At 71.3% G+C, this 115,343-nt stretch carries 97 protein-coding genes, 2 tRNA genes and 3 pseudogenes (1 of these 102 cut by a window edge); 45 read left to right on the top strand and 57 right to left on the bottom strand.

The window, feature by feature from the left end:
* Window positions 1-144 precede the first annotated feature (144 nt).
* Entirely contained in the window at window positions 145-567 is a 423-nt protein-coding gene (locus tag QA802_RS17665) for a hypothetical protein (protein WP_443042136.1), read from the top strand.
* Window positions 568-702: 135 nt separating this feature from the next.
* Here QA802_RS17665 and ppc read toward each other — a convergent pair whose 3' ends face one another.
* The gene (gene ppc / locus QA802_RS17670; protein ID WP_334523490.1) at window positions 703-3,432 is read right to left on the bottom strand and encodes a phosphoenolpyruvate carboxylase; all 2,730 of its coding nucleotides are present in this window, start codon (window positions 3,430-3,432) and stop codon (window positions 703-705) included.
* Window positions 3,433-3,723: 291 nt separating this feature from the next.
* Between ppc and QA802_RS17675 the strand changes: the two genes are divergently transcribed.
* Both QA802_RS17675 and QA802_RS17680 read left to right on the top strand, forming a co-directional pair.
* Window positions 3,724-4,734: an acyl-CoA desaturase gene (locus QA802_RS17675; protein ID WP_334523492.1), complete on the top strand. Its 1,011-nt coding sequence runs from the start codon at window positions 3,724-3,726 to the stop codon at window positions 4,732-4,734.
* Window positions 4,731-5,417, top strand: a complete 687-nt coding sequence (locus QA802_RS17680) for a TetR/AcrR family transcriptional regulator (protein ID WP_107443566.1) — start codon at window positions 4,731-4,733, stop codon at window positions 5,415-5,417. Before QA802_RS17675 ends, QA802_RS17680 begins: the two co-directional genes overlap by 4 nt.
* A 90-nt stretch (window positions 5,418-5,507) precedes the next feature.
* On the opposite strand, the gene QA802_RS17685 is transcribed toward QA802_RS17680, so the two are convergent.
* The 3 genes and pseudogenes from QA802_RS17685 to QA802_RS17695 form a co-directional block, all read right to left on the bottom strand.
* Window positions 5,508-5,681: a CsbD family protein gene (locus tag QA802_RS17685; protein WP_069768604.1), complete on the bottom strand. Its 174-nt coding sequence runs from the start codon at window positions 5,679-5,681 to the stop codon at window positions 5,508-5,510.
* A 109-nt stretch (window positions 5,682-5,790) separates the two neighbouring features.
* A pseudogene (locus QA802_RS17690) lies at window positions 5,791-6,147 on the bottom strand (VOC family protein); the annotation flags it as partial.
* Window positions 6,141-6,950 carry a trans-aconitate 2-methyltransferase gene (locus QA802_RS17695; protein ID WP_334523500.1) on the bottom strand — a complete coding sequence of 270 codons (810 nt, stop codon included), beginning with the start codon at window positions 6,948-6,950 and terminating at the stop codon, window positions 6,141-6,143. The gene QA802_RS17695 and the pseudogene QA802_RS17690, both read right to left, overlap by 7 nt.
* 88 nt (window positions 6,951-7,038) lie before the next feature.
* Here QA802_RS17695 and QA802_RS17700 point away from each other — a divergent pair, with 88 nt between their 5' ends.
* Window positions 7,039-7,536 (top strand): MarR family winged helix-turn-helix transcriptional regulator, encoded by a 498-nt coding sequence (locus QA802_RS17700; RefSeq protein WP_107443563.1) that lies wholly within the window; start codon window positions 7,039-7,041, stop codon window positions 7,534-7,536.
* Here QA802_RS17700 and QA802_RS17705 read toward each other — a convergent pair.
* A complete protein-coding gene (locus QA802_RS17705) occupies window positions 7,495-8,271 on the bottom strand; it encodes a LuxR C-terminal-related transcriptional regulator (protein ID WP_334523503.1) in 777 nt (258 codons plus the stop codon). The two genes, QA802_RS17700 and QA802_RS17705, sit on opposite strands and share 42 nt — an antisense overlap.
* A 270-nt stretch (window positions 8,272-8,541) precedes the next feature.
* On the opposite strand from QA802_RS17705, the gene QA802_RS17710 reads away from it, so the two are divergent.
* The gene (locus QA802_RS17710; RefSeq protein WP_334523506.1) at window positions 8,542-9,009 is read left to right on the top strand and encodes a GNAT family N-acetyltransferase; all 468 of its coding nucleotides are present in this window, start codon (window positions 8,542-8,544) and stop codon (window positions 9,007-9,009) included.
* A 109-nt stretch (window positions 9,010-9,118) separates the two neighbouring features.
* Here QA802_RS17710 and galK read toward each other — a convergent pair whose 3' ends face one another.
* The 3 genes from galK to galT are packed head-to-tail and all read right to left on the bottom strand — an operon-like array spanning window position 9,119 to window position 12,356.
* A complete protein-coding gene (gene galK, locus QA802_RS17715; RefSeq protein ID WP_334523509.1) occupies window positions 9,119-10,273 on the bottom strand; it encodes a galactokinase in 1,155 nt (384 codons plus the stop codon).
* The gene (gene galE, locus QA802_RS17720) at window positions 10,273-11,274 is read right to left on the bottom strand and encodes a UDP-glucose 4-epimerase GalE (protein WP_334523512.1); all 1,002 of its coding nucleotides are present in this window, start codon (window positions 11,272-11,274) and stop codon (window positions 10,273-10,275) included. Before galE ends, galK begins: the two co-directional genes overlap by 1 nt.
* Window positions 11,274-12,356 carry a galactose-1-phosphate uridylyltransferase gene (gene galT, locus QA802_RS17725; RefSeq protein WP_334523515.1) on the bottom strand — a complete coding sequence of 361 codons (1,083 nt, stop codon included), beginning with the start codon at window positions 12,354-12,356 and terminating at the stop codon, window positions 11,274-11,276. Before galT ends, galE begins: the two co-directional genes overlap by 1 nt.
* Before the next feature lie 148 nt (window positions 12,357-12,504).
* Between galT and QA802_RS17730 the strand changes: the two genes are divergently transcribed.
* The gene (locus QA802_RS17730) at window positions 12,505-14,184 is read left to right on the top strand and encodes a sodium:solute symporter family protein (protein ID WP_334523518.1); all 1,680 of its coding nucleotides are present in this window, start codon (window positions 12,505-12,507) and stop codon (window positions 14,182-14,184) included.
* 34 nt (window positions 14,185-14,218) lie between these two features.
* Window positions 14,219-14,626 (top strand): hypothetical protein, encoded by a 408-nt coding sequence (locus tag QA802_RS17735; RefSeq protein ID WP_334523520.1) that lies wholly within the window; start codon window positions 14,219-14,221, stop codon window positions 14,624-14,626.
* A 138-nt stretch (window positions 14,627-14,764) separates the two neighbouring features.
* Here QA802_RS17735 and QA802_RS17740 read toward each other — a convergent pair whose 3' ends face one another.
* From QA802_RS17740 to QA802_RS17775, 8 genes are all read right to left on the bottom strand, one after another.
* Entirely contained in the window at window positions 14,765-15,037 is a 273-nt protein-coding gene (locus QA802_RS17740) for a hypothetical protein (protein WP_334523522.1), read from the bottom strand.
* Between the two features lie 126 nt (window positions 15,038-15,163).
* The gene (locus tag QA802_RS17745) at window positions 15,164-15,928 is read right to left on the bottom strand and encodes a GNAT family N-acetyltransferase (RefSeq protein WP_334523525.1); all 765 of its coding nucleotides are present in this window, start codon (window positions 15,926-15,928) and stop codon (window positions 15,164-15,166) included.
* A gap of 40 nt (window positions 15,929-15,968) precedes the next feature.
* The gene (locus QA802_RS17750) at window positions 15,969-16,169 is read right to left on the bottom strand and encodes a hypothetical protein (protein ID WP_334523528.1); all 201 of its coding nucleotides are present in this window, start codon (window positions 16,167-16,169) and stop codon (window positions 15,969-15,971) included.
* A gap of 13 nt (window positions 16,170-16,182) precedes the next feature.
* Window positions 16,183-16,710 carry a hypothetical protein gene (locus QA802_RS17755; RefSeq protein ID WP_334523531.1) on the bottom strand — a complete coding sequence of 176 codons (528 nt, stop codon included), beginning with the start codon at window positions 16,708-16,710 and terminating at the stop codon, window positions 16,183-16,185.
* Between the two features lie 3 nt (window positions 16,711-16,713).
* On the bottom strand, window positions 16,714-17,418 hold the full coding sequence (locus QA802_RS17760) for a helix-turn-helix transcriptional regulator (RefSeq protein ID WP_266721235.1): 705 nt from the start codon (window positions 17,416-17,418) through the stop codon (window positions 16,714-16,716).
* Between the two features lie 291 nt (window positions 17,419-17,709).
* Window positions 17,710-19,800, bottom strand: coding sequence for an outer membrane protein assembly factor BamB family protein (locus tag QA802_RS17765; protein WP_334523540.1), 2,091 nt, complete (start codon window positions 19,798-19,800; stop codon window positions 17,710-17,712).
* Between the two features lie 137 nt (window positions 19,801-19,937).
* On the bottom strand, window positions 19,938-21,719 hold the full coding sequence (locus tag QA802_RS17770) for an outer membrane protein assembly factor BamB family protein (protein ID WP_334523543.1): 1,782 nt from the start codon (window positions 21,717-21,719) through the stop codon (window positions 19,938-19,940).
* A 189-nt stretch (window positions 21,720-21,908) separates the two neighbouring features.
* The gene (locus tag QA802_RS17775; RefSeq protein ID WP_334523546.1) at window positions 21,909-23,717 is read right to left on the bottom strand and encodes an ABC-F family ATP-binding cassette domain-containing protein; all 1,809 of its coding nucleotides are present in this window, start codon (window positions 23,715-23,717) and stop codon (window positions 21,909-21,911) included.
* Between the two features lie 157 nt (window positions 23,718-23,874).
* Between QA802_RS17775 and QA802_RS17780 the strand changes: the two genes are divergently transcribed.
* A complete protein-coding gene (locus tag QA802_RS17780) occupies window positions 23,875-24,468 on the top strand; it encodes a Uma2 family endonuclease (protein WP_334523549.1) in 594 nt (197 codons plus the stop codon).
* A gap of 13 nt (window positions 24,469-24,481) precedes the next feature.
* Here the strand turns inward: QA802_RS17780 and QA802_RS17785 are convergent, their stop codons facing one another.
* From QA802_RS17785 to rsmI, 6 genes are all read right to left on the bottom strand, one after another.
* A complete protein-coding gene (locus QA802_RS17785; RefSeq protein WP_334523552.1) occupies window positions 24,482-25,381 on the bottom strand; it encodes a 4-(cytidine 5'-diphospho)-2-C-methyl-D-erythritol kinase in 900 nt (299 codons plus the stop codon).
* The gene (gene rsmA, locus QA802_RS17790; RefSeq protein ID WP_334523555.1) at window positions 25,378-26,253 is read right to left on the bottom strand and encodes a 16S rRNA (adenine(1518)-N(6)/adenine(1519)-N(6))-dimethyltransferase RsmA; all 876 of its coding nucleotides are present in this window, start codon (window positions 26,251-26,253) and stop codon (window positions 25,378-25,380) included. Before rsmA ends, QA802_RS17785 begins: the two co-directional genes overlap by 4 nt.
* 83 nt (window positions 26,254-26,336) lie before the next feature.
* The gene (locus QA802_RS17795; protein ID WP_334523558.1) at window positions 26,337-27,752 is read right to left on the bottom strand and encodes a resuscitation-promoting factor; all 1,416 of its coding nucleotides are present in this window, start codon (window positions 27,750-27,752) and stop codon (window positions 26,337-26,339) included.
* 112 nt (window positions 27,753-27,864) lie between these two features.
* Window positions 27,865-28,785 (bottom strand): TatD family hydrolase, encoded by a 921-nt coding sequence (locus tag QA802_RS17800; protein WP_334523561.1) that lies wholly within the window; start codon window positions 28,783-28,785, stop codon window positions 27,865-27,867.
* Window positions 28,786-28,829: 44 nt separating this feature from the next.
* Complete coding sequence (locus tag QA802_RS17805; protein WP_334523564.1) at window positions 28,830-29,249, bottom strand: hypothetical protein; 420 nt, start codon at window positions 29,247-29,249, stop codon at window positions 28,830-28,832.
* Window positions 29,250-29,518: 269 nt separating this feature from the next.
* On the bottom strand, window positions 29,519-30,391 hold the full coding sequence (gene rsmI, locus QA802_RS17810) for a 16S rRNA (cytidine(1402)-2'-O)-methyltransferase (RefSeq protein ID WP_334523566.1): 873 nt from the start codon (window positions 30,389-30,391) through the stop codon (window positions 29,519-29,521).
* 63 nt (window positions 30,392-30,454) lie between these two features.
* Here rsmI and QA802_RS17815 point away from each other — a divergent pair.
* The 3 genes and pseudogenes from QA802_RS17815 to QA802_RS17825 all read left to right on the top strand — a co-directional run bounded on the left by QA802_RS17815 (window position 30,455) and on the right by QA802_RS17825 (window position 35,837).
* Window positions 30,455-32,205: pseudogene (locus QA802_RS17815) on the top strand (dolichyl-phosphate-mannose--protein mannosyltransferase).
* 126 nt (window positions 32,206-32,331) lie between these two features.
* The gene (locus tag QA802_RS17820) at window positions 32,332-33,969 is read left to right on the top strand and encodes a penicillin-binding transpeptidase domain-containing protein (protein WP_334523569.1); all 1,638 of its coding nucleotides are present in this window, start codon (window positions 32,332-32,334) and stop codon (window positions 33,967-33,969) included.
* A gap of 209 nt (window positions 33,970-34,178) precedes the next feature.
* Entirely contained in the window at window positions 34,179-35,837 is a 1,659-nt protein-coding gene (locus QA802_RS17825; protein WP_334523572.1) for a penicillin-binding transpeptidase domain-containing protein, read from the top strand.
* Window positions 35,838-35,848: 11 nt separating this feature from the next.
* Here the strand turns inward: QA802_RS17825 and QA802_RS17830 are convergent, their stop codons facing one another.
* The gene (locus QA802_RS17830) at window positions 35,849-36,238 is read right to left on the bottom strand and encodes an SsgA family sporulation/cell division regulator (RefSeq protein ID WP_334523575.1); all 390 of its coding nucleotides are present in this window, start codon (window positions 36,236-36,238) and stop codon (window positions 35,849-35,851) included.
* A gap of 230 nt (window positions 36,239-36,468) precedes the next feature.
* On the opposite strand from QA802_RS17830, the gene QA802_RS17835 reads away from it, so the two are divergent.
* From QA802_RS17835 to QA802_RS17860, 6 genes are all read left to right on the top strand, one after another.
* Window positions 36,469-37,539: an energy-coupling factor ABC transporter permease gene (locus QA802_RS17835; protein ID WP_334523578.1), complete on the top strand. Its 1,071-nt coding sequence runs from the start codon at window positions 36,469-36,471 to the stop codon at window positions 37,537-37,539.
* A 5-nt stretch (window positions 37,540-37,544) separates the two neighbouring features.
* Window positions 37,545-38,306, top strand: coding sequence for a cobalt ECF transporter T component CbiQ (cbiQ, locus tag QA802_RS17840; RefSeq protein WP_334523581.1), 762 nt, complete (start codon window positions 37,545-37,547; stop codon window positions 38,304-38,306).
* A complete protein-coding gene (locus QA802_RS17845) occupies window positions 38,294-39,133 on the top strand; it encodes an energy-coupling factor ABC transporter ATP-binding protein (protein ID WP_443042137.1) in 840 nt (279 codons plus the stop codon). The genes cbiQ and QA802_RS17845 overlap by 13 nt, the downstream gene beginning before the upstream one ends.
* Window positions 39,130-39,600 carry a MarR family winged helix-turn-helix transcriptional regulator gene (locus QA802_RS17850; RefSeq protein WP_334523584.1) on the top strand — a complete coding sequence of 157 codons (471 nt, stop codon included), beginning with the start codon at window positions 39,130-39,132 and terminating at the stop codon, window positions 39,598-39,600. The genes QA802_RS17845 and QA802_RS17850 overlap by 4 nt, the downstream gene beginning before the upstream one ends.
* A gap of 245 nt (window positions 39,601-39,845) precedes the next feature.
* Window positions 39,846-40,250 (top strand): organic hydroperoxide resistance protein, encoded by a 405-nt coding sequence (locus tag QA802_RS17855; protein ID WP_334534718.1) that lies wholly within the window; start codon window positions 39,846-39,848, stop codon window positions 40,248-40,250.
* A gap of 97 nt (window positions 40,251-40,347) precedes the next feature.
* Complete coding sequence (locus QA802_RS17860) at window positions 40,348-41,508, top strand: serine hydrolase domain-containing protein (RefSeq protein ID WP_334523586.1); 1,161 nt, start codon at window positions 40,348-40,350, stop codon at window positions 41,506-41,508.
* Between the two features lie 9 nt (window positions 41,509-41,517).
* On the opposite strand, the gene QA802_RS17865 is transcribed toward QA802_RS17860, so the two are convergent.
* Together QA802_RS17865 and QA802_RS17870 are read right to left on the bottom strand one after the other, a co-directional pair.
* Window positions 41,518-41,805, bottom strand: coding sequence for a DUF1876 domain-containing protein (locus QA802_RS17865; protein WP_334523589.1), 288 nt, complete (start codon window positions 41,803-41,805; stop codon window positions 41,518-41,520).
* 215 nt (window positions 41,806-42,020) lie between these two features.
* Window positions 42,021-43,262: an acyltransferase family protein gene (locus tag QA802_RS17870; RefSeq protein ID WP_334523591.1), complete on the bottom strand. Its 1,242-nt coding sequence runs from the start codon at window positions 43,260-43,262 to the stop codon at window positions 42,021-42,023.
* Between the two features lie 451 nt (window positions 43,263-43,713).
* Here QA802_RS17870 and QA802_RS17875 point away from each other — a divergent pair, with 451 nt between their 5' ends.
* Window positions 43,714-43,908, top strand: a complete 195-nt coding sequence (locus QA802_RS17875) for a hypothetical protein (RefSeq protein WP_334523593.1) — start codon at window positions 43,714-43,716, stop codon at window positions 43,906-43,908.
* Window positions 43,909-43,995: 87 nt separating this feature from the next.
* Here QA802_RS17875 and QA802_RS17880 read toward each other — a convergent pair whose 3' ends face one another.
* From QA802_RS17880 to QA802_RS17890, 3 genes are all read right to left on the bottom strand, one after another.
* Window positions 43,996-44,550, bottom strand: coding sequence for a lamin tail domain-containing protein (locus QA802_RS17880; RefSeq protein ID WP_334523596.1), 555 nt, complete (start codon window positions 44,548-44,550; stop codon window positions 43,996-43,998).
* Between the two features lie 308 nt (window positions 44,551-44,858).
* Window positions 44,859-47,078: an MMPL family transporter gene (locus tag QA802_RS17885; RefSeq protein ID WP_334523599.1), complete on the bottom strand. Its 2,220-nt coding sequence runs from the start codon at window positions 47,076-47,078 to the stop codon at window positions 44,859-44,861.
* A 152-nt stretch (window positions 47,079-47,230) separates the two neighbouring features.
* Complete coding sequence (locus tag QA802_RS17890) at window positions 47,231-47,839, bottom strand: TetR/AcrR family transcriptional regulator (protein ID WP_334523602.1); 609 nt, start codon at window positions 47,837-47,839, stop codon at window positions 47,231-47,233.
* Between the two features lie 241 nt (window positions 47,840-48,080).
* Between QA802_RS17890 and QA802_RS17895 the strand changes: the two genes are divergently transcribed.
* Window positions 48,081-51,455: a S41 family peptidase gene (locus tag QA802_RS17895; RefSeq protein ID WP_334523604.1), complete on the top strand. Its 3,375-nt coding sequence runs from the start codon at window positions 48,081-48,083 to the stop codon at window positions 51,453-51,455.
* Between the two features lie 85 nt (window positions 51,456-51,540).
* Here QA802_RS17895 and QA802_RS17900 read toward each other — a convergent pair whose 3' ends face one another.
* The 4 genes from QA802_RS17900 to QA802_RS17915 form a co-directional block, all read right to left on the bottom strand.
* Complete coding sequence (locus QA802_RS17900; protein WP_334523607.1) at window positions 51,541-51,828, bottom strand: hypothetical protein; 288 nt, start codon at window positions 51,826-51,828, stop codon at window positions 51,541-51,543.
* 92 nt (window positions 51,829-51,920) lie between these two features.
* Window positions 51,921-52,805: an SDR family oxidoreductase gene (locus tag QA802_RS17905; protein WP_334523610.1), complete on the bottom strand. Its 885-nt coding sequence runs from the start codon at window positions 52,803-52,805 to the stop codon at window positions 51,921-51,923.
* Complete coding sequence (locus tag QA802_RS17910) at window positions 52,802-53,677, bottom strand: alpha/beta fold hydrolase (RefSeq protein ID WP_334523613.1); 876 nt, start codon at window positions 53,675-53,677, stop codon at window positions 52,802-52,804. The genes QA802_RS17905 and QA802_RS17910 overlap by 4 nt, the downstream gene beginning before the upstream one ends.
* Complete coding sequence (locus QA802_RS17915; protein WP_334523616.1) at window positions 53,674-55,194, bottom strand: flavin-containing monooxygenase; 1,521 nt, start codon at window positions 55,192-55,194, stop codon at window positions 53,674-53,676. The genes QA802_RS17910 and QA802_RS17915 overlap by 4 nt, the downstream gene beginning before the upstream one ends.
* Window positions 55,195-55,340: 146 nt before the next feature.
* Between QA802_RS17915 and QA802_RS17920 the strand changes: the two genes are divergently transcribed.
* On the top strand, window positions 55,341-56,015 hold the full coding sequence (locus QA802_RS17920) for a MerR family transcriptional regulator (protein WP_334523619.1): 675 nt from the start codon (window positions 55,341-55,343) through the stop codon (window positions 56,013-56,015).
* Window positions 56,016-56,043: 28 nt separating this feature from the next.
* Here the strand turns inward: QA802_RS17920 and QA802_RS17925 are convergent, their stop codons facing one another.
* Window positions 56,044-56,847, bottom strand: a complete 804-nt coding sequence (locus tag QA802_RS17925; protein ID WP_334523622.1) for an exodeoxyribonuclease III — start codon at window positions 56,845-56,847, stop codon at window positions 56,044-56,046.
* 105 nt (window positions 56,848-56,952) lie between these two features.
* Here QA802_RS17925 and QA802_RS17930 point away from each other — a divergent pair, with 105 nt between their 5' ends.
* A complete protein-coding gene (locus QA802_RS17930; RefSeq protein WP_334523625.1) occupies window positions 56,953-57,435 on the top strand; it encodes a GNAT family N-acetyltransferase in 483 nt (160 codons plus the stop codon).
* 378 nt (window positions 57,436-57,813) lie between these two features.
* Entirely contained in the window at window positions 57,814-59,436 is a 1,623-nt protein-coding gene (locus tag QA802_RS17935) for a glycosyltransferase family 2 protein (RefSeq protein ID WP_334523628.1), read from the top strand.
* 350 nt (window positions 59,437-59,786) lie between these two features.
* On the opposite strand, the gene QA802_RS17940 is transcribed toward QA802_RS17935, so the two are convergent.
* Window positions 59,787-61,070 (bottom strand): RNA-guided endonuclease InsQ/TnpB family protein, encoded by a 1,284-nt coding sequence (locus QA802_RS17940; RefSeq protein ID WP_334523631.1) that lies wholly within the window; start codon window positions 61,068-61,070, stop codon window positions 59,787-59,789.
* Between the two features lie 45 nt (window positions 61,071-61,115).
* Between QA802_RS17940 and QA802_RS17945 the strand changes: the two genes are divergently transcribed.
* Window positions 61,116-61,322, top strand: coding sequence for a toxin-antitoxin system HicB family antitoxin (locus QA802_RS17945; protein ID WP_319168940.1), 207 nt, complete (start codon window positions 61,116-61,118; stop codon window positions 61,320-61,322).
* A gap of 432 nt (window positions 61,323-61,754) precedes the next feature.
* On the opposite strand, the gene QA802_RS17950 is transcribed toward QA802_RS17945, so the two are convergent.
* From QA802_RS17950 to galU, 7 genes are all read right to left on the bottom strand, one after another.
* Window positions 61,755-61,828 (bottom strand) — tRNA-Ala (locus QA802_RS17950).
* A gap of 80 nt (window positions 61,829-61,908) precedes the next feature.
* Window positions 61,909-63,261 (bottom strand): divisome protein SepX/GlpR, encoded by a 1,353-nt coding sequence (gene sepX, locus QA802_RS17955; protein WP_334523635.1) that lies wholly within the window; start codon window positions 63,259-63,261, stop codon window positions 61,909-61,911.
* 279 nt (window positions 63,262-63,540) lie between these two features.
* The gene (locus QA802_RS17960; RefSeq protein WP_319166946.1) at window positions 63,541-64,152 is read right to left on the bottom strand and encodes a GNAT family N-acetyltransferase; all 612 of its coding nucleotides are present in this window, start codon (window positions 64,150-64,152) and stop codon (window positions 63,541-63,543) included.
* A 26-nt stretch (window positions 64,153-64,178) separates the two neighbouring features.
* Complete coding sequence (locus QA802_RS17965; protein WP_334523638.1) at window positions 64,179-64,760, bottom strand: MogA/MoaB family molybdenum cofactor biosynthesis protein; 582 nt, start codon at window positions 64,758-64,760, stop codon at window positions 64,179-64,181.
* Complete coding sequence (moaC, locus tag QA802_RS17970; RefSeq protein WP_266721171.1) at window positions 64,757-65,236, bottom strand: cyclic pyranopterin monophosphate synthase MoaC; 480 nt, start codon at window positions 65,234-65,236, stop codon at window positions 64,757-64,759. Before moaC ends, QA802_RS17965 begins: the two co-directional genes overlap by 4 nt.
* 86 nt (window positions 65,237-65,322) lie before the next feature.
* A complete protein-coding gene (gene glp, locus QA802_RS17975; RefSeq protein ID WP_334523642.1) occupies window positions 65,323-66,648 on the bottom strand; it encodes a molybdotransferase-like divisome protein Glp in 1,326 nt (441 codons plus the stop codon).
* Window positions 66,645-67,556 (bottom strand): UTP--glucose-1-phosphate uridylyltransferase GalU, encoded by a 912-nt coding sequence (gene galU / locus QA802_RS17980; RefSeq protein WP_334523645.1) that lies wholly within the window; start codon window positions 67,554-67,556, stop codon window positions 66,645-66,647. Before galU ends, glp begins: the two co-directional genes overlap by 4 nt.
* A 136-nt stretch (window positions 67,557-67,692) precedes the next feature.
* Between galU and QA802_RS17985 the strand changes: the two genes are divergently transcribed.
* Window positions 67,693-68,307, top strand: a complete 615-nt coding sequence (locus tag QA802_RS17985; RefSeq protein ID WP_334523648.1) for a 5-formyltetrahydrofolate cyclo-ligase — start codon at window positions 67,693-67,695, stop codon at window positions 68,305-68,307.
* A gap of 85 nt (window positions 68,308-68,392) precedes the next feature.
* On the opposite strand, the gene QA802_RS17990 is transcribed toward QA802_RS17985, so the two are convergent.
* Window positions 68,393-71,179, bottom strand: coding sequence for a penicillin acylase family protein (locus QA802_RS17990; protein ID WP_334523650.1), 2,787 nt, complete (start codon window positions 71,177-71,179; stop codon window positions 68,393-68,395).
* A 276-nt stretch (window positions 71,180-71,455) separates the two neighbouring features.
* On the opposite strand from QA802_RS17990, the gene QA802_RS17995 reads away from it, so the two are divergent.
* The 6 genes from QA802_RS17995 (at window position 71,456) to mscL (ending at window position 77,389) form a co-directional block, all read left to right on the top strand.
* A complete protein-coding gene (locus tag QA802_RS17995) occupies window positions 71,456-72,955 on the top strand; it encodes a potassium/proton antiporter (protein WP_319166945.1) in 1,500 nt (499 codons plus the stop codon).
* Window positions 72,956-73,233: 278 nt separating this feature from the next.
* Complete coding sequence (locus QA802_RS18000) at window positions 73,234-74,553, top strand: MFS transporter (protein ID WP_334523654.1); 1,320 nt, start codon at window positions 73,234-73,236, stop codon at window positions 74,551-74,553.
* A 67-nt stretch (window positions 74,554-74,620) separates the two neighbouring features.
* Window positions 74,621-74,956 (top strand): FmdB family zinc ribbon protein, encoded by a 336-nt coding sequence (locus QA802_RS18005; protein WP_334523657.1) that lies wholly within the window; start codon window positions 74,621-74,623, stop codon window positions 74,954-74,956.
* 109 nt (window positions 74,957-75,065) lie between these two features.
* Window positions 75,066-75,908 (top strand): S-methyl-5'-thioadenosine phosphorylase, encoded by an 843-nt coding sequence (locus QA802_RS18010; protein WP_334523660.1) that lies wholly within the window; start codon window positions 75,066-75,068, stop codon window positions 75,906-75,908.
* A 365-nt stretch (window positions 75,909-76,273) separates the two neighbouring features.
* A complete protein-coding gene (locus tag QA802_RS18015; RefSeq protein WP_334523663.1) occupies window positions 76,274-76,813 on the top strand; it encodes an RcpC/CpaB family pilus assembly protein in 540 nt (179 codons plus the stop codon).
* Window positions 76,814-76,921: 108 nt separating this feature from the next.
* Window positions 76,922-77,389 carry a large conductance mechanosensitive channel protein MscL gene (mscL, locus tag QA802_RS18020; RefSeq protein ID WP_334523665.1) on the top strand — a complete coding sequence of 156 codons (468 nt, stop codon included), beginning with the start codon at window positions 76,922-76,924 and terminating at the stop codon, window positions 77,387-77,389.
* 83 nt (window positions 77,390-77,472) lie between these two features.
* Here the strand turns inward: mscL and QA802_RS18025 are convergent, their stop codons facing one another.
* On the bottom strand, window positions 77,473-77,652 hold the full coding sequence (locus QA802_RS18025; RefSeq protein ID WP_334523668.1) for a hypothetical protein: 180 nt from the start codon (window positions 77,650-77,652) through the stop codon (window positions 77,473-77,475).
* 187 nt (window positions 77,653-77,839) lie between these two features.
* Here QA802_RS18025 and QA802_RS18030 point away from each other — a divergent pair, with 187 nt between their 5' ends.
* From QA802_RS18030 to QA802_RS18040, 3 genes are all read left to right on the top strand, one after another.
* Window positions 77,840-78,868: a P1 family peptidase gene (locus QA802_RS18030; RefSeq protein WP_334523671.1), complete on the top strand. Its 1,029-nt coding sequence runs from the start codon at window positions 77,840-77,842 to the stop codon at window positions 78,866-78,868.
* A 232-nt stretch (window positions 78,869-79,100) separates the two neighbouring features.
* On the top strand, window positions 79,101-80,330 hold the full coding sequence (locus QA802_RS18035) for a L,D-transpeptidase family protein (protein ID WP_334523674.1): 1,230 nt from the start codon (window positions 79,101-79,103) through the stop codon (window positions 80,328-80,330).
* Window positions 80,331-80,496: 166 nt separating this feature from the next.
* On the top strand, window positions 80,497-81,243 hold the full coding sequence (locus QA802_RS18040; RefSeq protein WP_334523676.1) for a DUF6227 family protein: 747 nt from the start codon (window positions 80,497-80,499) through the stop codon (window positions 81,241-81,243).
* Window positions 81,244-81,273: 30 nt separating this feature from the next.
* Here QA802_RS18040 and QA802_RS18045 read toward each other — a convergent pair whose 3' ends face one another.
* From QA802_RS18045 to QA802_RS18065, 5 genes are all read right to left on the bottom strand, one after another.
* The gene (locus QA802_RS18045) at window positions 81,274-81,573 is read right to left on the bottom strand and encodes a hypothetical protein (RefSeq protein ID WP_334523679.1); all 300 of its coding nucleotides are present in this window, start codon (window positions 81,571-81,573) and stop codon (window positions 81,274-81,276) included.
* A gap of 206 nt (window positions 81,574-81,779) precedes the next feature.
* Window positions 81,780-83,882 (bottom strand): PTS fructose transporter subunit IIABC, encoded by a 2,103-nt coding sequence (locus QA802_RS18050; RefSeq protein ID WP_334523682.1) that lies wholly within the window; start codon window positions 83,880-83,882, stop codon window positions 81,780-81,782.
* 301 nt (window positions 83,883-84,183) lie between these two features.
* Window positions 84,184-85,131 carry a 1-phosphofructokinase gene (pfkB, locus tag QA802_RS18055; RefSeq protein ID WP_319166944.1) on the bottom strand — a complete coding sequence of 316 codons (948 nt, stop codon included), beginning with the start codon at window positions 85,129-85,131 and terminating at the stop codon, window positions 84,184-84,186.
* Between the two features lie 41 nt (window positions 85,132-85,172).
* Window positions 85,173-85,934, bottom strand: a complete 762-nt coding sequence (locus QA802_RS18060; RefSeq protein WP_334523684.1) for a DeoR/GlpR family DNA-binding transcription regulator — start codon at window positions 85,932-85,934, stop codon at window positions 85,173-85,175.
* A 213-nt stretch (window positions 85,935-86,147) separates the two neighbouring features.
* Window positions 86,148-87,605: an MFS transporter gene (locus QA802_RS18065; protein ID WP_334534722.1), complete on the bottom strand. Its 1,458-nt coding sequence runs from the start codon at window positions 87,603-87,605 to the stop codon at window positions 86,148-86,150.
* Window positions 87,606-87,859: 254 nt separating this feature from the next.
* Here QA802_RS18065 and QA802_RS18070 point away from each other — a divergent pair, with 254 nt between their 5' ends.
* Window positions 87,860-88,951 (top strand): helix-turn-helix transcriptional regulator, encoded by a 1,092-nt coding sequence (locus QA802_RS18070; RefSeq protein ID WP_334523687.1) that lies wholly within the window; start codon window positions 87,860-87,862, stop codon window positions 88,949-88,951.
* Window positions 88,952-89,015: 64 nt separating this feature from the next.
* Here the strand turns inward: QA802_RS18070 and QA802_RS18075 are convergent.
* Both QA802_RS18075 and QA802_RS18080 read right to left on the bottom strand, forming a co-directional pair.
* A pseudogene (locus QA802_RS18075) lies at window positions 89,016-89,678 on the bottom strand (TetR family transcriptional regulator); the annotation flags it as partial.
* Window positions 89,679-90,232: 554 nt separating this feature from the next.
* Window positions 90,233-91,231: a sigma-70 family RNA polymerase sigma factor gene (locus tag QA802_RS18080; RefSeq protein ID WP_334523689.1), complete on the bottom strand. Its 999-nt coding sequence runs from the start codon at window positions 91,229-91,231 to the stop codon at window positions 90,233-90,235.
* 188 nt (window positions 91,232-91,419) lie between these two features.
* Here QA802_RS18080 and QA802_RS18085 point away from each other — a divergent pair, with 188 nt between their 5' ends.
* Window positions 91,420-91,971: a GNAT family N-acetyltransferase gene (locus tag QA802_RS18085; RefSeq protein ID WP_334523692.1), complete on the top strand. Its 552-nt coding sequence runs from the start codon at window positions 91,420-91,422 to the stop codon at window positions 91,969-91,971.
* Window positions 91,972-92,073: 102 nt separating this feature from the next.
* Here QA802_RS18085 and QA802_RS18090 read toward each other — a convergent pair whose 3' ends face one another.
* Window positions 92,074-92,883 carry a dioxygenase family protein gene (locus QA802_RS18090; protein WP_334523695.1) on the bottom strand — a complete coding sequence of 270 codons (810 nt, stop codon included), beginning with the start codon at window positions 92,881-92,883 and terminating at the stop codon, window positions 92,074-92,076.
* Window positions 92,884-93,033: 150 nt separating this feature from the next.
* Between QA802_RS18090 and QA802_RS18095 the strand changes: the two genes are divergently transcribed.
* Window positions 93,034-93,552, top strand: coding sequence for a MarR family winged helix-turn-helix transcriptional regulator (locus QA802_RS18095; RefSeq protein ID WP_334523698.1), 519 nt, complete (start codon window positions 93,034-93,036; stop codon window positions 93,550-93,552).
* A 24-nt stretch (window positions 93,553-93,576) separates the two neighbouring features.
* Here the strand turns inward: QA802_RS18095 and QA802_RS18100 are convergent, their stop codons facing one another.
* Together QA802_RS18100 and QA802_RS18105 are read right to left on the bottom strand one after the other, a co-directional pair.
* A complete protein-coding gene (locus QA802_RS18100) occupies window positions 93,577-95,130 on the bottom strand; it encodes an MFS transporter (protein ID WP_334523701.1) in 1,554 nt (517 codons plus the stop codon).
* Between the two features lie 219 nt (window positions 95,131-95,349).
* A complete protein-coding gene (locus QA802_RS18105; protein WP_334523704.1) occupies window positions 95,350-96,000 on the bottom strand; it encodes a TetR/AcrR family transcriptional regulator in 651 nt (216 codons plus the stop codon).
* 356 nt (window positions 96,001-96,356) lie between these two features.
* On the opposite strand from QA802_RS18105, the gene QA802_RS18110 reads away from it, so the two are divergent.
* The 8 genes from QA802_RS18110 to QA802_RS18145 all read left to right on the top strand — a co-directional run bounded on the left by QA802_RS18110 (window position 96,357) and on the right by QA802_RS18145 (window position 109,627).
* Window positions 96,357-97,673, top strand: coding sequence for a M6 family metalloprotease domain-containing protein (locus tag QA802_RS18110; RefSeq protein ID WP_334523707.1), 1,317 nt, complete (start codon window positions 96,357-96,359; stop codon window positions 97,671-97,673).
* A gap of 170 nt (window positions 97,674-97,843) precedes the next feature.
* Entirely contained in the window at window positions 97,844-99,439 is a 1,596-nt protein-coding gene (locus tag QA802_RS18115; RefSeq protein WP_334523710.1) for an IclR family transcriptional regulator domain-containing protein, read from the top strand.
* Window positions 99,440-99,962: 523 nt separating this feature from the next.
* Window positions 99,963-101,048: a LacI family DNA-binding transcriptional regulator gene (locus tag QA802_RS18120; RefSeq protein WP_334523713.1), complete on the top strand. Its 1,086-nt coding sequence runs from the start codon at window positions 99,963-99,965 to the stop codon at window positions 101,046-101,048.
* 207 nt (window positions 101,049-101,255) lie between these two features.
* Window positions 101,256-102,500 carry a sugar ABC transporter substrate-binding protein gene (locus tag QA802_RS18125; protein ID WP_334523715.1) on the top strand — a complete coding sequence of 415 codons (1,245 nt, stop codon included), beginning with the start codon at window positions 101,256-101,258 and terminating at the stop codon, window positions 102,498-102,500.
* A gap of 19 nt (window positions 102,501-102,519) precedes the next feature.
* On the top strand, window positions 102,520-103,515 hold the full coding sequence (locus QA802_RS18130) for a carbohydrate ABC transporter permease (RefSeq protein ID WP_334523718.1): 996 nt from the start codon (window positions 102,520-102,522) through the stop codon (window positions 103,513-103,515).
* Between the two features lie 26 nt (window positions 103,516-103,541).
* Window positions 103,542-104,384, top strand: a complete 843-nt coding sequence (locus QA802_RS18135; RefSeq protein ID WP_334534726.1) for a carbohydrate ABC transporter permease — start codon at window positions 103,542-103,544, stop codon at window positions 104,382-104,384.
* A 140-nt stretch (window positions 104,385-104,524) separates the two neighbouring features.
* Window positions 104,525-106,342: an amylo-alpha-1,6-glucosidase gene (locus QA802_RS18140; protein ID WP_334523722.1), complete on the top strand. Its 1,818-nt coding sequence runs from the start codon at window positions 104,525-104,527 to the stop codon at window positions 106,340-106,342.
* A gap of 90 nt (window positions 106,343-106,432) precedes the next feature.
* A complete protein-coding gene (locus QA802_RS18145; protein WP_334523724.1) occupies window positions 106,433-109,627 on the top strand; it encodes an RICIN domain-containing protein in 3,195 nt (1,064 codons plus the stop codon).
* 413 nt (window positions 109,628-110,040) lie between these two features.
* Here QA802_RS18145 and QA802_RS18155 read toward each other — a convergent pair whose 3' ends face one another.
* The 3 genes from QA802_RS18155 to QA802_RS41605 form a co-directional block, all read right to left on the bottom strand.
* Window positions 110,041-110,739 (bottom strand): hypothetical protein, encoded by a 699-nt coding sequence (locus tag QA802_RS18155; RefSeq protein ID WP_334523726.1) that lies wholly within the window; start codon window positions 110,737-110,739, stop codon window positions 110,041-110,043.
* Between the two features lie 110 nt (window positions 110,740-110,849).
* Complete coding sequence (locus QA802_RS41600) at window positions 110,850-112,616, bottom strand: helicase domain-containing protein (RefSeq protein WP_443042138.1); 1,767 nt, start codon at window positions 112,614-112,616, stop codon at window positions 110,850-110,852.
* Window positions 112,613-114,244, bottom strand: a complete 1,632-nt coding sequence (locus tag QA802_RS41605) for a helicase domain-containing protein (RefSeq protein ID WP_443042139.1) — start codon at window positions 114,242-114,244, stop codon at window positions 112,613-112,615. Before QA802_RS41605 ends, QA802_RS41600 begins: the two co-directional genes overlap by 4 nt.
* A 647-nt stretch (window positions 114,245-114,891) precedes the next feature.
* Between QA802_RS41605 and QA802_RS18165 the strand changes: the two genes are divergently transcribed.
* Window positions 114,892-114,964: transfer RNA gene (locus tag QA802_RS18165), tRNA-Arg, on the top strand.
* A gap of 71 nt (window positions 114,965-115,035) precedes the next feature.
* Here the strand turns inward: QA802_RS18165 and QA802_RS18170 are convergent.
* A protein-coding gene (locus tag QA802_RS18170; RefSeq protein ID WP_334523729.1) for a tyrosine-type recombinase/integrase crosses the window boundary here: on the bottom strand, window positions 115,036-115,343 show its 3' portion. It continues 847 nt past the right edge of the window; only the last 308 of its 1,155 coding nucleotides appear in the window; its start codon lies beyond the right edge, outside the window; it ends in the stop codon at window positions 115,036-115,038.

Below are 115,343 nucleotides of genomic sequence, written 5' to 3' on the forward strand. Positions count from 1 at the left end.
GGTCCGTCCCGGAAGCATTCGGCCAAGGGGTCCGCCAAGGGCCGGGTCGCGGGCTCGGGGGCCGCCGGGGGCGCGGCCTCGGCCCGGGGGGCCGCCGGGGGTTCTGCTTCGGCGGTGGTGCTGCGGTGGGGGCGGTGTGCGGTGATGGGTGTGCTCGCGGTGCTGATTCTGGTGGCGGGGGTGTGGGGTTCCTGGGGTTCGGCGCAGCACGTGATGCTGACGAAGGGGCGGGAGCAGGGGACGGTGGCGGTGACGGGGTGTGCCGGGGGGAGGTGTGTGGGGCCGTACACGCCGTTGTCGGGGGGGTCGAGGGCGCGGGCGCGGGTGGTGCTGGATGAGTCGGTGGCGGTGCGTGAGGGGCGGACGTACACGGTGGTGCTGAAGCCGGGTGGTGATCGTGCGGTGCGTTCGGGGCCTGCGGGGGTGTTGTACGCGTGGGTGCCGTTCGGTGGGGCGTTGTTGTTGGCGTCGGTTGTGGTGGCGGGTGGTCTGGGTCGGGTGCGGGCGGGTTGGGTGTTGGCGGGGTCGGGGGTGGCGTTGCTGACGGCGGCGTTCGTGACGGTGTGAGTGGGACGGGTCGGGGAGAGCGGGGCGGGTGGGGGAGCAGGCGGGTTGGGGTGTGGGGACGGGCGAGGGGCGCCTCCGGGTTCGTACGGATTCGTACGGACTCGGGGGCGCCCCTCGTGGTGTGTGTGGGGGGGGTCAGCCGGTGTTGCGCAGGCCTGCGGCGACGCCGTTGACGGTGAGGAGGAGGGCGCGGGAGAGGAGGGGGTCGGGTTCGGCGCCGGCGGCTGCGGCGTCGCGCTGGCGCTTGAGGAGGGTGACCTGGAGGTAGGAGATGGGGTCCAGGTAGGCGTCGCGGATGGTGAAGGTCTGCTTGAGGACGGGGGTGGCGTCGAGGAGTTCGCGTTCGCCGGTGATCTTGAGGACTTCGGCGACGGTGAGGGCGTGTTCGGCCTTGATGCGGTCGAAGACGTGCTTGAGGTGGTCGGGGACGAGGGTGTCGACGTAGTGCTGGGCGATGCGCAGGTCGGTCTTGGCGAGGGTCATCTCGACGTTGGAGATGAAGTTGCGGAAGAAGTGCCACTGTTGGTGCATCTCGTCGAGCACGGTGTCGAGGCCGGCTTCGCGCAGTGCCTTGAGTCCTGAGCCGACGCCGTACCAGCCGGGGACGATCTGGCGGGACTGGGTCCAGCCGAAGACCCAGGGGATGGCGCGCAGGCCGTCGAGGGAGACGCCGGAGCCGGGGCGGCGGGAGGGCCGGGAGCCGAGGTGCAGGTCGGCGAGCTGGTCCACCGGTGTCGACGCGAGGAAGTATGTCGGCAGGTCGGGGTCTTCGACGAGGGTGCGGTAGGCGGCGTGGGCGGCGTCGGAGACGGCGTCCATGGCGGCGTCCCAGCGGGCGAGGGCTTCGTCGGACTGGCGGGGGGCGGTGTGCAGGGCTGAGGCCTGGAGGGTGGCGGCGACGGTGAGTTCGAGGTTTTCCCTGGCGAGGGAGGGGATGAGGTACTTGTCGGAGATGACCTCGCCCTGTTCGGTGACCTTGATCTCGCCTTCGAGGGTGCCCCAGGGCTGGGCGAGGATGGCGTCGTGGGAGGGGCCGCCGCCGCGGCCGACGGTGCCGCCGCGGCCGTGGAAGAGGCGCAGGCGTACGCCGTAGCGGTGGGCGACGTCGCGCAGGCGGCGCTGGGCGCGGTGGATCTCCCACTGGCTGGTGGTGATGCCGCCGAACTTGGAGGAGTCGGAGTAGCCGAGCATGACTTCCTGGACGTCTCCGCGCAGTGCGACCAGTCGGCGGTACGACGGGTCGGAGAGCATGTCCTCGAGGATGGTGTCGGCGGCCTTGAGCTCGTCGGTGGTTTCCAGGAGGGGGACGATGCCGATTCTGGCCCAGCCGGCGTGGAGGTCGATGAGGCCGGCTTCGCGGGCGAGGACGGCGGCGGCGAAGACGTCGTCGGCGCCCTGGCACATGGAGATGATGTAGGACTCGATGACTTCGGGTCCGAAGACTTCGAGGGCGCGCTTGACGGTGAGGAAGACGCCGAGGGTCTTCTCGCCGGCGGCGTCGACGGGGGCGGGGACGGGTGCGAGGGGCCTGCGTGACCTGAGTTCCTTGGCGAGGAGCTTGGTGCGGTACTCGCGGGGCATGTCGGTGTAGCGCCAGGATTCCTCGCCGAGGCGGTCGAAGAGCTGGCCGAGGGTGTGGTGGTGGGCGTCGGCGTGTTCGCGGACGTCCATGGTGGCGAGTTGGAGGCCGAAGGCGGCGAGGGTGCGGATGGTGCGGTTCATGCGGCCGTCGGCGAAGAGGGCTCCGCGGTGTTCGCGCAGGCTGGTCTGGATGAGGGTGAGGTCGTTCAGGAGTTCGGCGGTGCCGAGGTAGTCGCGTCCGGGTTCGTGGGGGGTGCCCTTGGCGAGGCGTTGCTTGGTGTTCTCGAGCTTCTGGCGGATGCAGGTGGCCTTGAGGCGGTAGGGCTCTTCTGCGTTGAGGCGCTTGTAGCGGGGACTGATCTCGGGCAGTTGTTCGAGGTCGGTCTGGAGGGAGGTGAGGAGTTCCTCGGTGGCTCCGGTGTAGCGGATGGAGTTGGAGAGGAAGCCGCGCAGTTCGTCGATGGTCTCGAGGGCGTCGTTGATGCCGTGTTCGTGCTGGAGGATGAGGACGTCCCAGGTCACGGAGGGGGTGACGTTGGGGTTGCCGTCGCGGTCGCCGCCGATCCAGGTGCCGAAGGTGAGGGGGCGGGTGTCGTCGGGGAGCTTGACGCCGACGCGCTCCAGTTCCGCCGTCAGGTCCTCGAGGACGTCGCCCACGGCGCCCGCGTGGAGTTCGTCGAGGTAGTAGATGGCGTTGCGGGCCTCGTCGGCGGGTTCGGGGCGGACGACGCGCAGTTCGTCGGTCTGCCAGACGAGGTCGATGTTCTCGGCGAGGCGGGTGTCGTGGCGCCGGCGGTCGGATTCGATGACGGGGGTCTCGAGGAGCGCGGCGATGCGCCGGAGCTTGTTGAGTACCGACCGGCGTGCGGCTTCGGTGGGGTGCGCCGTGAAGACGGGGCGGACGTTGAGGTGGCGGACCGTCTGCTGGACGTGTTCGGGGTCGGCGTCCTTGAGGCGGTCGGCGGTGCGGGCGAGGAGGCCGCCCTCGGCGGCGCGGCGTTCGCGCAGTTCGCGGCCGCGGTGGACCTGTTCGGTGACGTTGGCCAGGTGGAAGTAGGTGGAGAAGGCGCGGACCAGCTTGGCCGCGGTCTCCAGTTCGATGCCGCGCAGCAGTTCGGCGGCGGCGTCGCCGTCCTCGCGGGTGAGGCGGCGGACCTTTTCGACCAGGTCGAGGAGTTCGGGTCCCTCCTGCCGGACGAGGGTCTCGCCGAGGAGGTCGCCGAGTCGGCGGATGTCGGCGCGCAGCTCGGGGCTGGTCGTGGTCTGGTCGTCGGCACTGCTCACAGGTGCGGCTCCTTGCAGTGTTGAAGCTCGTCCAAGCGGGAACTCGGACATCCTCCCCGCGGGCAGGCGTCGCATACGGGGTCGGACATCCGGGAAGAAAACTCAGCGGACCGCGCTGTCCGACCGACTCCAAGGATAGGTGTCTGTGGGGACGCGCAGGTCGGCGGGCTCTTGCCGCGAGGCGGCGCACTGCCATACTTACGATGCCGTAGGTTACGGGACCGTAGGAAGTACCGTGCGGTTCCGGCGGTACGGCTCCTCCCCCATTCCCAGACCCCCCAGGGGACGCGCATGACCACAGGCTCCAATGTGATCGAAGACCCTTCCAAGCCATCCGCCGACAGTTCCGCGCCGCTCGCCACTCTCGGTGGTGAGCAGAAGCGTTCGATCGAGCAGATCTCTCTGCTGCTCTTCATCGTCGTCCCGTTCCTGGCGGTGCTGGCGGCTCTGCCGCTGGCCTGGGGATGGGGGGTGAGCTGGCTGGACCTGGGGCTGATGGTCTTCATGTACTTCCTCGGCTGCCACGGCATCACGATCGGTTTCCACCGTTACTTCACGCACGGTTCGTTCAAGGCGAAGCGGCCGCTGCGGATCGCGTTGGCGGTCATGGGCTCGCTGGCCGTGGAGGGTCCGCTGGTGCGCTGGGTGGCGGACCACCGCAAGCACCACAAGTTCTCCGACGCGGAGGGCGACCCGCATTCGCCGTGGCGGTTCGGGGAGACGGTCCCGGCGTTGATGAAGGGCCTGTGGTGGGCTCATATCGCATGGATGTTCGATGAGGAGCAGACCTCGCAGGAGAAGTACGCGCCGGATCTGATCAAGGACCCGGCGATCCGTGCGATCTCGCGCCAGTTCATCCTGTTCACGGTGGTGTCGCTGGCGATCCCGCCGCTGGTGGGCGGTCTGGTGACGATGTCCTGGTGGGGCGCGTTCACGGCGTTCTTCTGGGGTTCGCTGGTGCGGGTGGCTCTGCTGCATCACGTGACGTGGTCGATCAACTCGATCTGTCACGCGGTGGGCAAGCGTCCGTTCAGGTCCCGGGACCGGTCCGGCAACGTGTGGTGGCTGGCGGTGCTGTCCTGCGGCGAGTCCTGGCACAACCTGCACCACGCCGATCCGACGTCGGCGCGGCACGGGGTGATGCGGGGCCAGGTGGACTCCTCGGCCCGGTTCATCCGGTGGTTCGAGATGCTCGGCTGGGCGTACGACGTGCGCTGGCCGTCACGCTCGCGTATCGATTCGCGCCGTATCACGGACGGGGACGGCTCCCGGCAGGGGAAGGCGGCCGCTGAGGCTGCATGATTGACGGCGTGGCGACCGATCCCAGCAGTAACTCCAGTCCCAGCAGTGATGTGAAGCCGCGGCGCGCACGGCGTACCCGCATGACGGGGGCCGAGCGCCGGCAGCAGTTGCTGGAGATCGGTCGCACCCTGTTCGCGGCGAAGGGCTTCGAGGGCACGTCGGTGGAGGAGATCGCGGCGAAGGCCGGGGTGTCCAAGCCGGTGGTGTACGAGCACTTCGGCGGCAAGGAGGGGCTGTACGCGGTCGTCGTGGACCGGGAGATGCGCCGGCTGCTGGACATGGTCACGTCGTCGTTGACGGCGGGCCATCCGCGGGAGCTTCTGGAGCAGGCGGCGTTCGCGCTGCTGGACTACATCGAGGAGTACACGGACGGTTTCCGCATTCTGGTGCGGGACTCTCCGATCCCGCAGTCGACGGGGTCCTTCGCGTCGTTGATCTCGGACATCGCGACGCAGGTGGAGGACATTCTGGGCCGCGAGTTCAAGAGCCGCGGCTTCGATCCGAAGCTGGCGCCGCTGTATGCGCAGGCGCTGGTGGGGATGGTCGCGTTGACCGGTCAGTGGTGGCTGGACGTGCGGCGTCCGAAGAAGGCGGAGGTGGCGGCGCATCTGGTGAACCTGTCGTGGCACGGTCTGGACGGCCTGGAGGCCAAGCCGCGGCTGATCGGGCACCGCAAGAGCTGAGCCGCCGGCACGACCCGTCGGCCACGACACACACCCGCGGCAGGCCCCCCGTCCCACGGACGGGGGGCCTGCGGCGGGTCTGGGCCCGGCTCAGTGCTTGAAGACGTCCTTCGTCTTCTCCTTGGCCTGCCGGGCGTCGCCCTTCGCCTGGTCGGCGCGGCCTTCGGCTTCGAGCCTCTCGTTGCCCACGGCGCGCCCGACCGTTTCCTTCGCCTTGCCCTTGGCCTGTTCCATCTTCGCCTTGGACTTCTGCTCGCCTGCCACTGTCCATCACTCCCAGTCAGGTCTGCGGGGTCTGCGTGTGGTCTGTGTCCTGCGAGTGTCCCTGCTGGGGCCGCTCAAACCCGCCCGGCTCCTCGCCGGCCTCCGGCGGGTCGGGTTCCAGGAACTCCAGTCGGTTGCCGACGGGGTCCTGGGCGTAGAAGCGGCGGTGTCGGGGCAGGGCGTCGTCCCACTCGACGCGGACGCCGTGGTCCGCCAGCCGGGCCGCGTACGCGTCGATGCCGGTGACCCGCAGCCCGGGGTGGGCCTTGCGGGAGGGCCGGAAGCCGGGCTCGACGCCCAGGTGGAGCTGGACGGCGCCGGCCTGGAACCAGCATCCGCCGCGTGCGGCGAGCACCGGCGGCTTGGGGATCTCGGTCATGCCGAGGGCGCCTGTGTAGAAGGGGCGCAGGAGGTCTTCGGAGCCGGGCGGGGCGGCGAGCTGGACGTGGTCGACGGCGGTCAGCATGCCGGGCCTCCGTCCTTCGTGGCCACGGCGAACAGGCGGCGAAACGGCAGGACGGTGCCGTAGGGCGCGCTCGGGTAGGCCGCGCGGAGCTGGTCGCGGTAGGCGGCGGTGAAGGCGTCGCGGGCGTCGGGGTCGTCGGCGAGGGCGTCGAGGACGGGGCGCAGGCCGGTGCCGGCGACCCAGTCGAGGACGGGGTCCTCGCCGTGCAGGACGTGGAGGTAGGTGGTGGTCCAGACGTCGGCGGTGCAGCCGGTGCGGGTCAGCCGGTCGAGGTAGACGCCGGGGGCGTGGACGGAGTCCTCGCGGCGCAGGACGTGGCCGAGGCGGCTCTGCCAGCGGGGGCTGTCGGCGAGGTCGCGCATGAGGGCGTGCAGGGGCGCGTCGGTGTTGTGCGGCATCTGGAGGGCGAGGGAGCCGCCGGGGGCGAGGCCGTCGATCCAGCCGGGGAGGGCGTCGAGGTGGCCGGGGACCCATTGGAGGGCGGCGTTCGACACGAGGAGGTCGTAGGTCTCGGGGGGCGTCCAGTCGGTGAGGTCGGCGTGGGCGAAGTCGAGGCGCGGGCCGGCGTGGGCGGCGGCGTCGGCGAGCATCTGCGGGGAGTTGTCGTAGCCGGTGACGTGGGCGGTGGGCCAGCGGTCGGCGAGGAGGGCCGTGACGTTGCCGGGGCCGCAGCCGAGGTCGGCGATGCGGGGCGGGTCGCCGGGGAGGTCGGGGACGCGGGCGAGAAGGTCGGCGAAGGGGCGGGCGCGGTGGCCGGCGTGGCGTAGGTACTGGGCGGGATCCCAGGTGGGGTTGGTCGTCATGATCGTCACTGTCTCCGGCTTTTATCTTGACGTCAAGATGTTCGACATCAAGAGACTTCACGTCGACACAACCACTACACTGATCGTCATGGAGGACGAGGTCGATCGGCTGGTCGCAGCGTGGCGCCGGGAGCGCCCGGACCTCGACGTGGAGCCGCTGGAGGTACTCAGCCGCGTGAGCAGACTTGCCCGGCACCTGGACCGGGCGCGCCGGCTGGCGTTCTCCGAGCACCAGCTCGAGCCCTGGGAATTCGACGTCCTGACGGCGCTGCGGCGCGCGGGGGCGCCCTATCAGCTCTCGCCGGGGCAGCTGCTGACGCAGACGCTGGTCACCTCGGGCACGATGACCAACCGCATCGACCGGCTCGCGAAGAAGGGCCTGGTGGAGCGGCTGCCGGACCCCAGCGACCGGCGCGGGGTGCTGGTGCGCCTCACGGACGACGGCAAGGACCGCGCCGATCAGGCGCTCGCCGGGCTGCTCGACCAGGAGCGGGCGATCCTGGCCGAGCTCTCCCCGTCCCAGCGCGGCGACCTGGCGAGCCTGCTACGCCAGCTGACCGCCCCGTTCGACAACATCCCCGGTTAGGGCCTGCCCCAGGTCCGCCGGCCCGACCCCGGCGCGCCGGGCGAGGGCCACCGCGGCGAGGGTGGAGTGCACTCCCAGCTTGCCGAGCACGTTCTGCATATGGGTGCGGACGGTGTGCGGGGAGAGGAACAGGCGTTCGGCGACCGCCTTGCGGCCCAGACCCGCGACCATGCAGCGCAGCACCTCGCGTTCCCTCGGCGTGAGGGACTCCACCAGCCGCTCGCTCTCTGTGCGGTGCTTGCGGGCGGCCGTCAGTTCCCGCAGGACGCCGGTGAGCAGGGCGGCGGGCAGATGCGTCTCGTCGCGCAGGACGCCGCGGATCACCGTCAGCAGACGGGACAGCGAGCAGTCCTTCGCCACCCAGCCGGACGCCCCGGCCTGCAGGGCACAGGCCGCGCGCTGCGGGTCGTCCTTCTCGGCGAGGACGACGATCCGGATGTGGGGCTGTGCGACGCGGACGCCGGCGACCAGGGGGATCCCGTCGACCGGGCCGTCCTCCCCCACCTCCTGCACGGGCACCGCGGGCCGTATGCCCGGCAGCCCGCCGAGGTCGGCGTCGACGAGCAGCACGTCGTACCGGCGTCCCTCGGCGACCGCGCGTTCCAGGCTGCGCAGCGCCGCGGGGCCGCTGCCGGCCGCGGACACGTCGACGTCGGGCTCGGCCGCCAGCGCCGCGGCGAGCGACTCGGCGAAAATACGGTGGTCGTCGACGACCAGTACACGAATGCGAACCACGAAACCCCCTTCCCCGAGCTCCTTGACGGAGCAGGGGATACCCCAAAGGTCCGGAGACGGGAAACGGACGACCGCCGCGGGCAGGACGCCCCGACGGGGAGGCCAGGACCGCACGGCCACCGCCGCGCGGAGACAGCTACCCCACCGCAGGCGTCGTACCCGACTGTCTCGCCCCCTGATCGACACCGACCCCCACCGATGCTGTTCACAGGGTAGGGCTGCGGGCGGAGAGCGGAAGGCAAATGGCAGAACTGGTGGACCCGCGCGTTTATGGTGTGCCGCATGTTTCGTCTTGAGACAGAAGTAGACAGGACTCGTCGCGATCTTCTCCGTTCACGGCTGCGGGCCACGAACACGGAGGCCTCCCCGGTGCTGCGCGCCTTGCGCGGCACCCCGGCCGAACGCGAGTCTCCGCTGCACGTGTGGGCCTCGGGGCCGGGAGGCGAACTGGCCGGCGGGCTGGTGGGCCACACCTGGACGGCCTGGCTGCACGTCGCCTACCTCTGGGTCGACGACCGGCACCGCGGCGCGGGGCTGGGCACCCGGCTCCTCGCCGAGGCGGAGCGCGTCGCCCGCGACGAACGGGGCTGCGCCCGCGTACGCCTGGAGACCTGGGACTTCCAGGCGCCGGACTTCTACCGGCGGCGGGGCTACGAGGTGGTGTGCGTGATCGAGGACTATCCGCCGGGCGTCACGGAGTTCACGCTGACGAAGCGGCTGACCCGGGAACAGGGCTGACGCAGGAACAGGAGCTGGGCGGACACCGGGGTGCGGCGGGCGCCGGGTGACACGGCACCGGGGTGGGGGCGGGAGACCGCCGCACCCCGGCGCCGTGACGCCGAACCGCTCAGCCCAGCCGGCGCGCCCCCGCCGACGGCACCGCCTCGAAGACGCGCGGGGCCTTGTACCCGGCGGCCGCGAACGCCTCCTCGACGGCCTTGGTCAGGGTGTCGACGTCGGCGGCGTCCGCGAGGACGATCGCCGAGCCGCCGAAGCCGCCGCCGGTCATCCGCGCGCCGAGTGCGCCGGCCGCGACGGCGGTCTCGACGACCATGTCCAGCTCGGGGCAGGAGACCCGGAAGTCGTCCCGGAGGGAGGCGTGGCCCTCGGTGAGGACCGGGCCGACGGCGCGGGTGTCGCCCGACGCCAGCAGCCGCACCACGCGTTCGACGCGCTCGTCCTCGGTGACCACGTGACGGACCAGCCGGCGGACCTCCTCCTCGTCGCCGAGCCGGGCCAGCGCCGCGTCGAGACCGTCGAAGGGGACGTCGCGCAGCGCGTCGACGCCGAGCAGCGCCGCGCCCTTCTCGCAGCCGGCCCGCCGCTTGCCGTACTCGCCGCCGCTGTGCGCGTGCGTGACCTGGGTGTCCACGACCAGCAGGCGCATGCCCTCGGCCGCGAGGTCGAGCGGGATCTGCTTCTGGGAGAGGTCGCGGGTGTCGAGGAACAGCGCGTGGCCGCTTTCACAGCAGGCGGAGGCGGTCTGGTCCATGATGCCGGTGGGCGCGCCGACGTAGACGTTCTCCGCGCGCTGGCACAGCCGGGCCAGCTGCCAGCTCGGCAGCCCGAGTTCGTACAGGTCGTTGAGCGCGAGCGCGACCACGACCTCCAGCGCCGCCGACGAGGACAGGCCCGCGCCGGTCGGCACCGTCGAGGCGAGGTGGACGTCCGCGCCGGTGACGGGGTGTCCGGCGTCGCGCAGCGCCCAGACGACGCCGGCGGGGTAGGAGGCCCAGCCGTCGTCCGACCCGGGTGTCAGGGCGTCCGGCTCCAGCTCGACGACGCCGCCCTCGATGTCGGCCGAGTGCAGCCGCAGCCGGCCGTCCTCGCGCCGGGAGACCGCCGCGACCGCGGTGTGCGGCAGCGCGAAGGGCATCACGAAGCCGTCGTTGTAGTCGGTGTGCTCACCGATGAGGTTGACGCGGCCGGGTGCCGCCCAGACGCCGTCGGGCTCCGCGCCGTACAGCTCGACGAAGCCGTCCCGGACCTGCTGTGCCCCCATTACCGCTCCTTCGTCGTGCCGTCGGCGGGCGTCGTGCCGTCGGCGAGCTGCTGGGCGAACGCCCAGGCGTCCGCGACGATGCCCGCGAGGTCCGCGCGGGACGGGTTCCAGCCCAGCTGTTCGCGGGCGGTGGCCGCGGAGGCGACCAGGACGGCCGGGTCGCCTCCGCGGCGCGGGGCCATGACCTCGGGGATCGGGTGGCCGGTGACCTTGCGGGCGGTCTCGACCACCTCGCGGACGGAGAAGCCGTTGCCGTTGCCGAGGTTGCAGATGAGGTGCTCGCCCGGCACGGCGGCGGCGACGGCGAGGAGGTGCGCCTCGGCGAGGTCGGCGACGTGGATGTAGTCGCGGATGCAGGTGCCGTCGGGGGTCGGGTAGTCGTCGCCGAAGACGGAGATGGCCTCGCGGCGGCCCTGCGCGACCTGGAGGACGAGCGGGATGAGGTGCGACTCGGGGTCGTGGCGCTCGCCCTGCGCGCCGTACGCGCCGGCCACGTTGAAGTACCGCAGGGAGACCGCGCCGAGCCCGTGCGCGGCGGCCTCGCCGCTGATCATGTGGTCGACGGCGAGCTTGGAGGCGCCGTAGGGGTTGGTGGGCCGGGTGGGCGCGGACTCGACGATCGGGACCTGCTCCGGCTCGCCGTAGGTGGCCGCCGTGGAGGAGAAGACGAGCTTGCGCACGCCCGCCTCGCGCATCGCGGCGAGCAGCGCCATGGTGCCGCCGACGTTGTTGTCCCAGTACTTCTCGGGCTTCACGACGGATTCGCCGACCTGCGAGAACGCGGCGAAGTGCAGCACGGCGTCGAAGGAGGCGTCGAGGTGCTCGGCCGCGTCGCGGATGTCGCCCTCGACGAACACGGCGCCGGCGGGGACGCTTTCGCGGAAACCGGTGGAGAGGTTGTCCAGGACGACGACCTCGTGCCCCGCCTCCAGCAGGTGCTGGGCGACCACGCTGCCGACGTATCCCGCGCCGCCCGTGACCAGATACTTGCCGCTGTTCATCAACTCGCTACCTCTCGCAGTCGCTCGGCCGCGCGCTCCGGGGGCACGTCGTTGATGAAGACGTTCATGCCGGATTCGGAGCCCGCGAGGAACTTCAGCTTGCCGGACGTGCGGCGGATCGTGAAAAGCTCGAGGTGCAGCGCGAAGTCGTCGCGGTTGACGCCCTCGAACTCCTCCAGCGCGCCGAACGGCGCCTGGTGCCAGGCGGCGATGTACGGCGTCTGCGACGCGGCGCCCTCGCCCTTTCCTCCGTCCGGCTCGTCGAAGATCCGGTCGAAGCGCCTCAAGAGTTCCAGATACATCTTGGGGAACTCTGTGCGCGCCTCCTCGTCGAGAGCCAGCAGGTCGGGCACCCGGCGCTTGGGGTAGAGGTGCACCTCGTACGGCCAGTGGGCGGCGTACGGCACGAACGCGACCCAGTGTTCACCCTCCAGGACGACCCGGGCCCCGGCGAGTTCACGCCCCAGCACGGCGTCGAAGAGGTTCTCGCCGCCGGTCGCCTCCTTGTGCGCCGCGACCGAACGCAGCATCAGGGCGGTGCGCGGGGTGGTGAACGGGTACGCGTAGATCTGCCCGTGCGGGTGCCCCAGCGTCACGCCGATCTCGGCGCCGCGGTTCTCGAAGCAGAACACCTGTTCCACGGAGGGCAGGTTCGAGAGCTCGGCCGTGCGGTCCGTCCACGCCTCGAGGACGAGTGCCGCCTGTTCCTCGGTGAGGTCGGCGAAGGACGCGTTGTGGTCGGAGGTGAAGCAGACCACCTCGCAGCGCCCGGAGTCGCCGGCGAGGGAGGGGAAGCGGTTCTCGAAGACGACGGCGTCGTACGACGAGTCCGGGATCTCGCTCAGCCGGTCGCCCTCGGAAGGGCAGAGCGGGCACTCGTCGGCCGGCGGGTGGTACGTGCGCCCCTGCCGGTGCGAGGCGATGGCGACGGAATCCCCGAGCAGGGGGTCGCGCCGTACCTCCGAAGTGGTGACCGTGCGCTCGAGCGGACGCTTGTCCACCGCGTCGCGCACCACGTCGTCGCGCCGGTCGTAGTAGATCAGCTCACGACCGTCGGCCAGCCGGGTCGAGGTCTTCTTCACCGCGACTCTCCATCCGTACCCCGGGCCCGCGGACCCGGATCGGTACACCTAGCGAAGCATCAAACAGAACCGAACACATAAAACCATAAACCCCCACGCGAGTCATCGTCACAACCAAACAAAGAACACCAAGCGAAGCGAGCAGTGCATGCGAACCCCCACCTACCTGGCGGCAGAGCTACGGCTCCCCACGAACTGGCTCGACTACACGATCCTCGGCATCTACTTCGTCGTGGTCCTCGGTATCGGCTTCGCCGCCCGGCGCTCGGTGAAGACCTCCCTCGACTTCTTCCTCTCGGGCCGCTCGCTGCCCGCCTGGATCACCGGTCTCGCGTTCATCTCGGCGAACCTGGCCGCCACCGAGATCCTGGGCATGGCCGCGAACAGCGCGCAGTACGGCGCGTACACCGTGCACTGGTACTGGATCGGCGCCATCCCGGCGATGGTGTTCCTCGGCCTGGTGATGATGCCGTTCTACTACGGCAGCAAGGTCCGCTCGGTGCCGGAGATGCTGCTGCTGCGCTTCGACAAGGCGGCGCACCTGCTGAGCTCGGCCCTGTTCGCGTTCGCCGCGATCCTGATCGCCGGGGTGAACCTGTACGCGCTGGCCATCGTCGTCGAGGCGCTGCTGGGCTGGCCGCAGTGGGTGGCGATCGTGGTGGCCGGGTTCTTCGTGCTGGCGTACATCACGCTCGGCGGCCTCTCCTCGGCGATCTACAACGAGGTCCTCCAGTTCTTCGTGATCCTGGCGGCCCTCATCCCGCTGTCGGTGCTGGGCCTGAAGAAGGTGGGCGGCTGGGACGGCCTCACCGACAAGCTGACCGCGTCCCACGGGGACGACTTCGTCACCGCCTGGGGCGGCACCGGCATCGGCAGCGCCAACCCGCTGGGCGCGAACTGGCTGACGATCGTGCTGGGCCTCGGCTTCGTGCTGTCCTTCGGCTACTGGACGACCAACTTCGCGGAGGTGCAGCGCGCGCTGTCGGCGAAGAACCTCTCGGCGGCGCAGCGCACCCCGCTCATCGCGGCCTTCCCCAAGATCTTCATCGTGTTCCTGGTGATGATCCCGGGCCTGGTGGCGGCGGTGCTGGTGCCGAAGATCGGCACCGCCGACTCCGACCTCCAGTACAACGACGCCATCCCCTATCTGATGGAGCAGCTGCTGCCGAACGGCGTGCTGGGCATCGCGGTGACGGGCCTGCTGGCCGCGTTCATGGCCGGCATGGCGGCGAACGTCTCGTCCTTCAACACGGTGTTCACCACCGACATCTGGGCGAAGTACGTGGTGCGGGGGCGGGAGGACGCGTACTACGTGCGCTTCGGCCGGCTGATCACGGCGATCGGGGTGGCGGCCTCGGTGGGCACGGCGTTCCTGGCGTCGTCCTTCTCGAACATCATGAGCTACCTGCAGACGCTGTTCAGCTTCTTCAACGTGCCGATGTTCGTGGTCTTCGTCGTCGGCATGTTCTGGAAGCGGGCGTCGAAGAAGTCGGGCTTCTGGGGGCTGCTCGCGGGCACCACGGCGGCGATGGTGAACTACTTCGTCCTCTACAAGCAGGACGTCATCGGCATCCCCACCGACCAGGGCGCCAACTTCGTCTCCGCGATCGCGGGCTTCGTGGCGGGCGCCGTCGTGATGGTGGCGGTGTCGCTGTTCACGGCCCCCAAGACGGACGAGGAGCTGCAGGGCCTGGTCTACGGCACCGTCTCCCCCGGGATGGCCGAACCGCCCGCGGCGGGCGACGACGCCTGGTACCGCCGGCCCGCGCTGCTGGGCTGGGGCGCGGTGATCCTGGCCGCCCTGTACTACATCCCGTTCTCGTTCTGAGCCCTCACGACACCTGCGGGAGGATGGAGACACCATGTCCGAGCAATTCGACCGGTCCGAGCAATTCGACCCGTCCGAGCGCGACGAGGCCGCCGAGCGGCTGCGGCGGGCGGGCTGGTCCGAGGCCGACGTCCAGCGCGAGGTCACGGAGCTCGAGGAGAAGTCCGCGACCGCGGCCCGCATCTTCGACCTGCGCCGCATCATCGGCGGCCTGTTCGTCCTGTACGGCGTGGTAGTCGCGATCGCCGGCCTCACGGACGGCGACGCGGCGATCGACAAGGCCCAGGGGATCAACATCAACCTGTGGACGGGGCTCGGGATGCTGGCCCTCGGCCTGTTCTTCCTGGCCTGGCTGAAGCTGCGGCCCGCGGCGCCGGTCACCCCGAAGCTCCCGCCCGAGGCGCCCGAGGCAGTGGAGGGGGACCAGCCGCGAGGCGGGTAGCGGCGGGGCGGGTAGCGGCGGGGCTGCGGCCCGCCGGTCGTGCCGGTCATGCCGGTCGCGCAGTGGGGCGGCTCCGGGATCCCAGCTTGCGGAACCCGGAGCCGCCCCACGTCATGGCCGTGCCCGGCCGGACCTGTCCTAGTCGTCCCGCTCGGCGACGTTCACGTTGACGGCGTCGTCGCCGTTGTTGCAGATCTGCTGGGTCGCCGTCTGGTTCGACGTGCCGCCGAAGAGGGGGAGGTTCAGGTTCGGGATGTTGATGAGACCGAACGAGACGTTCTCCGCGTGGTTGGTGCACTGCCGGGAGTCCCCGTCCGAGCCGGAGACGCCGGCGGAGGCGATCCCGGCCCCGGCCATGCCGAGACTGGCGATCATGGCGGCCACGAGAACGGTCTGGTGAAGCTTGCGCATTGCATTCCCTTTTCGGCTGAGTGGCGTGTTTCGTCACTTCGCGACGCCATTCCGTCACTGAACGAAACGGTACGGTTACACACCGTATGCGGTATTTGTCCGATACGCACCTCAGTCACCGGCGAGTCAGCTCCGTTCGAAGCAGTGCGAGCGGCCGACGACACGGAAACCGCGACGCTCGTACCAGTGGCGGGGCCAGTCCGCCTCGTCCGCCGTCAGGAACCGGGTCCCGCAGCCCTGGTCGGCGGCCATGCGCAGGGCGGTGCTCAGAACGGCGTCGCCGTGGCCGCGCCTCAGGTGGGCCTCCGAGGTGACCAGGTCCTCGATCTGGGCCGTGCCGGCCGCCGGGTCCATGTAGAGGTCGGCCCACGAGGCGACCTCGCCCTCCTGGGTACGGGAGCAGAGGAACCGGACGACGTCGGCCCCGCGGCGACGCGCCTCGCGCCGGTCGACGAGGTGGCGGACGACCTCGTCGTCGGCGTCCGGGAGGAAGCCCCGCCAGCGCCGGGCGAGGGGGACGCGGAGGGCGTCGAGGTCCACCTCCCGCGCCGCTCCGCCGTCGGTCGGCACCGGGCCCGTGTGCAGCATGACCAGCAGGGTGGAGTGGGTGTACCCGGCCCGGGTCAGCGGCTCCACGCACGCGCCGGCGACGTCGTCGTCGAGGACGGAGACCATGCGGAACGGCAGATGCCCCAGAGCCCGCTCCGCGAGGGCGGGCACCGCCTCGGGGTCGACGGCCGCGTCGATGACGACCTGGTTGTCCGCGTGGGAATGCGCGAAGGAGTCGTCGTACACGGCGAACCCGCCCGGGAGGTCGACGACGCGCGCCGCCTGGCGGCGGGCGAAGGCCGACATGAAGGCGGTGATCCGCTGCATTTCCTGGGTGGGCATGGAGAAAGCCTAGACAGCCGCGGACGGGGACCGCCCCGAATTACCCCGCGCCCGGGCCCCGTATGGGCGGCGGGGGTCCGGGCGCCGGCACGAACAGGCTCAGCCGGTACGCGGTGGGACGGTCCGACCGGCCGCACAGCGTGTCGACCCGCACCGCCGCCGCGTCAACGCACGGCTGCTCCGCACGCATGCGCAGCAGCGTCGCGCGCAGCTCGGACGGGTCCCGCGTCTCGAGCAGCACGTCCCAGCGGCCGTCAGTGCGCGGCGCCGGCGCCGCGCTCCGCTTCCGTTTCCGCTGACCCGGCATCGTCCCTCGCCCCGCTCGTCGTCGCATCTGTGCCGTACCCGGCGATCTCACCGCTTCGCGCGGCCGCGACCAGGGCGATCGTCAGGATGACCGCCCCGTCGACGAAGTGCGTCGACAGCGGGTAACTCGCCAGCGTGTAGCCGCCTCCGGTCAGGAAGGCGACGTGCAGCGCCGCGACCGGCAGCCCCGCGGTGAGCGCCGCCAGCAGGCCGCGCAGCGGAGCCCGCACCAGCAGGCCGCGCGGGGCGATCGCCAGGGCGAGACCGGTGGCCGTGCCCAGGGCGACGCCCACCGCCATGCTCCCCAGCGCCGCGTACACGCCCGCGGTCGTCAGCGCCCACGCAGTCCCGTAAAGGCCGCCGGTCAGGAAGACGAACGCCGCCACCAGGCACAGAACGCCGACCGCCCCCGCGGGCCATGCCCCGATGAGCACCCCGAGCCGCGCGCCCCGTCCGATGACCGTGCGTGCTCGCACGCCCTACTCCGCTTCCGTCGCCCGGTCGCGGGACGTGTGCGGCAACGGCCCGGCGCGGTCCAGCAGACCCGTGCGCGCCGCGAGTGCGGCCGCCTCCAGGCGGGAGCCCACGCCGAGCTTCATCAGGACCCGCTGGACGTGGGTGCGGGCCGTGGAGGGGGCGATGCCCATGCCGGCGGCGATCAGCCGGGTGTCCTCGCCGTCGGCGACCCGGACCAGGACCTCCACCTCCCGCGGGGTGAGCATCTGCAGCAGCCGCTGCCCCTCGTCGTCGGGCTGGGCGGCCGGGTTCAGCAGTTCGCCGAACGCGCCTTGCAGCAGCTGCGGCGCCACCGCCGCCTCGCCCGCCCGCGCCTTCATGATGGCCCGCTCCACGCCCTCTATGCGCTCGTCGTGGCGTACGTAGCCGGAGGCGCCCGCCGCAAAGGCCGCGGCGATGCCGCGCGGGCTCGGCACCGGTCCGAGGACCAGGACCGCCACCTGCGGGCGCTCCCGCTTGATGCGGACCACCGGGTCGAAGACGCCCGGTTCGGCCGGGGCAGCCGTGCCCAGCAGGCACACCTCGGGGGCGCGGGTGATCACCAGTTCCGCCGCCCCCGCGGCCGGCGCCGCCGCGGCGAGCACCCGGTGCCCCCGCAGTTTGAGCGCCGAGGCCAGCGCCTCGGCGAGCAGGCGGTGGTCGTCGACCACCATCAGCCGCACTCCCATCGAGCAACCCCCCAGTCCCCCCGTGGATGCCCACACGGATCCACGCGGACCCACACGCACCCACGCAGACCCACGCGGACGAACAAAGGGCGCCCCCCGGCACCCCTGTCTTCATGCCCCCGGAAGCTACACGCTTGTTCGACGTTGCGCTCCCCCTACCGGCGAGAACTGCCCGGATCGCCGAAATTCCCGTCACGAGGGCGACGTTGGCGATATTGGCGATAAATGAGCGGGCCCCGCCCCTGAGCGGACATCGACTCGGGGGCGGGGCCGGCAGGACGCTCGGTACGGTCAGCCGGCCGCGGCGCCGAACCCGACGGCGAGGTACTCCGGGTCGCCGCCCGAGGTGGCGTTGTCGTCGGCGTACACCTCCGACATGTACAGGCGTCCCTGGCCGAAGACGACCTCGGAGTACTCCGGGGACAGGCTGATCTCCAGGTCGTGCACCTCGTCCGTGGCCGCGTTCTCCAGCAGCACGGTCTGCTTGAACGTACCGCCGTCGACGCTGACGACCTGTCCGCCCTTGTCGTACGGCGGCCGCTTGTAGGCGATCAGGTTGCCGCCGTCCATCCGCAGCGGGTAGATCGTGTAGCCGTCGCCCGCGTCCGCGCGCTGGCCGGTCTGCTTGCCGGTGGCCAGGTCGAAGGCGACGACCTCGTTCGTCCTGCTGTAGGTGCCGCTGCCGTCGTGCTCCTCGGTGGGCACGTAGATGCGGTCGTTGCCGACGGCCAGGCCCGTGCAGGCCTCGACCTTGGTGATGCCCTCGCAGTCGGCCGCGTACTCGGCGCCCGGCACCGAGATGCGGGTGCGCAGCTTGCCGGTCTTGTTGTCGATGGAGAAGAAGTCCGAGATGCCGCTGCCGTCCCCGGCGCTGTCGCCGACGTCGGCGGCCACCACCAGGGGGTCGCTGGAGACGACGGACGCGTAGTCGATGCCCGTGGCCAGCTTGTACTCGGAGAGCACCTTCCCGGAGACCGGGTCGATGGTCTGGATGTGCAGCTCGGGGTTGTCGTACGCCCCGCACTTGCGCACCGCCACCAGCTTGGGCCCGCCGCCGTAGCCGGCGTCGTGGCAGGTGTCGGCCGGCTTCGGCGACCACAGCACCTTGCCGGAGTCGATGTCGAATGCGGCGCCGCCGTCCGAGCTGCCCACGGCGACCGTGTTCGCGCTGACCGTGACGTTGTCGAAGTCGATCACGTAGTCGCCGGAGGTGACCGTCTTCTTCCACAGCTGCTTGCCCGCGGCGAGGTCGATCGCCGCGATCTGGTCGCAGCGTGCCGTCTCGGCGGCGCTCGCCTGGAAGACGATCGCGGTGCGGTGGTCGTCGGTGGCGAACCTGCTGGCCTCGCACACCGGGCCCGGCAGCGCGATCGTCCAGAGCTTGGTGCCCTTGACCTGGTCGTAGCCGGTGATCCCGTCGACGCCGGTCTTCACGTACGCCTTGTCGGTCAGCCAGGAACCCCGGACGCCGACGCTGTCGTCCTTCTTGACCACCGGCATCGGCAGCTTGAAGAGCACGTCGGAGGACGGGTCGGCCGGCGCCTTCTCGCTGCCGCCGGAGGTCTTGCCGCCGGTGCCCCCTCCCGTGTCGCCCTTGTCGCCCCCGCCGCCGTTCGCGCCGCCGGAGCTCGCCTCCTCCTTCTTCTTGCCGCCGCTGTCGGAGTTCGCGTACCAGACGCCGCCGCCGACGATCAGCGCGATCGCGACGACCGCCGCGACGATGATCGCCACCTGCGCGTTGATTTTCCGGCCGGAACCCGCCGAGCCGCCGCCCGCGACGACCTGCGGCTGCATGGGCATGGTCGGCTGCCCCGGGTAGCCGTACCCGGGCTGACCCGGCTGACCCGGCTGACCCGGCTGACCCGGGTAGCCGTAGCCCGGCTGCTGGCCGTAGGCCGTGCTCTGCTGGCCGTAAGGGTTGGGCTGCGGCTGACCGTAGGGGTTCGGCTGCGGCTGGCCGTACGCCGACGGGGCGGGGGCGGGAGCCCCCGGCTGCGCCGGATAGCCGTAGCCGGGAGCGCCGGCCGGGGGCGCGGCGGGCTGGCCCGGCCCGTCGGCGGCCTGCGGGTAGCCGTAGCCCGGCTGAGGCTGCGGCGGCCCGGACGGAGCCGACGGCGGCGGAGTCGTCGGAGGAGTCGGCGAAGCCTGCGGCACCTGCCCTGGGGCCGGCGCCTGGGCCGGGGGCTGGGGCGCAGACTGCGGCCCGGGGGCCTTCGACAGGTCCGGCGCGTGCGGCTGCGGCGGAGCGTCCTGCGGGACGGCGTCCTGGGGAACGGCGTCCTGCGGCGTCGCGTCCTGCGGCGGCTGAGGCGGGCCGAAGCCGCCCTGCTGCGGGGGCTGGTTCGGCGGCTGGCTCGGCGGTTGGTTCGGGGGCTGGGTCATGGTGTGGGTACCTCAGGAGAAAGCTCGGGAAGCCTGGGAAAGCGGAGAGGGCGGGGAAGCCCGCGGAAGGCGGGCCCGGACGGCGGCGGAAGCCGGAGCCGGCGGAACGGCGCGAGCCGGGAGGACGGCGGCTCGCCTCACTTGCCGTAGGCGAGCATCAGCTTCTCCTTCGTGTCGTCGTTGCCCGTCAGCCGGGTGGTGGAGAGGTAGAAGCGCCCGCCGACCCAGTCGACGGCACGGGAGTAGATGCCGCTCTCGATCTTGACCGTGCTCTCGGGCAGCTGGAGCAGCTTCGTGGGCGTGTGCGCGGAACCCGCCGTGGGGATCGTCACCACCTGACCGGGCGCGTCGTACGACGGCTGGACGTACGCCACGAGGTTCCCGCCGTCGATCCGCATCGGCTGCATGGCCTCGTCGGCCGGCGACTTCACCCGCCACTTCTCCTTGCCGGTGGCCAGGTCGATCGCCACGATCTCGTTGGGCCCGCTCTTCGCGTCGGTCGGCAGGTAGAGCGTGTCGGCGTCGGACGCCGTGCCCTGGCAGCCGGTGAGGTTGCGCTGCAGGAAGCCGGAGTCGCAGTCGGGGGCGAAGTCCTCGTCGAAGCCGACCTGCGAGCGGTAGGAGCCGTTCGCCTTGAACGTCGAGATGTTCCAGGAGTTCTTGTCCTCGTTGGTGCTGTAGACGACCAGCGGGTCGACGGAGTACGTCTTGCGGACGCTCCACCCCTTGTCGAACTTCTGGGTCCACTTGACCTTGCCGGTGGCCGGGTCCAGCTCCTGGATCTCGTCGTGCTCGGTGGTCTTGGTCGCGTCGCAGGACGCCACCGAGATGAGCCGGGTGCCGCCCGCGAACGCCGTCGGGAAGCACGCGTCGCCGTACTTCTGCTTGTCGTACAGCTTCTTGCCCGTGCGGACGTCGTACGCCGTCCCGGACTGCGAGCGGCCCACCATCAGCGTGTTGCCGGCCAGCGACAGCTCGATGCTGATCGCGCTGTCGAACAGCGCGCCGTCCGCGACCACGCCCGTCCAGCCCTTGGCGCCGGTGCCGAGGTCGACCTGCTGGAGCTGGTTGCACTTGGCGCGGCTGCTGGTGCCGCTCATGTACGCGACGACGACCTTGTCGTCGGCCGTGCGCTGCGAGGTGACCGCGCAGATCTTCTGCGGGAAAGTGAGGGCGGGCCAGGTCGGCCTGCCGTCCGCCACGTTGTACGCGACGAGCTGCTTGTAGGCCGCCTTCACGGCCGCCTTCGAGGTGATCCACATGCCGGGGGCCTCGGCGCCGGAGGCGGGCGCGTCGGGCGCCTCCTTGTACCAGAGCACCTTCGCCTCACCGGCCCCCCGGCCCGCGTTGAAGTCCTGCTCGTCGGCGCCGTCGCCGTCGCCGTCACCGGGGTTGACCGGGGCCGCGCTCGTGGCCTTGTCGTCGCCGCTCGGTCCGGCGACGGGCTTCTTCGGGTCCTTGTCGTCGCCGTTCGTGACCGCGAACACCACGCCGCCGATCATCAGCAGCGCCGCGACCGCGGCCCCGACGACCAGCGCGGGCCGCCCCTTGAAGGGGTTGCGTCCGCCCGCCGGGGCGCCGGGCGCGCCGGGGAACTGGGGCTGCTGCGGGTAGCCGTAGCCGGGCTGCGGGGCGTAGGGGCCGGCGGGCTGCCCGTACGGTCCCTGCTGCCCGTAGGGGCCGGGCTGCGGGGGCTGTTGCGCGTACGGGCCGGACTGCTGGGGCTGTTGCCCGTAGGGGCCGGGCTGCTGCGGGTAGCCGTAGCCGGCCTGCGGCGGCTGGGCGGGCGGACCCTGGAGCGGCTGCGGCGGCATCTGCGGAGCCGCGAAGCCACCCTGCGGCAGCGGCTGCTGCTGCGGCTGGTCCTGCGGTGCTCCGAAACCGCCGGGCTGCGGCGGCTGACTGGGCGGCTGGGCCATCGGCGTGTTCCCCCTGGTCACTGATTTTTAGCCACGCCTCCGGGCCAGTGACCACCCGGAGCCGTCCTCAGAAGGTTCTCGGACGGCTCTTTCTATCACCCGGCACCGACGGCGCCCGGGGCTGCTCCACCCCTGTTCCCAAGGGAGGACCGCCCCGTGATGCCGTCGTTATGCGCCTTCACGCACCCTTCACGCGTCCTCGGCGAGATCCAGCCATCGCAGCTCCAGTTCCTCGCGCTCACCGGCCAGCGCGCGCAGTTCGGCGTCGAGTTCGGCCACCTTCGCGAAGTCGGTGGCGTGGGCGGCGATCCGCTCGTGCAGTTTGGTCTCCTTCTCGGCGACCTTGTCCAACTGCCGCTCGATCTTCTGCAGTTCCTTCTTCGCGGCGCGCTGGTCGGCGGCGCTCTTCTCGGGCGCGGCCTTCTGCGCGACCGCCGGGGCGGCGGAGGCGGCCGCGGCCTCCTCCATGCGCTGACGGCGCTCGATGTACTCGTCGATGCCGCGCGGGAGCATCCGCAGCGCGGCGTCGCCGAGGAGGGCGAAGACGCGGTCCGTGGTGCGCTCGACGAAGAAACGGTCGTGGGAGATGACGATCATCGAGCCGGGCCAGCCGTCGAGGAGGTCCTCGAGCTGGGTGAGGGTCTCGATGTCCAGGTCGTTGGTGGGCTCGTCGAGGAAGAGGACGTTGGGCTCGTCCATCAGCAGCCGCAGGATCTGCAGCCGGCGGCGCTCGCCGCCGGACAGGTCGCCGACCGGCGTCCACTGCTTGTCCTTGTTGAAGCCGAACGTCTCGCACAGCTGCCCGGCGGTCATCTCCCGGCCCTTGCCGAGGTCGACGCGTTCGCGTACCTGCTGCACGGCTTCCAGCACCCGCAGGTTCGGGTCGAGTTCGGCGACCTCCTGGGAGAGGTAGGCGAGCTTGACGGTCTTGCCGACGACGACCCTGCCTGCCGCCGGCTGGGTCTCGCCCTCGGTGCGCGCGGCCTCGGCCAGGGCCCGCAGCAGGGAGGTCTTGCCGGCGCCGTTGACGCCGACCAGGCCGATGCGGTCACCGGGGCCGAGGTGCCAGGTGATGTGCTTCAGCAACACCTTGGGGCCGGCCTGCACGGTGACGTCCTCGAGGTCGAAGACCGTCCGGCCGAGCCGCGAGGAGGCGAACTTCATCAGCTCGCTGCTGTCGCGCGGCGGCGGCACGTCCGCGATGAGCTCGTTGGCTGCCTCGACGCGGAAGCGCGGCTTGGACGTGCGCGCGGGCGCGCCGCGGCGCAGCCAGGCCAGCTCCTTGCGGACCAGGTTCTGCCGCTTGGTCTCCTCCGTCGCGGCGATGCGCTCACGCTCCGCGCGCGCGAAGACGTAGTCGGAGTACCCGCCCTCGTACTCGTGGACGGCGCCGCGCTGCACGTCCCACATGCGGGTGCAGACCTGGTCGAGGAACCAGCGGTCGTGGGTGACACAGACGAGCGCGGAACGGCGCTCGCGCAGGTGCCGGGCGAGCCAGGAGATGCCCTCGACGTCGAGATGGTTGGTCGGCTCGTCCAGGACGATGAGGTCCTGCTCCTCGATCAGCAGCTTGGCGAGCGCGATACGGCGGCGCTCACCACCGGAGAGCGGGCCGATGACGGTGTCCAGGCCCTGCGGGAAGCCGGGCAGGTCGAGCCCGCCGAAGAGCCCGGTGAGCACGTCCCGGACCTTGGCGTTGCCGGCCCACTCGTGGTCGGCCATGTCCCGGATGACCTCGTGGCGGACGGTCGCGGTCGAGTCGAGCGAGTCGTGCTGGGTGAGCACGCCGAGGCGCACCCCGCCGGAGTGCGTGACCCGGCCGGAGTCCGCCTCCTCCAGCTTGGCGAGCATGCGGATCAGCGTGGTCTTCCCGTCGCCGTTGCGGCCGACGACCCCGATCCGGTCCCCTTCCGACACGCCGAGCGAGATGCCGTCGAGCAGCGCACGGGTCCCGTACACCTTGCTGACGTTCTCGACATTGACCAGATTGACGGCCATTTCACTCCTGCGCATCGGGGTCGGACAGCCTTTAAGCCTACGGCCTGACGGGTGAGGCACCGGGCGCGAGGGTCCCATCACTCTTTGTGATGACCGGTTCGGCATCGGGCCGCTACCGTGGAGGTCGGGCAGCAGGATCCCGTCCATGGGAGGAACCATGACCGCCGAGTCCGTCAAGCGCCGCGTCCAGTGGCCGGTGCCGCCGCAGGACGGCTACACCGTGGACGACCTGTTCACGCTGCCTGATCTCCCGCCGCACACCGAGCTGATCGACGGGAGCCTGGTTTTCGTGAGTCCGCAGCGCCGCTTTCACGGCAACATGATCGACTTGCTGGTCTGGGGCCTGCGCACGGGACTGCCGTCCGAGCTGAAGGTCAGCCGCGAGATGACCATCGTCCTCGACACCCGTAACGGCCCCGAACCGGACGTCAGCGTGATCCGCGCCGACGCGGTCACCGGGCCGGATCAGACGAGCTACCGGGCCGAGGACGTGCTCCTCGCCGTGGAGGTCGTCTCACCGGACTCGGAATCCCGGGACCGCACGACCAAGCCACAGAAGTACGCGGCCGCCGGAATCCCGAATTTCTGGCGCGTCGAGCAGAGCGGGACCAACAACAGGGCTCTCGTCCATGTGTACGAGCTGGACCCGCTCACCCAGGCGTACGTTCACACAGGGATGCATCGGGACCAGGTCAAGGTCGACAAACCCTACGACATCGTCATCGACCTGACCGCCATCGACGAACTCTGACCGCAGCCACCCCTCAGCGCACCGTCGCCCCCGCCGCCGGCGCCGACGCCACCCGCGCCGCTCGGCAGGTGCCGGAGGCGCGCAGGGCCTCGGCCACTGTCTCCGCCGCCCCCGGATCACGGACGAGGAACGCCGTCGTCGGCCCCGAGCCCGAGACCAGCGCGGCCAGCGCTCCCGCCGCGTGCCCCGCCGCCAGGGTGTCGGCGAGTTCCGGGAAGAGGGACAGCGCGGCGGGCTGGAGGTCGTTGGAGACGGTGGCCGCGAGGGCGTCGGGGTCACCTGCGGCGAGGGCGTCCAGGAGCGCGTTCGAGGCGACCGGCTCGGGGACGTCCGTCCCCTCGGTGAGCCGGTCGAACTCCCGGAACACCGCCGGCGTCGACAGCCCCCGCCCGGCCATCGCGAACACCCAGTGGAAGGCGCCGCCGGTCTCCAGGACCGTCAGCTTCTCGCCGCGCCCGGTGCCGAGGGCCGCCCCGCCGACCAGGCTGAACGGCACGTCGCTGCCCAACTCGGCGCAGATGTCGAGGAGTTCGCCCTGGGTGGCGCCGGTGCCCCACAGCGCGTCGCAGGCCAGCAGCGCACCCGCGCCGTCCGCGCTGCCGCCCGCCATGCCCCCGGCGACCGGGATGTCCTTGGCGATGTGCAGATGCACGTCGGGGGTGCGGCCGTACCGCTCGGCGAGGGCGATCGCGGCCCGCGCCGCCAGGTTCGTACGGTCCAGGGGCACCTGGCCGGCGTCCGGGCCCTCGCAGGTGACGCGGAGCGCGTCGGCCGGGGTCACCGTGACCTCGTCGTACAGGCCGACCGCCAGGAACACGTTGGCCAGGTCGTGGAAGCCGTCCGGGCGGGCCGCGCCCACCGAGAGCTGCACATTCACCTTGGCGGGCACCCGCACGGTGACGCGGGCGCTCACGCGGGGTCCTGCCGCCGGTGCTCGGCGATCCGGGCGAACTCCTCGACGGTGAGGGCCTCGCCGCGCGCCTGCGGGGACACCCCGGCGGCGACCAGGGCCGTCTCGGCGGCGGCCGCCGAGCCCGCCCAGCCGGCGAGCGCGGCCCGCAGGGTCTTGCGGCGCTGGGCGAAGGCCGCGTCGACGACGGCGAAGACCTCGCGCCGGGACGCCGTGGTCCTGATCGGCTCGGACCGCCGCACCAGCGAGACCAGCCCGCTGTCCACGTTCGGCGCCGGCCAGAAGACGTTGCGGCCGATCGCGCCGGCCCGCTTGACGTCGGCGTACCAGTTCGCCTTCACGGACGGCACGCCGTACACCTTCGAGCCGGGGCCCGCGGCGAGCCGGTCGGCGACCTCCGACTGGACCATGACCAGGGTGCGTTCGATGCTCGGGAACGTCTCCAGCATGTGCAGCAGCACGGGCACGGCCACGTTGTACGGCAGGTTCGCGACGAGCGCGGTGGGGGCGGGGCCCGGCAGCCCGGTCACGTGCATCGCGTCGGAGTGCACCAGCGCGAACCGCTCGGCGCGCTGCGGCATGCGGGCGGTGATCGTCGCGGGCAGCGCGCCGGCCAGGACGTCGTCGATCTCGACGGCCGTGACCCGGTCGGCGACCTCCAGCAACGCGAGGGTGAGCGAGCCGAGCCCGGGGCCGACCTCGACGACCACGTCGTCGGGCCGGACGTCCGCGATGCGCACGATCCGGCGGACGGTGTTCGCGTCGATGACGAAGTTCTGGCCGCGCTGCTTGGTGGGCCGCACGCCGAGGACGGCCGCCAGCTCACGGATGTCGGCGGGGCCCAGAAGGGCGTCGGAGGGGGGGCTGCTGCTCACGGGACAAGGGTACGGGGCGGCAGGGACGCCCCCGCACCGCCGCCGTGCGAGGCCGTGCGGCGGTGCGAGGCCGTGCGACGCGGTCAGCCGTGCAGGCGTCGTCCGCAGTGCGGCCAGGGGCTCGCGCCGCGGCGCACGTACAGCTTCTTCGCGCGGTGCGTCTGCTCGGCCGCCGGAGCGTCCTGGGGCCGTCCGCTGCCGCCGAGGCTCTGCCAGGTGCGGGTGTCGAACTGGTAGAGCCCGCCGTAGGTGCCCGAGGGGTCGACCGCGCCGGGCCGGCCGCCCGACTCACAGGCCGCGAGGCTGCGCCAGTTCAGGCCGTCGGCTCCCTGCACCGACGACGGCAGCGGCTTCGTCCCGACCTTCACCCGCTGCTCGCGCGGCTCGCGCACGATCTCCTCGCGGATCCGCCGGGGCTTCTGCCGCACGCCGTTGACGGAGCGCAGGGCGTAGGTGATGCGCCGCAGTCCGGGCTGTCCGGGCCGCTCCACCACCTCCGTGCCCTGGAACAGCGACGGGTCCTCGGTACGGCGCACGGCGAACGGGATCTGATCCTCGCGGACCTCCTCGGAGCCGGTGATCCGCAGCACGGTGACCGTCTGGCCGTCGCGCGGGAAGCTGCCGGGCGGGGCGGAGGTGGTGTCCTCGCCGCGCAGGGTGATCCCGGCGGCCGCGACCGCCTCGCGCACGGTCGCCGCGTTGGTGCGGATGGTGCGGGCCCGGCCGTCGGCCATGACGGTGAAGGAACGTTCGGTGCGCACGGCCAGCTCGAGCCCGGCGCGTCCGATGCGCTGGGAGCGCGACACGGACATGTACGCGCCCTCCGCCCGCACCCCGAGCTGCCGGAGCGCCTCCTCGACGGTGTGCGCGGTCGTCCACCACTCGTGCCGCTGCCCGTCCAGGGTGAGCCGGACGGGCCGCCCGTAGTGGACGGTGATCTCGTCGCCGCTCGCCAGGTCGGTGCCCGGGGCGGGCGCCACCACGTCGTGCTCGCCCACCCGCACGCCCTCGTCGGCGAGGAGTTCGCCCACGTCGTCGGCGAACGTGTGCAGGGTGCGCGGCTTGCCGTCGACGGTCAGCTCCACCGCCTTGTCGTCGGCGACGAACGCGGTGGTGCCGCCGGCCAGGAACGCGACGACGAGCGCCTGCGGGAGCAGCCGGCGCATCGCGGACTCCGGGCGCTCGGCATCGCGTGCCCGGCGCCGGCGCTCGGCCCGCCGCCCCACGCCCTGTGCCTGTGCCTGTTCGTGGGCCTGTGCCTGTGCCTGTGCCTGTGAGGGCAACGGCGGTGCGTCGTACGGCTCGTGCGGCTCACGCGGGCCTTGCAGGTCGTGCGGCTCGTAGGGCGGCTGCTCGTACTCCTCGTACGAGGGGCGGTACGTGTCGTCGTACGTCCCGGGCGCCGCGTACACGCCGTACGCGACCGTTTCGGCGGTGTGCAGGTCGCCCTGCGTCCCGCCGCCGTACGGCCCGTACTCGAGGTACTGCGAGTTGCTCACGCCGACACTCCAGGGGTGGGGTCCGGATCGGGCCCCCAGAACCTAGCGGAGCGACGGTCACTCTCCAAAGTGGCGCGGCTACCGAGCGTTGTGTTCGATGCGCGTGTGCGGGTCAGTACCCGAACGCGCGTGCCGTGTTGGCGGCGAGAGCGGTGGCCAGGACCTCCTCGTCGACGCCCCGCACGGCGGCCATGGCGCGCACGGTGACGGGGATGAGGTAGGGCGCGTTGGGCCGTCCGCGGTAGGGCGCCGGGGTCAGGAACGGGGCGTCGGTCTCCACCAGGAGCAGTTCCGCGGGGGCCACGGCGACGGCGTCCCTGAGGTTCTGGGCGTTTTTGAAGGTGACGTTGCCGGCGAAGGACAGGAAGTAGCCGGCGCGGGCGCAGATCTCGGCCATCTCGGCGTCGCCGGAGTAGCAGTGGAAGACGGTCCGCTCGGGGGCGCCCTCCTCCTTCAGGACGCGCAGGACGTCGGCGTGGGCGTCGCGGTCGTGGATGACCAGGGCCTTGCCGTGCCGTTTGGCCATCTCGATGTGGGCGCGGAAGGAGCTCTCCTGGGCTTCCTTGCCCTCGGGGCCGGTGCGGAAGAAGTCGAGGCCCGTCTCGCCGACGCCCTTGACGTGCGGGAGCGCGGCGAGGCGGTCGATCTCGGCGAGCGCCTCGTCGAGCGCCGCCGTGCCTCCCGCCGTCCGCGCACCTTGCCGCGACCAACCTCCCCCAGCCCCTGGGGGCTGGGAGGTGCCCCCAGCATCTCCGTGCACGATCCGCGGCGCTTCGTTCGGGTGCAGGGCGACGGCGGCGTGCACGCTGTCGTGCGCCGCCGCCGTCTCGGCCGCCCACCGGGAGCCGCGTACGTCGCAGCCGACCTGGACGACCGTGGTCACGCCGACCGACGCGGCTTTGGCGAGGGCCTCGTCCACCGTGCCCGACTGCATGTCGAGGTGCGTGTGGGAGTCCGCGACCGGCACCCCGAGGGGGGCCGGAAGCGGCGGCGCGGCACTCTTGTCGGCGCGGTCGGCGGAGTTCGAAGACATGCCCCGATCCTACGGAAGGGGCCGCCCTCCCCGGCCGGCCCGGACTAGCTCGCCTTGCGGAAGGGGTGCAGCAGGTCGGACAGGTGCCAGTGGTGCTGCGGCTGTCCCTCCGGGGCCCCTTCGGCCTGCCCCTCGGCCGCCGTCACCGGCGCCTGGACCGGTCCGGCCGGGGGCGCCGTGCGCTGACGGGCCGCGCTCAGCACCGAGGAGACCTGCCCCGCCCGCATGATGCGCACAAGGTGCCCGTCGCAGTTCTGGCAGGTCGGCCGGCTCAGCGGCGACGGCACGACACGCCCGTCCGCCACGTACAGGACGAACTCGTGGCCGTCGGCGTCGGTGTGGTGCTCGATCTCGTACGACTGTTCCCAGCCGTGCCCGCAGCGCATGCAGGCGAAGGAGTACGACTCGTTGACGACGGCGCTCGCACCGCCGCGGAGGCCGGTCTGCCCTGTGAAGTCACTCATGGCCGCTCCCGTGGTCCGCTGGTGGGACGCTTCACGTCCCGTCGTCCAGTGGACGCCTCCCCCGCGGCGAATGCACTCGACCTGTGCACTGTTGAAGGCGATTTGGGTGTCCCTTGCCCCAGGGGCCGGGGTCCTTTGCCCGCGCATGGGGCGCACGCTCAGACGACATGCGCCCTGCTCAGAGTGGGTGTGAGCCCCTTCACACCACCCGGGTAACAGCCGTCACAGCGCACGCCGGACAGCCGTCACGGCACAAGCCCGGGCAGCCGTCACAGCGCGCCGGAGTTCTTGGCCGCCACCACCGCGTCGAACACCTCGCGCTTGGGCAGTCCGGCCTCGGCCGCGACGGCTGCGATGGCCTCCTTGCGGCGCTCGCCCGCCTCCTCGCGCACCTGTACGCGCCGCACCAGTTCCGCCGCGTCGAGTTCCGCGGGCCCGCGCTGCGGCGCGCCGGTGACGACGACGGTGATCTCGCCCCGCACGCCCTCGGCCGCCCACTCCGCCAGTTCGCCGAGCGGGCCGCGCTTGACCTCTTCGTACGTCTTGGTCAGCTCGCGGCAGACGGCGGCCCGCCGGTCCGCACCGAACACCTCGGCCATCGCGGCGAGGGTGTCGTCGAGGCGGTGGGGGGCCTCGAAGTAGACGAGGGTGCGGCGCTCGTCGGCGACGTCGCGCAGTCGCGACAGCCGTTCGCCCGCCTTGCGCGGCAGGAACCCCTCGAAGCAGAACCGGTCGACGGGCAGCCCGGACAGGGCGAGCGCGGTGAGCACCGCGGACGGGCCGGGGACGGCGGTGACGCGGATGTCGCACTCCACGGCGGCGGCGACCAGCCGGTAGCCGGGGTCGGAGACCGAGGGCATCCCGGCGTCGGTGACCAGCAGCACCCGTGCGCCGCCGACGAGTTCCTCGACCAGCTCGGGTGTGCGGGCGGACTCGTTGCCCTCGAAGTAGGACACCACCCGTCCCTTGGGCGTCACACCCAGGGCCTGGGTCAGCCGGCGCAGTCTGCGGGTGTCCTCGGCGGCGATGACGTCGGCGCAGGCCAGTTCGTCGGCGAGGCGCGGCGGGGCGTCCGCGACGTCGCCGATCGGCGTGCCGGCGAGGACGAGGACTCCGGGGGCGGTTCGGGGCGTGGCTGTCACGTTTCCATCCTCGCAGGGGGAGAGACACGGGATTCACACAGAGGTGTTCCCTACGATGGCGCGGTGACCAGTACCGCGTCCTCCATGGACTCCACGGACTATCGGCAGGGCCCGGCGCCGCACGACCGGCGGCCGTCGTGGCAGCAGCGGCTGCGCCGTTTCGGATACCCGGCGCAGTCCTCGGCCGATGTCCGCGAGCGTCTGCTGCCGCCGTTCGCGCAGCCCAGCCCGCGGCTGTGGCAGGCGCTCGGCGTGCCGTACGGGTGGGCGGACCGGATCGTCCGCTGGTCGTCCTGGCTGGGGCCGCTGCTGGTCACACTGCTGGCGGGGGGCTTGCGGTTCTGGCACCTGGGCAGCCCCAAAGCGGTGATATTCGACGAGACGTACTACGCGAAGGACGCGTGGGCGCTGGTCCATCGCGGGTTCGAGGTCAACTGGGACAAGAACGCCAACAGCGCCATCCTCTCCTCGGGCGGTCATGTCCCGATCCCGGGGGACGCGGCGTACGTCGTGCATCCGCCGGTCGGCAAGTACGTGATCGGGCTGGGCGAACTGCTCTTCGGGTTCGATCCGTTCGGCTGGCGGTTCATGACGGCGGTGCTCGGCACGCTCAGTGTGCTGATGCTGTGCCGGATCGGCCGCCGGCTCTTCCGGTCCACGTTCCTCGGCTGTCTCGCGGGCGCGCTGATGGCGGTGGACGGCCTGCACTTCGTGATGAGCCGTACGGCGCTGCTCGACGGGGTGCTGATGTTCTTCGTGCTGGCGGCGTTCGGCGCTCTGGTGGCCGACCGGGACTGGGCCCGCGCGCGGCTCGCCGCGGCGCTCGAGCCGGACGCCGACGGCCGTTACCGGCCGGACGCGCACGTCGCGGAGACGACGCGCATCGGGTGGCGTCCGTGGCGCTGGACGGCGGGCCTGATGCTGGGCCTGGCCATCGGCACGAAGTGGAACGGCCTGTACATCATGGTCGCGTTCTGTGTGATGGCGGTGTTGTGGGACGTCGGCTCGCGCAGGGTGGCGGGCGCCCGGCAGCCGTACCTGGCGGTGCTGAAGCGGGACACGGGCCTCGCGTTCCTGGCGACGGTGCCGGTCGCGCTGGTCACGTACCTGCTGTCGTGGACGGGCTGGATCCTGTCCGCCACGGACGGCAAGGGCGGCTACTACCGCAACTGGGCGGCCACCGACGGCAAGGGCGGCAGCTGGACGTGGCTGTTCCCCGACTGGTGGCGCAGCCTGTGGCACTACGAGCACGAGGTGTACGAGTTCCACACCCATCTCACGTCGCCGCACACGTACCAGTCGAACCCGTGGAGCTGGCTCGTCCTCGGCCGGCCGGTCTCCTACTTCTACGAGTCCCCGGCGCCCGGCGTGGACGGCTGTCCGACGGACGCGGGTGAGAAGTGCGCGCGTGAGGTGCTGGCCATCGGCACCCCGCTGCTGTGGTGGGCTGCCTGCTTCGCGGTGCTGTTCGTGCTGTGGCGCTGGCTGTTCCGGCGTGACTGGCGGGCGGGCGCGATCGTCTGCGCCGTCGCGGCGGGCTACCTGCCGTGGTTCATGTACCAGGAACGCACGATCTTCCTCTTCTACGCCGTCGTCTTCCTGCCGTTCCTGTGTCTGGCCGTGGCCATGATGATCGGCGCCCTGGTCGGCCCCCGGGCTCCAGCGACACCCGCCGGGTGGCAGGCGCCACAGGCGCGGGCGTCCTGATCCTGCTGATCGCCTGGAACTTTGTCTACTTCTTCCCCTTGCACACGGGCCAGGCGATCCCGATCGACGACTGGCGTTCACGGATGTGGCTGGACACATGGGTCTAACGATTGCGGAAACTCTTGCCCCGCATGCCCTGGGAGCGCTTACTGTGAGGCTGAGCGCAGATTTCTGAACGCGTTCAGAAAGGGCCCGCGAGGGTCGCCACGGGGAGGACGGGGAGGGCGCGGACCATGCGCAAGGGTGCCAAGGCGGCGATCGTGGGCTCGGTGTTCGTCGTGATGGTGGGCGGGGCCGGCTACGGAGCGTTCAACATCGTGAACGCGTTGAGCGACACCGGCGGGAGCGGCGGGCCGGGAGGCGCCGAGCCGGTGGCCGTGAAGAGCGGACCGCCGAGCGACTCCGAGGTGAAGAAGACCAGCGCCGCGTTCTTCGCCGCCTGGGAGAAGGGACAGGCCGCGGCCGCCGCCGACCTCACCAACAACGCGGAGAAGGCCGGGCCGCTGCTGACCTCGTACGGCCAGGCCGCGCACATCACCGGCGTGAAGATCACACCGGGCAACGCCGTCGGCGACACCGTGCCCTTCTCCGTGAAAGCCACGGTGTCCTTCGACGGGAAGTCCAAGCCGCTCGCCTACCGGAGCCGGCTGACGGTCGTGCGGGGCGTCAGCACGGGCAAGGCGCTGGTCGACTGGCAGCCGTCGGTCGTCCATCCCGCGCTGAAGAACATGGACGACACCCTGGTCACAGGCGACTCGTCGGCGCCGTCGATCGAGGCCGTGGACCGGGACGGCAAGGTGCTGACAAAGGAGAAGTACCCCTCCCTGGGGCCGGTCCTGGACCAGCTGCGCACCAAGTACGGGGCGAAGGCGGGCGGGACGCCGGGCATCGAGCTGGCGATCCGGCACGCCACCCCCGACACCGCCGACACCTCGCTGCTGACGCTCGCCGAGGGCAAGGCGGGCAAGCTGCCCACCACGCTCAGCGCGAGCGTGCAGGCGGCGGCGGAGAAGGCGGTCCAGAAGTACCCCGAGTCCTCGGTGGTGGCGATCAAGCCGAGCACCGGCGAGGTGCTGGCGGTCGCCAACAACCGCACCGACGGCTGGAACGCCGCGTTCCTGGGCGAGGTCGCGCCCGGCTCCACCATGAAGATCATCAGCGCGGCCACCCTCATCGACAACGGGCTCACCACCGCGAACGGCCCCGCGCCCTGCCCGTCCTCGGCCGTGTCCGAGAGCCAGACCTTCAAGAACATCAAGGGCATGAAGCCCAACGAGGGCGCGACCCTCTCCGAGAGCTTCGCCCGCTCCTGCAACACGGCGTTCGTGAAGTTCGCGGACGAGGTGAAGGTCGACTCGCTGACGAACGAGGCCCGGGACCGCTTCGGGATCGGCCTCGACTGGCAGACCGGCATCCCCTCGTTCGACGGCTCGGTCCCGGCCGCGGGCGGCCCGGACACCGCGGCCGGCCTGATCGGCCAGGGCAAGGTCCAGATGAACCCGCTGAACATGGCGTCGGTGACGGCGACCGCGATGACCGGCGTCTTCCGGCAGCCGGTGATCGTGCCGCTGAGCCTCGACGACCGCGACCCGGCCCACGCGAAGGGGCTGTCGTCGAGCACCGTCCAGCAGTTGCGCTCCATGATGAACCGGACCGCGACCAGCGGCACCGCGGCCGAGGTGATGGCCGGGCTGAGCGGCTCCCGCATCGGCGCGAAGACCGGCTCCGCCGAGGTCGACGGGCAGGCCCGGTCCGACAGTTGGTTCACTGGCTACCGCGGCGACGTCGCGGCCGCCGCGATGACCCAGGACGGCGGCCACGGCGTCGACGCGTCGGGGCCGATCGTCGTGCGGGTGCTGCAGGCCGGCTGAAACCGCAACCGGAGCAGCGGGCCGCTGAAACCGCAACCGGAACGGGAGCGAGGGGGGCCGGCTGAAACCGAAATCGGAGTGGCCGACGTCACCTATGACGTCAAACCCACAGGACGGGACTCTAGGCTGTTGCCGTCGTTGGGGTCGGTGAGGGCAACGAGGGCAGTGGGGCGGGGGGAAGCCCCTGGGGATCCGGAGGATCGCACGCAGTGGGCAAGAGAAGGCGCGTCGAAGAGCAGCGCGGCAAGCGGCGTCCCGTCGTGGCCGGCGGCATGATCGCCGTCGTGGTCGCGGGCGCCGGCTTCGGCGTCTACGCGCTGTACGTCGGCGGGGCGGCGGCCGACGACGGCAAGCAGGCGCTGTGGATCCGGACCGACCCCCCGTCGGCGGCCGAGGCCAAGACCGTGGCCGAGCGGTTCCTCACGGCCTGGCAGGGGGGCAAGGTGGCCCAGGCGGCCGCCGCCACGGACGACGCCGCGGCCGCCTCCGCCCTGCTGACCGGCTACGCCAAGGACGCCCATGTCACCGGCGTCGCCCTCAGCGCCGGCCAGGCCACGGGCGCCAGGGTCCCGTTCTCGGTGAAGGGCACCGTGACGTACAAGGACGTCAGCAAGCCGCTGTCGTACACCGGCTCGCTCACCGTGGTCCGCAACCCGAAGAACGGCAAGGCGCAGGTCGACTGGCACGCGTCGGTCGTCCACCCGGATCTGCAGGACGGCGACCGGCTCGTCACCGGCCCGGCCGGCACCCCGCCGGTCAAGGCCGTCGACCGCGACGGCGGAGAGCTGACGACCGCGAAGTACCCCTCGCTGGCGCCGGTGCTGGACGGGCTGCGGGAGAAGTACGGCAAGAAGGCGGGCGGCAAGGCGGGCGTCGAGCTCCAGGTCGTCCGCGGCAAGGCGGCCAAGGCCAAGAAGGTTTCCGACAAGACGCTGCTGGAGCTCAGCAAGGGCACTCCGGGCACCGTGAAGACCACGCTGAGCCCGGGCCTCCAGGCGGCCGCCGAGCAGCAGGTGGCGAAGACCGCGAAGTCGTCGGTCGTCGTACTGCGCCCCTCCACGGGCGAGATCCTCGCGGTGGCCAACGCCGGTCACGGCTTCAACACCGCGTTCAACGGCGCGCTGGCGCCCGGCTCCACGATGAAGGTCATCACGTCGTCGCTGCTCATCGAGAAGGACCTGGCGTCGGCGGACAAGACGCACCCCTGCCCCAAGACCTTCACCTACGGCGGCTGGAAGTTCCACAACGACGACGACTTCGAGATCACCGGCGGCACGTTCAAGGCGAGTTTCGCGCGCTCCTGCAACACCGCCTTCATCAGCCAGGCGCCGGAGCTGAACGACGACAGCCTGACCAAGCAGGCGCAGCAGGTGTTCGGTCTGTCGATGAACGACTGGGCGATCGGCGTGCCGTCCTTCGACGGTTCGGTGCCGGTGCAGTCGAAGGCGCAGATGGCGGCCTCGCTGATCGGGCAGGGCGGGGTCCGGATGAACCCGCTGAACATGGCGTCGGTCGCCGCGACCGTGAAGTCGGGCTCCTTCCACCAGCCGTACCTGGTCGCCCCGTCCGTGGACGACCGCACGCTGGCGAAGGCCTCCCGCACGATGTCGGCGTCCACGCTGTCCCAGCTGCGGGAGTTGATGAACTACACCGCCGCGGCCGGCACCGCCGCCGAGGCGATGTCGGGCCTCGGCCCCGACTACGGCGCCAAGACGGGTTCCGCGGAGGTCGACAACCAGGACAAGCCCAACGGCTGGTTCACCGCCTATCGGGGCGACCTGGCGGCCGCGGGCGTCGTCCAGGCGGGCGGCCACGGCGGGGACACGGCCGGTCCGATCGTCGCGTCGCTGCTGCGTCTGGGCGGCTGACGGCCACAGCCCTAGGGGCTGACGGGCTGCTGGCGCGCCGAGGCCTTGGCCGAGGCCTTGGCGGCGGTGGCCGTGTAGGTGCGGCGCAGGAACCGCACCAGCGTCTTCGACTCGAACTGGACGACCGAGACGCCGTGCTCGGAGTGGAACTCCACGATGGCCTGGACGCGTCCGCACGGCCACACGCGCACGTCTCCGGTGCCGGCCGGGGCACGCAGGCCCTGTTCGAGAAGCTTGCGGGAGAACGTCCACTCGTGCCGGTCGGGCAGTCCGACCCGCACCGAGCGGGGGTCGCTGTCCGGGTCGTAGCGCAGGACGACGGGAACGGCCGTCCGTTCCTCCTCGACCTGGTCGGCGTCCGTGACGATATGGGCTCGCGCGTACTGTTCGACTACAGACATCGGCCAACCCTCTCACGCAGCGTTACCTGTGCGGAAGCTGTGCGTCCACTCCCCTCCAATGTCCCATATTTTCCGCATTACGCCCCTCCGGGCGTGTCTACCTCATCTGCGCGATGCGGCGCGGCACACCGTGACGCACCGCAACACACCGCCACGCGTTGCAGCGCGCCGGCGATGCACAAGCTTCTCGCTCTTGCGAATCGTTCGCATCAAGCCACTATCATCGTCGGGTGCACGTACCCGACGGATTCATCGACGCCCCGACCTCCGCCGTGACCGGTGTGGTCGCCGCCGGCGCCATCGCCGTGAGCCTGCGCGGCGCGCGCCGTGAGCTCGACGACCGGACCGCGCCACTGGCCGGCCTCGTCGCGGCCTTCATCTTCGCCGTCCAGATGCTCAACTTCCCCGTCGCGGCGGGGACCAGCGGCCATCTGCTCGGCGGTGCGCTCGCCGCGATACTCGTGGGTCCCTTCACGGGGATCCTCTGCGTGTCCGTCGTCCTGCTCATGCAGGGCGTGCTCTTCGCCGACGGCGGGCTCACCGCCCTCGGCGTGAACATCACCGACATGGCCATCGTGACGACGGTCGTCGCGTACGCCGTCTTCCGCGGCCTGGTGAAGGTGCTGCCGCGCGGCCGCCGGTCCGTCACGGCCGCGTCCTTCGTCGCCGCCGTGCTGTCCGTGCCCGCCGCCGCCGTGGCCTTCACGTTCCTGTACTGGATCGGCGGCACCACCGACGTCGCCATCGGCAAGGTCGCCACCGCCATGATCGGCGTGCATGTGCTGATCGGCGTCGGCGAGGCCGTGATCACCGCGCTGACCGTGGGCGCCGTGCTCGCGGTGCGGCCGGACCTCGTCCACGGCGCCCGCGATTTGCGGCAGACACTGCGGCTGCGGGTGAACGGCGAACTCGTCGACGCGCCCGCGGCCGACGGGGCGCGCGGCGGGCCCGTCGCCCCGGTGGCGGCGCGCACGTCCCGGCGCACGCTGTGGGCGGCGGGTCTGGTCACCTCCCTCGTGCTGGCCGGGTTCGTCAGCTTCTACGCCTCCGCGAGCCCCGACGGCCTGGAGAAGGTCGCCGCCGACAAGGGCATCGACGCGAAGACCGAGAAGCACGCCGCCTCCGACTCCCCGCTCGCCGACTACGGCGTCAAGGACGTGACGAACGCCCGCCTGTCCGGCGGCCTCGCCGGCGTCATCGGCGTCGGCGTGACCGTCGTCGGGGGCAGCGCCGTGTTCTGGACGGTGCGCAGGCGGCGCGGCGCGGACGACGCGTCGCCCACGGTCGCAGAGAACGTCTGACGGCCATGGGAGCAGGCCACGCCCACCGGCTGTATCTGCACGGACACTCGCCCGTGCACGGTCTGCCGCCGCACACCAAGCTCGCCGCCGTCCTCGCGTTCGTGGTCGTCGTGGTGTCGACGCCCCGGGAAGCGATGTGGGCGTTCGGCCTGTACGCGCTGCTGCTGGCCTTCGTCGCGCATCGCGCGCGCGTGCCCGCCCGGCTCCTGCTGAAGCGGCTGCTGATCGAGGCGCCGTTCGTGGCGTTCGCCGTGCTGATGCCGTTCGTGGCGGAGGGCGAGCGGGTGGACGTCCTCGGACTGCCCCTCAGCGTCGACGGACTGTGGGGCGCCTGGAACGTGCTTGCGAAGGGCACCCTGGGCGTCGCCGCGTCCGTGCTGCTGGCGTCCACCACCGAACTGCGGGAGCTGCTGCTCGGTTTGCAGCGGCTGAAACTGCCGCCGCTGCTCGTGCAGATCGCCTCCTTCATGATCCGTTACGGCGACGTCATCGCGGACGAGATGCGGCGCATGCGGATCGCCCGGGAGTCACGCGGCTTCGAGGCCCGCGGGGTGCGGCACTGGGGAGTGCTCGCGAAGTCGGCGGGCGCGCTGTTCATCCGCTCCTACGAGCGCGGCGAACGCGTGCACCTGGCCATGATCAGCCGGGGGTACGCCGGATCCATGCCGGTGATCGACGAGGTGACCGCGTCCCGGGCCCAGTGGTCGTACGCGCTGACCCTCCCGTTCGCCGCCCTCGTCGTCTGCGTGTTGGGATGGACGCTGTGACTGATGTGACGCCCTCGCCCGACCTGACGGCCTCCCCCGACGGGCCGGCCTCCCCCGACGGGCCGGCCTCCCTCGACGGGCCGGCCTCCCTCGAGGTGGCCGGTCTGGCCTTCGCCTACCCCGACGGCCACCAGGCCCTGTTCGGCGTGGACTTCTCCGTCGCGCGCGGGGAGCGGGTCGCGCTGCTCGGACCGAACGGCGCCGGCAAGACGACGCTCGTGCTGCACCTCAACGGCATCCTGACCGGCGGAACCGGCGCCGTGACGGTGGCCGGACTGCCCGTGGGCAAGCGGCACCTGGCCGAGATCCGGCGCAAGGTCGGCATCGTCTTCCAGGACCCGGACGACCAGCTGTTCATGCCGACCGTCCGCGAGGACGTGGCGTTCGGACCGGCGGCGGCCGGACTGAAGGGGGCTGCCCTCGAGGCGCGGGTCGACCACGCGCTCGCGCAGGTCGGCATGGCGGAGTTCAAGGACCGTCCGCCGCACCATCTCTCCTTCGGGCAGCGGCGCAGGGTGGCCGTCGCGACGGTCCTCGCGATGGAGCCGGAGATCCTCGTCCTGGACGAGCCGTCCTCCAACCTCGACCCCGCCTCGCGCCGCGAACTGGCCGACATCCTGCGGGCGTTGGACGTCACGGTGCTGATGGTCACGCACGACCTGCCGTACGCCCTGGAGCTCTGCCCGCGCGCCCTGATCCTCAGCGAGGGCGTGATCGCGGCGGACGGCCCGACGGGCGAGCTGCTCGCCGACGACACCCTCATGCGCGCCCACCGGCTGGAGCTGCCCTTCGGGTTCGACCCGCGCTCCGCGACAATGGGCGCGTGACTGACGAGGAAACCGCCGCCGACCGCTCGCTGCTGCTCCTCGACGAGCAGCTGTGCTTCGCGCTGTACGCGGCCCAGCGCGCGGTGACGGCCGCCTACCGGCCGCTGCTGGACGAGCTGGGCCTGACCTACCCGCAGTACCTGGTGCTGCTGGTGCTGTGGGAGCGCGGCGAGACGAGGGTCAAGGACCTGGCGTCGGCGCTGCGGCTGGACTACGGCACGATGTCGCCGCTGCTGAAGCGCCTGGAGGCGGCGGGGCTGGTGCGCCGGGAGCGCTCGGCGCAAGACGAGCGCTCGGTCCTGGTGGCGTGCACCGGCCCCGGCGAGGAGCTGAAGGGGCGTGCGGAGCGCGTCCCCGGGGCGCTGCTGGCGTCGACGGGGCTGGAGACGGCGGAGGTCGCGCGGCTGCGCGACGAGCTGTGGGGCCTCGCGGAGCGGGCGCACCCGACGGCGGAGCGGGCCCGCTAGTACCGGCCCTGTCCGGCCGGCCGGACAGCTCCGCGGCCCCACACAGAGTTACCGCGGGTTACTTGCCCCTGCCCCGGACACGCCTACCTACCGGCCGGTACCTTGTGCACGATGTAATCGGGGAAGATGTTTGGGGAGGGACCGCCGTGACAGAGGGCGCCGCAGTCGGCACGACGACCGAGACCGCCGGGGCGAACGAGGCCGCCGGGACGAACGGCATCGCCGACACCCGGCCGACGAAGATCATGTACGTCGCCGAGGCCACCGCGCACGGGGGCCGCGACGGGTTCGTGACCAGTCAGGACGGCCAGATCGAACTGAAGGTGGCGATGCCGCCGCAGCTGGGCGGCGACGGCAACGGCACCAACCCGGAGCAGCTCTTCGCGGCCGGCTACAGCTCCTGCTTCCACAACGCGCTGATCCTGGTCGGCAACCGGGCGGGCTACGACCTCGCGGGGTCGACGGTGGCGGCCAAGGTCGGGATCGGCCCCAACAGCAGCAAGGGCTACGGGCTCGCGGTGGCGCTCAGCGTCTCGCTCCCCGTCCTGGACCCGGGCCTCGCGGAGAAGCTGGTCGCCGCGGCGCACCAGGTGTGCCCGTACTCGAACGCCACCCGCGGCAACATCGACGTAACGATCCTTCTCGGCTGACGTGGCGCAGGAATCACAGGCTCGCCCCGGGCGTTCCCCGAGGAGTTGAAGGCGATGTGACGTCGCTTGAAGGCGATCTGCGAGAGGGCGTGCGGGCGTGGACGTGAACGGTGCGGTGGCCGAGGGCTTCGAGCCGGTCCGGGAGGCGTTCGCACGGAACTTCGAGGTCCTCGGCGACCGGGGCGCGGCGGTCGCCGTCTACCGGGACGGCCGCAAGGTCGTCGACCTCTGGGGCGGCACGAAGGACGTCGACGGCACGGCCCCCTGGGAGCGGGACACCGCCCAGATCGTGCGCTCGGCGACCAAGGGCGTGGTCGCCGCCGGCCTCCTGCTGCTGCACCAGCGCGGCGAGCTGGACCTGGACGCGCCGGTGGGAACGTACTGGCCCGAGTACAAGGCGGCCGGCAAGGAGCGCACCCTCGTGCGGCACGTCCTCGCGCACCGCGCGGGCGTGCCGGTCCTCGACCGGCCGCTGACGCCCGCCGAGGCCACCGACCCCGACCTCGGCGCGGCGGCGGTCGCGGCGCAGGCGCCGGCCTGGGAGCCCGGGACGGATCACGGCTACCACGCGCAGACCTACAGCTGGCTGACGGGCGAGCTGGTGCGGCGGATCACCGGACGGCCGGTCGGCGAGTGGATCGCCGACGAGATCGCCGGGCCGGTCGGCGCCGACCTGTGGCTCGGACTGCCGGCGGCACGGGGCGGGCGTGCGGGGCGCGTGGGGAAGGTGGCGGCCCCGGCGCAGACCGGCGCGCTGAAGACCCGGCCCAAGCCCGCCGTCACCGCCGCCTACGCCGATCCGGCCTCCCTCACCCGCCGCGCCTTCGCCGCGATCACCCCGCTGCCCGACGAGAACGACGCCGCGTACCGGGCCGCCGCCCTGCCCGCCTCCAACGGCATCGCGACCGCCGACGGCCTGGCCCGCTTCTACGCGTCGCTGATCGGCGAGGTGGAGGGCGGGGTGCGGCTGCTGCGGCCGGAGACGGTGGAACTGGCGCGCGGCGAGCAGTCGTCGGGGCCGGACCGGGTCCTGGTGGTGCACACCCGGTTCGGCCTCGGCCCGATGCTGCACGGCGCAGCCTCCCCGCTGCTGTCCCCCCGCGCCTTCGGCCACCCGGGCCGCGGCGGCGCCCTCGGCCTCGCCGACCCCGAGTCGGGGATCGCCTTCGCCTATGTCACCAACGGTTTCCGATCGAGCGTGACGGCGGACCCGCGGGCACAGGCGCTGCTCCGGGCACTGCGGACGGCGATGGCGTGACGGCGACGTCTACACGTTGATCGAGTGCGACGTCCGTCCCGAGGCGTCGTCGATCTCGGTGTGCGCCTTGGTCAGCAGCTGCATGGCGATGTCGTTGAGCGCCCGGGCGCCGGCGATCTCCTCGCCGACCCGTGGCTGGTCGGCGTCCACGGTGTGCCGGCTGGCGTGGCCCTGGGACCGCACCTCGGTCCCGTCGGGCAGCCGTACCAGCGCGGCCGCGCGCGTGTGCCGGTCGTTTTCCTCGAACTCCAGCTCGACATGCCAGCCGACTGCGGTGCGCGTTGCGGTGCGGGTCATGACGGTCACCTCCGAAGCCTCTGCTTCCAGGGTGCTCCTCGGAGCGGGCGACCGCACCCAGCGGGCGGCCCGCGCCGCTCGTAGCCCCGTCGGCTCAGCAGGCGCATGCCGTCCGGCACGGCGACGCCGACCGCCTTCAACCGAAGCCGTCACGATCGCCCGCCGTGCCGGCCTGCCGCCCTCACCCTGCTGCTCCGTGCGGCACGCGCACCGTCCTACCGTTGCGCAGGAACAGCCTCGGCGACCGACGCCGGGACCACTCGCCTGCCGATCACCGGAACGGGGCCATTCCTGTCGTGACGGTCCTTGCCGAAGCGGAGGTCTTTCAGTCGCATGGCCGGGCGTTCGACGAGGTGCCAGGACGCAACGGCGAACAGCAGGGTGACGACCAGGGTCAGGGAAAGATAGGCAGGCATACCCCACCGGTTGTAGCCGAGCATGGCAAGAGTCTGCTGGACGAGAAAGCCGTATATGTAAATTCCGTACGAGTAGTCGTTGCGGGCACCGACGCGCCGGAAGGAAGCGGGCAGGCGGATGGCGAGCCACACCAAGAGGTAGGCGAAGGCCGGAATGCCCACTGTGAAGAGGTAGCCGTAGTGGAGACTGCCGAGCAGGACGGCCAGGGAAGCGAAGCCCAAGGGATCGCTGACAGGTATCCGTTCGCGATAGACCTCGATGAGCGCGCCCAGGGCGAAGGCGAAACCGAGATAGATGACGAATGACGTGCCGAACGGCGCGAAGGGGAAAATGTGGATGTCTTGCAGGTAGCGGGCATCGTACGGGCCGGCCCAGTAGCGGCCCGTGCTTGCCTGACGTACGACCAACCAACCGAGCACCACCGTTATCAGCAAGACGGCTCGGCGGGCCCGCGTCAGGATGCCGGCGAATGCGAGGGTGGCCACGGCGAGGTAGCAGAGGAATTCATACCGCAGACTCCACAGCGCCCCGTTGAAGGCTGTGTTGTGGACCTGGCCGGCTGAGCGCGCACGGGTCATTATGTCTGCTACGTCATATTGGTTCGTCGAGACGGCCCAGTTGACCCGTATGTAGTCGAGTGGGCCGCGGGGTCCGTTGAAGCCGTTGAGCGTGGAGTGGACACGCCAGTACAGGTACGGGGCTATGACGAAGGCGGCGACCAGAAGGCAAACCCAGAACCCCGGCAGGATGCGCAGGACCCGGTGCCAGAGGAAGCGGCCGACAGGGAGGCGGCCACCGCTGCGAGTGACGAGGATCCCGGAGAGCACGAAAAAGCCGTAGACCGCGAGTTTGCCGAGGTCGGCCTGGCCTCCACTGAAACTGTGAAGGTATTCCTTCCCGCCGTAGCCGAGGACGCGGGCGTGCGATAGGACCACGGCCAGCGCCAGGCACAGCCTCAGCAGGCCCAGGCTGTTGTTGCGGCCGGTGAGCAGCTCACCGACGCTGCCGTGGGACCAGCGCAGCGTGAAATCGCCAGGCATGAGATTCCCTGATTTTGTTGAGACAGTCATTCAATAGGCCAAGCGAGCCAACGGTATCCTGCTTCATCGCGGGAGCCGCACGGCGACGGGCGGGCGCAGCGGAGCCGGGAGACATGTGCCTCGCACTGTGCGCCGACCAGCCGCCCGAATGGCACTGATGCTCCGTCACTGCCGGTCTTCTGTAGGTTCGCTGACCCCTGGTAGGACTGGGGCAGTTCGTTGTAATGGTGCGTGTCCTGCGGACAGAGTGTGATGTTGACCTCATGTGTTCAGCCGGGAAGGTGAGCTGACGCCCTGACAGCACAAGGGCGCCTCCCATTTGCGACGGTCTGGACTGTCCAGATCAAAACCGTCGTCAGGGAGAGGCGCCCTCGGAGGGAAAGTCACCAGCTGGGACAGTCGGCTCGCGGGGCGGGCCGACGGCAGGAATCTGGTCGGGCAGGCGGGCGTCGTGCTGCTGCGGAAGGTCGCCGACCGGCTCGGTCGTGCCCACGCGCCGGCCGCCGCGCTTCGCGTGGGCAGCGGGCCGGGACGGTGGGACCGCGACCCCTGTCCGGTCTCCGACACCGGCTGGGCCGTCGACACCGCGGACGAGCGGGCCATCGCCCTGCTGCCAGAGAAGGTGTACATCACCTTCACCGGCTGAGCACGGGCCGCGGGCGGACCCGCGGCATGACACGGCGACGCGCCCGCCCCGGAAGGGGTCGGGCGCGCCGCGCGCGGTGGGACCGGATCAGCGGTGGTCGTTGCCGTGGTGACGGTCGTTGCCGTGGTGACGGTCGTTGCCGTGGTGACGGTCGTTGCCGTGGCGGTCGTTGCCGTGGTGACGGTTGTGGCCCCACGACTCCTGGTCCACCTGGCGGCGGTGGTCGTCACGCAGGGTGGCGGTGCCGGCGCGGTTGTCCCACACCTCGCGACGGCGGTCCTGGTACAGGTCGCTGCGGGTGTCGCGGCCCACGCCGGTGTGGACGCGGACCGTGGCGCGCGGGGCCAGCCGGTAGTGGCGGAACGTGTACTTGTCGCCGCGGTTGTCGGAGAGCGTCCACCCGTCCATGTTCACGGAGTGACGGGTGGTGTTGGTGAGCTCCACCCACTCCTTGTTCAGGGAGAAGGCCGAGCGGTCGTCCCGACCCGGTGCGTCGTAGTGCACGGCGCTGATCTCCACCTGCGGCCGGCTCGGACGCGAGGCTGCGGTGGCCGACGCCGGCAGTGTCGCCGCCCCGGTCACAGCGGCGGCGACGATCGCGACGGCGGTGAGACGACGGGCGGAAACAGAGGAAACGGACACAAGGTCTCCTTGCTTGGTGCGGTGTGCGGCCCCTCGGCCGCAGAACCAGAGTGACCCAGCCGGCCCGTCCCAAGTGGCTCAATACCGCTGCACGTTACGAATCATGCACATTCCGGTGACAGTAGCCTTCCATGTCCATCTATGTCCTGAAGGCGCCGGACCCGTTGGGGCACCGGCCCCGTCCGGCCCGAGCACGGGAGGCCGTCACCCGATAGTGGGTCACGACCGGAAGCGCGCATAAAAGGGCCGGTGAGGGCGCCCCGTCCCCACGGAGCCCTCACCGGCGGTCTTTCAGGCGGTCCGACGCGTCAGACGCGGACCAGTTCGCGGTCCTCTTCGCCCGCGTCGGAGGGGGTGCGCAGTCCCTCGCCCTCGACGTCCACGTTGGGCAGGGCGCGGTCCAGCCACTTCGGCAGCCACCAGGCCCGCTTGCCGAGCAGCGCGAGCACCGCCGGGACGATCGCCATGCGGACGACGAACGCGTCGAAGAAGACGGCGATCGCGAGGCCGAAGCCGATCATCTTGATCATCGACTCGCTGGAGCTGATGAAGCCGCCGAACACGGCCATCATGATGATCGCGGCGGCGGCCACCACCTTGGCGCTGTGCCGGAAGCCGGTGACGACGGCCTGGCTCGGGCTCTCGCCGTGGACGTACGCCTCCCGCATCCGGGTCACGAGGAACACCTCGTAGTCCATCGCGAGGCCGAAGACCACGCCCACCATGAAGATCGGCATCATCGACATGATCGGGCCGGTCTCCTCGACGCCGATCAGACCGCCGAGCCAGCCCCACTGGAAGACCGCGACGACGGCGCCGAGCGCGGCGAGCACGCTGAGCAGGAAGCCGAGGGCCGCCTTCAGCGGGACCAGGACGGAGCGGAAGACCACGATCAGCAGCAGGAAGGCCAGCCCGACGACCAGGCCCAGGTACGGGATCAGCGCGTCGTTGAGCTTCTGCGAGAAGTCGATGTTCATCGCGGTGGTGCCGGTGACCAGGACCTGCGCGCCGGTGTCGGCCCTGACGTCGGCGCCCTGGTCGCGGATGGCGTGCACCAGGTCCTCGGTCTGGGCCGAGGACGGCTTGGAGCCGGGGATCACGGTGATCGTGGCGGTGTCGCCGGTCTTGTTGAAGACCGCCGGGGTGACCGTCGCGACGTCCCCGAGCTTCTTGATCCCGTCGGTCACCGAGGTGGCCGCGGCCTTGGGGTCGTCGCTGTTCTGGGCGTCGACCACGATCAGCAGGGGACCGTTGAACCCGGGTCCGAAGCCTTCCGACAGCAGGTCGTAGGCCCGGCGCTGCGTCGTGGACGTCGGCTGCGAGCCGTCGTCGGGCAGACCCAGTTCCAGCCGGGTGGCCGGGACGGCGATCGCGCCGAGACCGACCACGCCGAGCAGCAGCACGGCGGCCGGACGGCGGATCACGAAGCTCGCCCACCGCACGCCCAGCCCGGGCTTGGCGGTCTCGGCCTGCCCGGACTGCTCGCCCTTCGCGGCGGCCGCCCCGCGCTTCTCACCGGTGGGCCTGATCTTCTTGCCCGCGTAGCCGAGCAGCGCCGGGATCATGGTCAGCGCGATGAGGACGGCGACCACGACCGTGCCCGCCGCGGCGAGGCCCATCTTGGTCAGCATCGGCACGTTGACGACGGCGAGGCCCGCGAGGGCGATGACGACCGTGAGACCGGCGAAGACCACGGCCGAGCCGGCGGTGCCGGCGGCACGGCCGACGGCCTCCTCGCGGTCGCGGCCCTCGGCGAGCTCGCTGCGGTAGCGGGAGACGATGAACAGCGCGTAGTCGATGCCGACGGCGAGGCCGATCATCAGCGCGAGGGTGGAGGTGGTGTCGCCGAGGTCGAGCGCCTTGGCGAGGGCGGTGATGGTGGAGACGCCGATGCCGACGCCGATGATCGCGGTGAGCAACGGCAGTCCGGCCGCGACCAGCGAGCCCAGGGTGAGGACGAGGACGACGGCGGCGATCGCGAGACCGATGACCTCGCCGATCGCACTGGGGTCGGCCCCGGCCTGGAGGGCGTCGCCTCCGACGTCGACGGTCAGTCCGGTGGCCCGGGCAGACTCGCCGGCCGCCTCGAGGGCGTCCCGGGTGGAGTCCTTCAGCTCCATGCCGGGGACGTCGTACTTCACGGAGGTGTAGGCGACCGTCCCGTCCTTGCTCACCGCGTTCGTGGTGAAGGGGTCGGTGACGGAGGCGACCTCGGAGCCGTCCTGGAGGGCCTTGACGGCTCTGTCGACGGTCGCCTTGTTGGCGGCGTCGGTCATCTTCTGGCCCTCTGGCGCCTTGAAGACGATGCGCCCGGTCCCGCCGTCGGCGCTGGCTCCCGGGAAGCGCTGTTCCAGCAGGTCGAAGGCCTTCTGGGCCTCGACTCCGGGTATGGAGAAGGAGGTTGTCCCGGCTGCGGGCGCGGAGGCGGCGCCGACGCCTGCGAGGGTCAGCAGCGCCACCCAGACGAGGGCGACGAAGTGGCGGCGGCGGAAGGCGAGCCGGCCCAGTCGATAAAGGAACGTGGCCACGGAGGCGTACTCCCGGTCAGGTCGTGGTGTGGGGGCCGCGGTTGTCGGCGCGGGCCCGGGGGCAGGGTTGACCACCCCGGCGGGGAGGCAGGGGTGATCGGCCCGACGACGTGAGCGGTGACGTCAGGTGGTGGGGAGGACCGTGGGGACGGTCAGGTGGAGGGGTTCGGCGCGCAGAGGGCGGGGAGCACCACGGCGTCGATGTACGAGAGGAGGAACTCCTGCGTCGGGGGCTGCTCGTCGAGCAGTGTGCGGGCCGCGAACGCGCCGATCATCATGTGCATCACGAACTCGGTCGCGGGGTTGTCCGCGCGGACTTCCCCCCGGTCGATCGCCCGTGCCAGCACCCGGCGGAACGCGGCCAGCTCCGGTTCGATGAGGTGTTCCCTGAACGCCTTCAGCAGGTCAGGGTTCTCGTGGACGGCCATGGCCAGCCCTCGCATGAGCGCGGAGTTCTGCTCCATCTGGCAGTCGTCCGAGCGCAGGGTGAGGGCGTGCATGTCGCCTTTGAGCGACCCGGTGTCGATCGCGTCGAGGGAACCGCCCGGCTTGCTGTGACGGACCGCCTTCGCCACCAGCTCGGGCTTGCCGCCCCACTGGCGGTAGAGCGTCGCCTTGCTGGATCTGGTGCGGGCGGCCACGGCGTCCATGGTGAGGGCGTCGTAGCCGACCTCGCGGAGCAGTTCGAGCACGGCCTCGTACAGCTCGGCCTCGCGCTCGGGAGTGATGCGGCTGCGACGCGCCGTTGCGACCTCGGTCATTCCGCTCACCCTTCCACTCCGCACCGCCACAGTCTCCTGTTCGTACACGCCGAATGTAGCGCATCCAGCTTCGAAACGAAACTGTTTCGTACGTGTCCTGGCTCACCCGGCGGCCCATCCGGTCGCCCACCCGGTCCCCGGCGCGCTCGCCGCGCGATCGCCACGTGATCGCCGCGTGATCGTTCGCGACGCGCCTTTGCCATAAGTTGCTCCGTTCCATCCCCCGGAAAAGCATGGGGAGGTGAGCTATCTGCGTCTGCCCCATCTCAGCGGTGACCTGTTGTGTTTCGTGGCCGAGGACGACCTCTGGCTGACCCCCCTCGACGACCCCCGGCGGGCCTGGCGGCTCACCGTCGACCGCACCAAGGCCGGACACCCCCGCTTCTCCCCCGACGGCCGCCACATCGCGTACACGAGCTGGCGCAGCCTCGTCCCGGAGATCCACGTGCTCCCGGTGGACGGCGGCCCGGGTCGGCGCCTCACGTACTGGGGCAGCTCCGACACCCAGGTCCGCGGCTGGACGCCCGCCGACCCGGACGGGAACGCCGACATCCTCGCCGTCGCCTCCCACGGCGAGCCGTTCTCCTACTTCACCTGGTCCTACAAGGTCCCCACCGACGGCTCGCCCGGCAGCAAGCTCCCCTGGGGCCCGGTCTCCGACCTCCAGGTCGCCGACGTCGACGGCGAGCGCCGCACCCTCCTGCTCACCGGCACTCCCCCGCACGAGCCGGCCGCCTGGAAGCGCTACCGCGGCGGCGCCACCGGACGCCTGTGGCTGCACGGGCGGCGCCTGCTGGAAGGCCTCGACGGACACCTCGCGTGCCCGCTCTTCGTCGGCGACCGCATCGCCTTCCTCTCCGACCACGAGGGCGTCGGCAACCTGTACTCCTGCGCCCACGACGGCTCCGACCTGCGCCGGCACACCGACCACGACGCCTTCTACGCCCGGCACGCCGCCGGCGACGGCACCCGCGTCGTCTACCAGTGCGCCGGCGAGCTGTGGATCGTCGACGACCTCGCCGCCGGCTCCGCGCCGCGCCGCCTCGACGTGCGCCTCGGCGGGCCGCGGGCCGGGCGGCGGCCCTACCAGATCCCGGCGGCCCAGCACGTGGACGGCATCTCCGTCGACGAGACCGGACGCGCGAGCGCCGTCGTCGTCCGCGGCAGCCTCTACTGGCTGACCCACCGGGACGGGCCCGCCCGGACGATCACCGACACCCCCGGGGTGCGGGTGCGGCTGCCGGAGATGCTCGGCCCCGGCGGCCAGGTCGCCTACGTCACCGACGCCGACGGCGAGGACGCCGTCGAGATCGCCTACCTGCCGCGGGCCAGCGGCGACCGCGCGCCGCGCCGGCTGGCCTCCGGACGGCTCGGGCGGGTCCTCGAGATGGTGTGCGACCCGGAAGGCGAACGGCTCGCGATCGCCTCGCACGACGGCCGGCTGCTGCTCGTCGACGTGAGCCGGAACCCCGAGGACGGCTCCCTCGGGGAGCCCGGGGAGCCCGGGGAGCCCGGGGAGCCCGGGGAGCCCGGGGAGCCCGGGGAGCCCGGGGAGCCCGCGGAGGACGAGGTCACCGAGCTGATCGCCTCGGTCAACGGGCCCGTCCGCGACCTCGCGTTCTCACCGGACGGCAGCTGGCTGACCTGGTCGCACCCGGGCATCGGCCGCTCCCTGCGGCAGATCAAGATGGCCCGCGTCCCCGGCACGGCGAACGGTGAACGGCTGATCGTCGACGTCACCGACGGCCGGTTCGAGGACGAGAACCCGGTCTTCACCCGGGACGGCCGCTACCTCGCGTTCCTGTCCTGGCGCGGCTTCGACCCGGTGTACGACGTGCACACCGGCGACCTGTCCTTCCCGCTCGGCTGCCGCCCGTACCTGGTGCCGCTGTCCTCGGCCACCCCCTCGCCCTTCGCGCTGACCCCGGAGGGCCGTCCGGCCGCCGGCGGGCTGGACCCGCTGCAGGACGGCGAGGGCGGTGAGACGGGCGACGGGACCGTGACCGTCGAGGCCGAGGGGCTGGAGAGCCGGGTCACCCCCTTCCCCGTGCCGGCGTCCAAGTACTCCGCGATGTACCCCGTCGCGGGCGGCGGACTGGTGTGGCTGCGCTGGCCGATCTCCGGCGCGCTCGGCGAGACGTTCGCCAACCCGGACGACACCAGCGGCCGGCCGACGCTGGAGCACTTCAGCATCGGCAAGGCCAGGAAGTCCGAACTCGTCGACCACCTCGACTGGTTCGCCCTCAGCGGTGACGGCACCCGGCTGGTCGTCGTCGACGAGGGCGACCTGCGGGCGGTGCCGTCGGCCGAGACCGGGGACCCCGACTCCACCGTCTGGATCGACCTGCGGCGCATCCTGCACGAGGTGGACCCCGGCGCCGAATGGCGACAGGCGTACGAGGAGGCCGGCCGGCTGATCCGCGCCTACTTCTGGGACCCCGGAATGTGCGGCATCGACTGGGACGCGGTGCTCGACCAGTACCGCCCGCTCGTCGAACGCGTGGCGTCCCCCGACGAGTTCGCCGACCTGCTGCGCGAAGTACTGGGCGAACTCGGCACCTCCCACGCCTACGTCACCGCCGCCCGCCGCAACGAGGGGCCGCCGCACTACCAGCGCCTCCAGGGCCTGCTGGGCGCCAACCTCGTGCGCCGGGACGCCGGCTGGGCCGTCCGCCGGATCCTGCCCGGCGACTCCTCCGACTCCAAGGCCCGCTCACCGCTGGCCGGCACCGGCATCCGCGAGGGCGCGGTGCTCACCCACGTCGACGGCCGGCCGGTCGATCCGGTGACCGGCCCGTACCCGCTGCTGGCCGGGGCCGGCGGTACCACGGTCGAGCTCACCTTCGCCCCGGCCGAGGGCGAGGCGGGCCGGGCACGCCGGGTGGCCGTCGTCCCGCTCGTCGACGAACGCCCCCTGCGCTACCAGGACTGGGTCGCCAAACGCCGGGCCGTCGTCCGCGCGTTGAGCGGCGGCCGCTGCGGCTACCTGCACATCCCCGACATGGGCGGCTCGGGCTGGGCCCAGTTCAACCGCGACCTGCGCATGGAGGTGTCCAGGCCCGCGCTGATCGTGGACGTGCGCGGCAACGCGGGCGGCCACATCAGCGAGCTGGTCGTGGAGAAACTGACGCGCACGATCCTCGGCTGGGACCTCACCCGAGGCGCCCAGCCGGTGTCGTACGCCTCGAACGCGCCGCGCGGGCCGGTGGTGGCGCTCGCCGACGAGGCGACCTCCTCGGACGGCGACATGATCGCGGCCGCCTTCAAACTGCTGAAGCTGGGCCCGGTGGTCGGCCAGCGCACCTGGGGCGGCGTGGTCGGCATGACCGGCCGCCACCAGCTCGGCGACGGCACCGTCATCACCGTCCCGATGAACGCGGCCTGGTTCGACGCGTACGGCTGGTCGGTGGAGAACCGGGGCGTCACCCCCGACCTGGAGGCCCTGCGCACCCCGCTCGACTGGGCGGAGGGCCGCTACGCCCAACTCGACGACGCCGTACGGCTGGCCCTCGACCTGCTCACCGTCACGCCCCCGGCGAGCCCGCCGGACCTCACCGTCGTCCCCGACCGGTCCCGGCCGCCACTGCCGCCGCGCGGCACGGAGAGCAGGAGTTGAGAGCAAGGGTCGAGACGCGCTCGGGGCGCCCTTCCGGAAGAAGGACGCCCCGAGTCGCCGGCCTGGGCCGGCAGATCAGCGGTGACTACATGTCGTAGTCCTGCGCGAGACGATCGTCGTCCTCGCGCCGCATCCGCTCGTTCTCCTGGCCGGCACGCTCACCGGGACGCTCACCGGGACGCTGACCGGACCGCTCGCCCGGACGCTCACCGGGACGGTCGCCGGAGCGGTCCGCGGGCCGCTCGCCGGGGCGCTCGCCCGGACGCTGCTTGCCGCCACGCTGCTGGACCTGCTCCTTGGCCTGCTGGGCCTTCTGCTTGGCCTGCTGCTGCCACTGTTCGGTCTGGTCCTGGAACTTGTCCTTCATACCCATGTGGGTTCACTCCTGTAGGAGATGAGAGGGGTCGAGGCCCCGTGGTGGGGCCTCGACCAGACTCACACGGGCGGTCACGCCCCGCATGTCGATCAACTACGCTGCGTAGCCCTCGACTCCTCGTCAGCGGCGCCGCCCGCGCCCACCAGGCCCGTCCGCATCCCCTGCAGCCGGGGCGCGAACCGCCGCATCTCGCGCTGCCCGACGGTACCGATGAGCGCCGGCAGATATCCGCGCACTCCCTGCATGCCGCGCAGCCATCCCTGCCCGTACACGTGCGCCGAGCGCCGCTCGATGCCGGCCACGAGCCGGTCGACGGCCGGACCGAGCGGGTACGTCTTGTTCGCCGGCCACGGCAGCCGCTGCCGCAACTCCCGCATCACCTCGTCCTGATCGGCCCCGCGCACCATGTCGGTGTCGGTCCACGACAGATAGCCGACGCCCACCCGCACGCCCTGGTGGCCGACTTCGGCCCGCAGACAGTGCGCGTACGCCTCCACGCCCGCCTTGGACGCGCAGTACGCGGTCATCATCGGCGCCGGCGTGATCGCGGCCAGCGAGGCGACCTGCAGGAGATAGCCGCGGCTCTCCTTCAGCAGCGGCAGGAAGGCGCGCGCGGTGACCGCCGAGCCGATCAGGTTCACCTCGACGACCCGGCGCCAGGACTGCGGATCGGAGTCGGCGAACGGGCCGCCGCCCGCGACGCCCGCGTTGGCGACCACGATGTCCACCTTGCCGAAGCGCTCCTTCACCTCCGCCGCGACCCGGACCATCGCCTCGTGGTCGGTGACGTCGGCGTACCAGTGGTCGCTGTCGCTGTGCAGCCGCTCGGAGACCCGCTTGAGCGCGTCCGGCTCCAGCCCGACCAGAGCGACCTTCGCGCCCCTCGCGGAAAGCTTGCGGGCCAGCAGCTCGCCCACGCCGCGCGCAGCCCCCGTGACGACGGCGACCTGTCCCTCGAGGCTCACCCTGCTCATGCGCCCTCCTTCAACTGCGAGTAAGTGGTGACGAGTTCCCGGATCCGGCCGGTGACCAGCTCGGGCGCCTCGACCGGCGTCATATGGCCGAGGCCGGGCAGTTCGGTGACGCCGAGGCAGTGCGGCAGCGCCGCGGCTATCCGGTGCGCGTGCACCGGCGGGGTGAGCCGGTCGCCGGTGCCGACGATCACCGCCGTCGGCACGCTCAACTCCCGTACCCGGTGGTCGAGGTCGAGCAGGCGCAGCACGTGCGACCAGGCGTGCCGCACCTTGCGCGGACAGGCGTGCACGATGCGGGCGCACGCGTCCACCATGTGCGGGGCGGAACCGGCGCCCATCGTGGCGTACTTGAGGATCCGCTTCGCGACGGGCGTGACCGGTCCGAGGGGCGCCCTGGAGCCGAGGACGTGCCCGGTCAGCCAGGTCCGCAGCCGGCCCGGCCGCAGGGGCAGCACGGTGGACTCGGCGACCAGCCCCGAGGTGCCGGTGCTGCACAGCAGGACCGCAGCCGCATGCTCCCTCAACGCGTCCCTGGCAGCCGCCGCGATGACCGTCATGCCGCCCATGGAGTGCCCGGCGATCACCGCTTTCTCACCGGGCGCGAGCGTCGCCGTGAGCACCGCCTCCAGGTCGTCGGCGAGCGTGTCCGTGCTGCACGCCGGGCTCGCCGGGGTGCGGCCGTGGCCGCGCTGGTCGTAGGCGATGACACGGTGGTCGGCGGCGAGGTCCCGGATCTGGTCCGCCCAGAACGCGGTCGAGCAGGTCCAGCCGTGCGCGAGGACGACCGCGGGCGCGCCCTTGGGGCCGTGCACCTCCACGTGCAGGGACGTGCCGTCGGCGGAGACCGCGGTCAGGTCGCGGCGGGCACTCACGCCGTCACCTCGCTGTCCGCCGTGCGCGGGCCGGCCGGGGCGGCCGGGGCCGTGGGCGCTCGCAGGACCTCGTACTCGGCGAGGTCCACCCGCCGCGCCGCACGCCGGAACTCGGAGGTGGTGCCCGGCCAGACGGTGGTGTTGCGGCCGTTCGCGTCCAGGTACCAGCTGGTGCAGCCGCCGGTGTTCCACACCGTGCGCCGCATCCGGTCCTGCACCCGGCGGTTCCAGGCGTGCACGGCGCTCGGGCGGGCGTCCAGGGCCGCCCTGCCTCCGAGGACGTCCAGCTGGCGCAGATAGTCGGCCAGGTAGTTCAGCTGGGACTCGATCATGAGGATCATGGAGTTGTTCCCGAGGCCCGTGTTGGGGCCGATGATCGTCATCCAGTTCGGGAAGCCGGCGGCGGAGGCGCCGCGCAGGGCCTCCATGCCGTCCTTCCAGCTCTCCGCCAGCGTCCGCCCGTCGGCGCCCACCACCCGGTCGGCGATCGGCATGTCCGTGACGTGGAACCCGGTCCCGAAGACGATCACGTCCGCCTCGGCCTCGGTGCCGTCGGCGGCGACCAGCGTGGACCCGCGCACCTCGCTCAGTCCGCTCGCGACGACGTCCACGTTGGGCTGCGCGAGGGCCGGATAGTAGGCGCTCGACAGCAGGATCCGCTTGCAGCCGATGCGGTAGTCCGGGGTGAGCTTGGCCCGCAGCACCGGATCCTTGATGACACGGGCCATGTTCTGCCGGGCGAGCTTCTCGACGAAACCGAGCTGGTTCGGCCGCTTGGTGAACGCCTGGACCTGCAGCTCCCGGATGCCCCACAGCAGCCCGCGGCGCGCCTGCGCGGTGACCGGCAGGGCCCGGTGCAGGGCGCGCTCCGCGCCGCTGATCGCCCGGTCGACGCGGGGCATCACCCACGGCGGGGTGCGCTGGAACAGCGTCAGCCGGGACACGTCGGGCTGCAGGGCGGGCACGATCTGGATGGCGGAGGCACCGGTGCCGACCATCGCGACGCGCTGCCCCGCCAGGTCGGCGTCGTGGTCCCAGCGGGCCGAGTGGAAGACCTTGCCGGGGAACGAGTCCAGGCCCGGGATCTGAGGGATCCTCGGGTCGGACAGCGGCCCGGTGGCCGACACGACGACGTCGGCGAAGTAGCGTCCCGCGCTCGTCTCGACGTCCCAGCGCAGTTCCCGCGCGTCCCAGGTCATCCGCAGCACCTCGGAGTCCAGCCGCAGGTGCGGCCGCAGCCCGAACACGTCCGTGACGTGCTCCAGGTAGGCGCGGATGTGTTCCTGCCCGGAGAAGGTGCGCGGCCAGTCGGGGTTCGGGGCGAAGGAGAAGGAGTACAGGTGGGAGGGCACGTCGCAGGCGCACCCGGGGTAGCTGTTGTCCCGCCAGGTCCCGCCGACGCTGCTCGCCCGCTCGAGGATCACGAAGTCGGTGATCCCCTCCCGGCGCAGCCGCACGGCGGCCCCCAGCCCGCCGAAGCCGGACCCGATCACCGCCACCCGTACGTGTTCGGTCATCCCGAAGCCTCCTGCCGTGCGGCTCTCGCCACTCTCGCCACTGCGCCAGTGAACACTGGCGCAGTGGGAGCGTAGAGCAGGTCCGTACCGATGGGTAGGGCCCGGGGGGAAGGAAAGTTACCCGCGGTACAACATAGGCTTCGGCCGTGACGGAGAAGAGGGAGTACCGAACGGAGGAGCTGGCCGCGAAGGCCGGCATCACGGTGCGCACCCTGCGCTTCTACCGCGAACGCAAACTGCTCGCGCCGCCCCGCCGCGAGGGCCGCATCGCCTGGTACGACGACCATCACCTGGCCCGGCTGCGCACCATCGCCGCCCTGCTGGAACGCGGCCACACCCTCACCGGCATCGCGGAGCTGGCGGACGCCCTCGACCAGGGCCGCGATGTCGCCGACCTCATCGGCGTCGGCGGCCCCACCGAGGAGGAGCCGGTCCGCCTCACCCCCGAGGAGCTCGCCGCCCGCTTCGAGGGCCAGGCCACCCCCGAGAACCTCGCCGCCGCCCTCGAACTCGGCTACCTCGGCACCGACGGCGACGAGATCGTCCACATCAGCCGCCGCCTGCTGGACGTCTCCACCGCCCTGGTCCGCGAGGGCATCCCGCTCGCCGAGGTCCTCGCGGCGGGCGTCCGCGTCCGCGCCCACGCCGACGCCCTCGCCGAACTCTTCACCGACCTCATCCTGCGCCACGCCACCGAACAGGAACTCCCCCGCCTGCGCCCCCTGGCCCGCAGCGTCGTCGAGGCGGAAGTCTCCCTCGCCATGGACCGCCGGCTGCGCAACGACAAGGACAAAGACGAGGAGGAGGACGAGGACAACTGACGGGGCCGCGGCGGTCACGGGGGGCCGTCTACAGGTCGAAGGCCACCGTCACCGGGGCATGGTCCGACCAGCGTTCGCCGTGCGTGGCGGCCCGCTCCACCAGCGCCTTGACGGCCTTGGCCGCGAGACCGGGCGTCGCCACCTGAAGGTCGATCCGCCAACCTGAATCATTGTCGAAGGCACGGCCCCGGTACGACCACCAGGTGTACGGGCCCGTCGTCTCCGGGTGGAGTTCGCGGACGACGTCGACGTAGCCGCCGTCCGTCGCGGTGAGGACCTGACCGAGCCAGGCGCGCTCCTCGGGGAGGAAGCCGGAGCTCTTGGCGTTGGCGCGCCAGTTCTTCAGGTCCGCCTGCTGGTGGGCGATGTTCCAGTCGCCGCAGACGAGGACCTCGCGGCCGTCGGCGGCGGCCCGGGCCCGCAGCTCCTTGAGGTACGCGAGGAACTCGCCCATGAAGCGGAGCTTCTCGTCCTGCCGTTCGGTGCCGACCTCGCCGGAGGGCAGATAGAGGGAGGCGACCGTCACACCGGGCAGGTCGGCCTCCAGATAGCGGCCGGACCCGTCGAACTCCGACGAGCCGAAGCCGACGCGGACGGCGTCCGGCTCACGGCGGGTATAGAGGGAGACGCCGGCGCGGCCCTTGGCGGCGGCCGGGGCATGGGTGACGTGCCAGCCCTCGGGGGCCCGGACCGTCTCCGGCAGCTGCTCCGGCTCGGCCCGCACCTCCTGGAGGCACAGCACGTCGGCGGAGGTGTCCGCGAGCCACTCGACGAAGCCCTTCTTCGCGGCGGCGCGGAGTCCATTCACGTTCACGGAGGTCACGGTCAGCACCCGGGCACGATACCGGCCGCCGGGCGCCGCCCCGGACCGGGTCCCGTTCCCGGCCGTACAGGGGACGCCGAAGGTTCGGTTGTGCCTACACGTACTGTGTTCGGCGTGAGAATACGTCCGGTCCCCTTCGACCATCCCGACGCGGTCAAGCTCAACGACGACGTCCAGGCCGAGTACCACGAGCGCTACGGCGACGGCGGCGACGCCACCGTCCTCGCGCCGTCCGACTTCCAGCCGCCGTACGGTGTCTATCTCATCGCCTACGACGAGAGCGACCGCCCGGTCGCCACCGGCGGCTGGCGCAGCCGGGACGAGAACGGCGAGGGCAACCAGGACGGCGACGCCGAACTGAAGCGGATGTTCGTGGTCCGGGACATGCGCGGGCGCGGTCTGGCACGCCGGATGCTCACCGCGCTGGAGGAGAGCGCCCGGGACGCGGGCCGTGTCCGGATGGTGCTGGAGACCGGCACCGAGCAGCCGGAGGCCATCGCCCTGTACACCTCCAGCGGCTACGAGCCGTGCACGAAGTTCGGCTACTACCGCGCCTACCCCGAAAGCCGCTGCTTCGCCAAGCCGCTCGCCCCATAAGGCCGCCGGGGCCCCCTGAGGCCGCTCGCCTCCTCGGACTTCTCAGCGCCTGAGGCTGCTCACACGGCCTCAGGCCCCGCCCAGGAAAGCCCTCCCCCCAGCCCGGCGCAACCGGCAGTGCCAACGCGTCAAGAAGCCGTCCAAGAACACCCTCGAGGTCCGTCAACGGGACCGCCCTCGCACACCCAGTGACGTCCACTGCACACTGAGGGCCGCCAAGCGCCCCATCTGACCTGCACTGGATGCCCTAACGCACCGGCATTGCGCGTCTGAAGCACCCTTTCTCCACAAGGTGACCGACCGTCAAAGAACCGCCAGGTTCTGTGAATTCGTCAGGTAAGATGACATATATAGCTCGGTCACGGGGGTGTCCACGCAATGACCACTTCGCCCATTCCTACAGTTTCTGTGGTTGTCCCGGTCTACAACGCGATGCCCTACCTGGAGCGGACCCTCGCGTCAGTGGCGCAGCAGAGCATCGGTGCGGACGCCATCGAGGTCATCGCCGTGGACGACGGCAGCACCGACGGCAGCGGCGAGTTCCTGGACACCTGGGCCGACCAGAGCGCATTCCGGATGGAGGTCATCCACCAGGAGGCGTCCGGCGGGCCGAGCCGGCCGCGCAACGTCGGCCTCGACCACGCGAGCGGCACCTACGTCTTCTTCCTCGACGGTGATGACTGTCTCGGGCCGCAGGCCCTGGAGCGGCTGGTCGCCATGGCCGAGAAGAACGGCTCGGACACCGTACTGGCCAAGCTCATCGGCGTGGGGCGCAAGGTGCCCAAGCAGTTATTCGCCAAGAACGTCGACAAGGTCGATCTTGCCAAGGGCGACGTCTATTACAGCCTGATGCCGTTCAAACTGTTCCGCCGGGACATGATCGAGACGCATCAGATCCGCTTCCCGGAGCACATGCGGATCAGCGAAGACCAGTACTTCGTCGCTCAGGCCTACCTCCACAGCAAGGTCATCTCCATCGTCGGCAACTACGACTGCTACTACGTAGTCAAGCGCGGGGACGACGGGAACATCACCGCCGGCGGCCTCGACTACAGGATCATCGTCGAGCAGGCGGCACAGATGGTCGACCTGATCACCCAGCTGACCGGGCCCGGGGCGCTCCGCGACCAGCTCGTACGCCGCCACGTCCACGTCGAACTGCTGGGCCGCTTCGACCGCCGTTACCTCGACGCGGACGGCACACTGCGCGCGGAGTACGTCACCCTCGCCCGGCCCTACGCCCAGGCGTGGGTCAGCCCGGCGATCCTCGCCCAGCTGACTCTCGCCCAGCGGCTGCGGGTGCACTGCCTGCGCGAAGGGCTCGTCGACGAACTCGCCTCGGTCATCGCATGGGATCTCGCGGGCCAACCGGGCAAGGCAGAGGTCCGCGACGGCAAGCTCTACGCGGCGGCCCCCTTACCCCCCGCCGCCTACACCGAGCTGTGCGACATCACCGCCTGCGCCATCGGCGCCAGCCCCCGACGCCGCGTGGAACACCTCGCCTGGCACGGCGGCCGGATCGAGCTCTCCGGATACGCCTACCTCGACCAGGTCGACACCGACGACCTCACCACCGAAGTCATCCTGCGCCACACCGGCACCGGCCGCGAGATCACCCTGCCTGCCGAACCCATCGAGACCCCCCATCTGAGCGTCAGCCGCGGCAAGGAAACCTACGACTACGGCCGCGCCGGCTTCCGCGCCACCATCGACCTCGCCACCGCCTCCGGCAGCCAGCCCCTCGACAACGGCGCCTGGCACCTCTCCCTGCGCTGCACCGCACACGGACTGACCGCCCGCGGCAACCTCGGCAGCGCGCTCGGCCCCGATGTACCCCGCCGCCCCCTCCGGCACAGCATCCCCGGAAGCCGGCGCAGCATGAGCATAGGCCCGCGCGACGGACAGCTCAGCCTGCAGATCGGCGCCGTCTCCTCGGCCGTCTCCAGCCTCCGCCGCAACCTCGGAAAGGCCATACGCCTGATGCGCGACACCGACAACTGACCCGAGGTTTTCATCGATCAGGGAACCGGTCTCGGTGGTGCCGTCTTCTTCGACTGCGCTGAGCACGGGCGTGCCTTCCCGACCCGCGTTCGCAGCGCGGGCGTACTCGGTGACTTGTCGATCACTCACTCGGGGAGGAACGCCCTTCGCGCGTCCTTCACAGGAGCTGATCCCCAAGTACTGAGCATTGCTCGTCAGTTCCCGCGGCGGCACGCTGCGGCCCCGTCCTCCGGTCATGCGGATGCGCTCCTGACGGTTGCGGGGCGCAGTCACGAACGCGTCGCCCCAACACTCCTGGCCGCCATCGCCGTCATGGTCGAGAACATCACGGAATTGACATCCTCCCCCTCTTAAAAGAGAGGGATTCCAACCCATATGGGCTGAGGTTCACGGACGCTCGACCCCTTGGGGGGTGTCATCCTTCCGGCACCGGCTGATCGCCGGGGGCGGGGAATCCCGCCCTGTCCTGCCGCGACGTTGATACTGGCGTTGGTGTCCGCGTTGCAGGTGAAGCCGCAGGAGGAGCAGACGAACTCGGCTTGGCTCTTGCGCGAGTTCTTGTCGATCCATCCGCAGGCACTGCACCGCAGACTCGTGTAGGGGGCGGGCACGTCTTCGACGCGGCCGGGGGCCTTGTGCTCGGTGCGCTGCCGCAGAAGACCCCAGCCCTGGGCGAGGATCGCCCGGTTCAGGCCGGACTTCTGAGCGACGTTCTTGCCGGGCTGCTCGACGGTCCCCTTCGCCGAGCGGGTCATCGTCTTGACGTTCAGCTTCTCGAACCGCACCAGGTCATACGAGCGGGCGAGCATCGTCGAGGTCTTCTCGCACCAGTCCTTGCGCCGGTTCGCCTCACGGGCCTTGAACTTGGCGGCCTTGGCGTACTCGGCCGTCTTCTCGGGGCTGCCCTTCTTCGCCCGTGCCGCGCGCCGCTCGTGCTTGCGGACCTGGGCACGTTCCTTGACAGTGAGCTGCGGGCAGTTGAGGGTGCGGCCGTCGGACAGGGCGGCGGTGATCTTCACGCCCCGGTCGATGCCGATGACCTCGCCCGTGCCCGGGGCGTCGATCGGCTCGGGGATGACGGCGAACGCAACGTGCCACTGGCCGTTCCTGAACGTGACCCGGAACGTCTTCGCGCTGGGCAGGTCGCGGGTGAGGCGGAAGCGGACCCAGCCGCAGCCGGGCACCTTCACCTGGGCCCAGCGCCGGTTCAGCTTCTGCACCACGACGGAGCGGCCCATGACCTGCTTGCCGGTCTTCGTGTTCAGCTTCGGCGAGCCGTCCTCGTTGCACTCGGGCACGCGGTCGGTGCCGATGACGCGGAAGCCTTCGTGACGGAACTTTTTGCGCCAGGTCGGCTCGCCGAACCCTGAGGTGAAGCGGGCGTTCTTGGCCTTGGCGAAGTCCTTGAGGGCCTGCTGCTGTACGTCGGCGTTGCCCGTGCCGAGCCATTCGTTGTCGTGTCGGGCTTCGGTGAGCCGGCGGCACTGCTCGGCGAAACCGGGGGCGGACTTGCGCCACCTGCGCCAGTGGGAGTGCTGCTCGACGGCGAGGTTCCAGACGTACCGGGCGTGCGCGCAGTGCAGCAGCATCTGCTCCGCCTGCTCGCGCGTCGGGTACATCCGGAAACGACTCATGGTCCCATCATAGCTTCACATTGGAGCCGATGTCAGAATGGGACCATGACGAAGCATGTGAACCTCCGCCTTCCCGACGACGTGCACGCACTCGCCGTGGCTGCTGCTGCGGCTGACGACCGCTCTCTGAACTCATGGCTGATCTCCGTAGTGCGACGTGCTACCGAAGCCTCCGGGACGCCGGATCGCCCTGACGGCGATCCGGCTTCTCCTGCCCCGCTACGCGGGAAACCGGATTCACCCCCGGCCTGAAGGCCGGGGCACCCTTCGGCCTGTCCGGTGGAATGCTTCCTCATTGCCGGCAAGAAAGGGCTCGGACCGGCCTCGACCTCGAACCCGGCGAGGACCTGCTCCCCCACCCCCCGGCCCGGGAAGCATCCACGCCCGCCCCGCAAGGCGTAAGCCGCAGCCCCTGAGACCGTGCACGCCCCGCAATTGAAGATCGACATGTCGCAGGACCGCAGGAACCCGCCTCCACGCCTGCGGTTCCCGCGGCATGCCCACGTCTCCACCCTCGATCCACCCGACCAGGGAAACCACACTTCCCAGCGGCGGCCCGATGGACTGAACTCCGTACTCACCGCAGCCCAAACGACGAGATCCCGGTCAGACGATGACCGTCTGACCGGGATCTCGTGAACCCTTCGCGAGCTAACCCGCGAACGGCCCTGTAGTGCAGTGCAGTGGACCTGTGGGGATTTGAACCCCAGACCCCCTCGATGCGAACGAGGTGCGCTACCAGACTGCGCCACAGGCCCTTGCAACGAGTGAAACTCTAGCATCCCCTTCGGCGTGCTTGGAAATCCGTTCCCCGAGGCCGGAGGCGGGGCGCCGGAGATCATTCGTTGGCGGCCCGCGGGCGCTCGCCGTCCTCGTACTGGTCGAACAGCGGGGTGCGTCCGCGCTCGCGGGAGCGCCGGGCCGAGGCCGCGCGGCGGGCGTCGCTGCGTTCGCCGTCCTCCGTGTCCCTGTCCGCCGCCGCCGCGTCGTCCCGCGCACCGTCGGCGTCGTCCGGCCCGGTGGCCGTCGCGTCCCCCGCGTCCGCCGTGTCGTGCTCGGGGGCGACCGAGCTGGAGCGGGCCGAGCTCCAGGCGTCCGCCGCTCCGAGGTCCACGTCGGAGGTGGCCCGGGGTGCGACGGGGGCGGTCACGTACGTCGGCAGGGGCACCGGGACGGGGTCCCAGCTGTCGCCGTGGCCGGGGCGTCGCTGCCGCTCGCGCTGCTGGTCGATCCACTCCGCGTGGTCGGTCTGCTCGACGAGCGCCCTGCGGTCCGCGGCGAGCGCCAGCAGGCCGGGGTCGGTCTGCGGTTCGGGGTCCGCGTGCGGTTCCTCTGGACCGGCGTCGGGGCCGGGGTCCGCGGACGGCGCGTTCGCCGGCGCGGGCGCGCGCCGGCGAGGCTGACGCTCCCGCAGCCGCTGCGCGGCGACCTCGGCGCGCCTGCGGTCCATCTGGAACGCGAAGCGGCGGCGCTCCTGGGCGCGCAGATACCCGATGTATGCGCTGAGCAGGACGGCGGGCACGGCGGGCGCCCAGAGGAACGCCAGGCCGCCGACCGCCGCGACGACCGCGCCGATCGTGAAGGCGAAGAACAGCATCACGGTGGTGCGCCGGCGGCGGGCGAGCGACTTCGAGCGCTGGGCGCGGGCGGCGGCCGCCTGCGCGGAGGCCGCGCGCCGGGCGTCCGGCACCCGCCTGCCCGCGGCGGCCTGGGCGCCGGAAGCGAGGGCGGCGGGCGTGTGACCCGCGGGCGCCTGGTCGTGCGGCGGGCGGGCGGTCTGGTCGCGGTGCTCCCGCGCGGGCCTGCCCGCCGGTTCACGCGCCGGTTCGCGCGCGTGCTCGCGCGCCGGTTCACGTACTTGTTCCCGCGCCGGTTCCGGGCGGCCCGGCGCTCGCTCCGCCGTCACCTGCGGACGGGTCGGGGGCATGGCGAAGGACCGGACGTCCACCGAGTCGGTGACGGCGTCCGAGGCGTCGGCGACGGGCTCCCCCTCCTGGGTGGAGCGCGCCTTCAGGTCCTTGGCATACCGGCGCTCCATGCCCGCCCGTCCGGACAGCAGCCGGATGGCGGTGCTGAAGCGTTCCGTCGGACGGGCCTCGTTCAGCTCGTCCTGCCTACGGAGCCACATAGGCACCAAGTAGGCGGCCCAGGCCCCGACGATGACTGCGTAGATGAGGCCGCTGCTGCTCACGACTCACACGGTAGAGGGGTTTGCGTGAGGCCATCCGCCAATTGAGTCGGTGTGTCGCACGATCCGGCTGATATTTCGAACTTTTTTTGTGACCGATGCGATCAGCAGGCCGCCGAGGGGGCGAATTCCCCGCCTCAGACGGTCAACCTCCGATCATTTTCGAACACTTATTCAATTTCCCGGACTGCGGACACGCGAGGCGATTCCCGCCGGCATTCCCGGGGTGTCGCGGCGTCAGGTGCTCAGGCATCAGATGCTCAGGCGTCAGGCGTACCGGTGTCAGGCGTTCTTGTGGTCGCGGGGGAGGCTGGTGGAGCGGGTGCGCCGCCAGCGGCTCAGCAGGCCTTCCGGGATCTCCTCCGACGTCAGCGCGAACACGAGGTGGTCCCGCCAGGCCCCGTCGATGTGGAGATAGCGCGGCCGCAGCCCTTCCTCGCGGAATCCGAGTTTCTCCACCACGCGGCGGCTGGGCCCGTTCTCGGGTCGAATGCAGACCTCGATGCGGTGCAGTCCGACGGTGCGGAAACAGTGGTCGACGACAAGCGCCACGGCGGTCGGCATCACTCCGCGGCCGGCCACCGATTCGTCCACCCAGTAGCCGACGTGCCCGGAGCACATCGATCCCCAGGTGATCCCCGCGACCGTCAACTGCCCGACGAGCCGCCCCTGGTACTCGATGACGAACGGCAGCATCCGACCGGCGTGCGCCTCGGTGCGCAGGTGCCGGACCATCTGGCGGTATGTCGGCCGGTGCGCGATCGGCCCGCTCGGCGCGGGCGGCGGGATGGTCGCCTCCCAGGGGCGCAGCCAGTCCCGGTTGCGTCGGTTGACCTCGCGCCAGACCCGCTGGTCGCGCAGCTTTATCGGCCGCAGGACGACGTCGCCCTCCACCAGTTCCACGGGCCAGGACGGGCTGTTCAGCTCGCACCTCCCTGGCTCGGTCCGGGGTGGTCGCCGCCCCGGATCTGGTCGACGGTGTGGATCAGCAGGGGACCCAGGACGGCGAGGCCGTCCTTCACTCCGCCGGTGGAGCCCGGCAGGTTGACGATCAGCGTGGCGCCCGCCACGCCGGCCAGGCCGCGGGACAGCGCCGAGGTGGGCACCTTGTCGCGGCCGTACGCCCGGACGGCCTCGGCGATGCCCGGGATCTCCAGGTCGAGCACCGCGCGGGTCGCCTCCGGTGTGCGGTCGGTGGGCGAGACGCCGGTGCCGCCGGTGGTGACGATCACGTCGTAGCCCGCCTCGACGCCGGCCCGCAGCGCGGCCTCGACCGGGTCGCCGTCCGGCACGACCTGCGGACCGTCGACGGTGAAGCCGAAACCGCGCAGGCCCTCGGCGACCAGCGGGCCGCCCCGGTCCTCGTAGACGCCGGCGGCCGCGCGGTTGGACGCGGTGACCACCAGCGCGCCGTACGGCGCGAGCAGCGCCGACCCTGCGCCGTCGGCCGGCACGCCGGCGGACGCGCCGGGGGTCGTGCCGGGGGGCGCGTCCTGTGTCATGTCCGGCTCCAGTCGCCCGACTTGCCGCCCGTCTTCTCCTCCACGCGCACGTCCGTGATGACCGCTCCCTTGTCGACCGCCTTGACCATGTCGATGACGGTGAGCGCGGCCACGGAGACCGCGGTGAGGGCCTCCATCTCGACGCCCGTGCGGTCCGTCGTCTTCACCGTGGCGGTGATCTCCACGGCGTCGTCCGCGACCGACAGGTCCAGTTTCACACCGGAGACGGCGAGCGGGTGGCACAGCGGGATCAGGTCGGGAGTGCGCTTGGCGCCCATGATGCCCGCGATCCGCGCGGTGGCCAGCGCGTCTCCCTTGGGGACTCCCTCGCCGCGCAGCAGCTCGACCACGCGGGGCGAGACGAGGACGCGTCCGCTGGCCCGTGCGGTGCGGGAGGTGACGTCCTTGCCGGAGACGTCGACCATGCGGGCGGCGCCCGCGTCGTCGATGTGCGTCAGTCGGTCCTGCGTACTCATGATCGTGTGGCGCTCCCGGTCCGGGCCCGGCGCGGTGCGGCGCGGGGGCCTGTTGTGCGCGACACGGTACTCCCAACCAGGAGGTCTCAGCGGAGGAGGACCACCTCGACGTCGGCGCCCGGCTCGACGGACTCCGTGTCCTCGGGGACGACGATCAGCGTGTCGGCGTGCGCGAGGGCGGCGACCAGGTGGGAGCCGGCGCCGCCGACCGGGCGGACGGCTCCGTCGGCGTACGTGGCGCGCAGGAACTGTCTGCGGCCCTTGGGCGAGGTCAGCGCCGCGTCGGCGGTCAGCTTCGCGCGCGTGGTGGGCCGGTGGACGTCCTCGAGTCCCATGAGGGTGCGGATGACGGGCCGCACGAAGAGCTCGAAGGAGACATACGACGACACGGGGTTGCCGGGCAGGGCCAGCAGGGGGGTGTGGTCGGGGCCGACGGTGCCGAAGCCCTGGGGCTTGCCGGGCTGCATGGCGAGCTTGCGGAACTCGACGCCGCCGCCCTCCTCGTCCTCGTCGCCGACGTGCTCCAGGGCCTCCTTGACCACGTCGTACGCGCCGACGCTGACCCCGCCGGTGGTGACCAGGAGGTCGGCGCGCACGAGCTGGTCCTCGATGGTGGAACGCAGGGTGTCGGCGTCGTCGGCGACCGCGCCGACCCGGTAGGCGATGGCCCCGGCGTCGCGGGCGGCGGCGGTGAGGGCGAAGCTGTTGGAGTCGTAGATCTGGCCGCTGCCGAGCTGCTCGCCGGGCTGGACGAGTTCGCTGCCGGTGGACATCACGACCACGCGCGGGCGCGGGTGCACGCGCACCGAGCCGCGGCCGATCGCGGCGAGCAGGGCGATCTGGGGCGGGCCGAGGACGGTGCCGGCTTCGAGGGCCCGGTCCCCCGCCCGCACGTCGCTGCCCTTCGCGCGGACGTGCGCGCGTGCCTCGGCGGGCCGGTACACGCGCACCTGTCCGGAGGCCTGCTCGGGGGCGAGGCTGCGGGCCCGCATCCCGCCGACCGGGCCCTCGCCGAGCCCGCCGTCGGTCCACTCCACGGGAACGACGGTCTCCGCGCCGCCCGGCAGCGGGGCGCCGGTCATGATCCGGGCGGCCTGGCCGGGTCCCACGTGCAGCAGGTCGGCCTGGTGTCCCGCCGCGATGTCCCCCACGACGTCCAGAGCGGCGGGGAACTCCTCGCTGGCGCCCGCGATGTCCGCGACCCGTACCGCGTAGCCGTCCATGGAGCTGTTGTCGAAGGGCGGCAGCGCGACCGGCACCATGACGTCCTCGACGAGCACGCAGCCCTGGGCGTCGGGCAGTTGCAGCTCGATGGGCTCCAGCGGGCGGACGGCGGCGAGGATGTCGTCCAGATGCTCGTCCACCGACCAGAGACGGTCCTGGCCGGCGGGGCGGGGCGCGGCGGTGCTCAAGGTTGCTGCAGCTCCTCGGTGACGTAACGGCGAAGCCAGGACCGGAAGTCCGGACCCAGATCTTCACGTTCGCACGCGAGTCTGACAATGGCCCGCAGATAGTCGCCGCGGTCGCCGGTGTCATAGCGGCGGCCCTTGAAGACGACGCCGTGGACCGGGCCGCCCACCTTCTCGTCCAGCGCGAGCTGCTGGAGGGCGTCGGTGAGCTGGATCTCGCCGCCGCGGCCGGGCTCGGTCTCGCGCAGCACGCCGAACACGCCCGGGTCGAGCACATAGCGGCCGATGATGGCGTAGTTCGAGGGGGCGTCCGCCGGGTCCGGCTTCTCCACGAGGCCGGTCACCTTGACGACGTCGCCGTCCACGGTGGTCTCCACGGCTGCACAGCCGTAGAGGTGGATCTGCTCGGGGGCGACCTCCATGAGGGCGACGACGCTGCCGCCGTGCTGCTCCCGTACCTCGATCATGCGCTGGAGCAGCGGGTCGCGGGGGTCGATCAGGTCGTCGCCGAGCAGGACGGCGAACGGCTCCTGTCCGATGTGCGGGGCCGCGCACAGGACGGCGTGGCCGAGGCCCCTGGGGTCGCCCTGGCGCACGTAGTGCATGGTCGCGAGGTCGCTGGACTGCTGGACCTTGGCGAGCCGCGCGGCGTCGCCCTTCTTCTGCAGGGCCGACTCGAGTTCGTAGTTGCGGTCGAAGTGGTCCTCGAGGGGGCGCTTGTTGCGGCCGGTGACCATGAGAACGTCGTCGAGACCGGCGGAGACGGCCTCCTCGACCACGTACTGGATAGCAGGCTTGTCCACGACCGGCAGCATCTCCTTGGGAGTGGCCTTGGTCGCCGGCAGGAACCGGGTGCCGAGACCGGCTGCGGGGATGACAGCCTTGCTGATCCGTGGGTGTGACGTAGTCATGACGGCAACTCTACCCGGTGGCTTTGAGAGGAATCTGCAACTCTGCTCAATTCATGACCATATGAACATATTGAAGCTGTCGGGAGTGCCGCGGGAGCGGTGCGCGAGCGGTGCGGGAACAGTGCGGGAGTGACACATGAGCCATCTCGAAGGCGAACCGGAGCCTGACAAACGTACGTTGCGGCGCGGCTTCCTCGCCGTGCGGAACGCGTTGACGACCGACGACGTGCGTACGGCGGGCGTCGCCCTGGCCGAGCGCGCGGGAGAACTGCCCGAGTTGGCGCACGCGCGCACGGTGGCGGCGTACGTCTCCGTCGGCAGCGAACCCGGCACCCTGACGCTGCTGGACGCGCTGCACGCGCGGGGCGTGCGCGTCCTGCTCCCCGCACTGCTGCCGGACAACGACCTGGACTGGGGCGCCTACGCCGGGCAGGGCTCGCTCGCGCCGGTCCGGCACGGCGGCCGGACGGCCCTGCTGGAGCCGGCCGGCGAGCGCCTCGGCCCGGACGCGGTGACGGGCGCCGACGTGGTGCTGCTGCCCGGCCTCGCGGTCGACGCGCGCGGTATGCGGCTGGGGCGCGGCGGCGGTTCGTACGACCGCGTGCTGGCCCGGCTGGCGGCCTTTGGCGCGCGTCCCTCGCTGGTGGTGCTCCTGTACGACGGCGAGGTCGTCGACCGTCTGCCGGCGGAGGCCCACGACCGGCCGGTGCACACGGTGGTCACGCCGTCCGGGGTGCGTCGCTTCGCCTGAGACGACGACGGGCCCGCCACGCGCGTGCGCGGCGGGCCCGTCGTCCGCCTGGTCGGTCAGGGTTCGAGCGTCAAGGTTTCGACCATCAAGGCTCGAGCGTCAGGGTGTCGACGGTGCTGCCGTCGACCGCCTTCTTGCCGAAGGACCAGTCGAGCAGCTCACCGTCGGCCCACTTGTCCGTCTGGTCGGTGTAGTGGGCGCTGAAGGCATGCCCCGAGGCGCCGGTGAGGTTGATCCACTTCGACTTGTCGAGGTCGTCGAGGTTGACCACCATCCGCATCGACGGCACCCACACGACGCCGTAGCCGCCGGCCGCGTTCCAGCCGGTCGCGTCGACCGTCGCCTCGCCGCCGCCGAGCTCCCAGGGGCCCCTGTTGAGGATGTACTGCAGGAAGCCGGGTCCGCTGGTGCCCAGGGTCTGGTTGTTCAGGAACAGGCGGTGCAGCCGGCCCCAGCTCCAGGTGTCGATGTCCTTGCCGAGCTTGGCGGTCAGCTCCCAGCGTGCGTCGATCATGGCCCGCTCGAACAGCTTGTCCCGGTCGTTGACGGCCGCGGGGCGGGTGCCGACGGCGGGCGTCGTCCACCACGGGCTGTCCTTCTTCTCGACGAGTGCGCGCACCACCTCGAACCAGCGGTCGCCGCCGTCCGGCTGCGCCTGGTCGGCGTCGCGCTGTCCGCACTCGCGGACCTTGTCCGTGTCGTCGACGGGACCGGTGGTGTTGACAGGGTCGACCCACAGGCACTGGTCCTCGACGCGCAGCTCCTTGGGCAGTTTGTTGCCGAACGCCAGCTTCAGGATGTTGCGCCATACCGCGTTGAAGTAGGCGGCGGCCGCCGAGTCGGCGTCCTGGCTGTAGTCCCAGCCCTGCAGGAGGTCCTGCGCCTCACGGACGTCGGGGTCCTTCAGGTTGATCTTCAGCAGGTACGGCCGGAGCAGCTTCGCGATCTGGCTGTCGTCGTCCAGCTGCATCTGGCGCATGTCGTCCGTGGAGATCTTGCCGCCGCCCTTGATCTTGCCCTTGATCAGGTCGGTGATCCGCTGGCTGCGCGCGCCGTAGCCCCAGTCCGTGGTGAGCGTGTAGGGGTACTTGTCCTTGTCGATCACGGCCTGGTTGGCGGTGACGATGTACCCGCGCGCGGGGTCGTACTCGTAGGGCAGCTCGTCGAACTTGATGTACTGCCGCCACCGGTACCTGGAGTCCCAGCCCTCCGCCGGGACCGAGCCGTCGACGCCCTTCGCGCGCGTGGGGATCTTGCCGGGCAGCTGGTAGCCGATGTGGTTCTGGGTGTCGGCGTAGACGAGGTTCTGCGAGGGGACGTCGAAGAGCTCGGCCGCCTTGCGGAAGTCCTTCCAGTCCTTCGCCCTGTTCATGGCGAAGACGGCGCTCATGGTGGTGCCCGGCTCCAGGGCGGTCCACTTCAGGGCGACGCCGTAGCCGTCGCCTCGGTCGGGCGCCTCGCCCTCAACGGTGGCCTTCTTGCCGACGTCGACGAGTTCGTCGTCACGGTCGGACAGCAGGGGCATCCCGTCCTCGGTCTGCCGGACGACGATCTTCTTGGAGTCGCCGCCGGCGACCCTGATGGTCTCCTCGCGCGTGACGAACGGCTTCACCTTGCCGTCGTACTGGTAGCCGTCGTCCCCGGACAGCTTCTCCAGGTAGAGGTCGGTGACGTCGACGCCGGAGTTGGTCATGCCCCAGGAGATGTCCGCGTTGTGGCCGATGACGACGCCGGGCATCCCCGCGAAGGTGTAGCCGGCGACGTCGTACTGGCAGGTGCTGGAGACCTTCCGGCAGTGCAGACCCATCTGGTACCAGACGGAGGGCAGCGACGCCGACAGGTGCGGGTCGTTGGCCAGCAGCGGCTTTCCGGTGATCGTGTGCGCGCCGCCGACGACCCAGCTGTTGGAGCCGATGCCGTTGCCGTTCACGCCGACGGCGGTGGGCAGGTCGTCCAGGACGTCGTAGAGGCCCGCGAGCTGGCTCTGCAGGGCCGACCCGGAGCCGCCCGAGGTGTCGCCAGAGCCGCTGCCGTCGCCGGAGCCGCTGTCGCCGTCGTTGCCGTCGTTGCCGTCGTTGCCGTCGCTCTGCTCGAACGTCTTGGTCAGCTCGTCGTACTGCCCTTCCTGGACGATCGGCTGGTTGGTCCCGTAGGGGTACTGCGGGTACAGGTCGGCGATCTGCTGCGGGCCGAGGCGGCTGGTCATCAGGGCGCGGTCGATCTCGTCCTGCATGTTGCCGCGCAGGTCCCAGGCCATCGCCTTCAGCCAGGACACCGAGTCGACCGGGGTCCACTCGGCGGGCTTGTAGTCGTTGGTGAACCCCAGGGCCGCGTACTCCAGGGAGATGTCCGCGCCGTCCTTGCCCTTGAGGTAGGCGTTGACCCCCTGGGCGTACGCCTGGAGGTACTTCCTGGTGTCGGCCGACAGCTTGGTGTCGTACTCCGTCTTGGCGATCCGGTCCCAGCCCAGGGTGCGCAGGAACTCGTCGTTGTCGATCTGGCTCTTGCCGAACATCTCGGACAGCCGCCCGGAGGTCATGTGCCGGCGGACGTCCATCTCGTAGAACCGGTCCTGGGCCTGTACGTAGCCCTGCGCCATGAACAGGTCCGCGTCGGAGTCCGCGTAGATCTGCGGGATGCCGTAACCGTCCCGCTGGACGCTCACCGGTCCGGAAAGGCCCTCGAGCTTGATCGAACCCGTGGTCTGCGGGAAGGACGCGCGGACCGTGCTGATGGACCAGTAGGCGCCGTAGGCGATGCCTCCGATGATCGCCAGCACCAGTACAAGAACGATCAAACGGGCTTTGCGCCCCTTCTTCCTGCCGGACTTGACGGGCTTGTCACCCGATGTGGCGGTGGTGTTGGGGGGCATCGCTGTCCTTGCTGTCCTCACACTAGCGGCAGGCGGGCTGTCCTTCGATTGAGTGCTGGAGCAACCATAGGCGCAGGGGTTCGCGCGACTTGACGCGGAGTCGAGTACTGGCGCGGAAGGATGTTCGACCTCACGTCGCGGAGTGTCAAGAAATCGTCAAGAGTTAGGTAAGGTAATGAAGTACTTGGATCCGGGGCGCTCAGCTTCGTGTCCGATGTGACCAGTGCACATGTGCGCCCGTGCCCGAGGCGCGCGCGCCGGTGAAGGGAACGGCCGCTGACTGTCCACCACCTCAACCAGCTCCTGCTCGCCTGCTCCCTCGTCCTGCTCGTCGCCGTGGCAGCGGTCCGGATCTCCTCGCGCAGCGGGCTCCCCAGCCTGCTCGTCTACCTGGGGATCGGCATCGCCATGGGCCAGGACGGCATCGGCGACATCCACTTCGACAGCGCCGAACTGACCCAGGTCATCGGCTACGCCGCCCTGGTCGTGATCCTCGCCGAGGGCGGCCTGGGCGCGAAGTGGAAGGAGGTCCGGCCGATCCTGCCCTCCGCCACGGCGCTGGCGCTGGCCGGGGTCGCGGTGAGCGTCGGCGTCACGGCCACGGCCGCGCACTTCGTGACGGGACTGGAATGGCGGCAGGCGCTGATCATCGGCGCGGTGGTGTCCTCGACGGACGCGGCGGCGGTCTTCTCCGTCCTGCGCAAGATCCCCCTGCCCGCGCGCGTGACGGGCACCCTGGAGGCCGAGTCCGGCTTCAACGACGCCCCGGTGGTCATCCTGGTCGTCGCCTTCTCCACGGCCGGCCCCGTCGAGCACTGGTACCTGCTGCTGGCCGAGATACTCCTGGAGCTGGCGATCGGCGCCGCCATCGGCCTCACGGTCGGCTGGCTGGGCTCCTGGGGCCTGCGGCACGTGGCACTGCCCGCCTCCGGCCTCTACCCGATCGCCGTCATGGCGATCGCGGTCACCGCGTACGCGGCCGGCTCGCTGGCACACGGCAGCGGCTTCCTCGGCGTCTACCTCGCCTCGATGGTGATGGGCAACGCCAAGCTGCCGCACTGGCCCGCCACGCGCGGGTTCGCCGACGGCCTCGGCTGGATCGCCCAGATCGGCATGTTCGTGCTGCTCGGCCTGCTGGTCACCCCGCACGAGCTCGGTGACGACGTACTGCCCGCGCTCGTCATCGGCCTGGTGCTCACCATGGTCGCCCGCCCGCTCAGCGTCGTACTGTGCCTGACCCCGTTCCGGGTCCCCTGGCAGGAGCAGACGCTGATGTCCTGGGCCGGGCTGCGCGGCGCCGTGCCCATCATCCTGGCGACGATCCCCATGGTGAACGGCGTCGACGCCAGCCGCCGCATCTTCAACATCGTCTTCGTCCTGGTCGTCGTCTACACCCTGGTCCAGGGGCCGACACTGCCCTGGCTGGCGCGCACGCTGCGGCTGGGCGGCGACCCCGAGGCCGCCGACCTGGGCGTCGAGTCGGCGCCGCTGGAGCGGCTGCGCGGACACCTGCTGTCCGTGGCGATCCCCGAGGAGTCGAAGATGCACGGCGTCGAGGTCGACGAACTGCGGCTGCCGGCCGGGGCCGCCGTCACCCTCGTCGTACGCGACGGGACCTCGTTCGTGCCGCTCCCGGCGACCGTCCTGCGGCACGGCGACGAACTCCTCGTCGTCGCCACCGACCCCGTCCGGGACGCGGCCGAGAAGCGGCTGCGCGCCGTCGCGCGCGGCGGCAAGCTCGCCGGCTGGCTGGGCACCGGCGGCGACACCCGTTGAGTGCGCGTTTCACACCGTTCACGCCCCCGCATTTCCGAGGGCGCCCGACTCCGCGGTGCTCCTTTTCACAGGTGGAGTGCGCTTTGATCCCTGTACGATGAAGGCGCACTTTGATCGAACCAACTCTGCCTGACGCAGAGCTGGCGCGACCGTATGGCGGCCGGGACACCCCTCGCAGCGGAGACCGGCATCTACCGCAGCACGCGCAAGAGGACAGCTCTCGGCGCCCCCGCTCTCCGGACGGGGCCGCGCTACCAGGCGGCAGAAAGGCACGGGCCGTGGCATCCACGGTCACCACCGATCCGTCGAAGGACTCGCCGGCACCCGCCCGCCCGGGGCACTCGCCGGCATCCGTCCGCCCGGGATACGGGCAGCTGCTGCGCACGCGCGGCGCCTGGACGTTCCTGCTGCCCGGCTTCGCCGCCCGCCAGCCGTTCGCGATGCTCACCCTGTCCATCGTGCTGCTGGTGCAGCACACCACCGGCTCGTACGGCGCGGCCGGCGCCGCCGCGGCCGTCACCGGTGTCTCCATGGCGCTGTTCGCGCCCTGGAGCGGCCGTCTCGCCGACCGTTACGGGCAGCGCGCCGTGCTGGTCCCCGGCGTCCTCGTGCACACCGTGTCGGGCCTCGCGCTCACCTCCCTCGCCCTCGCGCACGCGCCGCTGTGGGCGGTGTTCGCGGCGGCCGTGCCCACGGGCGCCTCGGTGCCCCAGGTCGGCCCCATGGTGCGGGCCCGCTGGGGCGTGCGGCTCAAGGGCTCGCCCCTGATGACCACCGCGGCGGCCTTCGAGTCCGTCACCGACGAGCTCACCTTCGTCTTCGGCCCGCTGCTCGCGACCGCCCTGTGCACCGCCGTGCACCCGGCCGCGGGGCTGCTCACCGAGGCCTCGCTGACCCTGCTCGGCGGGCTGCTGTTCGCCGCGCAGCGCGGCACGCAGCCCCAGATCGCCGCCGCCGGGCACGCGCGCGTGGAGCACTCCTCGGCGCTGCGCGTCCCCGGTGTGCGCGTGCTGGTCGTGACCTTCCTGGGCATCGGCTCCGTCTTCGGCGGCATGCAGGTCTCGCTGGCCGCGTTCACCGAGTCGATCGGCGAGCCCGGCCTCAACGGCGTCCTGTACGGCACGTTCGCCGCGGGCAACATGCTCTCCGGCCTGGTCTGCGGGGCCGTCGCCTGGAAGGCCGCGCCGCAGCGGCGGCTGGTCGTCGCCTACGCCGCGCTTGCGCTCGTCGCCTCCGGTCTGTGGGCGGCGCACTCGGTGCTCGTGCTGGCGGGCCTCGGCCTGCTGGTCGGCATGTGCATCGCGCCCGCGCTGATCACCGGCTACACCCTGGTCGACGGCCTGGTCCCGGCCGGCGCCCGCACGGAGGCGTTCACCTGGCTGACCGGCGCGGTGGCGCTCGGCCAGGCGGCCGCCGTCACGATCGCCGGACAGCTCGAGGACCGCCTGTGGGGCGGCTCCGGTTTCCTTGTCCCGATGGGCGGCACGATGCTGGCCCTGATCACCCTGCTGGCCCTGCGGTCGCGGCTGGCGGCACGCCCCCGCGAACGCACCGTCGCACGTGGCGTCGGTCACCGCGTGCCGGTGACAGTGGACTGATCCCGTGGAATGCGTCAAGATAGACCGTCGTTAGCACTCACTGAGTGAGAGTGCCAGGAGGAAGACAGTGCCGACCTACCAGTACCAGTGCACCGAGTGCGGCGAGGGCCTCGAGGCGGTGCAGAAGTTCACCGACGACGCCCTGACCGAGTGCCCCGACTGCGGTGGCCGCCTCAAGAAGGTGTTCTCCGCCGTCGGCATCGTCTTCAAGGGCTCCGGTTTCTACCGCAACGACAGCCGCGGCTCCTCGTCGAGCAGCTCGCCGGCGTCGTCGTCCTCGAAGCCGTCGACGTCCGGTTCCGACACGAAGTCGTCGAGCACGAGCCCCTCGTCGTCCTCGTCGTCCTCGGACTCCAAGTCGTCGAGCAGCGGCACCTCCGCCGGCAGCAGCTCCGCCGCGTAGGGCGCTTTTCGGACGCCTTCCGGGGCGCCTTTCGCCAGTTCTTACGGGACCCTGTCGTCGTCCGACGGCGGGGTCCTCGGCGTTTCCCCGTGCGGTTAGGGTGCGACGCATGGCGAACAAGGCGAACGCAGAGATCGGTGTGATCGGCGGCTCCGGCTTCTACTCGTTCCTGGACGACGTGACCGAGCTCCAGGTCGACACCCCCTACGGGCCGCCCAGCGACTCCCTCTTCCTCGGCGAGGTGGCCGGCCGACGCGTCGCCTTCCTGCCCCGGCACGGACGCGGCCACCATCTGCCGCCGCACCGCATCAACTACCGGGCCAACCTGTGGGCGCTGCGCTCGGTCGGCGTGCGTCAGGTCCTCGGTCCGTGCGCGGTGGGCGGTCTGCGCCCCGAGTACGGGCCCGGCACGCTCCTCGTGCCCGACCAGCTGGTCGACCGCACCAAGTCGCGGACCGGGACCTACTTCGACGGACTGCCGCTGCCCGACGGCACGGTGCCCGAGGTGGTGCACGTGTCGCTGGCCGACCCCTACTGCCCCACCGGACGGGCGGCGGCTCTCAAGGCGGCGCGCGACCGGCAGTGGGAACCGGTGGACGCGGGAACCCTCGTCGTGATCGAGGGGCCGCGGTTCTCCACCCGTGCCGAATCGCTGTGGCACCAGGCGCAGGGCTGGTCGGTGGTGGGCATGACGGGCCACCCGGAAGCCGCGCTGGCGCGTGAACTCGAGCTCTGCTACACATCGTTGACCCTGGTCACCGATCTGGACGCGGGCGCCGAGAGCGGCGAGGGCGTCTCCCACGAGGAGGTGCTGCGGGTGTTCGCGGCGAACGTGGACCGGCTGCGGGGCGTGCTGTTCGACGCCGTGGCCGCGCTGCCGTCGACGCAGGACCGCGACTGCCTGTGCAGGAACGCGCTGGGCGGACTCAACCCGGGGTTCGAGCTGCCGTAGGCGGGGGTGGTGCGGGGGTGGGGTGTACGGGGTGGCGGGTGCTGTTACTCCGGCGGGTGAGGCGGGAGTAGCGGGTGTGGCGGAGCGGCCGGGGGCGGAACTCCTCGTTCGGGTGAGGGAGTTGTCCACAACCCGTGGGTGGTCCACCGGTTCCGGCGGGGGACGGCGCGAAGGCCCATCGTGGCTGTGCAAGCCCGTCCCTCGTCGCAGGTGGTGACCCCTTCGTGTCTTTCTCGCCTCTCTCCGCTCCCCTGTCTTGCGCACCCTTCCCCGCCAGGCCCGTCCGCCGCCCCGGGGCTCCCCCGGCGGATCCGTCACCCTCCCGCCCGTTCTTCTCCGGCGCGGAGGCGCCCGCCAACCGGGAGGTGCCGCCCTTCTCTCCGGTGCGCGTCCGATGCGGGCGGTACCGGCTGAGTCCGGTGGGCAGGCTGGCCCGAGGTCGTAGGCGGGCTCTCGCGGCCGGTCTCGCCGTCACCGCCGTCGCGCTGGTGGCGGCCGGGCCGCGGATCGGCGATCCGGTGCGCGGACACCCGTCGGAGCGGAGCGGAACCGGCCCGTCGGCCCGCGCGCAGTCGGCGGCGCGCGCGCCCGCCCCGGTCCCGCGCGCCGCCAGGAAGGTGTCGGCCCCGGTGCGGATCGCCGATGCCGCCGCCGTCCGGCTGCTGCGCCCCGGTGACCGGGTGGACGTCATCGCCGCCGAGCAGACGGTGCGGGGCGCCACCGCCCGGGTGGTCGCCCGTGGAGCGCTCGTGACCAGGGTCCCCGAGCCGCTGGACGTCCCGGCCGGCGATGCCGGGCCGGTCAGTGACGCGGGCGCGCTGGTCGTGCTGTCGGTGCCCCGGTCCACCGCGGCGCGGCTGGCCGGCGCGAGCGCCGCCGCGCGGCTGTCGGTGACCCTGTGCTGACGTCAAATCCCCCCGTCGAGGGACCTCGTGGGACACCCGTGCCGGGCGGTGACGTAGGTTGCGGAGCTGTTTGTTCCACAACCTGTACATGCGAGGAGTGTCCCCGAGGTGAGCGAACAGAAGGCAAGCGTCCTGCAGGGTTTCAAGGCCTTCCTGATGCGAGGCAACGTCGTCGATCTGGCCGTCGCGGTGGTGATCGGCGCGGCTTTCTCGAACATCGTCAACTCGATCGTGAAGGGCATCATCAACCCGGTCGTCGGAGCCGTCGGCACCAAGAACCTGGACAGCTACTACTCCTGCATCAAAGACCCCTGCACCGGGACGGGCGACAGCGCGACCGGGGTCCGGATCCTGTGGGGGTCCGTCCTCGGCGCGACCCTCACGTTCGTGATCACCGCGGCGGTCGTCTACTTCCTGATGGTCCTGCCCATGGCGAAGTACCTGGCGAAGGTCGAGGCCCGCAGGAAGGCCAAGGAGGGCACACGGGAGATCATCGAGGTGACCGAGCTGGAGGTGCTCAAGGAGATCCGCGACGCCCTGGTCGCCCAGCGGGGCACCGGCCACAGCGAGCGATAGCGACGGCACTGCCGCCGGGGGGCCGCGCGAAGCGGCGTCCGGCAGCCTGCGCGGCCCGTGCGGCCCGTGCGGCCCGTGCGGTCTCAGATGTGGTGGGGCGGCTTCTCGTCGAGGAACCGCCTGAGGTCGGCGGCGCTGTCCCCGTCGGCGGCAGGTCGCTCGCCCCACCCCTGGTCGGTGTCGTCCGAGGACTGCCGGTCCAGCGGGTCGTCGAAGTTCAGCGCGGCCTTCGGGTCGCGCCGCTCGGGGGAGGGGCTGCTCATGCCTCAAGAGTACGGCCCCGCCGGCCGGCCGTGCCGGGCCGGTCTGGGCGGACCAGGGCTTCGCCGGCCGCCTGGTCGACTGGGCCACCACCGTGCTCGGCGGCGAACCGGAGATCGTCCGCAAAGACCCCGACCAACAGAGGTCGGGTGCGGCCCGGAGGCCGGGGCGCTGGGCGAGACTGCCTCCATGACAGTTGACGCTCTGACGGATGTCCCCGGCCTGCGGGTGGGGCATGCCACGCGGACGGGCGGCGGGTGGCTCACCGGCACCACGGTGGTCCTCGCGCCGGAGGGCGGTGCCGTGGCAGCCGTCGATGTGCGCGGCGGCGGTCCCGGCACCAAGGAGACCGACGCCCTCGATCCGCGCAACCTGGTCCAGCGGGTCGAGGCGATCGTGCTGACCGGCGGCAGCGCCTACGGGCTGGACGCGGCGTCCGGGGTGATGGCCTGGCTGGAGGAGCAGGGGCGCGGGATCCCGGTCGGCCCGGATCCACGGCACGTCGTGCCGGTGGTGCCCGCCGCCTGTGTCTTCGACCTGGGGCGGGGCGGCGACTTCCGGGCCCGCCCCGACGCGGCCACCGGCCGGGCCGCGGTGGAGGCGGCTGCGGCCTGCGAGCCCGGAGCACCGGTGCCGGAGGGCTGTGTCGGCGCGGGGACGGGCGCGGCCGTCGGGGCGATGAAGGGTGGGGTGGGCACCGCCGGCGTCGTCCTCGGGTCGGGGATCACGGTGGCCGCGCTGGTGGTGGCCAACGCCGTGGGGTCGGTGCTGGATCCGGATACGGGAGTGCTGTACGGGGAGTATTTCCAGGGGCGCGTGACGTACCCGAGTGCGCGGGTGCACGAGGCCGCGCGCCGCCGGCTGGCCGAGAGCGCGGCGAGGAACGCCCCTGCGCCGCTCAACACGACGCTCGCGGTGGTGGCCACCGACGCGGACCTGTCCAAGGCGCAGGCGCAGAAGCTGGCGGGGACGGCACACGACGGCATCGCGCGTGCCGTACGGCCGGTGCACCTGCTGCATGACGGCGACACCGTGTTCACGCTGGCGACGGGCGCGCGTCCGCTCGACCCCGGCAACCCGCTCGCCCTGAACGACGTGCTCGCGGCGGGCGCGGACATGGTGACGCGGGCGATCGTGCGAGCCGTGCGCGCCGCCGAGTCGATGGATGTACCGGGCGGGACCTGGCCGTCGTACCGGGAGCTGTACGGGGCCGGTTGACGGACACTCGGGGACGGGCGCTCGTCACCGGCAACGGGCGCTCGGGGACGGGTGATTGTCACGGGGGTGTGCTCGCCGAGGGCGATTGTCCGGGTTCTGTCACGTGACGGCGTCAACGGGGATCGGAGGGAACCCCGTCGGCCGCCGAGGCCCTCCTTGTCCACGTACCGGATCGGATACCGGCACGGATACCGGCACGGATCACTCACCTCACACGAAGTTGGAGCAGCCCGTGACTACGGCGGACAAAGCAGCGCGGCGCGCAGTGGGAGCCTGTGCGGCCCTGATCGTCGGCGCCCTGACCCTGACCGCTTGCGGGGGCAGCGCCAGCGCCGAGGACGAGAACGCCAAGGGCGGCAAGAACGGCACGAGCGCCGTCAAGACGTCCACCGCGAAGATCGTCATCTCGGCGCAGGACGGCTCGACGGGCGCGTCGATCAACACGACCGGGGTGAAGGTCGCCGAGGGCCGGCTCACCGAGGTGAAGATGACGGTGGCCGGGTCGGGGCAGGCCGTCGAAGGCGTCCTGTCGGCGGACGGCGGCAGCTGGAAGCCGAAGGAGCAGCTGGAGCGCGGGACGAAGTACCGGATATCGGCGATCGCGAAGGACTCGAGCGGCAGGACCGCTGCCGCCAACTCCACTTTCACCACGGTCTCTTCGGCCGACAGCTTCATCGGCACGTACACGCCGGACAACGGCACGACGGTGGGCGTGGGGATGCCGGTGTCCTTCGCCTTCGACAAGGCCATCGGCGACAAGAAGGCCGTGCAGTCGCACATCACGGTCACCTCCAGCAGCGGACAGCAGGTGGTGGGGCACTGGTTCGGCGCGCAGCGGCTGGACTTCCGGCCCGAGGAGTACTGGAAGGCCGGCTCCAAGATCACGATGAAGATCGACCTGGACGGGGTGGAGGGCGCGAACGGTCTGCACGGTGTGCAGAAGAAGACGGTCACCTTCACGGTCGGGCGTTCTCAGGTCTCGACGGTCGACGTGAACACGCAGACCATGACGGTGGTGCGGGACGGCCGGGCGCTGAAGACGGTCCCGATCTCGTCGGGCGACGCCCAGCACACCACGTACAACGGCCAGATGGTGATCTCCGAGAAGTTCACCCAGACGCGGATGAACAGCCGGACGGTCAACCTGGGCTCCGAGTACGACATCCCTGATGTCCCGCACGCGATGCGGCTGACCGCGTCCGGCACCTTCCTCCACGGCAACTACTGGTACCGGAAGAGCAATCCGCCCTTCGGCCGCACCGGCACCAGCCACGGCTGCGTGGGGCTCGCCGACGTGCGGGGCGCGCAGGGCGACACGCCCGCCAAGTGGTTCTACGACCAGTCGCTGATCGGTGACGTGGTGGTCGTCAAGAACTCCCCCGACAAGACGGTGGCCCCGGACAACGGGCTCAACGGGTGGAACCTGTCGTGGGCCGAGTGGACGGCCGGAAGTGCGGTCTGACCGTATGACCGGCGGTTTTTGAGGGCATGACGGGCCGCGCGGGAACCGATCGCGCGGCCCGAGCGTTTTCCTCGACGTACGTTTTCTCGGTTCCCGGACATGATGTCCGACCGAGGGGCTACGGTATGCACCCACAAGGTGACATGCAGCAACGCCGGGAGAAACCTTGAGCGTTCCGTACGAGACCACAGCGTACGAACCAGCCGAGTCGCCCGAGTCTCCGGAGGAGCACCTCGCGCGACTGCTGGGTCGCGCCCTGAACTCCTTCGAACTGCCCGACGAGGCCCTGCGGCGGCTCGACTGCGCGCTGGCCCACGACAGTTCCCTGCACTCTGCGCACCACAGCGCGGGCCTGCACCGGGAGACCTACCGGCACACCTGGCTGCTGGCCGACGGCTGCGCGCTCACGCTGTGGGAGCTGGTGCACAACACCGCACCGGGCAGCGAGCCGCAGCACGAGGTGTACGTCGACGAGGAGGAGCTGCGCGCCGCCACGGCCCGGCTGCCCCTGCCGTCGGACACGCCGGACTTCGAACTGCCGGTGCTGGTACAGCTGTCGCCGGTGCCCGCACCCCGCCACATGTACGTGCCGGACGACTCGGCGGACCACGCGCGCAGACTGCTGCGCCGCGCGGAGAACGCCGATCAGCCCGGCGCGGACACGACAGCGCTGCTGAAGTCGGCGTTCGCGCACCAGATCACCCAGGCTTTCGGGCGCCCTTGCCGTGCGGGCCGGATCGGCCTCGGCTACTCGCTCTACGAGCACGCCTTCCTGCTGCGCGACGGCCGGGAGATCTCCCTGTGGGAGGTCGAGCACACGGCGACGCCCGACGGCCGCCACATGTGCGAGGTGTACGCGTCGGAGGACGCGGCACGCGATGCGATGGAGCGCCGGGCCGCCCAGGTGTCCTGAGGAACGGGGCGTCCGGCCGGAATCCCGGAATCAGCGGCCGTCGCCGAGCCGGCGCACGAGGCCCGCGAACGCGTCCTCCTCCGCCACCGTCAGTTCGACGGTCTCCCGGTGGGGACCGGTCCGCGCCCGACCCCGGAGACCTGGAAGGCCGGGATGGGCCGGGTGAGCGGGAAGGGTGGGAAGCACCGGGACGGCGGGCAGTGCCGCGTGCGCCGCAGCGCGTGCCCGCATACGGCGCAGGACCCGGGTCACGACGAGCAGCCAGGCGACGGACGCCACGGCGAGAACGGTCAGGGCCGTCAACAGTGCGGGCGTGAGATGCACGGGCATACCGCCAGTACACACCACGGCCCGGGGCTTCGGCCCCGGACCGTGACGAATCTCGCAGGTCACCCACACCGGCGGATATACGCGGCCGCTGCGGGCGAAGACCGCACGGGGCCGTGGCCGGGGGCCGCAGGCTAGGACCGGGGCCCGCGCGCTGCGAGCCCGGGGCCTGCGTGCTCAAGCGCGAGGGCGCGTGGTCGAGTCGGGTGCTATGCGGCCACCGGCTGCTTCGGCTCCGACGCCGTAGCGGACGTGGTCCCCTCCGTCGTCCCGGGCTCCGCCGTCCCCGTACCGGCGAGGGGCTTGCGCAGGCCCTTGAGGACGACGACCACGGCCGTCGTCACGCACACGCCAGCCGCGACGGCCAGCAGGTACAGGAACGGGCTGCCGATCAGCGGGACCACGAAGACGCCGCCGTGCGGGGCGCGCAGGGTGGCGCCGAAGGCCATGGACAGGGCGCCGGTGACCGCGCCGCCCGCCATCGAGGCGGGGATGACGCGCAGCGGGTCGGCGGCGGCGAACGGGATCGCGCCCTCGGAGATGAAGGAGGCGCCCAGCACCCAGGCCGCCTTGCCGTTCTCGCGTTCGGTCGGCGTGAAGAGCTTCTTGCGGACGACGGTCGCGAGCGCCATGCCCAGCGGCGGCACCATTCCCGCCGCCATCACCGCGGCCATGACCTTCATCGCGGAGTCGCTGGGGTCCTGGACGGCGATACCGGCCGTGGCGAAGGCGTAGGCGACCTTGTTGACCGGACCTCCGAGGTCGAAGGACATCATCAGGCCGAGCAACACGCCCAGCAGGACGGCGTTGGTGCCGGAGAGCCCGGCCAGCCAGTCCGTCATGCCCTTCTGGGCCTCGGCGATGGGCTTGCCGACCACCACGAACATCAGGAAGCCGACGACCAGCGAGGAGATCAGCGGGATCACCACCACCGGCATGATGCCGCGCAGCACCGGAGGGATCCTGATCCGCTGGATCGCGAGGACGACGCCGCCCGCCAGCAGACCGGCGACCAGGCCGCCGAGGAAGCCGGCCGCGATGTTGGAGGCGATCATTCCGCCGACGAAGCCGGGGACGAGGCCGGGCCGGTCGGCCATGCCGTAAGCGATGTAGCCGGCGAGGACCGGGATGAGAAAGCCGAAGGCGACCCCGCCGATCTGGAAGAGCAGGGCGCCCCAACTGTCGACCTGGGTCCAGGAGAAGTGCTCCATGACCGAGGGCGCCTTGTTGATCTCCCAGCCGCCGATCGCGAAGCCCAGAGCGATCAGCAGACCGCCCGCGGCGACGAACGGGACCATGTAACTGACGCCCGTCATCAGCCACTTGCGCAGCCTGGTGCCATAGCCGTCGCCGGACTCGCCGGCCCGCTCGACGGGCGTGCCGCCGCCCTTGGCGCTCGCCGTGACCTCGCCGCGCTCGGCCTTGCCGCGCACGTCGGCGATCAACTGGGCGGGCTTGTTGATGCCGGCCTTCACACCGACGTCGACGGTCGGCTTGCCGGCGAACCGTTCCTTCTCCCGTACGGGCACGTCGTGGGCGAAGATCACACCGTCCGCGTCGGCGATGACCGCCGGGTCGAGCCGGGAGAACCCGGCCGAGCCCTGCGTCTCCACGACCAGCTCGACGCCCGCCTCACGGCCCGCGTTCTCCAGGGACTCCGCCGCCATGTAGGTGTGGGCGATGCCGGTGGGGCAGGAGGTGACGGCCACGATCCGGAAGGGGCGACCGCTCGCCGGCCCGGGGGCGGCAGGAGATGCCGCGGGGGCCGTGCCGGCGTCGGCGGAGGCCGCCGCCGACGCCGGCACGGAGTCTTCGGACGTCTCGGGATCCTCGGACGTCGCAGGGGTCTCGGACGTCGTGGGGGCCGCAGCCTCGTCGCCGCGGATCAGGACCGCCGCGGCCGCCGGGTCGCCCGCCGCGCGCAACGCGTCGGTGAACTCGGTGTTCATCAGCTGACGGGCCAGGGACGACAGGATCGTCAGATGGGCGTCGTCGGCGCCGGCCGGGGCGGCGATGAGGAAGATCAGGTCGGCGGGGCCGTCCGCGGCGCCGAAGTCGACGCCCGCCGTGCTGCGGCCGAAGGCGAGGGTCGGCTCGGTGACGTGGGCGCTGCGGCAGTGCGGGATGCCGATGCCGCCGTCGAGACCGGTCGGCATCTGGGCCTCGCGGGCGGCCACGTCGGCGAGGAAACCGTCGAGGTCGGTCACCCGGCCCAGGGCCACCATGCGCTCGGCGAGGGACCGCGCCACCGCTTCCTTCGTTTCGGCGGACAGGTCGAGGTCGACCAGGTCCGCGGTGATCATGTCGCTCATCGCGGGCTCCTTCGCACGCGTATTGCCCGGGGCGTGGAGTGATGGGAGGGAGAGGGGGCGGGGAGGTCGAAGGCGGGAAAACGGGAGGTGGGGAGGTCGGAGGCGGGGCTGGGGGGACCCGGCCTCCGTGGGGTCGCGGGAGGGTTCGGGTCCTGCGACCCCTGGTCGGCAGGGCGACTCAGGATGCCCTGCCGGCCGTAGGGAGCGGCGGGTGCCGGGGCACCTCGCCGTTCAGGCGGCGGGGCACCTCGCCGTTCAGGGGCCGGTGTGCCGGGCGTCGCGGGGCGCGCGTGGGTCGTCGTCATGAAACCGGCTCGCCGAGTCGACGGTCCACCGGCACCTCCGCCGTCACCGTCACCGCCGCCGGATCCAGGTCGGACGGGGTCGGCATCACGCTGCCGGGCAGCTGGACGGCGGCCGCGCCGTGTGCGACGGCGGAGGCGAGTGCCGCCGGGCCGCTGCCGCCGGCGACGAGAAAGCCGGCGAGGGAGGAGTCGCCCGCTCCGACGTTGCTGCGGACGACGTCCACGCGGGCGCTCGCGAACCAGGTGCCCGTGTCCTCCACGAGCAGTTGCCCGTCGGCGCCCAGGCTGGCGAGCACGGCACGGGCGCCCATTGCGCGCAGCTCCTCGGCCGCCTTCACCGCGTCGCCGACGGTCGCCAGGGGGCGTCCGACGGCCTCCGCGAGCTCCTCCGCGTTCGGCTTCACCACGTCGGGCCGCTCCCGCAGCGCCTCGAGCAGCGCACGCCCCGAGGTGTCCAGCGCGATGCGCGCGCCTGCGGCGTGCGCCCGTGCGACTACCTCGGCGTACCAGGAGGGCGTGAGCCCGCGGGGCAGGCTTCCGCAGCAGGCGATCCAGTCCGCGCCGCAGGACTGCTCACGCACCGTCGCCAGGAGCCGTTCCTGTTCCTCGGCGGACAGCTCGGGGCCGGGCGCGTTGATCTTCGTCAGGACGCCGTCCGACTCGGCTAGGGCGATGTTCGAGCGGGTGGCTCCGGCGACCGGGACCGGCGCTACCTCGATGCCCTGCGCGTCGAGCAGTTCGGCGACGAGCGCGCCCGGCGCGCCGCCCAGGGGCAGCACGGCGACCGTGCGCCTTCCGGTGGCCGCGACCGCGCGCGACACGTTCACGCCCTTGCCGCCCGGGTCCATCCGCTCACCGGTGGCGCGGACGACCTCGCCGCGGTCCAGGGCGGGGATCTCGTAGGTGCGGTCGAGGGAGGGGTTGGGGGTGACGGTGAGGATCACGCCCGCGCCGCCATGGGTGCCGCGGGTGCCTTTGGTGCCGCTCATGCTCGTACCACTTCCGTGCCGCCGCGTTCGACGGCGACCATGTCGTCGTCGCTGAGCCCGCTGTCGGTGATCAGCAGGTCCACGTCGCTCAGGTCGCAGAATCGGGCGAAGTGCTCCTGGCCGTGCTTGGAGGAGTCGGCGAGCAGCACCACGCGGCGTGCGGCTGCGACGGCCGCCCGCTTCACCGCGGCCTCGGCGAGGTCGGGAGTGGTCAGCCCGAGCTCGGCGGAGAAGCCGTTGGCGGCGACGAACAGGACGTCGGCGCGGATCTCGCCGTACGCGCGCAGCGCCCAGGCGTCCACGGCGGCGCGGGTGCGATGCCGTACGCGTCCCCCGACGAGATGGAGCTGCATCCCGGGGTGGTCCGCGAGACGGGCCGCGATGGGCAGGCTGTGCGTGACGACGGTGAGCTCGGCCTCCAGCGGCAGGGCGGCGGCCAGCCGGGCCACCGTCGTGCCGGCGTCGAGGATCATCGTGCCCTCGGCCGGCAGTTCGGCGAGGGCCGCCTTGGCGATGCGGTCCTTCTCGTCGGTGGAGGTGCCCTCGCGTTCGGCGAGGTCGGGCTCGAAGTCGAGGCGTCCGACCGGTATGGCGCCGCCGTGGACACGGCGCACCAGACCGGCGCGGTCGAGGGCCTTCAGGTCGCGGCGGATCGTCTCCGCGGTGACCTGGAACTCCTCGGCCAGTGACAGGACGTCCACCCGGCCGCCATCGCGGGCGAGCCGCAGGATCTCCTGCTGCCGCTCCGGTGCGTACATGTCCGTTCCCCTCCGACCGCTATCACGTTCATGCCCGAACGTGTGGTTTCGCCACGGAGGTTACGCCCGGATCGCCGATAAGTAAACAAGTTCGGGCGCGATGCGGGCAGGAACGGACACACGCGAAGGGGCCCGCCTCCGTTGCGGTGACGGGCCCCGGCCGGCGGGCTCAAGCTCAGCCGGCGGCGTCTTGCTCAGCCGGCGGGCTCAAGCTCAGCCGGCGAACTCGTGTTCCTTCTCCCGCGCCGGTTCCTCGGACGGGGCGGCCTCCGGGACGTCCTCGACGCCCTCCATGTGCTGCGCGGACCGCTTCGGCAGAGCGAACATCAGCAGGAAGATCCCGAACATCACCAGCGCCACCCAGCCCAGCGCGTGCTGGAAGGCGTTCACGAAGGCGGGGCCGACCTCGGCCGGGGCCAGCCGGTCGCCGATCTCGCCGAAGAAGACCACCGCGACGAGTCCGAGACCGAGCGCGTTGCCCATCTGCTGCACGGTGTTGATGAGTCCCGACGCCGAGCCGGCGTGCTCGCGCGGCACCTCGGACAGCACCGCGTCGGTGAGCGGGGCGAAGATCAGGCCCATGCCCACGCCCATCACGACCAGCGGCAGCGCCATCTGCCAGGGTGCGATGCCGAGGCCGTAGCGCTCGGACTCCCAGATGTAGAGGAGCACGCCGACGGTCATCGTCAGAGCGCCCGCCTGGAGCACCTTCCGCCCGAACCGCGGGGTCAGCTTCTGGACGGACATCCCGGCGGCCACCGACACCGCGATCGAGAACGGGACGCCGGTCAGCCCCGCCTTCAGCGGGCTCCAGCCGAGGCCGGTCTGCATGTACAGGGTCCACACCAGGAAGAAGACGCCGAGGCCGATCCCGAAGACGGTCTGCACGGCGACGCCCGCCGCGAAGCTCCGCACCCGGAAGAGGGTGAGCTCGATCAGCGGCGAGCCGTCCCGCGCGGCCTTGCGCCGCTCGTAGGCGACCAGCGCGCCGAAGACGCCCAGCGCGCCCGCCATCGACACGTACCCCCACACCGGCCAGCCGAGCTCACGGCCGCGGGTGAGCGGGTAGAGGAGCATGAGCAGACCGAGGGTCACCAGGACGACGCCCACCAGGTCCAGCTTCAGCGCCTTCGGGGCCTTCGACTCCGTGATGAACCGGCTGCCGAGGATCAGTCCCGCGATACCGACCGGCAGGTTGATCAGGAAGATCGGCCGCCACTCCAGCCCGAACAGGTTCCACTCCGTCAGCAGTGCGCCGAGCAGCGGGCCGGAGACCGCTCCCAGCCCCACGATCGCGCCGAACAGCCCGAACACCTTCCCCCGCTCGTGCGCCGGGAAGGTGGCGTGCACGATCGACAGCACCTGCGGGACCATCATCGCCGCCATGCCGCCCTGCAGGATGCGGGAGGCGACCAGCATGTCCGGGTTCACCGCGAAGCCACACAACGCGGAGGCGACGGTGAAGCCGCCGATGCCGATGAGGAACAGCCGCTTGCGACCGTGGATGTCGCCGAGCCGGCCGCCCGTGATGAGCCCGGCGGCGAAGGCGAGCGCGTAACCGGCGGTGATCCACTGGATCTGGCTCCAGGACGCGCCCGCGTCCTCCCGGATGGAGGGGATCGCGATGTTGACGATGGTGACGTCGACGAGGTCCATGAAAGCCGCGGTCATCACGATCGCGAGCGCGAACCAGCGGCGGCGGTCGCCCGGCGCGGCCGTGACGTCGGATGCCTTCACGGCGGATGCCGTCACGTCCCATGCCTTCGCGTCCGATGCCGTCGCGGGGGTTCCGGGGTCGGTGGCCCGAGAGGCGGGTGCCGCCGCCTCGTTCTCGTTCTCAGTGGAGGTGTCCGTGTCGCTCATGGGTATGACTGTAGGACCGCAATAGGTCAGATCGTGTCCTAGTGGTGAGGCATCCTCGAAACATGACGACGGACACCCCGGCTCGGCTGCTGCAACTCCTCTCCATCCTCCAGACGCCCCGCGAATGGCCCGGCGGCGAGCTCGCGGACCGCCTCGGGGTCTCCCGGCGCACGGTCCGGCGGGACATCGACCGACTGCGCGAACTCGGGTATCCCGTCGAGGCCAGCAAGGGCTCGGACGGCGGATACCGGCTGGTCGCGGGCAAGGCGATGCCACCGCTCGTGCTCGACGACGAGGAGGCCGTGGCGATCGCCGTCGGACTCCGGGCGGGCGCGGGGCACGCACTGGAGGGCGTCGACGAGGCCTCCGTACGGGCCCTCGCCAAGCTGGAACAGGTGCTGCCGGCCCGGCTGCGCCACCGCGTCTCCACCCTCCAGGCCGCGACCACACCGTTGACCAGCGGGGACGGCGCGAGCATCGCACCCGAGACGCTGACCGTCATGGCCTCGACGGTCGCCGGGCAGGAGCGACTGCGGTTCGCCTACCGCGCGAAGGACGGCACGGAGTCGCGGCGTCTGACCGAGCCCTACCGGCTGGTGTCCACGGGCCGGCGCTGGTATCTCGTGGCCTACGACATCGACCGCCAGGACTGGCGGACCTTCCGCGTCGACCGGGTCCGGGACCCCTTCGCGACCGGCTCCCGCTTCACGCCGCGCGAGCTCCCGACAGGCAGTGCGGCGGAATACCTCCGGCAGTCCATCCAACGGCGCCCCGACACGGACGAGTACACGTACGACGTCGTCATCGACGCACCGGCCGAACTGGTGGCGTCCCGGCTGCCGTCCTGGCTGGGCAGACCGGTCGCGCACCCGCCCGGGACGGCAGACGGGGAGGACGGCGGCGCGAACGACGGGGCGGCGGGCGGAGGGCCAGGCAGCGGGGCGGGTCGATGCCGGATGCGGGGGACCACCAGCGATCCGGTGGAGTGGACAGCGGTCCGGTTCGCCATGCTGGGGTACGAGTTCTCGGTCCGCGAGCCGCAGGAACTGGCGGACTGCGCACGGGAGTTGAGCGGACGCCTGGCACGCGCGGCGGAATCCGGATCCGGTCCGTCGAGCGGCTTCACGTCGGCTTCGCAGGGCTCGCCTTCGTAGGGCTCGCCTTCGTAGGGCTCGCCTTCGCAGGGCTTGCTTTGGCAGGGCTCGCCTTCGTAGGGCTCGCTTCCCACGCGAACCCGTGCAGGGCCCGCAGGTTGTGCAGCGCCAGCTCGGCCGGGCCGCGCGGACCGGTCGGCGCGGCGTCGGTCGCCGCCCAGCTCTCCACCGCGACCCGGACGGCGGCACTGGCCACGGCGGCCGTGAAGCGCTGGCGAGGAGAGGTGGGCGGCACGTCGGAGGCAGGGACGCCGGACCCTTCGGGTGCCTCGCCCGGTGGTGCCGCCTCCGTGGACGTATGGGGCTCATCGGCAGCACCGGGCGTGGCCGCCGCGCGTTCCGCCAGCACCTCCGCGATCGTGGTCTCCGAGCTGTGACAGACCTCCGCCCACACCTTCCCGAGGGCGGGGCTGGCGCCGGCCAGCCGGATCAGGGTGCGGACCCATTCCCAGGAGGCGGCCGACACTCCGCGGCCGGTGACGAGGGTGTGCCGCACGGCGTGTTCGAGAGCCTGCGGCACCGGCAGTTCGGCCGGGGCCTCGCGCAACGCCTCCGCCCAGCGCTCGGCGCCCGCCGAGTAGAGGGGGGCGACCGCCTCCTCCTTGGTCGCGAAGTACCGGTAGAAGGTGCGCGGGGCGATACCCGCGGCCTGGGCGATGTCCTCGGCCCGGGTCGCCTTCAGGCCACGGCTGACGAAGAGGCCGGCCGCCGCCCGGGCGATCTCCATCCGGGTCGCCGCTTTGCGCCGCTCGGTCAGCGAAGCCGAGCCGGCGGAGGGGGTCGAGCTGATCACGTCGGCAGGCTATGCCCATGTGGCACAATCTGCCATTCGGGCGGGTCACCCCGTGGTTCAGGTACGGGGTGCCCCGCCTCTCGGCGTGCCCGAGCGGGTCGCGTCCGAGGGCCTGTCATGTGCGCCCGCAACTCCCGCACGGCGAAAAGGAGCCGGGCTCCGGCCGCCTGGGGGGAGAGGCGCCGAAGCCCGGCTCTGGACAGTCCCGGCACCGGGGGGATGTGCGTCGGGACTTGGCTCACTCGCGCAGTGCGAAGATCTTGGGAGAGCTACGGGGTCCGATGGGCTCGAACTCCCGTGCTCAGAAGTCTTTTTCCCCGCTTCCGCCGATTGAAGCGGCGTTCCCGCGCCATGTTTGCGCGGTCCCCGCCCGCCGGGCGCACGCGGGCGGAAACCCCACATCACAGCACGCTCACAGCACGCCCGGCACCCCTGTGGGACCCGCACAAACCGGCCTCCCCCTCCGCCGGGGCGGGGCCGACGACCTGCTACGCCGCCGCCTCGAAGCCCGTGTCGCGGGCCAGCTTCTTCAGCTCCAGCAGAGCGTGCTTCTCTATCTGGCGGATGCGCTCCCTCGTCAGACCGTGCTCCTTGCCCACCTCGGTCAGGGTGCGCTCGCGGCCGTCGTCGATGCCGTAGCGCATCTTGATGATGGAGGCGGTGCGCGGGTCGAGACGGTCGATCAGGCCGTCCAGCTCCTCGCTGCGCAGCAGAGTGAGGACGGACTGCTCGGGCGAGACCGCGGAGGTGTCCTCCAGCAGGTCGCCGAACTGCGTCTCGCCCTGGTCGTCGACCGACATGTTCAGCGAGACCGGGTCACGCGCCCAGTCCAGCACGTCGGTGACGCGCTCCGGCGTGGAGCCGAGCTCGGCGGCGATCTCGGCGGGCTCGGGGTCGCGGCCGTTCTCACGGTTGAACTCGCGCTGTACGCGCCGGATCCGGCCGAGCTCCTCCACCAGGTGGACGGGCAGACGGATGGTGCGCGACTGGTCCGCTATGGACCGGGTGATGGCCTGACGGATCCACCAGGTCGCGTACGTGGAGAACTTGAAGCCCTTGCGGTAGTCGAACTTCTCGACCGCGCGCACCAGGCCCGCGTTGCCCTCCTGAATGAGGTCGAGGAGGGGAAGGCCGCTGCGGGGGTAGCGGCGCGCGACCGCGACCACCAGGCGCAGGTTGGAACGGATGAAGACGTCCTTGGCCCGCTCGCTGTCCGCGACCAGAGCCTCGAGCTCCTCGCGGGAGGCCTCCGCCCTGGACTTCTCCTCGCCGTCGAGGACCTGCTGTGCGAACACGCCGGCCTCGATGATCTGGGACAGCTCGACTTCCTTCGCGGCGTCGAGCAGGGGCGTGCGCGCGATCTCGTCGAGATACATGCCGACCAGGTCGCGGTCGGCGATCTCGCCGCCATGGGCGCGAACACTGCGGGCCGCGCTGCTCGTCTCGCCGGTGGCGGACTTGCGGCGGGCGACGGCACGGGTTGCCATGCGTGCTCCCTTGCGATGGAGGTTCGGCGGGTGGCCCTTCAGACACCTGGTCACTCTCGGAACTCGGGACTCTCCTCGGGTGCCCGGCATCTGATGGAAACAACGACTGGAATCAGGACAGAATTCCCCACCAGCACCCCGAATTTGATGATCTTGCAGTACCCTGTCTGCCCACTCGAGGAGGGCCGATGATGTCGGAACGTACAGAAGTGCAGGTCAGACCAGGAACCGAGGCTGACCTCGAGGCCCTCACCAGCCTCTACAACCACTACGTACGTGAGACGCCCATCACATTCGACACGGCGGTCTTCCGTCCGGAAGAACGACGTCCTTGGCTGCTCTCCCACCCTGTAGACGGGCCTTACCGTCTGATGGTTGCCACAGAAACGGACTCACAGGACATCCGGGGGTCTCGGCAACGGACCTCACGGAGGATCCTGGGTTACGCCACATCCAGCCCCTACCGCCCAAAGGCGGCCTACTCCACCTCGGTGGAGGTGACGGTCTACGTCGCTCCGGACGCCGGCGGGCGCGGCATCGGCACACTGCTCTACAAGGCGCTCTTCGAAGCGCTCGCGGACGAGGACCTGCACCGCGCGTACGCGGGCATCGCACAGCCCAACGAAGCGTCCGTGCGGTTGCACGAACGCTTCGGGTTCCGGCACGTCGGCACCTACCGGGAGGTCGGCCGGAAGTTCGGCCGCTACTGGGACGTGGCCTGGTACGAGAAAGACCTCTGAGCGCCGACGCAGCACCGACACGGCCGCGATTCACCGCCGACGCGACACCGCAGACGCAGACGGGCGGCCGTCGCCCGCGGTCCCGACGAGCCGTCCCGCTCCTCAGCCGAACTGCACCGACCGCTTCGCCAGCCCCATCCAGAACCCGTCGATCACGGGCTTCTGCGCGTCCAGCTCGCCGGTCACCTCGGCGGCGCCCATGGTCACGAAGAGCGGGGCGAAGTGCTCGGTGCGCGGATGGGCGTACCGGCCGGCCGGGGCCTTGTGGAGGAAGTCGAGAAGACCGTCCCAGTCACGCGTCTCCAGTGCGCGCCGGCCCCAGTCGTCGAACTCCTCCGACCAGGTGGGCACTCCCCCGCCGGGGTGGCGCAGCGCGGCCAGGTTGTGGGTGAAGAAACCGGAGCCGACGATCAGGACTCCCTCGTCGCGGAGCGGCGCGAGCTTGCGGCCGATGTCCATCAGCTTCACGGGGTCGAGCGTCGGCATGGAGATCTGCAGGACCGGGATGTCGGCGGCCGGGAACATCTCGACGAGCGGGACGTATGCGCCGTGATCGAGGCCGCGGTCGGGGATGTCCTGTACGGGGATGCCCGGGGCGCGCAGCAGCTTGCGCACGCTCTCGGCGAGCGCGGGCGCGCCGGGGGCGTCGTACGTCACCTGGTAGTAGTGCTCGGGGAAACCCCAGAAGTCGTAGACCAGAGGGACGGGGTCGACGGCGCCGAGGGCGAGCGGGGCCTCCTCCCAGTGGGCGGAGACCATCAGAATCGCCTTGGGGCGGGGCAGGCCGGCCGACCAGGCGGCGAGTTCGCCGGGCCAGACGGCATCGTCCGCGAGCGGCGGGGCGCCATGACTGAGATAGAGCGTGGGCATGCGTTCCTGGGGGAGGGTGCGCTCCTGAGCTGCGGCAGACATGGCGGCTACTCCTTCCAGGGACGCGGACCGAACCGGGCTTCCTGCACGACGTCGATCAGCGATGATTGATTGAAATATAAAACGTCAACAGCCATGAGCATATTCCCAAATGATTTAAAATTCAAGGAGCGGGCGCTTACAGTGGAGCACATGAAGAAGGCACCCACATCCGTCGACGAGCAGCCGCAGCATCGCTGGCTCACCGCAGAGGAGCAGCTCGTCTGGCGCTTCTACGTGCACGCCACCACCCTGCTCGAGGACCACATGGACCGGCAGTTGCAGCGCGATGCGGGCATGCCGCACGTCTACTACGGCCTTCTGGTCAAGCTCGCCGAGTCCTCCCAGCGACGGCTGCGGATGACCGAACTGGCCATGCACGCCAAGATCACCCGCTCCCGCCTCTCGCACGCCATCGCACGTCTGGAGAAGAACGGCTGGGTGCGCCGCGAGGACTGCCCCTCCGACAAGCGCGGCCAGTTCGCCGTACTGACCGACCAGGGCCTGGACATGCTCAAGCGCGCCGCGCCCGGCCATGTCGCCGTCGTGCGCAACGCCCTGTTCGACCGCCTCTCCCCGGAACAGCAGAAGTCCCTCGGCGAGATCATGCAGATCATCGCCGAGGGACTTCAGCCGAATGAAGCGGGTGCGGACCTGCCCTGGCTCCGCTAGGACCTGTTCAGTCGCCCGAACGGGTCAGTGGACCATCACCGGCACCGCGTCCTCGGCGTCCTTCGAACCCGAGCCCGCGACCGCGCCCATGTCCGGCTTGCCGGCGTTGATGAAGGTCAGGGCGATGGCGGCGGCCGCCACCAGGATGCCGACGGCGAACCAGATGGCGCTGGTGTAGCCGTGCACCATGCCCTCCAGCTGCACCAGCTGCTGCTGGGGCTCGGAGGCGGCGCCGGCGACGTGGTCCTTGATGTACGAGGTCGTCGCGGACGCGGCGATGGTGTTCAGCAGGGCCGTGCCGATCGCGCCGCCCACCTGCTGCGAGGTGTTGACCATCGCGGAGGCGACACCGGCGTCCCGCGGCTCGATGCCGTACGTGGCCAGTGACATGGCCGGCATGAACGCCGTACCCATACCGAGGCCGAGCAGCAGCATCGCCGGCATCAGCACGGTCGTGTACGAGGTGTCGATCTCCATCCTGGTCAGCAGCAGCATGCCGAGGGCGGCGACCAGGAAGCCGGGGCCCATCAGCAGGCGCGGGGCGACCCGGGTCATCAGACGGGTGCCGATCTGGGTGGAGCCGGTGATCATGCCCGCGATCATCGGGAGGAAGGCGAAGCCGGTCTTGACCGGCGTGTAGCCCTTCACGATCTGCAGGTAGTAGGTAAGGAAGAGGAACAGACCGAACATCGCGATGATCGCGAGGCCGAGGGAGAGGTAGATCCCGCCGCGGTTGCGCTCGGTGATCACGCGCAGCGGCAGCAGCGGGGCCTTGACCTTCGACTCGACGATCACGAAGGCGCCCAGCAGGACGGCGGCCGCGACGAACATGCCGATGGTCGTGGAGTCGCTCCAGCCCTCCGACTCGGCGCGGGTGAACCCGTAGACCAGGGAGACCAGACCGAGGGTGGAGAGGATGACGCCCGGGATGTCGAGCGGCGAACGGTTGCGGCCACCCTCCGGCTCACGGATGACGAAGTACGCGCCGGCCGCGGCGACGATCGCGAACGGGATGTTCACGAAGAACGTCCAGCGCCAGTCCAGGTACTCGGTGAGGAAGCCGCCGAGGATCAGGCCGACGGCGCCGCCGCCACCGGCGATCGCACCGTAGATGCCGAACGCCTTGGCGCGCTCCTTGGCGTCGGTGAACATCACGGCGAGCAGGGAGAGCGCGGCGGGCGCGAGCAGCGCGCCGAACGCGCCCTGGAGTGCGCGGGCGCCGAACATCATCGCCTCGTTGACGGCCGCGCCGCCGAGCGCGGAGGCGGCGGCGAACCCGCCGAGGCCGACGACGAAGGCGCGCTTGCGGCCCCACAGGTCGGCTATGCGGCCGCCGAACAGCAGCAGACCGCCGAAGGCGAGGGCGTAGGCGGTGACGATCCACTGCCGGTTGCCGTCGGAGATGCCCAGGTCCTGCTGGGCGGAGGGCATCGCGATGTTCACGATGGTCGCGTCGAGGACGACCATCAACTGGGCGAGGGCGATGAAGGCCAGCGCTTTCCAGCGGTTGGCGTCCGGCCCGCTCCCCTTGCCGGGGACCGGGGCCGAGGCCGAGGCCTTCTGGGCTGTTTCAGACATGGGAATACCCGCTTCGGGACTTCGTGACGGAAAAACGGAACGATCTGAAGTAAGGGAGAAGAGGCGGCGGAGTGACGAGGTGGCACGTCTTCCATGACGGCCGGCCGCACGCCTTTGTGACAGCCGCTCGGTGACACGTCCTCGTGGTGACTGCTCGGTGGTGACTGCTCGGTGGTGACTGCCGGGGTACGGAAAACCAATCGGTCAGGGGCCGGCCGCTCAGGACCGGCGCAGATCCTCCATGGTCACGGCCGCGCCCGGCAGCACGGAGGGGGCGGGAGCCCGCAGTCCGTCCAGGAACAGCTGGAGATGGCGGTGGACGAACCGGTCGGCGCTCGGGCATGCCGTGCCGACCGGGGGCCGGCTGAGCTGGGCCACCCCGATCATGACGTCCCCCACGCCGACGTCGGGCCTGAGCTGCCCGGCCGCCTTCGCGCGGTCCATGACCTCCTCGATGATCCGCTCGACGCGTTCGCGGGCGGCCTGGAGGTCGGGGTGGTGCTCGTCGAAGGCGCCGGAGACCATCGGGCACAGCGCGCTGATCCGCTCGTCGGCCGCGGCGTGCGCGAACCGCTCCAGCGCCCCGAACGCGTCGCCGGTCTCGGCGAGGGCGATCTGTCCGGCCCGGACCGTACGGTCCAGCACCGAGCAGACGACCTCGCGGACCAGAGCATCCCGGTCGGGGAAGTTGCGGTACACCGTGGCGTTGCCCACGCCGGCCCGGCGGGCGATCTCGTCGAGCGGCACGTCGGGGCCGAACTCGGTGAGCATCTCGCGGGCGGCGGAGACGATCCGCTCCCGGTTGCGCAGGGCGTCGGCGCGAGGCCGGGTCGCCTTGCGCTCTGCGGGGATCGCGGTCGCGGTCTGCACGGCGTACTCCTGTCTGTCGTTCGTGTGACGCGTGGTGCGTCACGGACGGCTGGTGCTGCGATCCGGGGATCGAATCCCCGTTTCACTCTAGCCAAACGGGGACGGCGTCCCCGGTTATTTCCCGGATCCGGAACTTTTCGATGTGACCTGGACCACAATCTCTACCGCGTTCCCTACCGACCGGTAACCCACGATCGGTCTCTTTCAGCGCGCGCCCGCGTGCGCTCCGGAAGAGGGTGATCAGGAGGTGATCAGGACGCAGCGACGAGACCGCCGTGACGAGACCGCAGCGACGAGAAGGCAGTGATCAGGACGCAGCCGGTGACCGGTGGCTGCCCGGAGCGAAAGGCCCCCGCATGCAGCCGCAGCCCGCGCGCAGCGCCCGGGACCTTGTCCGCCGCCGGATACGCCCGCGCCGCCGCGCCGCCGCGCTCACCTCCGTCACCGTCCTGACGCTCGCCCTCAGCTCGTCCGCTGGCGGCGGACACCTCGCCCCGGACCCCGGCTCGACGACGGCAGGGGCCGGCCCCCTCACGGTGGCCCGCACCTCCGCCCTCGCCCCCTGCATGATCAGCGGGGGCGCGTCCGTCCAGATGTCCGAAGGCGTGCCCACCGCAGGCGGTTACTCCCGCTCCACCGGCGTCGTCCGCGCCCTCACCCTCATGGTCGACTTCTCCGACGCGCCCGGCCGGGGCAGTGCGCTCAGCCGCTACCGCGAGTTCTTCCCGCAGACCGAGCAGTGGTTCCGCACGGCGTCCTACGGCCGTCTCGACTACCGCTCCGAGACGCCCGTCCGGCGCTGGCTGCGCATGCCCAAGTCGTTCCACGCGTACGGCATAGAGCGCGGCGCGCCCTTCGATCCCGGGTACCGCGAACTCGTCCAGGACATCGTGGGCGCCGCGGACCCGGCGGTGGACTTCCGCGCGTACGACCTCCTGAACGTGCTGATCACCCCGAACGCGGGCCCCTCCGCGCTGGACACGGTCCTGTCGGTGACGTTCGCCGGGAACGCGGAGGCGCCGGTCGCCGACGGGGTGTCGGTCGCGAACGCCTCGTTCGTCTACTCCCGCCAGGACGACGGCTCCGGCTCCTACGACCGCACCGGCTACCGGGTCCTGCCCCACGAGAACGGCCATGTCTTCGGCCTCCCCGACCTCTACACCCAGGAGGGCGGCGGGGCCGTCGGCCACTGGGACATCATGAGCGAGGACTGGGGGGCCAACAACGACCTGCTCGGCTGGCACAAGTGGAAACTGGGCTGGCTGGACGCCTCCCAGATCGCCTGCGCGGCGACACCGGGCACGCGGGAGTACCGGCTGACGCCCCTCGCGCGCGCGGGCGGCCCGAAACTCGTCTTCGTCCCGCTCACCGACCGCACCGGGTACGCCGTCGAGACACGCGCACGCGGCGGGAACGACGAGTCGGTGTGCCGCCCCGGCGTCCTCGTCTACAAGGTGGACGCCGACGTCGACACCGGCATGGGCCCGGTGACGGTCTACGACTCCAGCCCCGACAGCGGCGGTTGCACCCGCAGCCCGAACGTCCACGCCGAACTCTCCGACGCCCCCTTCGCCCCGGGCGGGACCTTCAAGGACCTGAAGAGGGGCATCCGGATCACGGTCACGGAGGCGGACCCCGAGGACGGATACCGGGTGCGGGTGACGAGACGGTAGGCAAGGGGGGACGGCAGGTCGGCCCCGACCCGGGCCACGGCCCCAGCCCCGGCCCCGGCACCGGGTGACCGGCCGGTGCCGGGGTCGGCCCCGGGCTACCGTAGGGCGCGCCCCCGTACCGCCCGTGCAGCCCGTACCACCCGTACCACCCGTATCGGAGAATCCACCCCATGCCCGCGACCAGGACGCCCGCACCCGCCCCGCCGCCCCGGGCCGCCGCTCCGGCGGAGGCGGTCACGCCGCTGATCCGCGGGGTCGCCGTGCTGCGGCAGCTGACCGGCGCGGGCGGCACGGCGAGTCCGAGCGAGCTGGAGCGGAGCACCGGTCTGGCGCGTTCGACGGTCGACCGGATCGTCGCGACCCTCGCCCGCATGGGGTACGTCCGCCTCGACGGCCGGGACGCCGTGCTGGCCCCCCGCGTCATGGAGCTGGGCAACGCCTATCTGGCCGCCCTGCGCCTGCCCGCGCTGCTGTCGTCGCACGCGGACGCCCTGGCCGACGAACTGGACGAGTCCGTGTCCCTGGCCGTCGCCGACGGCGACGGCATCCGTTTCATCCACCAGGCGACCCGTCGCCGCGCGATGTCCCTGAGCTTTCGCATCGGCGACCTGCTGCCGGCCGAACGCACCGCGCCGGGACCGCTGTTCGCCACCGAGTGGACCGACGAGGAGTGGCGGTCCTGGCGCGCCCGCCGCACGGCGGACCCGGACGACCGGGCCTTCCCGGCCGTGCCGCCACCGCCCCCCGCGCTCTCGGACGACGACGGCTTCGCCCGCCGGACGACGCTGGCCGCGGACGAGGACTGCGCCCTTGACGACCAGCTGATCGAAGCGGGCCTGGTGGCCGTCTCCGTCCCGGTCCGCGACCCGCGCACCGGGCGGATCGCGTGCGTGGCGAGCGTCGTCAGCCACACGAGCCGGCACACGGCGGCGGATCTGCGCGGCACGCTGCTCCCGCGGCTGCGGACGGCCGTCGCGGCGATGGAGGACGAACTGCGCCGGGCGCCGGCCGCCCGGTCCGGCCCGCCGCCCGCGGGACTTGCCGTCTGGACGGGGGCGTCCAAGCAGGAACTGGGCCGCGAGTTCATCGAGTCCCTCGCCCGGGGCCTGACCGTCCTGACGGCGTTCGGCGAGGGCAGGGCCGAACTCACCCTCACCGAGGTCGCGAAGGCGACGGGCCTCGCTCGGGCGACGGCCCGCCGGGCGCTGATCACCTACGAACACCTGGGCCTGGTGAGACCGGCCACCCCCCGCACGTTCGCCCTCACCCCCCAGGTCCTCGCCCTCGGTTTCCCACCGCTCTCGCGCACCTCGCTCCCCCGGATCGCGGCTCCGCACCTGGCGGCACTGGCCGACGACATCCGGGAGACGACGTCGCTGGCGGTGCTGACCGCGTCGCGCGAGGAGATCCAGTACACGGCCCGTACCGCCGCGAGCCACGTCACGAGCGTGGACGTCGGCGTCGGCACACGGCTCCCCGCCCACGCGACGTCGATGGGCCGGGTGCTGCTGGCCGCGCCCACGGACCCGGCCTCGGCGTACGCCCTGGCGGACGAGGAACTCGAACAGGGGGTGCGCGCGATCGCCGTCCCGATCCGCGACCGTGCGGGCCGCACGGTCGCCGCCCTGAACGCGGCCACCCACGTCGCCCGCCGTACCGCCGAGGAGTGCCTGCGGGACGTCCTCCCGGCCCTGCGGGCGACGGCCGCACGCATCGAGACCGACCTCCACACGGCGGCTCGCTTCACCCACGTCCCGCTGACCTGACATATCGGCTCCAGGCCCCTCGCTTCCCGACACGACAGTTAATCGAACCGGTTCGACGAAGCTAGCACCGGAGACACCCGCCGACAACACTCCGCACACCGACCCTTTCCAGGCTTCCCGCTGCCGTCCTGCGTCACCCCCGCCGTCCCCGCGCCGCCCCGCGGCGGCTCCGCGTCGGCTCCGACGCCGACCCGCACGCCGACCCCGACGCCGACCGGCGCCTACCGACGTCCGCCCCTCTCCAGGGCCCGGCCGCCCCGCCTCGCAGGTCGGGGGGGTGTACTCCGGCCGCCGATCACCCCCCGACCTGGTGGAATACAGGGCCCGCGCCGCACCGGGGCAGGCCGCGCACCGGCACCCGCCGACGTTTCCGGAGCGTTACGAGAATTCCGGCGCGAGGCGTTGACACCCGTCCGGGTTGCTCCTACCTTCACTTCACGCGAACCGGTTCGACGATCGGCACCAGCCGATTCGGTTCCCCAGAATCATCGAACCGGTTCGATCGATCCCGGCAAGGAGTCCCGTGAACATCGGTGAGATCGCCAAGCGGGCCGGTGTCTCGCGGAGCACCGTGTCGTACGCCCTCAGCGGGAAACGTCCCGTCTCCGAGGAGACCCGCGACAAGATCCAGCGGGTCATCGACGAGCTGGGCTACCAGCCCAACGCGAGTGCGCGGGCCCTGGCCAACGGCCGGACCAACACCATCGGTCTGGTCTTCCCGCCCGCCGGCAACCACTACACCGGCATGCAGCTGGACTTCATCGGCAGCGTGACGGAGGCCGCCGCGGCCTACGACTACGACGTGCTGCTCTCGCCGAGCGGCATGGACAGCGACCGCTCGTTCCAGCGGCTGCTGGGCGAACGGCGGGTCGACGGCGCGATCCTGATGGAGATCCGGCTGGAGGACGACCGGCTCGAGCACCTCACCGCGCTGGACTTCCCCGCCGTCGCCATCGGCCGCACCGGCAACCCGCAGGGCAGCTGGTGGGTGGCGCTGGACCACACGGCGCTGGCGGCGGCCTGTGTGCACCACCTCGCGGACCTGGGCCATCGCAGGGTCGCCTTCGTCAACCGGCCCGAGCAGCTCCTGCGGGCCGGCTACGAATCGGCCCACCGGGGTCTCGACGGGTTCACCAAGGCCGCGGCGGAACGCGGCCTCACCGTCAGGACGTACTGCTGCGGGGACGACGCCGCCTCGGGCCTCGCCTGCCTGGAGCGGATCCTGCACGACGACCCCGCCACCACGGCGCTGGTCACGCTGAACGAGGCCGCGCTCGGCGGTCTCTACCGAGGGCTGGCGCAGGCCGGCCGCCATGTGCCGCGCGACTTCTCCGTCACCGGGGTCGTGGCCGGCCGGTGGGCCGAGACGGTGACCCCGCAGCTCACCGCGGCCGACGTGCCGGCGGAGCTGATGGGCCGCCTCGCCGTCGAGCTGCTCGTCGAACGGCTCGACCACCCCGACACACCGGCCCGGCACCGCCTCCTCGCCCCGCCGATCTCACTGCGGGCCAGCACCGGACCCGCCGGCCCCACCCCTGCCGGCCCCACCCCCGCCGGCCCCACCCCCGCCGAATCCGGAGCGGACCCCGGCTCCGCCACCCACCTCTAGCCCTCAGGGGGCACCTCCCCCGGCGCCCCACGCTCCACCCCTCGCACCCGCGGCCGTCACCCCGGCCCCTCCTCTCACCCTCAGATCACCCTTCTCCCGGCACACCGGTGCCGATTCCACGGCACACCCATGTCTGTGCCGATCCCCCGGGCACAGCCGTGCCGATCCCAGGGCACACCCGTGCCGAAAACCATTGAGGAACACGCCATGAACAGATCCGCCGGACGGCGTCTCACCGCCGCAGTCCTGACCGTCGTCGCCGTCACCGGGGGCGCCACCGCGTGCTCGTCCGGAGCGGGCGGCTCGTCCACGAAGGCCGCGGACGGCGGCACGTTCACCATCTGGGACCCCTATCCCCAGTTCGACAAGAGCTCGGCGTGGGCGAAGCTGCTGGACGGCTGCGGCACCGCGGCCGGCGTGAAGGTCAAGCGGACCGCGTTCGACACCAGTGACCTCACGAACAAAGCACTGCTGGCGGCGCAGCAGGGCAACTCCGCGGACGTCCTCATCGTCGACAACCCGGTGGTGTCGACGCTGGCGGAGGCGGGCGTGCTGACCTCGACCGACGACACCGGGCTGGACGTCTCGAAGGTCGACCGCAACCTGCTCGCGGCCGGCCAGTCGGGCGGGAAGACGTACGGCACGCCCATCGGCGCCAACACCCTCGCCCTGTACTACAACAAGGCGGTGCTGAAGGCGGCCGGGGTGGACATCTCCTCTGTCAAGGACTGGAAGTCGCTGACGGCGGCGCTCGCGAAGGTCAAGGGAGCGGGCAAGAAGGGCATCACGTTCTCCGCGATCGGCACCGAGGAGGGCAGCTTCCAGTTCCTGCCCTGGTACTGGGGCTCCGGAGCACAGCTGACCGCGCTCGACTCCGAGCAGGCCGTCTCCGCGCTGTCGCTGTGGAAGAACTGGCTGGACAAGGGCTACGCCCCCAACTCGGTGATCAACAACACCCAGACGACCAGCTGGCAGGAGTTCGCGACCGGCGACTACGCGTTCGCGGAGAACGGCACCTGGCAGCTCGCGGGCGCCGCGAAGGCCGGTTTCGACTACGGCGTCATCCCCGTCCCCGCCGCCACCGGGGGCGACGCCGCGGCCCCGACGGGCGGTGAGTTCGTCACCGTCCCGGTGCAGGACGACACCGGCCGCTACGCCACCACGCAGAAGCTCGTGTCCTGTCTGAGCAGCAGCGAGAACCTGCTCGCCACCGACACGACGCTGTCCTACGTGGCGCCCACCGCCGAGGTCCAGGGCAAGCAGGTCGCGGCCGACCCCGCGCTGGGGCCGTGGGTCGACGCGGTGCACGCCGCCAAGGGACGCACCAGCGACGACCTGGGCACCAAGTACCCCAAGATCTCGGAGCAGTTGTGGAAGGCCGTGCAGTCCGCCCTCAGCGGGTCAGCGTCACCGAAGGACGCGCTGACCGCAGCCCAGTCCGCCGCCAAGTGACAGGGACGCCGGCCAGCCGATGAAGCACACGACCACGCCGCCGGACCGCCGGCCGGCGCCCGACCGGAACGGGGCGGCGTCCGCCGCCCCGCCCCCGGCCCGCACACCGGACCGCACCCGGGCCCGGCGCCGGCCCGCCTCCCCGCAGTGGGCCGCCTGGGCGTTCCTCACCCCGGTGACCCTCTACCTCGTCCTCTTCTACGCCTATCCGCTCTACCGCAACATCGACCTGAGCCTGCGCAACTACACCGTCCGGTCCTTCGTGCGGGGCGACGCGCCGTTCACCGGCCTGGCCAACTACCGGGCCGTCCTCGACGACCCGACGTTCGCTCCGGCGCTGCTGCACACAGCGGTGTTCACCGCCGTGTGCCTGGTCTTCCAGTACGCGATCGGCCTGGCGCTCGCCGTCTTCTTCAACCAGCACTTCCGGCTCTCCGCCACCCTGCGCGCGCTGTTCCTGGTGCCGTGGCTGCTGCCGCTCATCGTGTCGGCGTCGACCTGGTCGTGGATGCTCAACAGCGACTCCGGCATCGTCAACACCGCCCTGCACGTCGTCGGGGTCGGCCCGGTGAACTGGCTGACCTCGCCGTCCTGGTCACTGGCCTCGGTGATCATCGCGAACATCTGGATCGGCGTCCCCTTCAACCTGGTCGTGCTCTACAGCGGTCTGCAGTCCATCCCCGCCGGGCTGTACGAGGCGGCCGCGCTCGACGGAGCGAACGCCTGGCAGCGCTTCTGGCGAATCACCTTCCCCCTGCTGCGTCCGGTGTCCGCGATCACCCTGCTGCTGGGCCTCGTCTACACGCTCAAGGTCTTCGACATCATCTGGATCATGACGAAGGGCGGTCCGGCCGACTCGTCCACCACCTTCGCCACCTGGTCCTACCAGCTCGGCTTCGGCAATCTGCTGCCCTCCTTCGGCCCCGGAGCGGCCGTCGGCAACCTGCTGGTCGTCGCCGCCCTGGTGTTCGGCCTGATCCACGTCCGGGTCCAGCGAAAGCAGGCACTGTCATGACGCACGCACAGAAAGCAGGCACGGTCATGACGCACGCGCGGACCGCCTCGAACCGTCGCCGCCGCACCTGGGTGAAGACGGCCGTCGGCCTGCTGCTGACCGCGGTCATGCTCTTCCCGGTCTACTGGATGCTCAACGTGTCCTTCACCCGCGACCAGGACATGCGCAAGAGCCCGCCGGACCTGTTCCCCGCCCACGCGACCCTGGAGGGCTACCGGGCCGTCGTCGACCAGCAACTGCCCTACCTCGGCACCAGTCTCGTCATCGGCCTCGGCACGGTGGCCCTGACCGTGGCGCTGGCCGCGCCCGCCGGCTACGCGCTGGCCAAACTGCGCCCGCGCGGTCGCGGCGTCCTGGGCTTCGTCCTGCTGGCCGCCCAGATGATCCCCGGCATCATCATGGCGATGGGCTTCTACGCCATCTACCTGCAACTCGGACTGCTGCAGTCCGTGCCCGGCCTGATCGTCGCCGACTCGACGCTGGCCGTCCCGTTCGCCGTCCTCATCTTCACCGCGTTCATGTCCGGCATCCCCGGCGAACTGCTGCAGGCCGCGAAGACGGACGGAGCCGGACCACTGCGCACCTTCTGGGCGATCGTCCTGCCGATGAGCCGCAACTCCGTCGTCACGGTCTCCCTGTTCGCCTTCCTGTGGTCGTGGTCCGACTTCATCTTCGCCAGCACCCTCGTCAACGGCGGCGCGCACGAACCGATCACCCTCGGCATCTACCACTACATCGGCAACAACAACCAGCAGTGGAACGCCATCATGGCCACCGCCGTCGTGGCCTCACTGCCGGCCGCGGTCATCCTCGTCCTGGCCCAGCGGTACGTCGCCGCTGGCGTGACCGCCGGCGCCGTCAAGGACTGACGCCCACCGGCCCCCGCCCGTGCCGCCGGCCCCACCAGTGCCGCCGTGCTCCCCACGAGCCGCAGCGCGCGCACCGTCGTCCCGTGCGACGGACCGCGAACCCGCCGACCACCCCCGCACAAGAAATGAGTGCCGCCTCCATGACCGCCGCACCGGCCGGCCCGGCCTTCTCCGTCCACGACATCCCCTTCAGCACGCACGGCTCCTGGTTCGGCGTCTCCCCCGTGCTGTCGGAGCGGACGCGCGCCGAGGACCTCCACCTCGTCTCGCACCAGAACGGCATGCACGCCGTCCTGCGCCTCGTCCCCCTCGACGCGGCGACGGGCGGGCGCGCGGAGACCGCCGTCGAGGCGACGCCGGGCCTGCTCGGCTGGACCGGCGCCGCCGGGCGCGTGGACCTCGCCTACGAGTCGCCGGACACCGTGCGCGTGCACGGCGAGGGACTGGACCTGCGGGTCGCCGCGGCGGCGCATGCCCTGACCCCGTTCGGCGGGACCTACTTCTACCGCGACCCGGTGGACGACGCGCACGTGTTCACCTCGTACGAGACCGGCCGCCGCTACCGCATCACCGTGCTGTCGGGCACGGTCACCGCCGTCTCCGGCTCCCAGGCGCTGGGCGACGGCGACCGCGGCCTCACGGTCTCCGCCGGGGCCGACGGCTCGTGGGAGATCGCGATCGAGGAATTCGACGCCGCACGACCGCCCTTCCACACCTCCACGACGTTCGCAGAGGTCCGGGAGGCCGCGCGGGAGGCGTTCGCCGGCTTCGCCGACACGGTCGCCCCCTGGCGCTCGGCCGCCACCCCGGCCGCCGAACTCGCCTCCTACGTGGTGTGGTCGGCGACCGTGCTCCCGGCCGGCCTGGTCACCCGGCCCGCCGTGCTGATGTCCAAGCACTGGATGGACAAGGTGTGGAGCTGGGACCACTGCTTCAACGCCCTCGCCCTGGCCCCCGGTTGCCCCGAGCTTGCCTGGGACCAGTTCTCCCTCCCCTTCGACCACCAGGACGACAGCGGCGCGCTCCCCGACTCCGTCACCCACTCCGAGGTCCTCTACAACTTCGTCAAACCGCCCGTCCACGGCTGGGCCTTCGGCCGCCTGCGCCGACGGCTCCCCGAGCCGCTCACCCGGGCGCAGCTGACCGAGGCGTACGACAGACTGACCCGCTGGACGGACTTCTGGCTCACCGCGCGACGCGCCCCCGGGACCGCCCTGCCCCACTACCAGCACGGCAACGACAGCGGCTGGGACAACTCCACCGCCTTCGACCCGGGACGCCTCGCCGTCACCGCCGACCTCACCGCCCTGCTGATCCTCCAGCTCGACGAACTGGCCCTGCTGGCCGGCGAACTGGGCTTCCCCGAGGACGCCCGCCGCCGCGCCGGCACGGCCGACGCCCTCCAGGCGGCCCTGCTCGACGAACTGTGGGACGGGGAACGGTTCCTGAGCCGTCCGGCGCACGGCGGAGCCCGCACCGCCAGCGCCAGCCTGCTCGACCTGATGCCGATCGTGCTCGGCGACCGTCTGCCCGGCGCGGTCCGCGACCGGCTCGCCGAACGCATCGAGGCCCACCTCACCGCGTTCGGCCTGGCCACCGAGCATCCCGACTCGCCCCACTACGAGCCCGACGGCTACTGGCGCGGCCCCATCTGGGCCCCCACCACGGTCCTCGTCGAGGACGGCCTGCGCCGCGCCGGGCACACCCGCCTCGCGGACGAGATCAGCGCCCGCTTCCGCGCGCTGTGCGAGACCTCCGGCTTCGCCGAGAACTTCGACGCCCTGACCGGCGAGGGACTGCGCGACCGCGCCTACACCTGGACCGCCGCCGCCTACCTGCTCCTCGCCCGCGACCACGAACGCCGCGGAGCGGAAGCCGGGACGGCCGGAACAGCCGAGGCAGCCGGGACCGCCGGGACCGCCGGGACCGCCGGAGCAGCCGTCACCGCCTCCGCCTGACCCTCGGGCGGCGGCACACACCCACCCACACGTCCGGCACGGGGGCCGGCACAGCACCGACCAGCCCAATCCCTGAAGGGACGTAAGCACATGCCAAGACTCGGGCAAAGGCGCTCGGCCAAGAGACGCCTCCTCCACGGCATCACCAGAACGCTGCTCCCGCTGACCGTCATGGCCGGCGTCACCACCGTGACCGCGACACCGGCCTCCGCCGCCAACCCCACCCTCACCGTCGACCTCGGCGCCACCACCGGCGCCTTCCGCGGCGGCGCCTCCGGGGCGCTGTACGGCCTGTACGGCCCGGACGTGCCGACCGACAACCTCATCGAGGGGATGGGGCTGACGACCACCAACACCAAGTACCAGGACGGACAGCAGCACCCCGGCTCCGACGCCCTGGAGATCGCCAAGCCCTTCGTCGACAACGGCGGCAGGGACGTCTTCATCTACATGACGGACGTGTACCGCAACACGTACGAGCGCGCGAGCTACGCCGAATACCAGGCGAACATGAAGAAGCAGGTCGAGCAGGCGAAGGCCAGCCCCTACGCGAGCCACATCGTCTTCGTGCCCTACAACGAGCCCGACATCGGCTGGTTCAACGGCATGCGCACCAACGCGACGGCACTGGCCAACTTCAACGCCGAGTGGCGCCAGACCTACAACTTCATCAAGGGCCTCTGGCCCCAGGCGCGGCTCGCGGGGCCCAACAGCGCCGGCTACAGCGACTCCTCCCTCAGCGGCTTCCTCACCTACTGCAAGGCCAACAACTGCCTGCCCGACGTGGTGACCTGGCACACCCTGGGCAGCCCGGCCGGCGTCCGCAGCACCGTCGACGCCTACCGCGCGGTGGAGACCGCCGCAGGGATCACCTCCCCGATCACCGTCAACCTCAACGAGTACGCCCACCGGTACCACCTGACCGACCCCGGCCAGATGGTCCAGTGGATCGCGGCCCTCGAGGACGAGAAGGTCGACGGCAACCTGCCGTACTGGAACATCAACGGCAACCTCGGCGACTCCGCCGCCGCCCAGAACACGCCCAACGCCCAGTGGTGGCTGTACAACTGGTACAGCTCCATGAAGGGCGGCGACACCGTCGACGTCACCAGCACCGGGGCCGACGCCGCGTACACCCTCCAGGGCCTGGCGAGCCTGGACACGGCCAAGAAGCAGGCCCGCGTGATCCTCGCCGGCGGCGGCACCAGCGGCGCCTCCGACACGGTCATCAAGAACATCGACCCCGCGGTCTTCGGCAGCACCGTGCACGTCAGCGTGTTCCAGGACCGCTACAGCGGCTACCTCGGCGCGGCGGCCACCCCGACCCGGCTCTCCGACGCCGACGTCGCGGTGGGCTCGGACGGCTCGATCACCGTCCCGATCACCCTCGACCGCATGTCCGCCTACCAGGTGGTCGTCTCCCCGGGCGGCACCGGCAGCGCAACCGCCTCCGACAGCACCTGGACGGGCTCGTACGAGGCGGAGAACGCCACCCTCAGCGGCAGCGGCTACAACATCAACACCGAGGGCACGACCGGCAACGTCGGCGGGTTCGCCACCTCCGGCACCAAGGACGTCGGCGGGCTGCGCACCGGCTCGACGACGGTGATCTCCTTCCCCGTCTCCGTGCCCACCACCGGTGACTACGACCTGTCGGTGTTCGGCAACAGCTACGCCAAGGACCCGGACGTCAAGGGCCCGACGAACGTGTACGCACGGGTCGACGGAGGCGCCTCGAGACGGATCGACATACCGGTGGGCTTCCAGTGGGTGGTCTGGGGGCACAGCGACACCACCGTGCACCTCACCGCGGGCAGCCACACCATCACCCTGGCCACCACCGGCGACAACGGCGCGAAGACCGACGGCGACGCCATCATCGACAAGATCGACCTGCGCTACAAGGACGCCGCCGTCCAGGGCACCACGCTCTACGAGGCCGAGCAGGCCAACCTCTCCCACAGCGCCGCCGCCGCCTACACCGCCCAGGGCCAGTCCGGCGCGGGCGCGGTGAACCTCACCTCCGGCAGGTCCGCGACGTTCTGGGTCTACTCCGCGCAGGACGGCTACGCGGACCTGACAGCCCGCTACCGCAACACCGGCCGGGCCGCCCTCACCGTCAACGGCAGGGCCGCCGAGGACCAGATCCTCGCCGGCACGACGGCCAACGCCTGGTCCACCTCCGCCAACCGGGTCCATCTGACCGCCGGCATCAACAAGGTCGAGGTCACCGGCGTCAGCGGCACCCTGACCCTGGACGACCTGGCCGTCACCCCGTTCGGCGCGGGCGACGCCGTCACCACCGGCAACGTCGTCACCTATCAGGCCGAGGACGGCGCCCTCACCGGCACCGCGGCCGCCGACACCACCTACAGCCAGGCGGACGGCGGTGTCGTCACCGGCATCGGCAACGGAACCGCCAACTCCCTCACCCTCAACGTCAACGCGCCCACGGCCGGCACCTACGCCATGACCATGCGCTACGCCAACGCCGAGGAACTGCCCTCCAACCACTACAACCCCGACCTGTACGCCGAGCACGCCGACGTCAGCGTCAACGGCGGCGCCACCACCCGCGTCAACTTCGCCAGCACCCTGCACTGGAACCAGTTCGCCACCCACACCGTCCCGGTGACCCTGGCCAAGGGCGCCAACACGGTGAAGTTCACCGCCTCCCAGCTCTACAACTACGACGGCACGACCATCGGCGTCGTCTACTCCGGCGGCGGAAGCGACATCGGCCAGCCCATGCGGTCCAGCTCCGCGCCCCACCTCGACGAGATCTCCTTCGCCCCGCAGAACCTGCACATCGGCGCCGCGACCGGATTCTCCTCCACGGCCGTCGCCCAGCACAGCTCGCTCTGCCTCGAGAACCCCGCCGGGTCCGCCGCCGACGGCACCCAGTACCGGCAGAACACCTGCGGAAGCGGGCAGGAGCAGATCTTCGACTTCCACCCCGTCACCGGCGTCGCCGACACCTACACCGTCGTCAACCACTCCAGCGGCAAGTGCCTCGACATCTCCGCCGTCTCCACCGCCAACGGCGCCGCCGTCCAGCAGTGGACCTGCACCGGCGGCGGCAACCAGCGGTTCACCCTCCGTCCGGTGACCGCGCTCGGCAACAGTCACGACTACCAGCTCGTCGCCGTACACAGCGGCAAGTGCGTCGACGTCAGCACCATCTCCACCGCCCCCGGCGCCCTCGTCCACCAGTGGACCTGCGACACCGGCAGCACGCTGACCACCAAGAGGAACCAGATCTGGCGCCTGTCCGGCAGGTCCTGATCACCCCCGCCTCCCGCCGGCCCCCGGGCCGGCGGGAGGCGGCCCGGCGGACGGATTCCGTCGGCGGCTGCGCCGGCCACCTGTCCGGACTGCTCGACGGCCTCCCCGCGGAAGAACGGCTGCGGCGGGCCTGCACCACCGCCGCGTTCTCGGTCGGCTCCCGCGGCGACTGGGAAGGCCTCCCGCACCGTGACGAACTGCCGGCCTCCTCGACGTCCCGTCCGGCAGCGCGCTGCGCTGACCGCCCGGCACGCCCCCGGACCGGGCCGGACGGAGCCTGGCGTGCCTGACAGGCCTGGCAGGCCTGCCGGGCCTGACGGCCGGGGCGGATGCCAAGAACAGTCCGCCGTAGCACAAGGGCCGCAGCCGGGGAGGGCAGACCTCCCGGGGCCTGCGGGGGCCTGCGGGGGGCTTCAGCCTCCGACCACGGCCCCCTCGTCCGCGGTCCGGGTCGGGTTGACGCTGTCGAAGAGGACCTTGTGGGAATCACGGTCGAAATAGAACGTCGCGGTGTACAGACCGCCCGTGATCTCCTCGTTCACTTCGGGGCTGGTCACCCACTCGGTCTTCCCGCCCACGGAGCCACTGAGAGGGTCGGGAATGTCCTCGGGCTCAGCCTTCTGGAATGTCCGACCGGAGCCGCCGAGAATCTTCTGCATGTCCGCGGCCGTGGTCTCGAAGCAGCCGACCATTCTGATGTCGCTCGGGCCGGGGACGCGGGACGAGCCGCCGGTGAGGTCCATCGCACACCACTCGGTGCTGACGACCTTCCCCAGTGCGGAGAAACGGTCGGCGACCTGCTGTGTGGTGTCACGGATCTCGCAGCCCGCCGAGGTGCCGTCCGTCCCGGGAGCGGACCCCCGCGGTTCCGGGGAACCGCAGGAGCCCACCGAGACGAGCACGGCGACGACGAGTGCGCCCTTGAGTGCGACGCCGGCTCGCGTGGCCACTAGCGGCCTGAAGCCGGACACGGACGTGGAGCGCGAGATGTCGCCCCGCCGCCAGGTGACCTCTCGGGTGACCGTGCCACGGCTGATGAAGGGCTTGGCCCACCCGAGCGTGGCGAAGCTGCCGTTGACCTCGTCAAGCGTTCCGGTGTTGATGTCGCTCATCCCCCTTTGGGAGCCCGGTTCAGCTGCACCAGGGCGATGCTCGAGCCGTACGTGCGGACCACCACGTAGCACTGGGGCGCAACATGCGCTTCGGCCACCTGGCGGGGAGCTCACGTAGAGGCGCCAAAAACGACGTCTGCGTTCTCGCCACTCCAGCCGGCCGGGCTGTGCCAGATGACATTGACGTGGAAGACGTCACGAATCGTGTCCACAGACCAGTCCTCGGCGGGCGGTCCGGAGAGAACGAGGTAGAGACCGTCGGCCGGCGCGGGCAGTGTGTGGTTGATCTCGAGCAGGCGGGTCGCGCCCGATCGCAGGTCCGCATAGGTGGAGCAGCCTGCGCCCAGGGCCTCGTAGAGGAAGAGACCGTGCTTGGTGACGCAGCTGACGTCAACGACCGAGGAGTCCGCCGGCTCGAGGTCCGCCCAGAGAAGTGCTGCCTTCAGCGCGTGGCGGACCGCCTCGTGCTTCTTGCACGTGCGGTCGGCCACGGCAGCCGCTTCCAGCGCGCGCAGGAAGCCGTCCTTCGTGGTCGCAGCCGGTGTTGCGGCGGTGGTGTCCGCGGTGGTCATCCGCACTTCTTCCTTCTGGTCGGGTTGCGTCGGGGCGACGGGGGCCGCATCGTCGGAGTTCGGCTCCGTCGCCGCGCCGAAACGCTCGTAGAGGTCTCGCCGTGCTTCGGCGAGAGGCCTGGCCCAGCCGGAAGCAGCCAGCTTCTCCGCGAGTCGGCCTGCGTCGAAAGTGCCCTCCTTGAGGGCGCGGTTGGTGGTTGCTGCGAGGTCGCGAAGGACTCCGAGTCTTTCCCTGTCCGCATCACCGAACAGGTGCAGTACGTCGACCCAGTCGGCCTGGTCCCTTCGAAGGACGCGATTGGCCATGCCCTGGAGTTCGGAGAGACGGCTGCGGGCGTGGGGAACGTCGCCATCGCTCTCGGTCAGTTCTCCGAGAACGTCCAGTGCCGCGAGGTAGCGCCCCGCCATCCGCTCCGAAACCGGCGACCGACCGCGCTGGTCGGCGGTGAGCACCGTCTGGGTCGTCTCGTTCACGAACACCCAACAGCCCAGCCTCTCGCCCCGCCGCGGGGGCGTCGAGCCGTGACGGACAGTGAGAACGAGCGGTCGGTCGATCACCGGCGACAACGGTTTGACCTTGTAGCGACCGCCCGGAGCCCGGTCCACGACCTCGACCCGAACATCGGTACCGATTCGGGGAAGCCTTTCAGCTCCGCCGCCCTCCGGCTGGACATCAGGCACCATCGGCGCCGGGGCGTCCGTGGCAGCGGTGAGCGCCTCCGGCAGCGAGGCGGTGTGCAGGACGGTCAGGCTCTGGGTGCTGCGAGTGAGGGCCACGTACAACTGGCGCAGCCCGGCGGGACCGCGGTCGGCGATCGTGGCGGGCTCGACGACCAGGACGTGGTCGTACTCCATGCCCTTGACCTGAGCTGCGGCCAGCACGGATACGGCCTCACGGTTCCGCTCGCCGTCGCCGTCTTCGGCGATCCTGCGGCTGATGGCGTCCAGCCAGTCCGAGTCGTCGGGAACGATGACGGCGACGGAGCGGGGGGTGCTGCCGTCGCTGGTGTCCATCAGCCGGGCCACGTGGGCGACGGTGTCGTCGAGCAGCTTCCACGGCTCGGTCGCCACGGTCCGTACCGCGTCCGCTCCCGCCTCCCGGACAGCCTGCGGATACGGCAGGGTCGCAGCGATCGTCCGTGCGAGAGGGGCGACGAACTGCATGATCTCGGCGGGGATGCGGTAGCTGGTGGTGAGCTGAGCCACGCTCCAGTCGCCGTGGTCGGAGAGGAGCGCGCCGAGTAGGTCCCAGCTCGTCGGGATGTGGGCGCCCGTCGCCTGCGCGAGGTCGCCCAGGACGGTCATGGATCCGCCGACGGCGGAGCGCGCCGCAGGGAGCGGGCCTGCATGGGCGAGAGGTCCTGGGCCTCGTCGACGACGATGTGGCCGTATCGCGGCGGGGTGTCGCCGCTGATCAGCACTCGGAGCTCTTCGAGGCAGACTTGATCGTCGAGGGTCCATGGATCGTCGTCGGCGCTGGCGGCGCGGGCCCGCAGCAGGGCCGCCTGCTCGTCCTCGTCGAGGATGCCGTCGGCGCAGTCCCGCAGGAGGTCGGCCGAGTCGTAAAGGCTGCGCAGGGCCTCCCGGGGGCCGGGGGACGGCCAGATGCGTTCGACGAGGCGCTCGACCCGGCGGTTGCGTTCCAGGTCGCGGCGGATCGTGCCGGCCTGCCCGCGGCGCGGCGCGATGTCGGCGAGTTCCTGGAGGAGCCGGTCGACGAAGAGGCCGCGGAAACGATCGCGCCGCTCCCGGAAGGGCCCCTCGCCGGTGTGGGTCCGCTCGAGGAGGGCGAGGACCTCGGACTTCGGCACGCGCAGGGTCGTACTGCCGGCGGTGACGACGATCGCGGGCTCGTCACCCTCGAAGGAGGGCGCAACGGTGAGGGCGTCGAGAGCCTCAGGGCGATAGTCGCTCTCGACGCGGCGCCGCAGCACATCCGCCATGCGTTTGTCCGACTTCACGAAGCGCGCCTTCGGGGAGTCGGTGCCGAGGATCTCACCCTCCCACAGGCCGTCCAGTTGGACGGCGTTGACGTCCCGGGTGCCGAGGGTGGGGAGGACCTGTCCAACATAATCGAGAAACCGCTGGTGGGGACCGATGACGAGGACGTCCTGGGCCTTGAAGTGCTCGTTGTTGACGAGCCAGGTCACCCGGTGGAGGCCGACTGCCGACTTACCGGTGCCAGGGCCGCCCTGGACGACGAGGATGTCCGAGGGCGAGCCGGTGACCAGTTCCATCTGGTCACGGCGGATGGTCTCGACGATGTCCCGCATCCGACCGCCGCGCGACCGCTGGAGCTCCCGCAACAGGAAGTCGTCGGGCTGGAGCGCCTTCCGCAGCCGGCGTTGTACGACATCGTCAGGGGTGCGGGCCGGCTTACGCTCCGGAGCGGGGGACGCGTCCCTCTCTTCCGCCGCGCTGTCGTCGGCGGCCTGGCGGGGTCCTGGTACAGCGGCGGGCTCGGGCAGGGACAAGGGCACGGGAACGGGCGTAGGCAGGGAGATCTCGTCGAAGTAGCTCTCGACGATCCGTTGTACGCAGCGGAGTTGCCGACGCAGGACCACTTCGCCCGGGTTCTCGGGCCGGGTTTCGATCCACTTCTTCGCCAGAGGGCTGGTCCACAGCAGGACCACCGGCTCGTGCGTGGCGTCGTGCACGCCTCTACGTCCGATGTACCAGGGACGAGGTTCTCCTCCCGGGTCTTCCGGCGCGTCGATGCGGGAGAAGACCAGGGCTTCGTCGCCGAGCCCTCCGTAGGCTTCTGCGCGAGTCTCCGCCTCGGCCCGGTTGGCGATCCCGTCCTTGCCGCTCGCCGAGGCAGTGGCCGCCGAAGTGCCGTTCAGTTCAGCCAGTTTCGTGGTGTAGCAGTCGTACGCGTGGTCCACTGCCCGCTGTTCGCAGGCGAGGACCTCGTCCCGAGTGGTGGTGCTCATGCGCGTCCTCCCTGCGGTGCCGGGGAACACCGCCACGGGCATGTGCCCGTACCCCGCTGAAACAACTATCAGAAACGGGACGGTGACGAACAGTCAGTGGATCAATTCTCGGATGAGGTCCTCGTCCTCGGTCCGCCAGGTCCGTACCTGGCCGTACGTCGGCCGAGCTCGTACAGGTGGTAGTGGCACCCCAGACTGAGCTGGGACCAGAGGACTCCCGCCCGCGCCCGCAGCCGCAGCCGCAGCCGCAGCCGCACGCGTAACGGCGGGTGGCTGGCGGACGGCGATGGCCCGGGCGAGTCCGCCGTGCACCTTGGTCGGGTCCGTGGACTGCACGGGGTCGTCGATGACGTGGAAGCCGAACGGGATGTCCCGGTCGTGGCCCTCGACAGGAGGAGGGAGAGCGCGAGGGAGTGCAGGCGGCGGCCCTCGGCCGTATCTCCGTATGAGACTCCGGCGGGGGATCGCAGTCGGCCGGCAGCTGCCCTCCTGGTGCCGGGCGGGACAGCCCCCTCGCCTGCACACCCCAACCCGCTACACTGGCGGCGGCGTGCCAGTCCGCTGGCACACCGCCGGATCAATGGACCGATGTGTCCGGGATCGGCTGCATTAGCCGCTATTTCCTGCACATTTTCCTACAGATCCCCGCCTTCGTAGCTCAGGGGATAGAGCACCGCTCTCCTAAAGCGGGTGTCGCAGGTTCGAATCCTGCCGGGGGCACAAGGGAAAAGGCCACCTAGGAACGTTCCTAGGTGGCCTTTGACATCCACTTTTGACATCAACGCGGGCGGTCACCCACGACCGGGACGCCTCTTCCGCAGCAGCCGATCCATATGGCTCATGGCCTCGCGCTGCGTGTCCTGCACGACGTGGGTGTAGACGTCCATGGTGATGCTGATCTGGGAGTGACCCAAGATCTCCATCACGACGCGCGGCGCGACTCCGGCCGCCGTGAGGAGAGTCGCGGTGCCGTGGCGGGCGTCATGCAGCCGGATGACGCGGAGGCCGGCGGACTGGGCGACGCGAGTGAAGGAGCGGTAGACGTTCCGCGGTTCGACCTGACGACCGGTACGGGTGGTGAAGACGTAGCCCGACTTCT

This window comes from Streptomyces sp. B21-105, from assembly GCF_036898465.1.
Classification (GTDB): domain Bacteria; phylum Actinomycetota; class Actinomycetes; order Streptomycetales; family Streptomycetaceae; genus Streptomyces.

Excerpts from the sequence above, each read along its gene's own strand:
- QA802_RS17820 (WP_334523569.1), top strand. The coding sequence starts at position 32,332 with ATGCGCAAGGGTGCCAAGGCGGCGATCGTGGGCTCGGTGTTCGTCGTG.
- QA802_RS17905 (WP_334523610.1), bottom strand. The coding sequence starts at position 52,805 with ATGAGCAGGGTGAGCCTCGAGGGACAGGTCGCCGTCGTCACGGGGGCT.
- QA802_RS17710 (WP_334523506.1), top strand. The coding sequence starts at position 8,542 with ATGGTGTGCCGCATGTTTCGTCTTGAGACAGAAGTAGACAGGACTCGT.
- QA802_RS17680 (WP_107443566.1), top strand. The coding sequence starts at position 4,731 with ATGATTGACGGCGTGGCGACCGATCCCAGCAGTAACTCCAGTCCCAGC.
- QA802_RS18110 (WP_334523707.1), top strand. The coding sequence starts at position 96,357 with ATGCAGCCGCAGCCCGCGCGCAGCGCCCGGGACCTTGTCCGCCGCCGG.
- QA802_RS17985 (WP_334523648.1), top strand. The coding sequence starts at position 67,693 with ATGAGCCATCTCGAAGGCGAACCGGAGCCTGACAAACGTACGTTGCGG.
- QA802_RS18135 (WP_334534726.1), top strand. The coding sequence starts at position 103,542 with ATGACGCACGCGCGGACCGCCTCGAACCGTCGCCGCCGCACCTGGGTG.
- QA802_RS17695 (WP_334523500.1), bottom strand. The coding sequence starts at position 6,950 with ATGACGACCAACCCCACCTGGGATCCCGCCCAGTACCTACGCCACGCC.
- QA802_RS17760 (WP_266721235.1), bottom strand. The coding sequence starts at position 17,418 with ATGGGAGTGCGGCTGATGGTGGTCGACGACCACCGCCTGCTCGCCGAG.
- QA802_RS18140 (WP_334523722.1), top strand. The coding sequence starts at position 104,525 with ATGACCGCCGCACCGGCCGGCCCGGCCTTCTCCGTCCACGACATCCCC.
- QA802_RS18065 (WP_334534722.1), bottom strand. The coding sequence starts at position 87,605 with ATGACCGCGGCTTTCATGGACCTCGTCGACGTCACCATCGTCAACATC.
- QA802_RS17900 (WP_334523607.1), bottom strand. The coding sequence starts at position 51,828 with ATGGGTATGAAGGACAAGTTCCAGGACCAGACCGAACAGTGGCAGCAG.
- QA802_RS18095 (WP_334523698.1), top strand. The coding sequence starts at position 93,034 with ATGAAGAAGGCACCCACATCCGTCGACGAGCAGCCGCAGCATCGCTGG.
- QA802_RS17990 (WP_334523650.1), bottom strand. The coding sequence starts at position 71,179 with ATGCCCCCCAACACCACCGCCACATCGGGTGACAAGCCCGTCAAGTCC.
- cbiQ (WP_334523581.1), top strand. The coding sequence starts at position 37,545 with ATGGGAGCAGGCCACGCCCACCGGCTGTATCTGCACGGACACTCGCCC.
- QA802_RS18090 (WP_334523695.1), bottom strand. The coding sequence starts at position 92,883 with ATGTCTGCCGCAGCTCAGGAGCGCACCCTCCCCCAGGAACGCATGCCC.
- QA802_RS41600 (WP_443042138.1), bottom strand. The coding sequence starts at position 112,616 with ATGACCGTCCTGGGCGACCTCGCGCAGGCGACGGGCGCCCACATCCCG.
- QA802_RS18030 (WP_334523671.1), top strand. The coding sequence starts at position 77,840 with ATGACAGTTGACGCTCTGACGGATGTCCCCGGCCTGCGGGTGGGGCAT.
- galE (WP_334523512.1), bottom strand. The coding sequence starts at position 11,274 with ATGAACAGCGGCAAGTATCTGGTCACGGGCGGCGCGGGATACGTCGGC.
- galK (WP_334523509.1), bottom strand. The coding sequence starts at position 10,273 with ATGGGGGCACAGCAGGTCCGGGACGGCTTCGTCGAGCTGTACGGCGCG.
- QA802_RS17805 (WP_334523564.1), bottom strand. The coding sequence starts at position 29,249 with ATGAGTGACTTCACAGGGCAGACCGGCCTCCGCGGCGGTGCGAGCGCC.
- QA802_RS18155 (WP_334523726.1), bottom strand. The coding sequence starts at position 110,739 with ATGAGCGACATCAACACCGGAACGCTTGACGAGGTCAACGGCAGCTTC.
- QA802_RS17830 (WP_334523575.1), bottom strand. The coding sequence starts at position 36,238 with ATGTCTGTAGTCGAACAGTACGCGCGAGCCCATATCGTCACGGACGCC.
- QA802_RS18115 (WP_334523710.1), top strand. The coding sequence starts at position 97,844 with ATGCCCGCGACCAGGACGCCCGCACCCGCCCCGCCGCCCCGGGCCGCC.
- QA802_RS18100 (WP_334523701.1), bottom strand. The coding sequence starts at position 95,130 with ATGTCTGAAACAGCCCAGAAGGCCTCGGCCTCGGCCCCGGTCCCCGGC.
- QA802_RS18010 (WP_334523660.1), top strand. The coding sequence starts at position 75,066 with ATGGCGAACAAGGCGAACGCAGAGATCGGTGTGATCGGCGGCTCCGGC.
- QA802_RS18080 (WP_334523689.1), bottom strand. The coding sequence starts at position 91,231 with ATGGCAACCCGTGCCGTCGCCCGCCGCAAGTCCGCCACCGGCGAGACG.
- QA802_RS17745 (WP_334523525.1), bottom strand. The coding sequence starts at position 15,928 with ATGCCCACCCAGGAAATGCAGCGGATCACCGCCTTCATGTCGGCCTTC.
- QA802_RS18045 (WP_334523679.1), bottom strand. The coding sequence starts at position 81,573 with ATGCCCGTGCATCTCACGCCCGCACTGTTGACGGCCCTGACCGTTCTC.
- QA802_RS17855 (WP_334534718.1), top strand. The coding sequence starts at position 39,846 with ATGTACGTCGCCGAGGCCACCGCGCACGGGGGCCGCGACGGGTTCGTG.
- QA802_RS17845 (WP_443042137.1), top strand. The coding sequence starts at position 38,294 with ATGGACGCTGTGACTGATGTGACGCCCTCGCCCGACCTGACGGCCTCC.
- QA802_RS18085 (WP_334523692.1), top strand. The coding sequence starts at position 91,420 with ATGATGTCGGAACGTACAGAAGTGCAGGTCAGACCAGGAACCGAGGCT.
- QA802_RS17945 (WP_319168940.1), top strand. The coding sequence starts at position 61,116 with ATGACGAAGCATGTGAACCTCCGCCTTCCCGACGACGTGCACGCACTC.
- QA802_RS17800 (WP_334523561.1), bottom strand. The coding sequence starts at position 28,785 with ATGTCTTCGAACTCCGCCGACCGCGCCGACAAGAGTGCCGCGCCGCCG.
- galU (WP_334523645.1), bottom strand. The coding sequence starts at position 67,556 with ATGACTACGTCACACCCACGGATCAGCAAGGCTGTCATCCCCGCAGCC.
- QA802_RS17940 (WP_334523631.1), bottom strand. The coding sequence starts at position 61,070 with ATGAGTCGTTTCCGGATGTACCCGACGCGCGAGCAGGCGGAGCAGATG.
- QA802_RS17675 (WP_334523492.1), top strand. The coding sequence starts at position 3,724 with ATGACCACAGGCTCCAATGTGATCGAAGACCCTTCCAAGCCATCCGCC.
- QA802_RS41605 (WP_443042139.1), bottom strand. The coding sequence starts at position 114,244 with ATGAGCACCACCACTCGGGACGAGGTCCTCGCCTGCGAACAGCGGGCA.
- QA802_RS17700 (WP_107443563.1), top strand. The coding sequence starts at position 7,039 with ATGGAGGACGAGGTCGATCGGCTGGTCGCAGCGTGGCGCCGGGAGCGC.
- QA802_RS18060 (WP_334523684.1), bottom strand. The coding sequence starts at position 85,934 with ATGTACGCACCGGAGCGGCAGCAGGAGATCCTGCGGCTCGCCCGCGAT.
- QA802_RS18025 (WP_334523668.1), bottom strand. The coding sequence starts at position 77,652 with ATGAGCAGCCCCTCCCCCGAGCGGCGCGACCCGAAGGCCGCGCTGAAC.
- QA802_RS17665 (WP_443042136.1), top strand. The coding sequence starts at position 145 with ATGGGTGTGCTCGCGGTGCTGATTCTGGTGGCGGGGGTGTGGGGTTCC.
- QA802_RS18050 (WP_334523682.1), bottom strand. The coding sequence starts at position 83,882 with ATGAGCGACATGATCACCGCGGACCTGGTCGACCTCGACCTGTCCGCC.
- QA802_RS18070 (WP_334523687.1), top strand. The coding sequence starts at position 87,860 with ATGACGACGGACACCCCGGCTCGGCTGCTGCAACTCCTCTCCATCCTC.
- QA802_RS17890 (WP_334523602.1), bottom strand. The coding sequence starts at position 47,839 with ATGACCGAGGTCGCAACGGCGCGTCGCAGCCGCATCACTCCCGAGCGC.
- QA802_RS18130 (WP_334523718.1), top strand. The coding sequence starts at position 102,520 with ATGAAGCACACGACCACGCCGCCGGACCGCCGGCCGGCGCCCGACCGG.
- QA802_RS17780 (WP_334523549.1), top strand. The coding sequence starts at position 23,875 with ATGACCGCCGAGTCCGTCAAGCGCCGCGTCCAGTGGCCGGTGCCGCCG.
- QA802_RS17865 (WP_334523589.1), bottom strand. The coding sequence starts at position 41,805 with ATGACCCGCACCGCAACGCGCACCGCAGTCGGCTGGCATGTCGAGCTG.
- QA802_RS17915 (WP_334523616.1), bottom strand. The coding sequence starts at position 55,194 with ATGACCGAACACGTACGGGTGGCGGTGATCGGGTCCGGCTTCGGCGGG.
- QA802_RS17870 (WP_334523591.1), bottom strand. The coding sequence starts at position 43,262 with ATGCCTGGCGATTTCACGCTGCGCTGGTCCCACGGCAGCGTCGGTGAG.
- QA802_RS17730 (WP_334523518.1), top strand. The coding sequence starts at position 12,505 with ATGCGAACCCCCACCTACCTGGCGGCAGAGCTACGGCTCCCCACGAAC.
- QA802_RS17775 (WP_334523546.1), bottom strand. The coding sequence starts at position 23,717 with ATGGCCGTCAATCTGGTCAATGTCGAGAACGTCAGCAAGGTGTACGGG.
- QA802_RS17740 (WP_334523522.1), bottom strand. The coding sequence starts at position 15,037 with ATGCGCAAGCTTCACCAGACCGTTCTCGTGGCCGCCATGATCGCCAGT.
- moaC (WP_266721171.1), bottom strand. The coding sequence starts at position 65,236 with ATGAGTACGCAGGACCGACTGACGCACATCGACGACGCGGGCGCCGCC.
- QA802_RS17770 (WP_334523543.1), bottom strand. The coding sequence starts at position 21,719 with ATGGCCCAGCCGCCCAGTCAGCCGCCGCAGCCCGGCGGTTTCGGAGCA.
- QA802_RS17735 (WP_334523520.1), top strand. The coding sequence starts at position 14,219 with ATGTCCGAGCAATTCGACCGGTCCGAGCAATTCGACCCGTCCGAGCGC.
- QA802_RS18145 (WP_334523724.1), top strand. The coding sequence starts at position 106,433 with ATGCCAAGACTCGGGCAAAGGCGCTCGGCCAAGAGACGCCTCCTCCAC.
- QA802_RS17765 (WP_334523540.1), bottom strand. The coding sequence starts at position 19,800 with ATGACCCAGCCCCCGAACCAACCGCCGAGCCAGCCGCCGAACCAGCCC.
- QA802_RS17965 (WP_334523638.1), bottom strand. The coding sequence starts at position 64,760 with ATGACACAGGACGCGCCCCCCGGCACGACCCCCGGCGCGTCCGCCGGC.
- QA802_RS17935 (WP_334523628.1), top strand. The coding sequence starts at position 57,814 with ATGACCACTTCGCCCATTCCTACAGTTTCTGTGGTTGTCCCGGTCTAC.
- QA802_RS18125 (WP_334523715.1), top strand. The coding sequence starts at position 101,256 with ATGAACAGATCCGCCGGACGGCGTCTCACCGCCGCAGTCCTGACCGTC.